This is a genomic window from Granulosicoccus antarcticus IMCC3135 (assembly GCF_002215215.1).
GTDB lineage: Bacteria > Pseudomonadota > Gammaproteobacteria > Granulosicoccales > Granulosicoccaceae > Granulosicoccus > Granulosicoccus antarcticus.
On sequence record NZ_CP018632.1, the window covers coordinates 6,265,013 to 6,380,355 of the forward strand.

Sequence of the window (115,343 nt, forward strand, 5' to 3'; positions counted from 1 at the left end):
CGTCGCTGGTTGGTTTATCAGGGTTATTTGTCATTCTATGGAGCTCGGGCTGGCTTGCCTCTCAGCTGGCCATGAACGATCTCAGCGTGATGAATTTACTCACTGCGCGTTATTTAATCGTCTTGCTGGGCCTGCTGTTCATCGTCACTGTAGCCGGACAATGGCGCCGCATACGGCTATCGGACTTGCTTGGCCAACTGTGTGTCGGCATCCTGTCACACGGCATTTATCTGATAACGGCACTCGGTGCTTTCCAGCAAGGGGTATCCGCAGCGGTAGTGACGTTTGTGATCACCTTGCATCCCATAGCAACGGCGATGCTGTCAGGCAGCGTCAACCATGAACAATTCACCGCTCGACAATGGAAGGGCCTGTTCGTTGGCTCTCTTGCTGTGCTTGTCCTTATCTCACACAGTCATGGCCAAGGCACATCCGGTCTTGCTCTGACACTGCCCTTCATGGCAGTCATTGCACTGACATTGGGAACACTGTTGAATCGCCACCTTGAGCTAGAGAATCAATCCGCAAACACAACCCCTTTGCCGGTCTTTTTCACACTGCTGATTCAAAGCGCCGGGGCGCTGATATTCCTGTTGCCAATCGGTGCGATACAAGGATCCATCAGCATGGATTTCAGTAGCAGACAATGGGTACTGCTACTCTGGTTAGCGCTGGTTGCCTCGATAGGAGCCTATGCAGTGCTGCAATTGCTACTACGAAACATGCCCAGCACTCAGGTAGCCTGCCTCACCTACCTGGTACCACCGGTAACCACGATTCAGATATATCTGGTGTTCGGTGAACAGTTGGACAGCATCGATCTGACCGGTATTCTGCTAGCCGCTGCTGGCGTCATATGGGTGATGACATCGCCCAATGAGAATTCATCGGACTCACAATACAAACTGCAACCTCGCGCACCAGGCCAGAGGCAGCCGACACTGACGTCATTGAACCTGAGGATATCCACCAATAGTGGACAAGCCGTTGATATCGAGCTGTAAAAATAGGGGTGGAGATATAAAAGAGGCTCCGGAAAAATCCCTCGGAACCTCTTATTCACGCAAGACTTTATTTACTTGGGTAAATCGCCCTGCACACCTTGCACATAGAAGTTCATGCCCAGTAAGGTTCCGTCGTCCATCACCTCGCCTGCAGGCAGAATTTCTTCTCCAGCCTGATTCAGCACTGGTCCCTGAAATGGGTGCAAAGTGCCACCAATGATGCCGTCTCGAACGACCTCTGCGGCCTCCTTTACATCATCAGGCACATCAGCGCTGTATTCCGGAAATGAGACCATGCCACTCTTGATTCCACCCCAGGTATCCATGGAAGCCCATGAACCGTCCATCGCCGCACGAGTGCGATCGACGTAATATGCATCCCAGTTGTCGATGATGGATGTCAGCTGAGACTTGGGTGCAAATGCGGACATGTCTGATGCCTGCCCAAAACCGTAAACACCCCTTTCTTCTGCCACCTGCAGCGGTGCTGGCGAATCGGTGTGCTGTGTGATGATGTCAGCGCCCTGGTCGATCAGTGCTTTGGCAGCATCTGCCTCTTTACCCGGGTCATACCAGCTGTTGACCCAGACGACCTTGACCTCTGCATCCGGGTTGACCTTGCGCATGGCGATGGTAAAGGCATTGATACCACGAACCACCTCAGGAATCGGGAATGAACCGATATAGCCGACGATGTTCGACTTGGTCATCATGCCAGCCATGGTGCCAATGACAGCTCGCCCTTCGTAGAAGCGCGCACCGTAAGTGGAAACATTATCCGTACGCTTATAGCCGGTTGCGTGCTCGAATTTTACATCCGGAAAGTCCTTGGCAACCTTCAGTGTCGGATTCATGAAACCGAAAGAAGTGGTAAAGATCAGATTATGACCACTGCTGGCCAGCTTGCGTATGACTCGCTCGGCATCAGCACCTTCAGGCACACTTTCAACAAAGGTGGTTTCCACCCCTTCACCGAATTCAGTTTCAAGGGCTTTACGACCTACATCGTGGCGGTAAGTCCAGCCATGATCGCCGACGGGTCCTACATAGATAAAACCCACTTTGAATGGATCAGCAGCCTGTGCTGACAGAGCGACAGCTGACAGAACAGCGGCTCCCAATACAACTCCCATTCGTTTCAAATACACACTCATTGACATGTAGATCTCCAGTTTCTTGAAAAACAACCCTTTCCAGGAGTTCAGGCTCAGGTTGTCGGATGAAAAGCCTGGCCAATACTGGCAGGGGCATTACGACGAATGCGCCCCCGATCCCTGGAAATCAGCACCAGTACGAGGATAGTTGTGAGGTAGGGTAGCATCGACATCAATTGTGAAGGAACATTAATTCCCAGCGCCTGGCCATGTAATTGAAGGATGCTGATGCCACCAAAAAGATAGGCTCCGAGCAACAATCGGCCTGGCTGCCACACGGAAAACACAACCAGCGCCAAGGCGATCCAGCCACGTCCAGCGCTCATGTTCTCCGACCACATCGGGGTATAGACCAGGGAAAGGTAGGCCCCGCCAAGCCCTGCACAAGCTCCGCCAAAAAGGGTAGCCAGATAGCGCACACGGACAACACGGATGCCCAGAGCATGCGCGGCATGATGCGAATCACCGACGGCACGCAGCACCAGCCCCGCACGGGTTCGATTAAGAAACCAGGCGACCAGAGCCACCATCAGAAAAGAGCCATAAACCAAGACGTCATGACTGAACAGCAAACGACCTACAATCGGCAAATCGCTTAACCAGGGTATATGCAAGGCAGGCAAACCGGCAAAGGCGATACCCACCAATGACTGGCCTATCAGTGCGCTGATTCCGATACCAAAGATGGTCAATGCCAACCCGGTCGCCACTTGCGACGATTGCAGGCTCAGGGTCAGGAATGCAAAAATCAGGGCCAGTAACATCCCCGCCAGCAGGCCTGCCACTATGCCCAGCGTAGCACTGCCTGAATAATGAGCGACCGCAAAGCTGCAAACCGCCCCGCCCAGCATCATGCCTTCAACGCCAAGATTGAGAACTCCGGCACGCTCCACGACCAACTCTCCGAGTGCCGCATAAACCAGAGGTGTCGCCGCCGTGATGATGGTCAGCACCGTGAGCATCAATGTCTCGTTCATGATATTTGCCTCATTTGAGCACGACGCGATAGTTGATGAGAACATCGGTGGCCAGCAAGAAAAACAGCAACATGCCCTGGAATACACCGGTGACCGCCAAAGGCAGATTCAAGGTGATCTGCGCGGTCTCCCCACCCAGATAGGACAGAGCCATGACAAGGCTTGCGAACAATACGCCCACCGGATGCAAGCGTCCCAGAAAGGCGACGATGATGGCAGTGAACCCATAGCCTGGTGAAATACTCGGCAGCAGTTGGCCGATCGGCCCGGCCACTTCAAACAAGCCTGCCAGCCCTGCACAACCACCGCCCAACAACAGTGCAATCCAGATCAGCTTGGATTGATTGAAACCGGCATGGGCCCCTGCTCGGGGAGCAGCACCATTCACGCGCAATGCAAAACCGAGCAAAGTGCGGGACAACAAAACCCAGCCTGCCACCACAACACCCAGCGCGACCACAGCTCCAAGATGCAAACGGGTACCGTCAAGAATGCGCGGCAGCAGAGCGGCATCATGAAACAGTCGGGACTCGGGAAAGTTAAAACCATCAGGATCCCGCATGGGTCCAGACACCAGCCATGACAATAAAAGAACAGCCACATAGGTCAGCATGAGGCTGGTCAGAATCTCATTGACGTTGAAGCGAGTCTTGAGCAGCGCGGGGATCGCAGCCCAGGCCATGCCGCCTGCGACACTGGCAAGCATCATCAGTGGCAGCACATACCAGACATCTACCTCGTAGAACAGCAAAGCTACGGCAGCCCCGGTAATGGCACCCAGTATCAACTGCCCCTCGGCACCGATATTCCATACCTGCGCACGAAACCCGATAGACAGAGCCACGCCGATAATGACAAGCGGCGCCGCTTTCACTGCCAGCTCTGCAACCCCGTAGAGATTGCTGACTGGCTCGACAAAAAATGAATAGAAAGCAGCGCCTACAGGCACACCCAGAATGGCAAACAGTATCAGCCCTGCCAGCAAGGTGATGAGCAGCGCCAGCAAAGGAGCCAGATAACCCATTAAACGGGAGGGATCAGCTCGACGCTGCAAGGCAATCATGATACGACTCCATCCAGTGTTTCACCACCCATCAACAGTCCCACTTGCTGAACCGTTATATCCCGCGTGCGAAAGAAAGTGGACAGGCGACCTGCGCACAAGGCTCCTATTCGATCGGTGGCCTGCATTAATTCATCGAGATCCTGCGAAATGATCAATATCGCCGCACCATTGTCGGCCAGCTCCTGGATCGCTGCATGGATGGCACTGGCGGCACCGGCATCAACACCCCAGGTGGGCTGCGACACCACCAATACACGCGGCGCCTGCAATATTTCACGACCGACTATGAATTTCTGAAGATTGCCTCCAGACAGACTACTGGCCAGAGAATGAGCACCATGACACTGCACATTGAATCGCTGGATAATTTCATTGGCAAAATCTCGATTACGCCTGGGTGAGATGAAACCCCATAGCCGCAGAGACTTTCGATGATGCGCGGTCAGGAAAGCATTATCTGCCAGCGACAGATCTGGCACGGCAGCGTGGCCGAGCCGCTCTTCCGGAACGCAGCACAAGCCTCGCCTGCGGCGCTCTCCAACACCTTCGTGCCCTACCTGCTGGCCGCAAAGCGTCAGGGCATCGGCGCTCTGGGCGCTGATTTCACCGGAGAGCACCTGTAATAATTCATCCTGTCCGTTGCCGGCGACACCGGCGATACCCACGATTTCACCGGCATGTACCTCAAGGTTGATTCCCTGTAGAGAAATGCCATGAGCATCGCTTGCCTGTTGCGAGAATGTATCCAGACTCAGCAGTACCTCCCCCGAATGCTCACCATCACGAACACTGAGTGAAGGCACTTCACTACCCATCATCAACGCTGCCAGACTGTGAACCGATTCTGCCCGCGGGTCCGCCTCGGCAACCTTCTTGCCACCGCGCAGGATAGTGGCCTCATCACACAATTGCCGAATCTCTTCCAGCTTGTGGCTGATGTAGAGAATAGCCATACCTTCATCCGCCAGCCGTTCCAGCGTGACAAACAAATCCTCGACTTCAGCCGGGGTCAATACCGAAGTCGGTTCATCCATGATCAGCAGTTTTGGCTCCTGCAACAGGCAACGCACTATTTCGATGCGTTGACGCTCGCCGACGGACAGAGTGAACACCGAGCGTGCCGGATTCAGCGGCAGACCATAGCGCGCAGACACCTCAATGATTTGGTCACGCAGTTCATCACTGGCATCGACATCCATACCCAGTGCAATATTTTCCAATACCGACAGCGAGTCGAACAGGGAAAAATGCTGGAAAACCATGGCGATCCCAAGCTCGCGGGCAAAACCTGGAGAGGCAATATTCACCCGCTTGCCCTGCCAGTTGATACTGCCCGAGTCGCTGGCGAGCAAGCCATAGAGAATCTTTACCAGAGTACTCTTGCCTGCACCATTTTCGCCCAGCAGAGCATGTACGCGGCCCGCCTCTAATCGCAGATCAATGGCGTCGTTGGCCAGGCACCCCGGATAGGCTTTTGAAATACCGATCATCTCAACCAGTGGCACCGCCATGCCGGATTGAGGTGACGCAATTGTGGAAGCTGGCATGACTGTCAGTCAGGAGGATACAGTGCCTCCAGTGTACCTTGCTCAAACGCAATTGAACCACAAGCCACTGCTGGCTTCGTTATTCAATGTCGAATATGCAAACCACAGCAGTTTCAGCTCAAACCTTGCAGACGCCGGTGGCAGCCCCTAGATAATCAAGATGCCAACTATCGGCACTCCTGTTCAAAATGAGATCCAGAAATGAAAATTGACATCGTTTCCGACGTAGTGTGCCCATGGTGCATCATTGGCTACCGCCAGCTGCAGCAAGCTCTGGAGGCTACCGGCATCGAAGCTGAGATTCACTGGCACCCTTTTGAACTGAACCCCGACATGCCTGCTGAAGGCGAGGCGCTGCGGGACCATGTCATGCGAAAATATGGCTCTAGCGCCGAGGAAAGCGAAGCGAACCGTAGTCGACTAGTGAGCATCGGCGCCGAACTTGATATTGATTTCAAGTTTGATGACACCTCTCACATCCGCAATACCTTCGATGCCCACCAGCTGATGCACTGGGCAGACACTCTGGGTCGCAAGAACGATTTGAAACAGGCTCTGTTCCAGGCCTACTTCACCGAACAACTGGATGTCAGTGATCGCCAGGTGCTGATCGACAAAGCAGTCAGTCTTGGTCTTGACAAGGAAGAAGCCACTGCCGTGCTTGAGGACCAACGCTATGCAGAGACTGTTCGTAGCAATGAACAGCTGTGGGTATCCCGCGGCATTCAGGGTGTACCTGCGGTTATTCTGGGCGAGAAATATTTGTTGAGTGGTGCACAGGGTGTAGAGAATTTTAGCGCTGCACTCAAACAGGTCGAATCCGAGACAGCATGAATCCCGGCTCTCACTACTGATGTGCCAGCGGCCAGCCGGAATACAGCCACTCCGGCTTGCCGCTGAATGAGAACTGTCATCAGACAATTACAACAACATCAGACGATCGGTGGCACCGCATCTATTTCACCCATCAGACTGACCGAAGGATCATGTGATTGCACCTGCGCTGTAACCTCGGCAGCCTGCTCATCATCAACCTCGATAATCATCAGCAACTCTCCTCGCTCGATGACCGCCTCATATTCCCTGATCTGACTGTGCGGCACTGATGCGCCGATCAAGGTAGAGGCAAGCACTCCGAAAGTGGCACCTCCTGCTGTCGATAATGCAAGTGCTGCCGCCAGCGCAGCCCCCCCGATAACAACACCCGGCAGAACCAGAGCCGCCCCTAACCCGGCAAGCAGACCTGTTGCTCCTCCAACCAGCACTCCTCGCTTGGATGCTGGCACCACATCATTCTCGAACTCACCGGCTTCAGGCATGGCACTGAATTCTGTCGACTCATTGCCCAGCACACTGATATGCGATTCATCCAGCCCCTGCGCTTTAAGTAGCTCAATGATCCCAATGCCGGTCGGTTTGTCGGGTACTGAAAATATTATCTTCTTCATCGAGCCCATCTCCTGTATCTGAGGCTAAATCCTACCCAGTTGACCCGACCGCCTTCCATAGCACTGTAAATACTACATTCAGGGCATGTAGATGCGGCTGTAACGGACACTGAGCTCGTTAACAGGATAGGCACAAACAGGGTGTTTGATGAGTGTAGAAACAGGTCGAGGCCGACGGGCACATACCCCTTATCGCATAGGGCTACGAGGTTGGTGGGATATTGCACGCAGGCTCTTCGTCAGCATTGGCGAGCAGAACATGTCAATACTGGCTGCAGGTGTAGCCTTCTACTCGCTATTGGCCATATTTCCTGCTCTGGCAGCAATAGTGACCACCTATGCTCTTCTGGCTGATCCTCAGACGGTTGTTACGCATCTGGAAAAAGCACAGAATTTTCTGCCGGGCGATGTCATGTCTATATTCACCGAGCAGCTGACGGCATTGAGCTCGCAGCCCTCGGAAGGTCTCAGCTTTCAGCTGATATTCGGATTGCTACTGGCTCTCTGGAGTGCGCACAAGGGGGTAGATGCATTGACGGCAGCCATTGGTGTTGCCTACAAGGAGCCCGAGACTCGCAGCTTTATCAGGTTGAATCTGCTCACCTATATGATGACCGCAGCTGCCGTGTTGTTTGTGGTTGTCATTCTCTCACTGCTTGTTGTACTTCCCTCCATTACCGCACTGCTGTACCTGCCCGACTGGTGGAACACTCTGATTCCTGTTGCGCGCTGGATCGTCTTTGTCGCGGTGGTATCGCTCGCAATAGCGACCTTGTATCGATTTGCGCCATCACGCCGACCTGCAAAATGGAAATGGCTGTCCACAGGTGCTGTTCTGGCAACCGTGCTCTGGCTGACAGGCTCAGCACTCTTCTCGGTCTATGTCAGCCAGTTCGGAACCTACAACGAGACTTACGGTGCGCTGGGTGCCATAGTTGTTCTATTACTCTGGCTGTTCATCAGTAGCTACGCCATTATCATCGGTGCAGCATTGAACGCGGAAATGGAATACCAGACAGTAAGCGATACTACGCTGGGCCAGTCCCGCCCAATGGGCGAACGTGGAGCCGTGGTTGCGGATACGCTTCCAGGCGACTAAACATCACGCGACTCATCTCAGCTCAACACTGCGATGGCTTCGGTAATGGCAGGCACACGGTAAAGCGTGTGTCTTGTTTGTCCGATTTTACTCCGATACTGCCACCATGGGCTTCGGCAATACAGTGAGCAATGAACAAGCCCAATCCAAGCCCCTGGGCACTGCTACCGGAGCTTGAACGCACGAAGGGCTTGAATAACTCGCCCTGATCAGCAGAACTGATTGCCTCTCCCTCGTTAATGACTTCCAGCTGCAGCTGCCCATCAGTGCTCGTCGCAACCAGTCGCACGACACCATCAGGATCACCATGTGTTAGCGCATTGCCCAATAAATTGGATGCCAACTGAGCCAGGCGACGCTCATCGCAGTCGAGCCTGCAATGCGGATCCAGAACAGTTTCAATGACTCGCTTCGGATGCATGGTCTGTAGTTCGGCCACTACCTGATTCACAACATCCTGCAGCGGGACGTTTTCCTTGTATGCCAGAGACATTCCACTACCCAGACGCCCTCTGGCGAAATCCAGCACATCATCAATCAGGCCTGCCATATGAACGGAGCTGCGGCGCATGATATCCAACGTCTCGATAGAGTCGGCATCCAGCTCTGCCATACCCAGCAATTCAATACCGCAACTCAGGCTACTTAGCGGCGTACGTAGATCGTGCCCAAGAACGGCAATGAACTGTTCCCGCAGTGCAGACATCTCCTGCTCATCAATCAGGTTTTTCTCGGTAATCTGCATGGCACGCGCCTGGTCCACCTGCTTGCCGATCAAGCCTGCAAACAGCTCGAACATCTGCACCGTCTCAGCTCGGTTCACCCGCCGTGGCTCAGGATCCAGCGCACACAAGGTGCCGAAAAAGGAGCCATCACCCAGCGCAATGGGTACCGATATATAGCTCTGAAAGCCGTACTGTGCAGGAATCGGATGATTGCAATAGAGTGAATCCTGATCCACATGATCAATGATCACGTTTTTGCTCAATTGGCGAACGCTATGACAGAAAGTCGTCTCCAGGGCCAGCTCCTGCCCCGATACAAGCCCGAATTCAAGCTCGTCCTGCACGCTACAAGCGACCCAATGAGAATCGGTTACTCGCGAGACAACAGCGAACCGCATATTGGTGGATCGACAGACAATATCGAGAATTGTGGGAACCACGTGGACGCTTTCAACAAGCTCCACATCCCTTAGCAACTGCTCAGGTAAAACAGACATAACCTACACGGCTCTCCCGAGTTCAAGTACATGCGCATGGTACAGAGAAAACCATGTAAATCCTGCATTGCCTGAGGCAATGAACAGATTTCTGGCATCCCGGCACACAAGCGCGACTGCTCTTTGGAGTATCTCGGATTAAGTCGGTTTTGACTACTACTTATTTGCAACAAAGCGTCGTCGTTTCGCCCTGCTCACACACGCCTCAAAGCTCGTCAAATACGGTCTTGAACTCGTTGCGCATCTGACTCATGGAAATTGGCTTTCTGATATATCTGCAAATATTCAGATGTTGCGTATTCCTTCGCAACGCACTCTGGCTATTACCCGAACAAAACACCACTTTGCAATTGGCTCGCAGAGCCAGTGCCGTGGTTGCCACATCAATGCCGCTCTTGAGCTCACCCAGGTCCCAATCAGTGATCAGCACCTGTGGCGCGCAACGATTGACTTCATCCATTGCAGCCGTAAATGTGCACGCACCTCTTGGCCTGTGCCCCATCCGGCTCAACAACTTCATCATCGCCGCATTCGTGCTCTCATCATCTTCCACGATAAGAATGTCCACTATCATGAATGCCCACGACAGAGTCTGAAAAGCCCCTTCAGCCTTACGACTTCGGGGTTCATGGGATAGTCGGCATGCACTGGATATTCTCTATAGATTGGTTACGTGCAAAATTAGTGTAATAGAGGCTCCTTTCTACCAACTTGTAACTATTGACCACGTAATATGCACTTTTTTACCTGAGTTCTAATTTGAGCCAGCCACAGCTATAAGGCTCCGAACAAGCGTGTCTGTATTTCTTACCGAAAAAATGGTGTCCCCCCACTCGGCTTCTGTTTGATGACACTGTTTCACGTATCGAAGAAGCTCTGACAACGCAATGGAAAACGATGAAGCCGTTAACAATCTCGATGCTATCGATAGCATCGAGGAAGTTCAGCACACAGCGCTATCCACACTGAGCGAGATGCTGCGAAGTTTTTTCGAGCATATTCCATTTCTGCTAGGGCATGTCATCAATTAAAAGATAGATATTTTGACTTGTCGACCCGTTATAGTTGACGCCTACAGAGAACAGGCGTCGATGGGGCTCCAAACCATGGTTGGACGATACGGGCTTTCCGACAGACAATGGCAGCAACTTGGCCCGTTGTTACCTGGTCGTGCTGACACGGTCGGTGTCACAGCCAAGGACAACCGACTATTTGTCGATGCCGTACTTTATCGCTACCGTGCCGGTATTCCCTGGCGGGATCTGCCAGCTCGTTTTGGTGACTTTCGTGTCATTCATACTCGCCATTGTCGGTGGTCGAAAAAAGGGATATGGGAGCTTGTTTTCAAGGTATTAAGCGAAGACGTAGACAATGAATACGTGATGCTTGACAGTACGATTGTAAGAGCACATCAGCACAGCGCTGGCGCGGCTGGGAGCGAAAAAAAATAGAGTGCCTTGGGTTGTCGCGAGGGGGAATAAGTACCAAAATTCATGCACTGTGCGATGCATTGGGAAATCCGATCAGCTTCAAGCTCACACCCGGACAAGCATCGGATCTAGAGGGCGCTGACGCACTGCTGCCAGGACTCACGGCCGGTGCGCTGCTGGCCGATCGAGCTTATGATGTCGAGCAACGCGTGCGTAAGCGATTGCGAGAGGCGAACACTGAGGCCGTTATTCCCAGTAAGAAGTCTCGCCTTGTAAAGATCGAACATGACCGTGATTTGTACAAAGCTCGACATCTGATCGAAAATTTCTTCGCTAAAATCAAGCAGTACCGTGCGATTGCGACGCGCTACGACAAGCGAGCATGCAATTTTCTGGGAGCGATTCACTTGGTTGCCGCCATTGAATGGCTTAATTGATGACAGGCCCTAGGTGGCTTGCTGACTTTGCTTCTGACCTGGGGCCTGGCTTATGTCGTATCAACCTTCGGTACACGCCTGCTGGCTCGATGGCAGAAGAGAGACTCGGTCAAAGAACTGATCGTACGCCTACTGAGTATCATCACTTGGGTTTTCGGCCTGCTTCTGACCGCCATCATTCTGTTCCCCGGCCTGACACCTGCCAAGGCGCTGGGTGGACTGGGACTCGTATCCATCGCCGTGGGTCTGGCCTTCAAGGATATCTTCGAGAACTTCTTTGCCGGTATTCTGATCCTCTGGCGTTTTCCTTTCGAACGAGGCGACTACATCGAGTGCGAGGGGCTCGTTGGCAAGGTGGAACGCGTCATGGTTCGCATGAGCTATATCAGAGAAACCAATGGCGAACTGACCGTTGTGCCCAACTCTTTCCTGTTCAAGAACCCTGTCACCGTGCTGACCAACAAAGCCAGCAGGCGGGTAATGATCACCACTGGCGTTGCCTACGATGTGGATATCAAAGAGGCCGTTCAAGTGATTGAGACGGCAGTGAAAAGTTGTCACACACTAACCGATGACAAGCCGGTGCAGGTATTTCCGAAGGCCTTTGGCAGCAGCAGTATTGATATTGAAATCGCCTGGTGGACAGAATCCACCCCACTCGGTGTACGTCGCTCAACAGGCGAAGTCATTACCGCACTCAAGGCAGCCCTGGACAAGGCCGGTATCGAAATCCCTTTCCCCTACCGTACGTTGACGTTCAAGGAAGCTCTGCCTTTGAAGCAAATCGACTCATGAGAAGGCAGCCCCAAGCGCGCAATTCCAAAATAGCAGTCGTGTCCCAAAGGGGCCTGAAAAACTGTCTATTTCACACGCCTCTGGCAAGAAGGCTCACACAACTTTCGATGGATTTTTCAGGAACAAACGCAAGCGTTCAATCTCCACCGGTTTGGTCAGATGATGATCAAACAACTCTTTGCAACTCTCCTCCAGCTCACTGCTGCCGGTCAGTGCCACAAACACGCAGTCACTCAGTACTGGCAATTTTTGCATCCGTGCCACCAGAGTGTAACCATCCTCATCGGGCAAACCGATATCAGCCAATACCACGGTAGGTTGCAATGACTCAAGTGTCGCCATCGCCTGAGCGGCACTGTGGGCCAGATGCACCGTATGACCCGAACGCTCCAGCAATCGCTTCAGGACCCGTGCTGACTCCTCATGATCTTCCACCAGCAGAATACGCTGGCTGAGCTGGGTTGCCTGTCTGGCCAGATTTTCCTTGTTTCCTACATGACGGGCCAACGCTTCGAGTAATAAATGCCTGTCAATGGGCTTGGTCAGATAATCAGTGCAGCCCGCTGCCAGACATCGTTCGCGCTCCCCTTTCATGGCATTGGCCGTCAGCGCAATGATCGGCTCGTCAAAGCCTTGCTCGCGCAACGTCGTTGCCGCCTCATAGCCGTTGATTTCAGGCATCTGCATATCCAGTACGATCGCCTGAAAACCCGAACTCGCCATTTTGGCCTTGCTGACCTTTCTGAGCGCCTCTGCTGCACCAGACGCTGTGCTGACCTTGGCACCCGCATCTTCCAGAATATGTTGAACGACGTGCAGCACATCACGACGATCGTCAACAGCCAGCAATCGATACGGTATTCTGGGGGACTGCAGCGGCTCGCTGGGCTCGAGGGTCTGCCGCATTTGTGGCGTGACCAGTACCGATTTCCCCGACTCTTCTGCTGGCAACTTCAGGGTCAATGTACTGCCTTTGCCCAGTTCGCTCTTGATTGATATCTCACCGTCCATACCAGAGGCGAGCCGCTGACTGATTGCAAGCCCAAGGCCGCTGCCACCGAAGCGCCTGGATATGGAAGAATCCGCCTGCCGGAATGCGACAAACACATCTGCTTGCTGCTCTTCAGACATGCCGATCCCGGTGTCAATGATATGAAAGAAGACACAGGGGTCCGGGGTTTCCTGATATTCGACACGCAGAGTGACACTGCCTTGCTCAGTAAACTTGACAGCATTACCCGTCAGATTAACCAGTATCTGGCGTAGCCGTGTTGGATCTGTTTCCAGCGTTACGGGAAGCTTGCCAACGTAATCAACTCCCAGTGTCAACTGCTTGCGATCAGCCTGCATCTTCATCATGTCCAGTGTCTGTTCGATAATGTCCACTGGCGAGACATGCACTCGCTCAAGCTCCAGCTTGCCGGATTCTATTTTGGATAGATCAAGTATGTCGTTGATGAGACTGATCAGGAATCGACCATTTCGCTTGATCGTCCTGACACTCTGAAGATTGTCAGGATCAGTCAAATGACTTTCCAGCAGGTCGGCATAGCCCAGAATTGCCGTCATCGGCGTCCGGATTTCATGGCTCATATTGGCCAAAAATTCGCTCTTGAAGCGATTGGCATTCTCAGCCTGCTCACGCGCATCCTCAGCCTGCAACTTCAAAACCTTGAGACGCTCTTCGGACTGATGTTTCTCGGTGACCTCTTCGGCAACAATATTGATGCCTGTAACCTCATCATTCTGACCCCGTACCGGAATCCAGCTCTCGACCCAATGTCGCATGACACCCGGGTAGGCAGGGGTCGTTCCGCTGAGTGGAATATTTCTGACAATCTCACCAGACTCAAGAACACTTCGTAACAAGGGTATTGCCTCTTCTGCAATATCCGGTAACAACTCCCCCAAACTCTTGCCGATATGATCCTCAGCGGGTATGCCGTTGATTTCAGCCAGGTGTTTATTGATTCGAGTCCAGCGCAAATTCCTGTCAAGCACGCATAAACCAATGGGGGCACTGTTGTAGATGTCTTCTATTTCCTGCAACAGGGAACGACTTTTTAGTTCTGCCAACTCCAGTGCCACCTCCATCTGCCGGCGATGCGTTACATCGATGGCCGAAGGAATCAGGTGTGTCACTGTTCCATCCGGGTTACACATGGGCTGGATCTGAAAATCAACGGTGGCTTTCTGGTTCCCCTTCAGGTTGATTTGCACATCAAAACGCGAGCCTTCACCATTGGCCGCCCGCGAAATGGCACCATCCAGCAAGCGTTGAGATTCGGGTAAACCGACCCACCAGGGAGTTTCTCTGAAGTCTCTTCCGTACACATCCACTTCGCTGACGCCCGCACCATTCAATGCCGATTCGTTAGCCTGCAACAGAGTGCCATCGGTGGTGCAAACACCCACAAAGCTGTGCAGACTGTTGATGACCTTGTGTGTGAACTGCTCAGCCATCATGGCATCTGTGATATCAGTGAAGGTCACCACCATCCCGCCAGGACGCTTATCAGATCGGCGGTATGGCAGTACTTGTCGCAGAAAGCAACGCCCATTGTGCGTCTGTACTTGCACCTGCACATTCACCCTACTATCGTTGAGTTCCGATAACGAGGGTAATACTGGCATGTGATCAACACGATGCGAGATATCCAGAATCGAACGATTGATATCCTCGTCAACCAGATTATAGATATCGCACACGGCCGGAGTAAAGCGCAAAACGCGGTGTTCATCGTCCAGGAACAGCGTGGCCGCCTGACTGCCGACCAACAGGTTTTCCAGGTCATCATTCGCACGGCGCAAAGCACTATCACTGAGCTCAAGCTGCTGTTTCGAAGTATCCAGTTCCTCTACGGTCCCCGCCAGATCAGCCTGTGCAAGCCGGAGTTCATGCTCCAGCGGCAAACCTCCTATTGGCGCTTGCCGGGACGGCTTATCGGAGCCGCTTTGCAAAGCAGGCGAATGCTTGCCGATTCCGGTGTGCAATTCAGCCAAATCATTGTCGAGCAATGCGGCGGATTCCTGAACTATCACCATAAACAACCCACCTTCACAACCCGCGGCAGATAGAGGTTGCACCGTCAGGGTGACAGGCTTCGAATCGCCATTGATCCGCAAAACAAAGTGATCACGAGTTTCTTGCTGCTGCGTGCGAGCCTGCACAAGCAAACGTTGCAAACCTGAGCGCAGAAAATCCTGTACCTGCTGAAGGATATCGCCCTCTGAGCAGGCGAGCTGTGAATTCAAAAAACCGGAGGTATCAGCGGATTTTTCCAGAATCTGAAAATCGTCGTCGACGATAGCCCACTGTGGCGTGAATTTCTCCAGGAGAACTCGTTGCGCAATGGCATTCAGCTCTCTTGACATCAATGCACTCATGCAACCATTGCCTGATCAACGACAGGAACGCCACAGGCGATTGCGGCGTAGTGTGTGGCCTTGAACCATTCTGAACTGTAGCTATTCATGATCTCGAAAAATTTTCAGGCCACGTCGTGATTATCAAACGAGCGATGTGCAGACGCGAATCCTACTACTCTACCTCAGAGGTAGAACGGCGCGCCCCAGATTGCAAAACTTACCCCGGCAACCGGCTTTGTCCGACTCAGGCGTTCAGTTTGTCCCGGCAAACTGCAAGTGCACAACGCTTGAGACAGTCCCTGCACTGAAGAAATTACCAGACAGCAGAGCACAGAGGCGGCAGTCGATACACTGCAGGCGTTGTAAAAGTCTGCCTCAGTAGGCATGGCAATCAGCCAACCACGGAGAATGTCAGATGCAAAACCCATCAAACGTAGCTATTCACACTCACCGCAATCCGGCCCCCATTCCCCCCGACGATCCACCGGCAAAGCCGCCGGAGATTGACCCCGAAAGACCAGTGCCAGTGCCGCCAGACCAGCCACCACCGTCACCTCCGCCCAACCAGCCTACGCCCCCTATACAGGACCCGCCAGTGACTAACCCACCGCCGGTCATTGATCCGCGTCCTGAGCTGCCAGACCACATCATCACCTGAGCATCTTTGCCTCAGCTGACTCACGGTGTTGAGCTTGTTACAGCTGGGGCAGTTCCACACCCTCAAATAATTTCTGCCGCTCGCGCACGCTGTGGGCATTAAGAGCGGCATCAACTCGCTCAGTCGTCAGGTGGGGTGCGAACTGCTCGATAAAGTCATACATGAAGGGTCGCAGCTCACGATGCTGTCGCATGCCGATATGCGTGGTGCTGCGATCAAACAGATGACCCGCATCCAGTAGCTTGAGATCGGCATCCAGTTTTTGCTCATAGGCCATTCGGGCGATGATGCCGACGCCTAATCCTGACCTTACGTAGGTCTTGATGACATCGGTATCAGCGGCTGTCAGGACAACATTGGGCTCCAGACCGCGCGCACGAAATGCCTTATCCAGCTGTGATTGACCAGTAAACCCGAATACATAGGTAATCAGTGGAAAACTGGCCAGCGCTTCCAGAGTCAGACTGCCTAACTGCGATAATTTGAACAGGGCATGCTCTGGCTTGACCACCACTGCCCGACTCCAGTAAGAGCAAGGCAGCATCACCAGATTGTCGTAATAGTGCTGCCCTTCCGTTGCGATAACGAAATCAACTTCTCCGCTTTCTACCATCGTCGCCATCTGCCTGGGAGTTCCCTGATGCAGATGAATATTGACTCTGGGATAGCGATCCCCGAAAGACTGGATAATGGCAGGCAGAACGTAGCGCGCCTGAGTATGAGTGGTCGCCAGTCGCAGCTCTCCGCTATTGGGGTCGGCATGCTGCCGGCCCAGATTGCGGATATCGTCAGTTCCGGCAAGAATACGCTCAGCCACTGGAATGATGTCCTTACCCGCGGGAGTGATGGCAATGATCTGCCGACCGCTGCGCTCGAACAACTGCACGCCAACTTCATCTTCCAGCTGTTTGATCTGCTTGCTGACACCAGGTTGAGAGGTATGCAGCGACGCAGCCGTCTCGGAGACATTCAGATTGTTGCGCACCATCGCCACGATGCACCGCAATTGCTGCAGCTTCACGCCTGTGGATTCAATTCAGTATCCAGGCCGAGCCGCTCATGCATCATCTCGAATACCTGGAACAGACCGACCGGGGCTGCTCCAATGATTACCACATCTGTCTGGATACTCATGGTCTGACTCCTGCGCGTGATTAAGGGTTTTACTGCACGAAGTAACGAAAACCCAGACCAAAGGTGACTTCATCGATGAGGTCTACACCAACGTAAGCTTCACCGGCGGCGATCGGCAGAACCAGACCGCCACCGATACCGATCTCATTGCTCGAATCACTGCTGCCGCTTTTCACTCTCAGGAGGTGATAGCCGAAGTTTGCGTACCATCCAAGACCACTGTCTGCCAGAGGATTCTTGCCACTCAGCAAAGCCTCCAGCGACAGACCTGACAGGTCGGTATCGGTTCCACCCACACTGTACTCGCCCGTGTGATAACTGGCCTTCGCAGCGATATCCAGTTTGTCACTGATTCGCTGCCTGGACAGGAAATAGAGAAGACCCAACCCGACAGGATTGCCATCACGATTGCCAAACTCGCTCACGCCGATATCGCCAATAAGTACGACTTCAGGAGAGAGACGAAAATTGACGCGCGCGCCGATATTCTGAAAATCATTGTCAGCCAGATCACCAGTCATGAAACCCAGCTCGACAGTCAGATCCGACATATTGGCCGGACTTGCCGAGCGACCACTGGGCAGCCCCATGAACTCGGCCTGCACATTACTCACCATGAGTGATGCTGCAAAAACCAGTGTCAAAAGTGATTGGGTTTTAAATGAAATCATTGAGCAATTACCGAAATATCCTGACTATTGAAATTATTTGAAAATCGAAAAAATTAATTGAACACCTGTTCACGCGTCGCCAGAAACTCGACATTCGGCCAGCGCTCCTGAGACATCTGCAGGTTCACCCGCGTAGGCGCCAGATAGACCAGTTCGCCGGAGTGATCGATGGACAGGTTCATATCCAGCTTGCGAGTGAAATCGGACAACATCTTTTCATCCTCACATCGTATCCAGCGCGCCTGCTGCACACCTACCGTCTCAAACTGACACTCCACCTTGTACTCATCCCGCAGACGCTGAGCAACTACCTCGAACTGCAGCACACCGACAGCCCCCAGAATCAGATCATTGCTTACCATTGGCTTGAATAACTGTGTGGCACCCTCTTCGCATAACTGACTAAGCCCTTTCTGCAAGGCCTTCATCTTCAGTGGGTCCTTCAGCACTGCACGCCGGAACAGCTCGGGAGCAAAATTGGGAATACCTGTAAATGCCAGATCTTCACCTTCTGTAAAGGTATCTCCGATACGGATGGTGCCGTGATTGTGCAGACCGATGATGTCACCGCTGAATGCCTCCTCAACATGCCCACGATCGGCCGCCATGAAAGTCAGTGCGTCATTGAGGCGTACTTCCTTGCCCAGACGTACATGCTTCACCTTCATGCCCTTGGAGAATGTGCCGGAACAGATGCGGACAAAGGCCACTCGATCGCGATGCTGGGGATCCATGTTTGCCTGAATCTTGAACGCAAATCCGGTGAATTTCTCTTCGCTTGGCTTGACCTCGCGAGTCACCGTGTTGCGCTCTTGTGGACCCGGGGCATACTTGACAAAATCGTCCAGCAATTCTGCAACACCAAAATTATTGATGGCAGAGCCGAAATACACTGGCGTAAGATCGCCAGCCCGATAGGCATCAAGATCAAATTCGTTGCAGGCACCCTGAACCAGCTCAACCTCTTCACGCAGTTCTCTGGCCATATCCCCAAGCAGTTCATCCAACTTCGGATTGTCCAGACCTTCCACCACTTCTCCGGTCTGTACTTTGCCGCCATGAGTCGAGGAATAGAAATGGACCTTGCCGGTATGCAGGTGATAGACGCCCTTGAACCGCTTGCCCATGCCGATAGGCCAGGTAATTGGCGCACAGCGGATTTTGAGCATGCTCTCGACTTCGTCCATCAGATCAATGGGGTCGCGCCCCTCTCGATCCATCTTGTTGATGAACGTCATGACGGGCGTTGTACGCAGCCGGCAGACATCCATCAGCTTTTCAGTACGTCCCTCAACCCCTTTGGCCACATCGATGACCATGAGTGCAGAATCCACAGCCGTCAGCGTTCGATAGGTATCTTCCGAGAAGTCTTCGTGCCCCGGAGTATCCAGCAGATTGACAATATGATCGCGATAGGGGAACTGCATCACCGAAGAGGTCACGGAAATACCGCGCTCTTTTTCCATTGCCATCCAGTCCGAGGTGGCATGTCGCGCAGCTTTACGCCCCTTGACGGTTCCGGCCAGCTGAATGGCACCACCGAACAACAGCAGCTTTTCTGTAAGCGTGGTCTTGCCGGCGTCAGGATGCGAGATGATCGCAAACGTTCGTCGCCGGTTGATTTCCTTAGTCAATCTGGCATCAGCCATGGGAGATTACTACCTCAAATAGCCGCGCAGTATACCGCGCCGCTCGCCTAGCTTGAAAACTGATCCTCGGCACCGGGCAGATTTCTGGCCATAACCAGCGCATCTTCACGTCCATCGCGCGTGTTGTAGTAGTTCTTTCGTAACCCTATCTCATTGAACCCGGAACGCTGATAAAGCTCAACGGCTCTGGTATTGGAGGGGCGCACCTCCAGAAACATGATGTGTGCACGCTTGGCGATTGACTGACTGGCCAGATACTCAAGCAAGATGGGCGCATAACCCTGTCGCTGCCAGGGCTTGTCGATACACAGATTGAGAACATGTGCCTCATCGGCACCGATCTGCAGAATACCGTAACCGATAATCTTGTCGTCAATCATCATCAGTGGACAGATATAGCCAGCCTTCAGACAATCGCGAAAGATGCCATCGGTCCATGCATATTCGTAGTTCCGACGATCCATGATGCCGATATTGGCGACATGATCGGGACGCATAGGGGCAAAGACAGGTACAGCCGCAGATAGACTGGCACTCACAGGGAAATATCTCCGCTCAATTCCGCGCTTAATAACTTCAATATCTGCCATGACTGCCGTTTCAACAACGGTTGCTCCAGCAGGTGTCGTGGGTGGGCAATGCGCCATATCGGCAGTTGCCGCCCCGGCTCTGGCAAACGTGCACGGTGTGGCTCAGCAGCGATATCACTTGCATCAAATGGCCAGGTTTCCATCAGTACCAGCACAGCACGCGTCTGCGGTGTGACAGCGGCCCCTGCCACACTCATATCGGGTGTCGCCAGGGGTTCGGCTGACATGATGCACTGACGAGTGTCTCTGCCACTGAGTTTGATGGAGCGCAACATCAGATCGAACAATCGTGCTGCATCGCCTTCCAGCGCTGCGGTTACCGGGCCGGTGTCTGCTTGCTGGACAATGATGAGCAATGAGGCTTCTGCTGCGCCCAGCACCGGAAACACCGAACCTCGATGATGAATCGGTGCCAATGCCCCGGACAAGGCCCACGCCCCCAACTCGGCAATGGACGCGGGAGGCTGCACAGTAAAGGCCTGCTGCACCGAAACCGGAACCGCAGGCACTACCAAAGGTACCCGCACTTCAGCTACTTCAGCTACTTCAGCTACTTCAGCTACTTCAGCTACTTCAGCTACTTCAGCTACTTCAGCTACTTCAGCTACTTCAGCTACTTCAGCTACTTCAGCTACTTCAGCTACTTCAGCTACTTCAGCTACTTCAATCGCTTCAGGTGCGACGGCGAACCGTGACACCCAGGGCACAACCCCCATGGTTTTCAGACATTGTTGCTGTCGAGCCGAGAATCGCATCAGGGTACCTGCTGGTAGCGCATCGTGTTCAGAGCGAGTGCTTGGTACGCTTGCGATAGACACGGAACAGATAATAGACCGGACCTGACAAGGCATAGATTGCCGAGGCGATAAGAATCATCTTGCCAGGGTCTACCGCCGTCACCACAAACAACAAGAGCAGGCCCAGCAACATGGCAAAGGGCACTTTGCGGTTGGTTCCCAGATCCTTGAAACTGTAATAGGTGAAGGTGCTGACCATGGCGATCCCAGTGAACAGCGTCATGATGCCGACCAAGACCACAACATCTGGCCCACTGACACCCACACCATCCATCACCCAGACAAAGCTTGCGAGCACGGCCGCAGCCGACGGACAGGCAAGTCCCTGAAAAAAGCGTTTGTCGGCCGTTCCCACAGCCACATTGAATCTGGCCAATCGCAGACCGCAGCAGGCGGTGTAGACGAACGCCAACACCCAGCCAAGCTGGCCGTGGTATTCGGCGGTCAGACTGGACAACGACCAGCTGTACATCAGAAAGGCTGGTGCCATGCCGAAAGAAATCATATCGGCCATGCTGTCGTACTCGGCACCAAACGCCGTCGTGGTGTTGGTCATGCGAGCTACTCGCCCGTCAGCCCCATCCAGCACCATGGCAACAATGATGGCGATGCCTGCATTCTGGTAGGACCCTCCATAGGCCAGAATAATGCTGTAGAACCCGGCAAACAACGCACTCGTCGTAAACAGATTGGGCAGCAGATATATCCCTCTGGACGGCCGCTTTCGCCCCTCGCTTGACTCCACCATCATCCGTACCTCTTTACACTGAAGCCGGCAGTTTACCTTGCCGGCGACAGTCTCGAACGCTCAGTGTCAAGGCTTCAGGCTTTTATCACCACGAGCAATGCCCGTAGCGCCCGAACGCACCGCTTCAATGATGTTATCCCGCCCGATGGCATCAAGAAAAGCCGACAACTTGTGATCATCGCCAGTCAGCTCGATAACGTAACTTGACTCTGTTACATCGAGGATGCGTCCACGGAAAATATCCGTCATGCGTTTGAGCTCTTCACGACCTGAATCGACCGCTCGCACCTTGACCATCATTATTTCCCGTTCAATAAACGGTACTTCCGTCAGATCTGTCAGGCGTACGACATCCACCAGTTTGTTCAACTGTTTGATGATTTGCTCAACAACTCTATCGGTACCAATGGTAACGATCGTCATGCGTGACAAAGTCGGATCGTGCGTCGCTGCAACCGTCAATGACTCGATGTTATAGCCACGAGCACTGAACAGGCCAGCAACACGTGACAGTGCACCGGATTCGTTTTCCAGCAGAACAGCAATTACGTGCCTACGCATTACGCCAGCTCCCGTGCAGGGTTCAAACGCATCTCGTGATGCCCTTTACCAGCTTCAATCATGGGATAGACATTTTCGGTCTGATCAGTCTGAAAATCCATGAACACCAGACGATCCTTCATGGCAAAGGCTTCCTTCAAAGCGCCTTCAACATCCGATGGCTTGTCAATACGCATACCGACGTGCCCATAACTCTCAGCCAGCTTGACGAAGTCAGGCAAGGCATCCATGTACGAATGCGAGTAGCGTTTGTCGTAGTTGAACTCCTGCCACTGACGCACCATACCCATATAACGATTATTCAGGCTGATGACCTTGATGGGAGTGCTGTACTGCATAGCGGTAGAGAGTTCCTGAATACACATCTGGACACTCGCCTCACCAGTAACGCAGGCAACCACTTCATCAGGGTAGGCCAGTTGTACGCCAATGGCCGCCGGAAGACCGAAGCCCATGGTGCCCAGACCGCCGGAATTGATCCAGCGACGTGGCTTGTTGAAGCCGTAGAACTGCGCTGCCCACATCTGGTGCTGACCGACATCGGAGCAGATAAAGGCGTCGCCATTGGTCTCACGTGACAAGGCTTCAACGACTGCCTGCGGCTTGATCAGCGTATCGCTGAGCTCATAGGCCATGCAGTTGGTGCTGCGCCACTGAGTGATGGTCGCCCACCATTGTGCAATATCGGCAGGATCGGCCCGCTTGCTGGTGTCTTTGATCAGAGCAATCATCGCGTCAAGCACGTGAGTAACGTTACCCACGATAGGCACGTCAACCGTTACGTTCTTGGAAATCGAAGCCGGATCGACATCGATATGCACAATTTTGGCTTCCGGACAGAAGCTCTCGATTTCACCCGTTACACGGTCATCAAAGCGCGCACCAATGGCAATCAGCACATCACAATCGTGCATGGCCATGTTGGCTTCATAGGTGCCGTGCATGCCCAGCATGCCCAGGTTCTGTTTGTTGGAAGCTGGAAAAGCACCCAGTCCCATCAGGGTTTGCGTAATGGGATAGCCCAGTATTTCGGTAAATTCGCGCAGTTGTGCCGAGGCATTGCCCAGCACGACGCCGCCGCCCGAATAGATCATGGGACGTTTGGCAGACAGGATGAGATCCACCGCTTTGCGAATCTGACCCGGATGACCTTGCTCGGCAGGACTGTAGGAGCGCATGTTGACGGTCTTGGGGTAACTGAATGGGACCGTTACACCCGGCGCTGTAAAATCCTTGGGAATATCCACAACAACAGGACCCGGACGACCGGTTGTCGCCACGTGAAACGCCTTCTTGAGGGTTTCAGCAAAGTTTTCCAGTGAATCCACCAGGAAGTTGTGCTTGACGCAGGGACGCGTAATGCCAACGCAGTCCACTTCCTGAAAGGCATCACTACCGATAAAACGGCTGTTTACCTGTCCGGAGAGCACCACCATGGGAATTGAATCCATGAAGGCTGTTGCTATACCCGTCACCGCATTGGTCGCACCCGGACCGGATGTCACCAGAACCACACCCGGTTTGCCCGTTGCACGCGCGTAACCATCAGCAGCATGGGTTGCCCCTTGCTCGTGCCGCACCAGAATATGCTTGACCGAGTTCTGCTCGTACAGGGCATCATAGATGTGCAGCACAGCCCCACCTGGATAACCAAATAGAAATTCCACGCCCTCTTCTTTGAGCGCTTCGATCAGTATCTCACCACCGGATAATTCCACCGCTTTCTGTCCTCGTATTTCGCTTGTTTTATTCAGGGACGCCGACGACAATTGAGGTGAGTGGCGCACGGCCATCACCCACGTCTGTTAGCATCACGATTGCGCTGTAGAGGGCGGCTGGCAAACAAATGTGCACTTGTCACGAATGGGCAGTGGTGGGTTGAACCGCCTGTGATATCACCACGAGAGATAATTCGGGTGTGTGACTTGAGCTGAATGCCGTGCCGGATTGTGTCGAACCCCTTACGTGGTTGGAGTATAACGCCTTGCAAGCGGTAACGGGAGACCAGAAAGAGGCTCATGATAGATTGGCACGAACCAAGCAGCATATTGTCGAACAGCTATCTGTCGACTGTGAAAAAACATTGAAGCACATCGTGTATTCGAAACATTCTTGCCCATCATTCAGCGACAGTGCCAAAGTCACTCGATCCGGTGGCTGGCTGCGCCGTAGCTGCAGCTGCCTGCTGCTGGGCGTCATGCTGTCAATCAGCGCCGCTGCCGTCATGGCGCAGCAGAACCTCCCTGATATGGGAGAACCGGCAGATAACGCGCTGTCGCCCAACGAAGAGCGCCAGCTCGGTGCGCAGTTCATGCGCCAGATACGCTCTCAACTACCGATAATCAGGGACGTCCAGCTGAGTGAATACATCCAGAGCCTGGGCACACAGTTAGCACACGCAGCAGGCAAGAGCGATGCACAGGATTTCACGTTTTTTCTCATTGATGATCCACAAATCAACGCTTTTGCCATCCCGGGCGGCTATGTCGGTGTGAACTCAGGCCTCATTGCCGTCATGGGTCAGGAAGAACAACTCGCCAGTGTCGTGGCCCACGAGGTGGCTCACGTAACACAAAGGCACCACGCCCGCGCCTTTGCAACCGGCAACCGGGCCACCCTGAGCACCGCTGCGGCCATACTGGCGGCCATCATTATCGGGCAGGCATCACCCCAGGCAGGACAGGCGGCACTGGCAGCAGGTCTGGCGGCCAGCCAGCAATCAGCCATCAACTTCACCCGTAGCAACGAGGTCGAAGCTGACCGCATCGGTATCGAAATTCTGGCCAATGCCGGCTACGACTCTCGGGCCATGGCCGAATCGTTCTCGATTCTGCGCAAAAAGAATTCGCTCAATACTTCCGATCTACAGCTCGAATACCTTCGGACTCACCCGCTTGATAACAACCGGATTGCCGAAGCCACAGACCGTGCGGATAACAAACCGCATATCGCACGACTCAACTCGCCTGACTACGCCCTGTTTCGGGCCAGACTGGCCGTGCTCAGCGCCAGCGATTCCAGTGAGTTGATGCGCACCTATCTGGCCCAGTATCAGAGAAAGCCGACTGTCGGCAGTAGTTACGCCCTGGCGCTGATCCACCAGAGGGCCAACCGCCCTGACGATGCCAAACGCTACCTGAAGGAACTGGACACGCTGATCTCGGCCAATCCAATGGTTGAGTTACTGCGAGCAGACATCGCCGGTCTGAACAACCAGCGCAGCGACGATGCGGTACTTTCGGCACTTTCAGAGCTTTACCCTGAACGCTATTCGATCGTTGAAAAGCGTCTGGACCAGCTCACGCAGGACAGACGCCTGGGCCAGGCAAAGCAGGTTGCCACACACTACCTGCGCAATACCAGCAATCCCGATCCACTCGCCTGGCGTCAGCTGGCAAGCATTCAGGAACAACTGGATGACCAGGCCGGTAGCCACGAATCTCTGGCCCGCTACTTTGAAGCCCTCGATGAGCTGGGACGTGCCACCAGTCAGCTGGAATTGGCGTTGCGGCAAGTACCTGCAGCGTCACAGGACAAGTTGCGGCTGGAGGCCAGTTTGAAGGAGTTGCGTAACAAGGCGACCAGCCTGCGTTAGCACAATCTGAGATCGCCATGCCTACGCATTTCTGCGTAGACATGGCTCTTCTTCAGCTTGTGGAAGCTATCCTCAGGCGATTGTCGGACCTGCCGCAACCAGCGCCTTGCCACTCTCGGTATCAGTGAATTGCACAAAGTTGTCGATGAACAACTGAGCCAGCTTGTCTGCCGCTGTTTGCCACTCAGACGCATCTTCGTAAGTATTGCGAGGATCCAGCAGTTGTGATTCAACAGCAGGCAAGGTTGTAGGCACCTGTAAATTGAATACCGGGACAACGCTCGTTTCGCTGTTTTCGATGGAGCCATCGAGGATCGCATCGATAATGGCACGTGTTGCCTTGATTGAAATTCGCTTGCCAGAACCATTCCAGCCGGTATTGACCAGATAAGCCTTGGCTCCGGAGGCCTCCATGCGCTTGCCCAGCACTTCAGCATACTGAGTTGGGTGCAGACTCAGAAAGGCCTTCCCGAAACAGGCAGAAAAAGTAGGTTGTGGTTTGGTGATGCCCAGCTCGGTGCCGGCCATCTTGGCCGTGAATCCTGCCAGAAAATGGTACCGAGCCTGCTCAGGTGTCAGCATGGATACCGCTGGCAACACACCAAAAGCATCAGCAGTCAGGAAAATCACCTTGTCGGCATGACCTGCACGAGATACCGGCTTGACGATATTGTCAATGTGGTACATCGGGTAGGAGACGCGTGCGTTCTCAGCCTTGCTGGCATCATCAAAATCAATAACACCATCGTCGTTTACTACAACGTTCTCCAGTAGTGCATCACGTCGGATAGCGCCATAGATGTCAGGCTCAGCTTCGGCACTCAGTCGAATGGTCTTTGCATAGCAGCCACCTTCGAAATTGAAAACACCGTCATCATCCCAGCCGTGCTCATCATCACCGATCAGCTTGCGCTTCGGATCAGTAGACAACGTGGTCTTGCCAGTACCGGACAAACCGAAAAAGACAGCGGTATCGCCAGCCTCACCGACGTTTGCCGAGCAATGCATGGAAGCAATGCCTTTGAGTGGCAACAGGTAGTTCATGTACGAGAACATCCCTTTCTTCATCTCGCCACCGTACCAGGTGCCACCGATCAACTGAACTTTCTGCGTGTAGTTGAAAGCCACGAAGTTTTCAGAGTTCAAGCCGTGCTCCTGCCACTTGTCATTGACAACCGAGGCGGCATTCATCACAACGAAATCAGGCGTGAAATCAGCCAGTTCCGAAGCCGAAGGACGGATAAACATATTGGTAACGAAATGCGCCTGCCAGGCAACTTCGGTAATGAACCTCACCCCCAGGCGAGAGTTCTCGTTAGCGCCGCAGAATGCATCTACGACGAACAGGCGCTTACCGTTAAGATGATTGGATACCAGCGCTTTCAAGTCTTCCCAGACGGCCTCTGAGATGGCCTTGTTGTCGTTGGCACCCTGGTCAGCCCACCACAAGGTATCTTCCGTCAAAGCGTCCTTGACGATGTACTTGTCTTTCGGACTACGACCCGTAAACGCACCCGTATCGACAGCGATAGCACCTGACTGAGTCAATGTGCCGCACTCCAGCCCAGTCAGATCGCTTTTGGTCTCTTCCAGGAACAATTGCTCATAGGTCGGGTTGTGGACAATGTCCGTGACAGTAGGGATACCGTACGGTGTCAGATCCAGACTGGGAGAGAGGACGCGAGCCGTCTGATTCATAATGATGCTCCTGAATAAAGTTGAACGCTTAAGCTTTTCGATGAGCCGAAACAAGTGCTGACTGTAACGGCTTGATTGCGCGGAACTATACTGTACAGAAGCGACTCGGAAAACCCACGAGCGCACAAAATTCTTATGAAAACAGCAACTTGAGCGTCAACTACGTAGTTTTTGTAACTTCACTACATCTGGTTATGAAGCCTGTCGACACGTACATGTCAGAGTTATCCTAGGCTTACGAACCACCCCCTGTCTGGTATGGTAGTAAAGAGGGGTATTGAGGGAACAAGAAAATTAATTCTCGTAATTTCAATTCATAACCTGTTTTGTCATCAAATCGACTTTTTTGATGTTATTTACAGGTGCCAGGAGTCAGGAAAACCACAGCGACCGGCCAGTCCGGTCGCTGAGAAAACCTGCCCGGGCAGGCGTTCTGGCCTCTTACTGGAGTACCGAAAACTCTACACGTCGATTGGCAGCTCTGCCCTGCTCCGTCAGATTGGAGGTTCGAGGCTTGGACTCACCAAACGCCTGAGGCTTGAGACGCGAACCGGATATTCCGGCGTCCACAAGATAGCGAGCGACCGCGATGGCTCTTCGCTTGGACAGTTGCAGATTGGCTGACGCCGCACCTTCGTTATCCGTGTGTGCTTCAATAATGACTCGAATGTCCGGATAATCACGCAGTGTTTGCGCCACACCGGCGAGAACGACATTTGCCTCGCTTGTCAGCCTGGCAGAACCAGCTCGAAAATTGACACCTTCGACCACGCCATCAAAGATAGGACAGCCATCCACTCTGACCGGAGCTCCAGGAGCCGTATCCAGACACTTGTCTTCGGCATCAGGTACTTTGTCGCCATCCGCATCCGGCGGCGTGATCTTTTCAGGCTTTACCGGCGGCAACTCCTCAACAGGCTCTGGTTCAATCACCGGTACCGGAGGTAGCTGATCGACGATCGGACCGACAATTGGCACATCATCCACCGCTGAAGGCGCTACTGGTTGTCCTGTGCTTCGAGGACTGCCATATCGATGTGAACCGATCCGGTACACCAGACCCAACTGCACATACTTGGCATCAGTTTCGTGTGCCACCAGCTCTGCACGTAGCCCCAGTCCATTATTCAGGCCATATTCAAGCCCGAGGCCAGCCAGTAGATGTACATCATTGACGCGTTCGAACTCTACGCCACTGGCATCGTTCTCCAAGGCACCCAGACCCAGTCGGCCGAATACCGAAAAGCCTTCTCGACGCGCACGATCGTTGGGTTGATTCAACCCGTAGACCAGCCCGCTAACACCAGCGACGGTATAGTCGATGGTACCTGTCGGTTCCAGCGTCGCCTCACCCAGACTGGCAATATGCCCCTCCACACTGAAACGATTATCAATATCGTAGCCAAGCGTCAGTGAGCCTCCAGCGCCCATGGAGTCATCCACCGAGACGCCAGTAACACCACTGGTATCGGGCTCCAGCTGGCTTGCCAGCACCCCTGCACCGACGTAGACCCGATTGCGAAAATCTCTGTTTTCACTGCTATTTCCAAGCGTACTACAACCACTCAGAACAATAATGCAACCCAGCATAGCGGCAGGAACTGCCGCACGCGAGACTCCTTGTGCACTCCGCTGAGCGCCTTGTTTGCCAGTTTGATTCATGAGCGCGAACCGGTCTCCTTGCGACGACGCAATCTGGCAATCAGCATCATGATGCTGCCGCCGAACAACAGAGGCAGCAGCGGGTCAGTTCCAGTGCTCTCGCCACCCGTGGCAATACTGCAGCCAAAACCAGAACCACCAAGGCCTGTTTCTATAACACCATTGGATGCCAGACCTTGCTGCACATCTGGAACTCCGTTGCCATCCGCATCAGGCAGATCGACGGGCACGCCCTGCGATGGAGACTGACTATCATCGGCAAACGGGCCTGCAAAACCATTACCGTCAGAATCCGGATCAGAGCTGTCGACCACGCCATCACCATCGGTATCTGCCCCAGTCACAAAATCAGCATCCATGGAATCATCGATACTGTCATTGTCGACATCGTTGCCACCGGTCGAATCGACATCGTTGACGTCAGGGATACCGTCACCATCGGTATCAGTCAACTGATCGTTACGACTGTCCTGGTTGACATCCTCACCACCGGCTTCACTCAAGTCGCTGATACCGTCACCATCACTGTCCAGGTCGATGAAATTAGGAATGCCATCACCATCAATGTCCGCAGGCGCTGACAGATCACCAGCCTGGACATCGTCCAGTCCATCACCGTTGGCATCCACGAAGTTGTCTACCCGGCCATCGTTGTCCTGATCACTGCCAGTACCCCAATTTTCGAATCGATCAGACAGACCGTCCTGATCACTATCCAGATCACGCACATCGGGTATGCGGTCCATATCGGTATCACGCAATGTCAGCACATCGTTTGCCAGCGAATCGTCAACGCCGTCGCCATTACTGTCGGTAAACTCATCTACACGTCCGTCAGCATTCGCATCGACAAGCCCGACTTCCTGCATGTCCGTCAACCCATCATTGTCTGAATCCAGATCCAGCATATCGGCCACACCGTCCTGATCCGTATCCAGCACAGATTCACCAGAACCTTGCGCTAGTCCGAACTGATCAACCTGCGCTGAGGAGGCCAGACGACCGCTAGCCGAAACAGCAGTGCGCCCCGCCTCCAGAGAATCAAACAAACCATCGTTATCACTGTCCAGATCCCGATAGTCTGGAATCCCGTCGCTGTCCGTATCCCGGCCAGTCTCTACCGCATCAAGTACACCATCGTTGTCACTATCGCGATCCAGACGATCAATCACCCCATCGCTGTCGCTGTCGGCGCTACCTTCCACCAGGTCCGAGATGCCATCGTTGTCATCGTCAGTGTCCTGAGAGTCGGGCTGACCGTCGCCGTCATGGTCAGCACTCGGTGAAGGCTCTGGCTCTACCGGTGTACTGCCATCAGTGAACTGAACCGAACTGTCCTGAAAATCTGCTGTACCGTCACCATTGGTATCAACTGGTTGTGCTGTATCCGGGCCCACTTCCTCCGCATCACTGACACCGTCATTGTCAGAATCCTGCTCTCGATAATCTCCGGCACCATCGCCATCGCTATCTGTTGGATTGGATGCACTACCGGTGTTCTCGACGCTATCAGGAATGCCATCTGCATCCGAGTCGACATCACGGTAATCCGGCTGGCCGTCCTGGTCTGTATCAAAACGTGGCAAAGCGCTTGCCTGCACAGCATCATCAACACCCTTGTCATCTTCGTCCACGAAACCATCGATACGACCATCACCGTCAGCATCGACACCACCGGCTTCCACAAGATCGAAAATCCCATCGCCATCGCTATCGATATCCATATAGTCCGGCGTACCGTCACCATCAGTATCGAACAGAGGCTGACTGATGGTGCCTGAATCATCACTGGACTCGATCACATTGGCAATGCCGTTGGCACCCACGTTGATGCGAATATCAATGGCACCGATATCAACAGGATCCAGAGTTGCAATAGTCGCCGCATCGAGACGCCCTTCGATCAGATCCAGGATGCCGTCGTTGTCACTGTCCAGGTCATACCCATCCGGGGTACCGTCACCATCTGAATCGCGGGAGTTCGCATCGGCAACACCATCGCCATTCGCATCGATGATGCCTTCTTCGGTGTCCAGAATAGAGTCGTTGTCATCGTCCAGATCGTCCTGATTGACAATGCCATCGGCATCACGGTCCGGATGAACATCGTCATTGGCAGCAAGCTGATCACCATCGTTGGTATCACCACCGTTGGTATCGCCACCAGCACTGCCATCGCTGTTTCCATCCGTACTACCGCCGCTGACGCTAGCCGAGTCACGATAATCGGGAATACCATCGCCATCGGTATCTGCCGGTGACTGCACATCGTCACCAACTTCCTGACGATCACCAATGCCATCGCCATCACTGTCCGATTCACGGTAGTCACCGGCGCCATCACCATCTGTGTCGCGAGGAGCGCTGGGATTGCTACCGGCTTCTACCTGATCAGGGATGGTGTCGCCATCGGAATCCAGATCACGAAAATCCAGGATGGAGTCACCATCCGTATCGAACAATGGCAACGCGGTTGACTGGACGGTGTCATCCACGCCCTTGCCATCTTCATCATAGAAACCATCCAGCCGGCCATCGGTATCACTGTCAACACCGCCTGCTTCTATCAGGTCGAAGATGCCGTCATTGTCGCTGTCAAGATCGCGAAAATCGGCAATACCATCCTGGTCGGTATCGGGCAGAGAGAATTTCATCTGACCTGAATCAGGACTGGTTTCTATTTCATCGGCAATACCATTCTGACCGACCGGAATATTGATATCGATTGCGCCATTGGGAACCCGATCCAGTGCAGTCACCGAATCACGGGACAGACGGGCTTCCATGTTATCCAGAATACCGTCGTTGTCACTGTCCAGATCAAGCGCATCAGGCGCACCGTCATTGTCGGTATCGACAGAACTGCCGTCGAGAAACCCATCGCCATCATTGTCAACAGCACCTTCATCGCTATCCAGGATGCCGTCGTTATCGTCATCCAGATCGTCCTGGTTGCGGATACCATCGCCGTCTGAATCAGGTCCATTCACAGCCGAACCCTGTGCCGCAACACCGGCAATTTCATTCAGGGTAAAAGGGTTGGTGTCGTCTTCTGCAGCTATGCCGACTGCAGAAAAAGAACCCAGTACCAGGCCAATGGCCAGCGTCAAGGTGCTGCGAGTCAGAGCTGATCCGGTTGTTGGCTCAGGTACACGGAGGTTCTTCAAACCAGAGTGCGAAGGCTTCTTCATCATGATATTTGACTGACCGCCTGGCGGTCCCTGTTAGCGATTCCTTAATCCCCGGAAACCACTTTAATTCCGGCACTTTGGATAAGATAACAGGTTACTCGGTCGTTTAGCACGACCTCCATCACGTCTGTCTGGCTAGTTTACAAGGCGTTGAATTACCACACACTTTAGTCGCGCACTACGGGTTTCGCAATATGCGAATCTCAACACGTCGGTTGGTTGCACGATCCGCCGGTGTCATATTTTGCACCAAGGGCAATAACTCACCATAACCCTCGGCCTCAAGCCGATCTGGCACGACACCCTCGCCCGCAAGGAAGGACGCAACCGCTTGAGCACGCTGTTTTGACAGCCTTAAATTAATCTGAGCATCACCACTATTATCAGTGTGTGCCATGACAGCAATGCGAATCCGGGGATTGTTACGCATTGTAGCAATGACGCTACCCAGAGAATTCCGGGCGTTAGCTGACAATTCACTGGAGCCATCTGGAAAGTCAAGTCCGTCAACAACTCCCGATATACTGACCCCCGGCGCAAAGCCTGGCTCTGGCAACGGCATGATAGGTATTCTTGATCGTGCCGTCGTATCAACAGACATAGCCGACTGCAAGTCTGGCTCCTCGCTGACAACAGCTTTGGCTTCTGCCGTCTTGAGCGAGCTCTTTTCACGTGTTGGCGAAGCACTCACGACATCCTGAGTATCAACCAGACCATCGCGCTGCGAATCGCGCTGTCGCGGGTCACTGACAACAATGACTCGCCTCACTGCAAGCATGGGCTGAACGGACAGCTGACCCGCATCCTGATCGGGCAATGTGACAACATCCACTCGGCGATTTTGCAGACGGCCCACCGCTGTACTGTTGCTACCCAACGGTTCTGTCTCACCCATACCAACAGCCTGCAACTGTCGTTCATGCACACCGCGACTCTGCAGATACTGCGAGACGACCTGAGCACGTCCGGTAGACAAATTCATGTTCATGTCGCTCTTGCCTTGAGAATCTGTATGGGCTCGCACTTGTACTCGCGACTCTGGAAAAGCCAGCAGGGTTTCTGCAACCTCATTGAGCTGAGCGCGTGCAGATGGCGACAGCCAGCTGGATCCACTGCGAAAGCGCACATCGCTCAGCACGGCATCAAACAAACCACAGCCCGTATTATCAACAGTTATATGCGCGATCGTTTCGGGGCAATCGTCTCGCGAATCGAGCACACCATCGGCATCTGCATCGCCGCGACGCATAGCGGGACGCCAACGATCGGCCATTGACAACGCCATTGCCTCGATCTCGGGGCCGGCTGTATTAGCCGCCCCCAGAGAGGGCTCGGCAGCACCAGCTACCATCTGCCCACGACTTGATGCCTGAACACCGAAACGGTAGACCGCGCCCAGCCCGATATAGGACACATCGGCATCGAAACGGGTGATATCAGCCCGCAAACCCAGACCGTTGGAAAGTCCGTATTCGGCACCTAGCCCCAGCACAGGGCCTGACTCACTGTTTTCCAGTTCAACAATATCCGAAGACCGTTTCAACGAGCCATACCCCAGCCGGGCGTAGGCACTCAACCCTTCTCGCCGTGAACGCATTTGCGATCCGCTGAGACCATAGATCAGCGCACTGACGGATGCCGAGGTGTGATCAACCGCGCTCTGTGATTCACGCAATTGCGACTCCCCCAGAATCGAGGTATCCAGCTCCACGGCTACTCTGTCATGCAGATCGTAGCCGAGCCTCAGCTGGGTCGTCATGGCATTGGAGCTCTCTACCTCGAGAGCCTCACTCGACGACAGATGAGAGCCACCCAGGGAGGCCCCTGCGTACAGACGACTGCGAAAGTCGCTGGAGCCAGATGGCAGTTGCAAAGAGGGCTGACCTGACGGCATTACACAGCCCGTCAGGACACTACCAATCAGCACAGCAAGAATCGAACGATACCTGCCGGGTGCTGCATTCAATCTGCGCGAATTTCGAGGAAAATTCATGAATAATCTGTTCCTGCCAATCAGTCGGCGTTTGCAGAACAGCAAAAGCAAGTTCCAAACCGCAGGGGCACAATCAGTGACGGCTACGTGGTGCTTCTGTAGAACAGTCCTCGAAACAGGGTATTTCTTTGCCTACCCTCACACAATTTACAAAACCCGCAACTCCACACGATTATTCAAACGACGACCACCTGGAGTGAAATTATCGGCACGCGGCTGTATCGAGCCAAATGCACGTGCTTTCAGGCGTTTTACAGCCACGCCCTGCGCCACCAGAAAGCGGGCAACGGCGACAGCACGTTCACGCGACAGAGTTTGAGCACGATCAGGATCTGTGTAGGTCTGCGTGTGAACACGAATTTCCACAAGCAGTTCCGGATAAAGATTCAGAGAGCCGGCCAGACGTGAAAGCAGAGTTTTGCCCACTGCCGTCAGCGTGGTTGTTTCACCTTCAAACTCCACACCTTGCTGCACACCACTGAACAAGGCACAACCTTGAGAGTTCAAGGGCTCACCTGCCGCAGGCACAGCACAGGAGCTGACGGATGGACCACTCAATGGGGCATTATTACCCGCGACTACCGCTTCCTGGATAGGTGCGGCCGCAGGTGCGGCCGCAGGTACGGGTTCTGGAACCAGCTCCGGCTCGGGCTTGCTAACTGTCGGCTTTACAACCGCTGGACGAGGTACTGCAGCAGGTGTTGCCCGTGAACCGTTTCTGGTACGACTTTGCAGCCCACCAGGTCGCCAATAGACCGATGCCATGGCAACTTGTGCGTCACCGTCAAAGCTTGTCAATTCGCCACGAACGCCCCAGCTGGAACCCACCGGCCATTGAATACCGGCTCCCAGCCAAAGCGCGGTATTGTCCTTTTCCGCCAATTGCACATCTGAATCATTCGTGATCTTGTTGAGTCCGAATCGCACATAACCAGACCATCCATCCTGTCGATGCGCAAGCTCGGTATCCCCCAGTACATAAAGAACCCCACCCAGCGACAGGGCAGAATAATCGATGGATTCGCCGGCTGAGAGCTCTGCCTTGCCAAGATCGGTGTACGCAATCTCGATTCCCAGCCTGTCATTGATGTCCCTTCCCAGGTACAGACCAGCGGCTGTCGAACTTTCCTTGTCCAACGAGAAGTCAGATCCATCGGTGTCTGGCGTCAGTCGTGAGATACCGGCACCCGCACCCGCATACCATTTGCCTTGCTGAGCAAGGAGAGGTGATGCAGAAAAGGCGCTAATGCCAAGAACGACGACGCAAGCAATATGACGGGACACGGAATTGGACATGGATGATCAGACACTCGTGGTTCGTGGCGGCCAGTTTGAAACCACCTTACTTCAATCGGTATTCAGGTTCTGTTAACTGTGGTCAATTACCGAAACGCCCCTCGGCGCCGTTAGATCACAGGCGACAACTATAGGACGTTTCCAGACATTCCTGAAAAAAATACTAGCAACTAACACTGATCAAGGCTTCACCACATCGGATAACAGGCGCATCTTGCACAAAAGGCAAGACGAGACCACCACAGGGCTTGGGCAATGGGTCAGTGAGTATGGGGGATAGAGGATGCATAAAAACAGCCATCCTTGGCTATCGAGAGCATCCTTGCCAGCAAATACCACTTGGAGGAGTGTTGCAGCGTGAACCAAATCACACATCTGCAACTCCATTAGATGCCCCAAGCATTGATGTGTCAACTTTTACCTGCGAAAAACGCATTATAATTCATCAATAATGTGTATTTTAATATCGTTTACTTGCGCGCCAGCCGCAGCTTGTGAAGCTGAAACAATACGATCCCCAGCAGAACCGACACCACCATGAGCACAACACTCAGTGTCAGCTGAAAATCAGACCCTAAACGGATCCCTGCCCCCAGCAACACGAAGACCAGCATTTGCGGCACGTAGCCGATCGCGGAAGCCAGCAGGAATTTCCAGCGTGGCACCTGAGTAAAGCCGATACAGACATTGGTCATCAGGTTGGTACCCAGTGGCTGTAAACGCAGTATGAGCACTTTGATGAAAACATCGTTCTCCAGCATCAGCTCCAGACGTGAGATGAAGGCTGGAAAGCGCTGTCGAATCCGCTCACTGAAGAAGGCTGTTGAAATACTCACCGTCAGATAGCAGCCTGCCAATGCTGAAACCAGCGCCAGCAACAGGCCCGGCATGACTCCATAAGCCAGGCCGCCGATGAACGCGACAAGCTGACGCGGCAAACCTACGCTGGTAGCAACAACACTAACAGCCACAAAGACCACGGCTCCTACCGCCCCGGCCGACTCGAGCATGTGCCCCCATTGCTTCGCCGGAATCCATTGCGAGGGTGGAAACAGCAGAGTAAGAAGAATGATCGACAAAAGTAGTACCACCAGAATCAGGGCGGTATGGCGCTTTGTCAGACGCGATGCGAAACTCATGTGCAATAGAAACCGGCGATGATGATTACCCTGACACCAGAGTGACACCTAAAGTGCCACAGAAAAAGCCCCGATTTCGCAACTGCAGTTTTCCTGCGAGGAACTACAGCAAGATCACCAGCATCAGCGCGAGAATCGCAACCCAGGCTCCACCAAGGACCAGAACCCGCATTGGCCCTCTGTCGTCATGTCTTTTTGCATGCATTTCGCTAACACCTCACAATTCACCAGGGTGTCGGCGGCGCCCATCACTCAATTGCGCGACGGGTTGGCGACCGATATCTTATATATCCAGATATCGTGCCAATGGATTACAGCAAATAACCTGCACAATCTGAAAAAAGCTTAGAAACCGACGGTAAAACTGACAGCGGTATCCGAGTCGTTCACCGCATCAATCCCGTCAATATCCACTCGTCGAATGCGATAACTCAGCTTGACAGCCCCCTGGGCCAGACGCATGGATACCCCTGTCTCCAGTTGTGACTGTGTAGAACTGGGGCTGCTGAATACCTCACCATCCAGCTGCAGCTTGAAAAGATCGGCCAACACCTGGCTTGCCCCACCGCGCACGGTACCCACCTGCTCGTCTGCATCCTCAAGGCCGGTTTGTGGGGTGAAATCAATCATGCGATAGCCTAGCCCGGCTTCCACCCAAAGCTGTTGACTGGCCGTGGCAATCAGCTGCGCACCCAGACCACCAATCAGCAATGTGTCTCTGTCGATACCCAAGGCCTTCTCCAGACGAACTCGCCCATCACCGAAGGTGTACAACTTGTCGGTGAACCAGTAGCGCGGCTCGTAACCGATCTCATAGCTATTGTTGTCCGAACGGTACCATTCCGCATACAGATAGTGACTCAGAGGTCGCTCGTTCAGGCTCAGGTGCCCACGCAGGCGCGTCGCACTATCGCCATCTCGCACCACCGTGCCACCTTCAAGACCACCCGTCCATTCTGCCTGCACGCTGGCAGGCCCGAGACAGAAAAGCAGCGCGGCGGTTATCCCGGTGGCAGATCTTGAAAGAGACATTAGTGAGGTCCAGAGCACGTTTCGGAGGAGCTCCAGTGTACGCCATCACAGTTATCGAACTGCTCGACTCAACGTAAACAATTGAGCACCCGCAGAGCTGCTCGTCTTGACGAATCCAGGCTGCCTGTCACTCATCGCATTTGCATTTCTCGAACTTTCCCGAGAATTCAAGACATCTTTGCGTGACTTAATTACAGGCCATAACGCTTACCCGGTTATATCTGTAACCCGTTAGGAATGGCCTGCTCTTGGACACTGTTATGAGAAGCAAGGCACAGGCATTGCTGCTGACAATTCTTTTGGATCTTAGTCATCACTATGCCCAAACTTGCATTAGTGACTGATAGATCGACAGTAAATGCAGATTTTAAAAGACGAAATCATTGCTGCCTTGAGAATTACTGATAGCAAAATACTGATCTGCACTTCATTGAATTCAGCCGGGTATTCCCAATATGTCAAACTGCAAGCACGGAACGCGAGTTATACTCGCAACGTATATTGCTAAATATATCGCCAGTATATTTAGCCTCATACGAATCATTGCACCCAGACCTCGCTACTTACGAGTATTGCTGGCAGCCTTTGTCCTTTCGTCAATTTCCTCGTTTGCCATGGCAATCGACACCGATGGTGATGGCATAGAAAACATCAAGGATCTGGATGATGACAATGACGGCATCCTGGATATTGATGAGATTAGTTGCGGGGTCTCGGGAGAGGTGGCTTGGGAGCACAATGACAACAATGGGATGTCGTTAAATGCCAGTGTCAGCTCGAGCATATCGAGCGTTGTTTCCAACACCACCGATATCAGTTTTGGTAGTGGCTTCATAGCCCCCACCAGTACTTACGAGCACATACTCAATGGTGCTAACGAAACGACATTAGTCGGAGCAAGATCAAACGGTGAATATGCCGAAGTCGGATTTACAATAAACGGACCCGCGTATTTCACCGCCACCCAGAATGGAATGGTAGTCGGCGCTGCTAATGGTGGCCAAGGCAGTGCTGCTGGTGACTATGAAATAGCGGCAGAAATATCCAGTGATAACTTTGCCACCTCGGTTTTACTGTATGACGACGGCTACATTGCCACACCTGGAACGCAATATTCTGTTAGTCGCAATTCATTCAGCCCGTACCTGATGACCTCAGGTACTGCTTACAAAGTGAGAATGTACCTCTTTAACGAGCAGAACTTCTACGCAGGCTCAGGCACTGTCACATTCGATGATTTCAAATTGGCCATTAATGCGAGTTGCGCTACTGACTCGGATAATGACTCCGTTCAGAACTCCGAGGACATAGATTCGGACAATGACGGCATCCCTGACAATATTGAAGGTCAGGAATCTGCCAGCTATATAGCCCCCCTGAATCTGGATACCGATGGTGATGGGATCGACGATGCCTATGATGAAGACAACGGTGGCACCCCCGTCAGCATACCCAATACCGATGCAAACGCAGCCGACAGCGCTGATTACCTGGATACCGACAGTGATGATGATGGTGTCCTCGACTCCATTGAAGGCTTTGATGCCAATGGCGATGGCATTGCAGATACCCTACCCGCTCCGGGCAATGCAGATACCGACGGTGATGGTCTGAACGACAACTATGACACTGTCGTTGGCCCTGCTCCCGGAAACTCCATTGGCTCCAACGCCCCCTTGCAAAACACAGACGGTGCCTTGGATGAGCCCGATTGGCGTGATACCGATGATGACGATGACCTGGCACTCACCTCTGCAGAAGATACCAACAGCAACGCCAACCTGGCAGATGATGATGCGGATGCCGATAGCAAACCGAACTATCTTGAATCAAGTACTGCCGATGCTGATGGCGACGGCACGAAAGACCAGAGCGATGCGAATGATGCCGACGCCTGCATCCCCTCAGCCTTTGCCACCGGTTGCACCACTGATACTGATGGAGACGGCACCGCTGATAGCGTAGAGACATCAACCACTGACACTGATAACGATGGCACGCCGGACTATCAGGAGTCATCAAGCGACGATGCTGATGGCGACGGCACTGCGGATCAGACTGACCCCGAAGATGCCAACGCTTGCGTTCCTTCCACATTTGGTAATGGCTGTACCATCGATACTGACGGTGATGGAAGCCCAGACAGTGTTGAAACCGCTGCTGCTGATACAGACAACGATGGCACACCGGACTATCAAGAATCATCAAGCGCCGATGCCGATGGCGACGGCACTACGGATCAGAATGACCTCGAAGATGCCAATGCGTGTGTTCCTTCGGCATTCGGCAATGGTTGTGCCACCGATACCGACGGTGATGGAAGCCCGGACAGCGTCGAAACGGCTGGCGCTGATTCGGACGGCGATGGCACTCCGGACTACCAGGAGTCATCAAGCGCCGATACCGATGGTGACGGCACCACTGACCAGAATGATGCTGCCAACTCAGATGCCTGTATTCCTTCCGCATTCGGTAATAACTGCACCACCGATACTGATGGTGATGGAAGCCCGGACAGCGTAGAGACGGAGACAACTGACACCGATGGCGATAGCACTCCAGATTACCAAGAGTCATCTTCAGCCGATGCAGATGGTGATGGCATCACCGACCAGAATGACGCCGCTGATGCCAATGCCTGCATTCCGTCTGCATTCGGTACTGGCTGCGCTACCGATACCGATGGTGACGGAAGCCCTGATAGTGTAGAAACAGAGACGACTGATACAGACGGTGATACCAAGCCAGATTACCTGGAATCTTCGATCGACGATGCCGATAATGATGGCACCATGGACCAGGCTGATTCGGACGATAGCGATGCCTGCATTCCTTCCGCATTCGGTAATGGCTGTACCACTGATACTGATGGTGATGGCTCACCTGACAGTGTAGAAACTGAAGCCGCTGATAGCGACAGTGACGGCACGCCGGATTATCAGGAGTCTTCCACAGTGGATGCCGATGCCGATGGTATTTTCGCCCAGAACGATCCGGACGAAGCCGATGCCTGCATCCCTTCCGCATTCGGTACTGGCTGCGCCACTGACACTGACGGTGACGGATCCCCTGACAGTGTCGAAACTGAAACCGCTGATACCGACAATGACGGCACACCGGACTATCAGGAGTCATCCGCAGTGGATGCCGATGCCGATGGCACTTTCGCCCAGAACGACCCGGATGAAGCTGATGTCTGCATCCCTTCTGCCTTTGGCACTGGCTGTACAACCGATACCGACAACGATGGCACGCCTGACAGCGTTGAAACAGAAACGGCCGATGCGGACAATGACGGCACGCCGGATTACCAGGAATCATCAACAGACGATCTGGACAACGACGGCACGCCGGATCAAAGTGATTCAGACGGTACGAATGTTTGCATTCCCTCCACCTTCGGCACGGGCTGTACTGCCGATACCGATGGCGATGGTGCACCCGATAGTGCGGAAACCGAAGCTGCTGATACCGACGGCGATACCAAACCGGATTACCAGGAATCTTCAACCGATGATGCCGATAGTGATGGCACTACCGATCAGAATGATCCAGCCGATGCAGATGCCTGTATTCCTTCAGCGTTTGGAAATGGTTGCACCACGGATACTGACGCCGATGGCACTCCTGATAGCATAGAAACAGAGACTGCCGATACCGACAACGATGGCACTCCGGATTATCAGGAATCCTCCTCCGACGATGCGGATGCCGATGGCAGTGCTGCACAGAACGACCCGGACGAGTCTGACGTCTGCATCCCTTCTGCCTTTGGCACTGGCTGTACAACCGATACCGACAACGATGGCACGCCTGACAGCGTTGAAACAGAAACGGCCGATGCGGACAATGACGGCACGCCGGATTACCAGGAATCATCAACAGACGATCTGGACAACGACGGCACGCCGGATCAAAGTGATTCAGACGGTACGAATGTTTGCATTCCCTCCACCTTCGGCACGGGCTGTACTGCCGATACCGATGGCGATGCTATTCCCGACAATGCAGAAACCCAGAACGCTGACACGGACAGTGACGGCAAGCCTGATTATCAGGAATCATCGATCAATGATTTTGATAATGATGGCACTACCGACCAGAATGATCCAGCTGATGGCAATGCCTGCATCCCTTCCGCGTTCGGCAATGGTTGTACGACTGATACCGACAATGACGGTACGCCTGACAGCGTAGAGACCGAAGCGGCGGATAGCGACAGTGACGGCACTCCGGATTACCAGGAATCTTCAATCGACGATACCGATTCAGATGGCACAACCGTGCAGAATGATCCGGACGAGACTGATGCCTGTATTCCCACCGCATTTGGCAATGGTTGTACAACGGATACTGACGGCGATGGCACTCCTGATAGCATAGAAACAGAGACTGCCGATACCGACAATGACGGCACACCTGACTATCAGGAATCCTCCATAGATGATTCTGATAACGACGGCACGACCGATCAGAATGACTCAGACGGTGTTAATGTCTGCGAGCCTTCAGAATTTGGTAATGGCTGCTCAATCGATACCGATGGTGATGGTATCCCTGACAGTGTAGAAACCGAAGCCGCTGATACAGACAACGACAGCAAGCCTGATTATCAGGAGTCATCAATTGATGATGCCGATAACGATGGTACAAGCGATCAGAATGATCCGGCTGATGCCGATGCTTGTATTCCTTCAGCATTCGGTAACGGTTGTACGACCGACACTGATAACGACGGCACACCTGACAGTGTAGAAACCTCGTCCACTGATACGGACAACGACAGCAAGCCTGATTATCAGGAGTCATCAATTGATGATGCCGATAACGATGGTACAAGCGATCAGAATGATCCGGCTGATGCCGATGCTTGTATTCCTTCAGCATTCGGTAACGGTTGTACCACTGATACTGATGGCGATGGTACGCCTGACAGTGTAGAGACCGAGGCAGCTGACAGCGACAATGACGGCACACCTGACTACCAGGAGTCTTCAACCACGGATGCTGATAGTGATGGTACTTCCGCACTGAACGATCCGGATGAGGCTGATGCCTGTATCCCCTCCTCGTTCGGCAACGGTTGTACGATTGACAGCGACGACGATGGTACGCCTGACAGTGTCGAAACAGAAACGGCCGATACGGACAGTGATGGCAAACCGGATTATCAGGAATCAGCAACGGCCGATGCGGATGCGGATGGCACCACAGACTTGAATGACCCTGCTGATGCCGATGCCTGTATTCCGTCAGCATTCGGTAACGGTTGTACCACTGATACTGATGGTGACGGTACGCCTGACAGCGTAGAGACAGAAACGGCCGATACGGACAGTGACGGCAAGCCGGATTATCAGGAATCAGCGACGGCCGATGCGGATGCAGATGGCACCACAGACCTGAATGACCCTGCTGATGCCGATGCCTGTATTCCTTCGGCATTCGGTAACGGTTGTACCACTGATACTGACGGTGACGGTACGCCTGACAGTGTAGAGACCGAGGCAGCTGACAGCGACAATGACGGCACACCTGACTACCAGGAGTCTTCAACCACGGATGCTGATAGTGATGGTACTTCCGCACTGAACGACCCGGACGAGGCTGATGCCTGTATCCCCTCCTCCTTCGGCAACGGTTGTACGATTGACAGCGACGGTGATGGTACGCCTGACAGCGTCGAGACCGAAGCGGCGGATAGCGACAATGATGGCACACCTGATTATCAGGAATCCTCAACAACAGATGCCGATAGTGATGGCACCTCCGCATTGAATGATCCGGACGAGGCTGATGCCTGCATCCCTTCCAACTTCGGTAACGGTTGTACCACTGATACTGACGGTGACGGTACGCCTGACAGTGTAGAAACTGAAACGGCCGATACAGACAGTGATGGCAAGCCGGATTACCAGGAATCAGCGACTGCCGATACGGATGCAGATGGCACCACGGATCTGAATGACCCGGCCGATACTGATGCTTGTATTCCATCAGCATTCGGTAACGGTTGTACCACTGATACTGACGGTGACGGTACGCCTGACAGTGTAGAGACAGAAACGGCCGATACGGACAGTGACGGCAAGCCGGATTATCAGGAATCAGCGACGGCCGATGCGGATGCAGATGGCACCACAGACCTGAATGACCCTGCTGATGCCGATGCCTGTATTCCTTCGGCATTCGGTAACGGTTGTACCACTGATACTGATGGCGATGGTACGCCTGACAGCGTAGAGACCGAGGCAGCTGACAGCGACAATGACGGCACACCTGACTACCAGGAGTCTTCAACCACGGATGCTGATAGTGATGGTACTTCCGCACTGAACGATCCAGATGAAACAGATGCCTGCATTCCTTCCAACTTCGGCAACGGCTGTACAACGGACACCGACGGTGATGGTACGCCTGACAGTGTCGAAACAGAAACGGCCGATACAGACAGTGATGGCAAACCGGATTATCAGGAATCAGCGACTGCCGATGCGGATGCTGATGGCACCGCCGACCTGTTAGACCCAGCGGATGCAGATATCTGTATCCCTTCAGCCTTCGCAGCTGGCTGCACAACGGACTCTGATGTTGATGGCATTCCTGACAGCGTGGAAACAGAGACAAATGATACGGATGTAGACGGTACACCTGATTATCTGGATATCGACAGCGATAACGATGGAATTCCTGACCATTCAGAAACCAACGCCATGGGCGTATTGATCGATACCGACACTGACGGCACACCGGATTATCGGGATCTGGATTCGGACAATGACACCATTCTGGATGCCATCGAAGATAATACTACCCCGCTCCTTGCGTATAGTGATTCAGACGGAGATGGTGTTGATGATGCCATTGATGTTGACCTCACTGGTGGTAACGATGTCAATGCAAACGGTGTAGATGATGCCTATGAGCCGACTGATACAGATGCTGACGGAACACCGGATCATCGCGATACCGATAGTGACGATGACGGGATGGACGATGTATTTGAAGGCGTCGTCGATACCGACGGTGATGGTGCATTCGACTACACCGATACCGACTCCGATGCTGATGGCATTGCAGATGCCGACGAAGGTCTGAACGATACAGACAACGATGGCATACGCGACTCGCTTGAACAGGACTCGGACAACGATGGCATAGGCGACCTGAGCGAAGGTACTGCTGATGCAGATAATGATGGTGTGCCTAACTACCAGGATATCGATTCTGACGGCGATGGCATTCCGGACTCACTGGAAGGCGCTGTCGACACCGACAGCGATGGCATCCCCGACTTTCTGGACACTGACAGCGACGCTGACAGCATTCCGGATTCACTGGAAGCCGGTGCAGACCCTGCCAACCCACTGGATAGCGACAATGACAACGCCCCCGACCATCTGGATCTGGATTCCGATGGCGATGGCATCACTGACAGTGTTGAAGCCGGTTCGAATGGTTCAGACCCGGTTGATACCGACAACGATTCCATTCCCGATTATCTGGAACTGGATTCTGACGGCGATGGCATCAGCGATGCAAATGAAGGCCTGCTCGACAGCGATGGCGATGGCATCCCCGACACCGTGGATCCGGATGACAACAATGACGGTATTCCTGATGACAAAGCCGGCAGTGGTGACCTGGATGGCGATGGCATTGTGAACACCCTTGATGATGATATCGACAATGATGGAATCAGCAACGCTACAGAGAAGATGATCGATACGGATGGGGACGGCCTTGCCAACTTCATGGATCTTGATTCGGACAATGACGGCATCCCTGATGCGGTTGAATCCGTCGGCGATCTTGATGGCGACGGAGCTGCAAACTATCGTGATCTGGACAGTGATGGTGATGGTATTGCCGATGCGGAAGAAGCAGGCGATGATCCGACCTCCCCTGTCGATACCGATGGCAATGCAAGTCCGAACTACCTGGATACCGATTCGGATGGTGACGGTATTCCTGACAACATCGAAGGCGTCGTGGATAGCGACAACGACTCGAAGCCGAACTACGTAGACACGGATTCGGATGGTGACTCCATACCTGACAGCATTGAGAGTGGCATCGACACTGATGGTGACGGAGCTTCCGACTATGTGGATCTGGATGCAGACAACGATGGCATCGCCGACTCGGTAGAAGCCGGCAGCGACCCGCTGAATCCGGTAAATTCAGACAATGAAGGCGTCAGTGATTATCGCGATACCGATAGTGATAACGACGGTATTGCAGATCAGGATGAAGGTGTCATCGACAGCGATGGAGATGGCCTGCCAGATTCAACCGACCCTGATGCCAACAATGACGGCATTGCCGATGCAGACTTGGGCAACGGTGATACTGACGGCGATGGAGTACCGGATTATCTGGATAGCGATATCGATGGTGACGGCATTGCCAACATCAGCGAAGCTTTCGAGGGTGATGTACAGAGCGATTCGGATAACGATGGTATCCCCAACTTCCTCGATCTGGATTCTGATGGCGATGGCATACCCGATATTCTGGAGAATGTTCTGGATGCCGATGGTGATGGCACCGCTGACTTTCTTGATCTGGACAGTGACGGTGACGGCATTGCAGACGCTCTGGAAGCCGGCCCTGATGCAAGCATGCCAGTCGATTCTGACAACGATGGCATACCTGACTACCGTGATGAGGATGCAGACGGTGACTCACTCATAGACAGCCTTGAACAGGCCGGAGATATCGACAATGACGGCATCCCCAACTATCTGGACTCCGACTCGGACAATGACGGAATTTCAGACGAAGAGGAAGGTAGTCTCGATACCGATGGAGACGGCATCGTCGATGCTCAGGATCTGGACTCGGATGGCGATGGCAACAGTGATGCCGAGGAAGGCACCGGCGACAGCGATGGCGATGGTATACCCGACTCACGCGACTCTGACTCTGATAATGACGGAATCAGCGATGTGCTTGAAGGTAGTGCCGATACCGATGGTGATGGTGTGATAGACGCACTCGACAAGGACACTGACAACGACGGCATTCTGGATGCGCTTGAGGTGGGTAAAAATCCTCTCAATCCATTAGATACAGATCATGACGGTGTACCGGATTATCGTGATCTGGACTCTGACAATGATGGCCTGAGCGATACGTTTGAAGCTGGCGGTCTGGACGATGACGGTAATGGCCGAATTGACAACTTTGTCGACAACAACAACGATGGTCTGGATGACGGCGTTGCAGCAATACCACTACCTGTGGACGATTTTGACAAGGACAGCATTCCTGACTTTCGTGATCTGGATAGCGACAATGACGGCTTGTCAGACCTTCTGGAAACTTCTGGAGGCGCCATCGACAACGACAGAGACGGTAAGGTGGATAACTTTGTCGACGGCAATGGCGACGGACTGGATGATGGAATGGCATTGGCACCAGCCCGTATCAGTGACGTTGACGAAGATGGACAATCCAATCACCTGGATCTGGATACCGACAACGACGGTGTCATGGATCTGGTGGAAGCCGGCGGCAAGGATGAGAATGGCGACGGCATTGTAGACTCCATGGCTGATAGCGACGATGACGGTATTCCCGACCTGGTCGATGTTGATGTCACTGGCGGTGTTGACATCGATAACGATGGTATTGATGACAGTGCGGATGCCAGCTTCGTCAATGAGGATGATACCGATGGTGATGGTGTAATCGATTCACGTGATCCGGATATCGACGGTGACGGCTTTGCCAACTACCTGCAATCAGACGGTCAACCCTTACTAGGGGCTGCATTGCCCGATACCGATGGCGATGGCATTCCTGATGTCAGCGAGGCCAACGAGACGGGTGAATGGCACACGGGCTTGTCCGGCAGTGGTTGCAGTATCTCCTCCTCCCCTGCTCCGGGTCAGCGCACTATCGATCCGGTACTACCATTACTGGCACTCGCGGCACTGATGTCTCTGGCACTGCGCCAGAGGCGTGCTTCACGCCGCTGCCTGTCAGTCGTGGCGGCTTCCTGCCTGGTCAGTAGCTGCGCAACGGGGCTGAATAAACCAAGCCCTGAACCCGCAGAGTTGCACGATGGTGATGCTAAAACCGAATCCATCGAACATTACGGCAGTCATCACAGCCTCGAACGTCACCTCTATGTCGGCATTGGTCTGGGCATGAGTAAACTGGAACCTGAAGCACGGGGTCTGGCTAATGCCCGTGTTGATGATTCCAGTCATGTCGGAGGCCAGGTAACCCTGGGTATGGATGTCAACAAATGGGTGTCAGGCGAAGTCCACTATGCCGATCTGGGTAGTGCCGGAGTCACTCCGGGAGGCCGCATCAGTTACAACATAGCCGGTGCCAGCGCACTGTTCTATGCAGGTAAAAATCGACACGATTGGCGCCGTCAGGGGTTTACTGCCTACACCCGTGTCGGTATCGGCTTTCTGAACAACAGCGCTGTTGGAGAAGTGAATATCAACAATGACAAGGGTTCCCACCTGCTCTTTGGTGTCGGACTCGAATACGCCGCTACCAAGGGCATCGGGCTGCGTGCAGAGTACATCTCCTTTGACGAGGACGTCAGCTACGCGCAATTGGCACTGATCTACCGGACTGGACGACGCGAAGAGCACCCTGCTGCATTGCCACCGGTTGTCGAAAAACCAGCTGAAATTGAAGTGCTGACAACCACAGCGGTTGTCAGCCAGCCTTTAGTCGATGGAGATAAAGACGGTATCATCGATGACGTTGATGCCTGCCCGGGCTCAGCTGTCGGGTCTGCTGTTGATGCGACCGGCTGTATGCATTTTGCGGGCGTTATTGAAGGTATCAATTTTCAAGCAGGCTCGGCGATTCTGACATCGCCTTCCATCGTCAAACTGACACAGGCTGTCACGACTTTACAGAGTCATCCTGATGTAATCCTCAGCATATCGTCGCATTCCGACAACTATGGCCCTTCAGAGTCGAACCTGCATTTGTCGATCGAACGTGCACAATCAGTCAAGGATTTTCTGGTCGACGGTGGTATTGACGCAGAACGAATCACCGTCATTGCTCATGGAGAAACTCAGCCAATCGCCAGTAATGATACGTCTGAGGGACGACTCAAGAACCGCCGGGTAGATATTGTCATGGAGACACCACTGAAGCCATAGACCACGCCCCTACCCTTCCCAGGCTTGCGCTTTCTATACAGACTTGAGCAGGTGATATCGATGAGTTTGCCGATCAAATTCGACCAGTCGATAACCCTTTGCAAAAAGCTTTTGCATTTCCGAACGAACACGGAGACGTTCGGAAATCGCCTGCTCCAGATCTGTCTTGATCAGCTCGCCAAAATTGGCAGGGATGGTGATATACCTGAGCGCCTCTGAATGCCCGGCAGGCATGGCACTGCCGGTTCGCACACGCTCTGCGACCGCCGGATCGTCGAGCTGCCATTCAGCAACAAGCCTGTCCGAGGGAACACTGGCATTGATACCCAGCATCTCGCCATAATAGTTCTCATGGTAAATGCCAGCCGTTGCCCCCAGGTGTGTGATGTTGAGTGTGGCATTCACACTCAATAGTGGATCATAAGTCCAGCGAACCCGGGTGATCTTGCGCTCCAGACACCAGCTGCGCTGATACCACTTCAACTGTGCACCCAGCCCCATCCCCCGACACTCGGGATGTACTGCCAGTCGGTGAGAATGTTGTGTCGCGGGCGTCGCACTGGGGAATGCAAACAGGAATCCTGACAGACGCTCCCCCTGAAAGGCACCGGCAACCAGACCACCCTCATGCTGTATGGCAAGCATGATATCGGAGTTGTCGGCCGGATCATCCTCGCCCCACACCAATCTCTGAAAGTGTTCAGCCTGCTTGAGCTCAGCAACGGAGCGCAGCTCGCGAATGATCATGTCAGCACTGGCAGAACCCATAGTCACACTGTTTCCCGGTGCTGTGTCACCGTCTCGAGATAGTCGTAATTCAATGTCACACCGATACCTGCACCATTCGCAGGTACTGCCATCTGCCCATCGATCGCCTCCAGCGGCTCGTTGACGATATCGTGCAGAAAATAGCGACTGGCACTGGAAGTGTCGCCGGGCTTGGTGAAATTCTTGAGCGTTGCCAGGTGAATATTGTGCGCCCGACCAATGCCAGCCTCCAGCATGCCACCACACCAGACAGGCGCATCGAAGGCGGCACAGACATCATGAATGGCACGTGCCTCCATGAAGCCCCCCACCCTGCCCACCTTGATATTGATAACCCGGGCTGCACCTGCGACCAATGCCTGACGGGCATCCACCGCGGTGCGAATGCTTTCGTCCAGACAGATGGAAGTTCGCAGCAAGGCCTGGACCTTGGCATGATCGTGAATATCATCAAAGGCCAGTGGCTGCTCGATATAGTCGAGTGCAAAATCGTCCAGAGCCTGCATGATCGACAGATCTGACAGACCATAACCTGTATTGGCATCCACCGTCAATTTGATATCGGGATGCTGCTTGCGCACCGCTTCCACCAGTTTGACATCGTGACCTTGCCGTATCTTGAGCTTGGTGCGCTTGTAGCCTTGAGCCAGCGACTCATCAATCCGCTCCAGAGTCGTCTCGATGGAGGCTATGCCCAGACTGACACCGACATCCACATGATCTCCCACACCACCAAGAACGGTCTGTAAAGGTACATTCAGGCTTTTCGCCCACAAATCCCAAACGGCCATCTCCACCATGGCCTTGGCCATACGATTGCCACGCCAGGGAGACAGCACGGCTTGCAACTCATAAGGTGAACGGAATCGCTTGCCCACTATTTCAGGCAAAAGCACCTCTCGCAGGAAAGCCATGGCCCCGGCAATCGTCTCCTCCAGATAATCCGGAAAGGGATCCATGACACCTTCCGCAATACCATCCAGCCCCCCGCTCTTCAAGATCAGAAGAGGAATGGTCTTGCCGATCATGGTGCCGGTGGATATGACAAACGGCGTGATCAACGGCAAGCTGATGATGCGAAGCTCGGCAGACTCGATCCGTATCCCACCACTCATTTCATGCGGCGAGTGCGGTAAAGCATTGTGTTCAGACATCAGCGTATGAATTGTTCAACATAAACCTCAAGGGCATCAGGCTACAGCTCATTTTTCACAGAAGCCAGGTTCTGGAAAAGGAAACTGAGTTATCTGAAGGCTCGACAATACTGCAGCTTTTGATTCGCTATGACACGCACACAAACAATCCGCCACGAGTAATAGCGTAGAAGATACAGGAGCTGGATATTTTTGAGGGAGGTCAGCCAGATTGCTGACGTAGGGTAATGGTGGGGCGTGCTGGGTTCGAACCAGCGACCACCTGATTAAAAGTCAGATGCTCTACCAACTGAGCTAACGCCCCCGAATACCACTAACGGCCGGGTGACCGTGTCGACATGTCATTGCTGCTCGACTTGCCGAGCGCAAATTATAACGCATAAATATAGCTTGTGGGGTACTAAAGTCCTTCTCTATCCATTTTTTGTAGACGCTTTCTCGCTAATACTGCTGCAGAGCGCCCGGGATAGTCATCCTGCACACCCGTAAGGATGCTTCGAGCCTGTTCATACTCGCCTTGTTCGTACAGAGCGAAGCCGATTTTGAGACGTGCGTCAGGTACTTTGGTGCTGTTGGAGAAAGAATTGACGACGACTCCGAAATTTCGCAGCGCCTCTTCGAAGCTGCGCTGGGCGTACATGGCTTCACCCTGCCAGTACCAGGCATTGTCCGAGTAAGGGCCATCCGGAAACTTTTTCAGAAAATCGTCAAACGAGGCCACTGCACTATCATTCTGGCCACGGGCCAGCAAGTCATAGGCTCGGGTGTAACCTGCTTTTTCAGCCTGGGTTGCCGTATCGCGCAGTTTACCGCCGGGGGGGCGTGGTCCGTCGCCAAAATCAGCGTCATTCGAGTACGGAATGCTCACACCTTCTTCTGATACAAATACGCCAGCGGGCACCTCGGCACTAGTGGCAGCGGTTTCATCAAGCCCACCTGCCGTCTCGTCCAGCAAGCCACTACCTGCCAGCCCGCCTTCTCCACCCAGCAATCCCAGTGAGTCCTGAGCCTCTTCCAGATCAGTAATGCGTCGATCGGTATCGGCATACAGGTCGGAGTTGCGTTTGGTCAGGGTCTGGATATCGTAGTTCAGGTTTTCTATCTCGCCACGCAGACCGCGTATCTCCTTCTGCAGACCATCGATGCGTTGCAACTGATCCAGCAGCGATTGATCCATGACCCTCTCGATCCGTGCCAGCCTGCTATCCAGCTTGTCAAGCGTTGGCTTCTCCTGAGCCAGTACCGGCTTTGCAGCCAGCAGCAGACAGGTGCAAGCCAGTGCCAGCGCCTTCGTACAGAGACGGCGGGATGCCGGGCGAGCGGCACGCAACTGCAGCTGTTGTAATGGTTGGAAACTGGAAATATTCTTGTGATTCATCAGCGTGGCAGTCCTGCAACTTGATCTCGACATCAGCAAAACTTGCCGGGCATCTGGCCGGCAAGACGAAACACTCTTAATTCGGAATGGACACTTCGTAAATGACATTGACGCGTCGATTCTTGGCCCAGGCATCACTGTTGTGGCTGTCATCCACCGGCAACTCTTCACCATAGGACACCGTACGTGTCTGGGCAGAACTCACACCTTGCAACTGCAGCATGCGGGCAACCGTCTTGGCTCGATCTTCACCCAGTGCAATATTGTATTCACGGGAACCGCGCTCATCGGTATGACCTTCCAGACGTATGCGCCCTTCAGGGTTCTGTGCCAGAAAGCGACCGTGCTGCGCCACGATATCGAGAAACTCAGGCCGCAGCTCTGACGTATCGTAGTCAAAATAGATGACGCGCTCCAGCGGCGCCTTGCCGGCTATGGAGTTGGGATCGATTTCTGATCCATCCTGCAAGCCATCAATGGTGACCGGTTGCACAATGGCTTCTCTGGTACTGGCGTCCAGTAGCGCCGAATTATCGCGCGCAGGGGTGGAACCGCAGGCACTCAGCGACAAGGCGGCGAGAACAGTGAAAATGAGTTGAGTTCTGGACATGGATAAGACTCTCGGTTATCTCTGATTACTTGGAATAGGGGGACCAGGCAGGCTCTCGCACTGAACCACCATCATTCAGCGACAGGCTTTGCACAACACTGCCATCAAGTGACACGGCACCCAGTGTGCCTCTGCCATTTTTCTCGGTAGCGTAGATGATCATCTGCCCGTTGGGCGAAAAGCTCGGCGACTCATCCAGTGTCCCCTGTGTCAGAGTCTGAAACAGACCTGAGGCACGATCCAGCAGTCCGATCTGGAAACCAGCTCCAGCGCCATGCACGAATGCCACCGACGAGCCATCAGGCGATACGGTGGCGCTGGCGTTGTACTTACCTTCAAACGTGATGCGATTGGCTCGACCGCCGCGGGCAGAGACTTCGTACAGTTGCGGTCCACCACTTCGATCGGAGGTAAATATCAATGTTTCATCGTCGCGCCAGACCGCTTCAGTGTCAATCGCATCACTATCGGTTACACGACGAAACTCGCCTGAGTCGATTTGCAGTACGTAGATATCGGCATTGCCTTCAAAAGACAGCGTTACCGCAAGCCGTTCACCATCAGGCGACCAGCTGGGGGCGCCATTGATGCCGGTACGCGGAGGCATTTTGATCCGACTGCCCTTTTCACGATCCTGAATATAGATGGCAGACTGGGTGCGATTCTCGAAGGATACGTAGGCGATGCGAATACCATCGGGTGCCCAGGCAGGCGAAAGAATCGGTCGAGGCGAGTCCAGCATGGTTTGTGGGTTCTCTCCATCAGCGTCGGCCAGTTGCAACAGATACCTGCGATCTCCATCGCCAACGCTACCAGAGACAGAAACAAACGAGATCTGGGTGTTGAATGCGCCGGGTATGCCCAGAATTTCTTCGTAGACTTCGTCTGAAATCTGGTGTGCCGCACTGCGCAGCGTCTGGTCTGTCACCTGAAAATTGAAGCCGGTCATCAGTGACTGCTGCAGAACATCATAGAGCTGAAATTCAACGACATAGCCGTCACCCGCAGGTCGAATACCACCGATAAGCAGGAAATCTGCACCTGACAGGCGCCAGTTGGCATATCGCGGTACATCACCGCTAACCGGCTTGGCGACCAGATCATCTCGATTCAGAGGCGCAAAATTGCCACTTCGATGCAGATCTGCATCGACAATGGCGGCCACATCCTCGGGAACTTCACCCGTGCCGGACCAGCCGAATGGCACGATGGCAATGGGGATGGCGTTTTCACCGCCCTGGGTGATTTCGATTTCAATAACGGCCTGTGCTGGCGCTACCAGGACACTGGACAGCAACAGGGCCGCCAGGGCACCTGACGCCAGAGGCCGAGCGGCACTCAGCCTCTTGACCCCACAAACCTTTCGACAGAGCCTGCTTGCGAGGCCCGCAACCGGACGCAGCAAGACGCCCGAGGCTGGCTTGAGAGCCAGAGTTCGGATCATCGACAGAAATTCGCTCATACGCGCTTTGTAATACAAATCTTTAGTGTCCAAGGTTTGCAAGTCAGTGGGATCCTAAACTATCGCTCAGTTTAATAGAGTCAAGCTTAGACCAATCGGTAATTAACCCCAAAAGGTATTCCACCGCCAGCGGATCGTCAAACTGCGTTACAAAGCAATCAATCCGGCCGAAAATAGAATTTCAAACTCCGATCAAACAGCTTGGAGTCGGGGGCTCTAGGCAAAGGTGAGGACGCAAGTACCGCGTTTTCAACAGATTTACGCAAAGCGGCACTCCCTCCTTCACAAGTCTCAACTTTAACGTTGAGCACATCACCAGTCACCGACTGCGTCACGCTGACGGTGCAATCCACCTTGCCACTGGTGCCGGGAGGCTTGCGCCAACTACGTCCGACTTGTTGCCGGATTGAATTAAGATAGAGGTCGCGCAAACGCAAAAGTTCCTGTCGCTCTTGTCGTGCCTGCTTTGCATTCTCAGCCGTGGCAGCCTCCGCCAGTCGGGCTGCCTCTTCGGCCTGACGGGCCTCTTCAGCGGCAAGTGCCGCAGCTTTCGCAGCCGCGGCTTTCTCTGCCGCAGCCACTCGTTCTTGTTCCTTTTTGCGCGCCGCTTCCGCAGCCTTGGCCTCTTCGGCCTTGCGCGCCTCTTCGGCAATCCGGGCGGTTTCAGCTTCTTCAGCCTTACGTGCTTCTTCAGCAACCCGGGCAGTCTCGGCCTCTTCAGCCTGCCGTGCTTCTTCAGCAACCCGAGCAGTCTCAGCCTCTTCAGCCTGCCGTGCTTCCTCAGCAACCCGAGCAGTCTCAGCCTCTTCGACAGCCTTCTGCTGCTGTGCCTCTTCTTCCTGCAGTTTCTGCTCGGCGATTCGCACCGCTTGTGCAGCCTCTTCTGCCAGACGTTCCTCTTCCAGCTTGGCGGCAGCCAGTTCTTCCTCGATTCGCGCCTTTTCAGCGGCAGCCTCTTTTTGCTCCTGCTCGGCAGCGGCACGCTTTTCTTCTTCCAGTGCGTCGACACGCTCCTGCTCAACGCGCTCGCGCTCAAGCTGCGCATCACGGCTTGCCTGCAGCGCTTCCTGGCGCTCTTGCTCAGCCAGTCTTGCTTCTTCTTCCAGTCGGGCCTTTTGCTGCTCTGCCAGCTTCGCCTCTTCTTCGAGACGTACCTTTTCTTCAGCTGCTTCTGTTTTTTGTGCCGCCGCGATACGAGCCTCTTCCTGCAATTGCCGCGTGCGCTCCTCGGCTTCGCGCTGCACCTGTGAAAGCCGATCACGCTCTTCATCGGTTTTCAATCGGGCTTCATCGATTCGCCTGGTTTCCTGCTCCAACTGGCGCTGAGCGGCACTGATACGCTCCTCTTCACGCAGACGTTCCTGGCGCAAACGTTCCAGCGTTATCTCTCGCTCCAGAACCTGTCGCTCGGTCAGGCTTGCTTCCTGTTGTCGTAACGTTTCAAGCTCGGCCTGTTCGGTTGCTGCACGTTCGCGCTGTAGCTCGCGTTGCTGCTCCAGCTCGGTGGCCTGTTGCTGCAGATCCACAATGCGCTGCTTTTGATCTTCCGATGCGCTGCGTTGTTGCTCAGTCAGCTCTTCAGCCTCCTTCAACCGAGCTTCTGCCGCAGAACGAGCCTGCTCCAGCGCCGCCACTGTGGACTCCAGGGCCTGCTGTTCGGCTATCGCATCCTGCGCTCGTTGTTCATCCAGCTGTTGTAAGCGTTCGACCTCAGCCTGAATGTCGGCCTCACTCACCGCCACAGCCTGAATCGGTGCCTCTGCACCCAGCTCCACACCGCTGCTCGCAGGCTGCTTGTTGAATTGGAACACCATGGCAACCACCAGCGATACGTGCAAGAGCACGGAGAGCAGGATAGCGAACGGATATTTTCGAATGAGTGCGAACACGATGCCTAGACCGAGCTGATCAGACGTGATGGCCGTTGCCCGAACCGGGCAGTAGCCTCAGACATGCCAGCGACGTGTGCATTCGCACCCGAACACCCTGCCTGGCGCGATGATGCCTGTGCACCAGTGCCATTGAGGATATTCGTCAGATGTGAGGGCCGCATAGTCATGTCGAATTGTAATTATCGCTCCGGGTCGGACATCAAACCAATCTCTGGCGCACCTGATAATTGCAGGGTTACCATCGCTTGCATGATCTGACCATAGTTTATGCTGGCGTCTCCCGCCACCAATACCCGTCTTTCAGGGTTGAGCCGCAACACGGCACTGGCCAATCGTTGCACCTCTTCACGAGTCAACGGCTTGTCCGTTTCCTCACCCACATTCAAATACCACTCACCGGAACTATCCACCGACAGAATCAGTGGCTCCTGTGCCTCACCGGCATCCGCAATAGGTGTTGCAGCAGCATCGGGCAGATCGATTTCGACACCGGTCTGCAACAGCGGCGCTGTAATCATGAAGATCACCAGCAATACCAGCATGACGTCTATATAGGGCACGACATTGATCTCGGCCACCATACGTCGTGGCCGTCGATTGGCGCGAATGGGCCGAATGGCTCGCATCAGCTGGTTTCCGTATCACCGCCAACCCGGCGGATGGCCTGACGTTGCAAGACCGTGGAGAATTCTTCGGCAAAGTTCTCGTAACGATTCAGCAGCCGATCAACATCGGTGGCAAAGCGGTTATAGAAAATGACCGCTGGAATCGCTGCGAACAAGCCAACGGCCGTTGCAATCAGCGCCTCGGCAATGCCGGGAGCGACCATCGCCAATGTTGCCTGCTGCACATTGCCCAGAGCAGTGAAGGAATTCATGATGCCCCAAACCGTACCAAAAAGACCAATATAGGGACTGATGGAACCCACGGTTGCCAGAAAAGGCAGATGATTTTCGATGAGTTCGGCTTCACGCGAGACGGCGATGCGCATGGCCCGACCTGAACCATCCATGATGATTTCATCATTGCTGGTCTTGCGACGCAAACGTCCGAACTCGGAAAAACCGGCCTCGAAAATACGCTCAAGCCCATCCAGCGTGCCGCGACGCATCGTCAGCTTGGAATAGGTACCGGAAATATCAGAGGAGCCCCAGAAATCCTGCTCGAAATCTTCAGCCATACGCTGAGCCCGGCGCAGTTGGCGTGATTTGCCCAGAATCAGTGCCCAGGAGAAGATGGATGCCATCGCCAGGATCACCAACACTACCTGCACGATCGGGCTTGCACCCAGGATCAGGTGCATGATGGACATGTCAGAATTCACGGTTGATAGCCTCTCGAATCTCGGTTGGAATCGCACAGGGTGTCATTTCGTCGATATCGACATACACCAGTACGACGGTAGATTTGGTTAGAAGGGTATCGCCTCGCAGAACTGACTGTTCCAGAATGGCACTAGCGGACTTCAAAGTTAACAATTTGGAGGTTACCGTCAGTTGGTCATTGAAACGTGCGGGCGACAGGTAGTCGATATTCACCGATCGCACGACGAACACCCTCCGTTGTTCGGCCTGCAACTGATCCAGCTCTATCCCACCCGCTCTGAGCCATTCAGTACGGGCGCGCTCCATAAAACGGAGGTAGTTGGCATAAAACACGATACCGCCGGCATCAGTGTCTTCGATATAAACCCGTATCGGGATGGAAAATTGAGACATGCGGAAGTATTACAGACAAATTCTAGAAAATACAGGCACTAAGGCGCATACAGCCATGAAATCACGGCATATTTGCTAATACGAGGCACCATCAAGTGTTAGTTCTAACGCTCAGCCCGCACCGTCAGCAGGTATTTGCAACCCGAAATGCTTGTAGGCATGCGGGGTTACAACTCGCCCACGTGGCGTTCGCATCAGCAGGCCTTGCTGGATCAGATACGGCTCCACCACCTCCTCAAGCGTACCGGTCTCCTCCGATAAAGCGGCCCCCAGGTTGTCGATACCTACCGGGCCGCCGGCAAACTTGTGAATAATGGCATTGAGCATGCGCCTGTCCATATTGTCCAGGCCCAGTGTGTCCACATTCAGCAGGTTGAGAGCTTGATCAGCGGTATCGGCGTTGATTTTACCCTCTGCACGGATATCCACGAAGTCACGCACCCGACGCAGCAGGCGATTGGCTATACGGGGAGTACCTCGCGCTCGACGGGCAATCTCGATGCAACCACGCTCATCGATGGGCACCTCCAGCAATCGGGCCGAACGGGCAACGATTCCAGCCAGATCGTCCACTTCATAGAATTCCAGTCGTTGAACAATTCCGAAGCGATCGCGCAACGGTGAGGTCAGCAAACCGGCGCGCGTGGTCGCTCCGACCAGCGTAAAAGGTGGCAGATCGATCTTGAAAGAGCGGGCGCTGACGCCCTCCCCGGTCATGATATCGATCTGGTAGTCCTCCATCGCGGGATAGAGCACCTCTTCCACCAGCGCGCTCATACGATGAATCTCATCGATGAACAGCACATCATTGGCTTCCAGATTGGTCAATATGGCGGCCAGATCACCAGGACGCTCCAATACCGGGCCGGAGGTATGCAGAATGCGCACATCCAGCTCGTTTGCAATGATATTGGCCAGCGTGGTCTTGCCTAGCCCTGGCGGGCCAAACACCAGCACATGATCCAGAGCCTCGCTGCGCATCTTTGCAGCCGCGATGAACAACTCCATCTGTTCTGTGACAGCTCGCTGCCCATGGTAATCGGCCAGCATCTTGGGGCGCATGGCCCGTTCCTGTGCATCCTCCTTTCGCACATCGGCCGCTAGCAGTCGTTCGGGGTCGGACATGGTGTCATGAGTTCCTGTAGTTATCGCTCTTTACGGATCTTCAAACGTGGCTGGCAGACTGTCCGGGAATAGCCTGATCCGTGTTGCGGATACGATCACTATCCAGCACTGTCACCTATCGGGCAGCGCCTCGCAATGCTGCACGTATCATCTGTTCGACACTCTGGCCTGCCTCAGCGTGCTTGTCGAGCAGACGTGTAGCCTCAGCTGGCTTGTAGCCCAGCGATACCAGCGCCTCTTCCGCCTGCTCCCGCGCACTGGGTTCATCATCCAGCGGCAAGCTACCGCTTGGCAGACTACCCATGCCCAGCCCCAGTGTCTCCACCTTGTCCTGCAATTCGATCAGCAGGCGCTCGGCCGTCTTCTTGCCGATACCCGGCACACGAGTAAGCGCGTTGATGTCCTTGGTCGCGATGCAACTCAGAAACTCATCGGTACTCAGACCTGACAGAATCGCCAGGGCGACCTTGGCACCCACACCGTTGACTTTCAACAGGGCGCGGAAAAGAACCCGCTCTGTGCGTGTGCCAAACCCGTACAGCAATTGTGCATCTTCGCGCACCACCAGGTGCGTGAACAAAGCGGTGGTATCGCCCAGTGGCGGCAAGGCATAGAAGGTAGACATGGGCGCATCTACTTCGTAGCCCACACCCTGCACATCAATGAGCAGTGAAGGTGGGTTCTTCTCAAGCAGAACCCCTGTCAACCGACCAATCATAATCTCAAGCCTCTTCCGCGCGTACGCTTTCTTTGTGGCAAAACGGTGCCTCCCGGCGCCTTGCGCGAATGGGCATGACAAATGGCAATAGCCAGACCATCGGCCGCATCAACCTGTACCTCAGGGATGATCTGCAACAAGGCTCTGACCATGATCTGTACTTGTTTCTTGTCGGCAGCGCCTGAGCCTGTTACCACTTTCTTGACCAGTCGCGGGGCGTATTCTGCCACCGTTAACTGACGCGATATCGCCGCGGTGATAGCCGCACCACGCGCCTGCCCCAACTTCAGCGCAGACATCGGATTATTGCTCAGGAAAACCTGTTCAATGGCCACTTCCTGCGGCTGCCACTCATTGATGATATCGCCCAGCGCTGCGTGAATATGGCCCAGGCGTTCGGGAAACGAGTCGCCTTTGACACGGATATGGCCGTGCGTCAGGTGAAAGCTGCGCGCCCCGTCGGACTCGATAATACCGTAACCGGTAATGACCGAGCCCGGATCAATGCCCATGACGCGGATAAGTCCGTTGGGACGCGAGGCTGTCACGAGTGAGCTTGTGTCAGTGCCATTAATTTTATTCGCCGTAGGATTCGCCAGGAATATCCGCGTTGGTAAAGACTGACTGCACATCATCGAGATCTTCGAGCACATCGATCAGTTTCAGCAATTTTTCGCCCTGCTCAACGTCCAGTTCCACATCGACCGAGGCCCGCATGGTGACTTCGGAATGCTCCGGCGACAAGTCGGCGGCGATCAAAGCCTCCTTGACGTCCATGAAGTTATCTTCTGTTGTCAGTACATCAATGGAACCATCATCATTGGTGATCACATCATCAGCTCCCGCTTCCAGAGCGGCTTCCATGATGGCATCTTCGTCAACGCCTTCCCCATAATTCAGCACACCTTGCTTTTCGAACAGGTAGGAGACTGAACCCTGAGCGCCCATGTTGCCGCCATACTTGGTGAAAGCGTGTTTCACCTCCGAGACCGTACGGTTACGGTTGTCCGTCATGGTATCGACCATGATGGCCACACCGTTCACGCCATATCCTTCGTAGCGATTTTCCTCGTAAGCCACATCATCCAGCTCGCCCGCGCCTTTCTTGATCGCGCGTTCGATGGTGTCCTTGGTCATGTTGCCGCTCAAGGCCTTATCCACTGCCAGACGCAGGCGCGGATTGGACGTCAAGTCAGAACCACCCATCCTCGCTGCGATATTGATTTCGCGGATGAATTTGGTGAACAATTTGCCACGCTTGGCGTCTTGCTTGCCCTTGCGATGCTGGATATTGGCCCATTTACTATGTCCGGCCATTTACTGCCTCTTGCTTGTCAGAAGTTGATGTATTGTCGCGCATTTGCTGCCCGGATGCCCAGTCAAGACACCACAAAGCCTGCTGCGCCATGAATGCCCGTTACTCTCGGAATCGGCCAAGAGTCAGAAAGCGTGCCACGTAGTCGGTACATTGACGAGAAAATATCAGGGTTGAATGCGATAACGGCAAACAGATTCTGTCGCTTGCATTATCTATCAGGGTTTCACTTTCACGTACCACGCCATCACTCTGTGTACCGACCGGATACAGTAGCGAGGTGATTCCCAGCTTGCCGTTGCCGGTGATGATACCCAGAGGACGACCTGCTGCAAAGCCCGGAGCCCCACCCAGCAACCCGCCTTCGATACTGCGGCCCAACAATCGTCGCAGTGCCGGTGAATTATTAACGCGACTGGCCACATAGCTTCCCCGAACTGGCGAACCGATCAGCACCACCTTGTTGACTGCCAGTTCCGGATATTCATGCAACAGATGCAGAATCACGATTCCGCCCAGGCTATGACCAACCAGATTGATGCTCTTGGCTCCCAGCACACCAATCTCATCATGCAGCTTGCGGGCGTTCTCTGCCGGGTTGCGCTTGAGAAAATTATAGCTGACCGAATGCGTGCGAAACCCACGGGCTTCAAGCATTCTGCCCATGACTCGCATCACCACACCATGCATCCAGATACCGTGTACCAGCACGGTAATCTGGCCGGGTAACGGCTCTGAACTGTTGCTTGTCAAACGTTTAACCCTCGGCCTTGAAAATAGCCTGCAAGGCTGCCCGATTTGAACAGGACGATACCTTGGCAATGGCCTCGACGATCGGTAACCAGCAATACTCGGAATGCTCGGACGAGTCCAGCACCACCTCACAGCGATCAGGCAACTGCACGCTGAACTCATGCTCCAGATTCTCCACCACACCCGGAGCATAGCGTCTGCGCCAGGCTGCCTGGATAGGATAAGTACGGCTGGTGCCGTGATCGTTGACCGGCACCACGATGCCGGTCTCCTCTGCCAGTTCGCGACTGGCAGCCAGAGCAGGTGTCTCACCCGGCTCCAGACTGCCCGTCACTGACTGCCAGAACCCTGCAGGGCTCTGGCGGCAGATCAGCAGCACCTCCAGTTGCAGGGTATAGACCACTACCAGCACGGACTCGGGCCGCTTGAACAGCGAACGTACCCGTGCCGTGCCGGAAGCTGTATCAGGCATCTGGCTGAACAGCACGAGCCCGGGCTCGCAGATGCAGATCTTTCATCTGTTGCTCTGAGACAGGGCTGGGTGCATTGGTCAGCAGACAGCTGGCACTCTGCGTTTTCGGGAAAGCCATGACGTCACGAATACTCTCGGCACCACACATCAGCATGACGAGACGATCGATTCCGAAAGCAACGCCACCGTGAGGTGGTGCACCGTACTTCAGAGCCTCGAGCAGGAAGCCGAACTTGTCGGTAGCTTCCTGTTCATCGATTCCCAGTACATCCAGAGCCTTTTGTTGCATCTCGGATGAGTGGATACGAATGGAACCGCCACCCACTTCGGAGCCGTTGAGGACCATGTCGTAGGCCCTTGACAATACCTTGCCCGGATCTTCATCCAGCTGGGTTTGCCACTCTTCAATGGACTCGGCACTAGGTGCTGTAAACGGATGATGCAGCGCATGCCAGCGCTTTTCGCGCTCGTCGAATTCGAACATCGGGAAGTCCACGACCCACAATGGCCGCCAGGCATCTTCGACCATGTCGAGTTTCTTGGCCACTTCGATGCGCAAGGCACCCAGTGCGGCTTCAACTACCGATGTCTTGTCAGCGCCAAAGAAGATCAGATCGCCATCTTGTGCCCCTGTGCGCTCGATGATCGCAGCCAGAACTTCGGCCGGGAAAAACTTGACGATGGGCGACTGCAAACCTTCAGGACCTTTGGCAATGTCATTGCACTTGATATACGCCAGACCTTTCGCACCATAACGACCCACGAATTCGGTGAAGCCATCAATTTCCTTGCGCGACAGCTTGTTGCCACCCGGTACACGCAAGCCCGCTACCCGGCCTTTAGGATTCTTGGCAGGCTCGGCAAACACCTTGAAATCCACGCCTTCCACCAGATCGGACAGTTCAGTCAGTACCAGAGGTATACGCAGATCCGGCTTGTCGGAACCGTACAGGTTCATGGCATCCGCATAGGTCATTTGTGGAAAATCGTTGCCACCACCCAGCTCCACATCCAGCACGTCCTTGAACAGGACTTTCATCATGTTTTCCATGGTGCTCATGATGGTCTTTTCATCGATGAAGGACATCTCGATATCCAGCTGCGTGAATTCTGGCTGACGATCTGCACGCAGATCCTCATCCCGGAAGCAGCGGGCAACCTGATAGTAACGATCGATGCCACCCATCATCAGCAACTGCTTGAACAGCTGTGGCGATTGCGGCAGTGCATAGAACTCACCCGGATGGTTACGGCTGGGCACCAGGTAGTCGCGAGCCCCTTCAGGGGTTGCACGCGTCAGCATGGGTGTTTCGACTTCAATAAAGCCGTCATCTTCCAGTGCATGACGCAGCTGGCGAACCACACGGGCACGCAGACGCAGGCGCTCCTGCATCTCGGGACGACGCATATCGATGTAACGGTAACGCAGGCGATTCTCTTCCGAGACATTGCTGTCATCGAGCTGGAACGGCGGTGTTGCCGCCCGATTCAGGATCTCCAGTTCGTAACCCAGCACTTCGATCTCGCCGGTTGTCATATCCGGATTGACGGTGCCTTCGGGTCGCAGGCGAACCTTGCCCGTAATCCGCAATACAAATTCGTTACGAACCTCCTCGGCAAAGGCAAACGTTTCGGCTCGATCCGGGTCGAAAACGACCTGAACCAGTCCGGTATGGTCTCGCAGATCAATGAAGATCACTCCACCGTGATCTCGACGACGGTGAACCCAACCGCAGAAAGTCACAGTCGAATCGAGTTGTTCTCGGGTAATAGCCCCACAGGGGTGAGTGCGCATGAAGACCTCAACGAGCAAAAGCGGCAATTGTAGATAGTTATCTGGCGCACGAACAGCGATAATCGATATCCTTTTTCATTCTTTATGGACTATTCATGCCTAAGTTTCACGTCTATGGCGTCGGCAACGCACTAGTGGACCTCGAATACGAGGTTCCAGACAGTCTTTTGTCCGAACTCAAGATCGACAAGGGCCTGATGACTCTCATAGAAGAAGAGCGCCATCATGAGCTGCTCGACAAACTAAGCACATATCAGTCCCGCCCCTGCGGTGGCGGCTCAGCAGCCAATACCATCACCGCTGCTGCCCAGTTGGGATCTGCCGCCTACTATTCCTGCAAGGTTGCGAATGATGTAACCGGCACCTACTTTCTGGACGATCTGAGCGCCAGCGGCGTGCAGACCAATCTGCAACGAGAGAACCTGGCTGCCGGCCATACCGGCAAGTGCATCGTCATGGTGACACCGGACGCCGAACGCAGCATGAATACATTTCTGGGCATCACCCGAGAGATCAGTGTCGCGGAGCTGGATGAGGCTGCCATCAAGGATTCCGAGTACGTCTACATCGAGGGCTACCTGGTCCCGGAAGTCAATGCGCGGGCCGCGGCCATCAAGGCACGAGAAATTGCTCGAGCCAATGGCGTCAAATGCTCCCTGACTCTGTCTGATGGAAACATGGTCAATTATTTCAAGGATGGCCTGAAGGAGATCATCGGCGACGGCCTGGACATGGTCTTCAGTAATGAAGATGAAGCCAGACTGATGTTCGATGTAACCTCTATCGAAGACTGCATCGAAGGCATGAAAAGCATCAGTCGGCAGTTTGCCATGACGCGCGGTCCCAAAGGCGCCATGATCTTTGACGGTGAGAAGCTCTATGACATCCCGGCCAAGAAGATCGAAGCTGTCGATACCAATGGTGCTGGTGATATCTATGCCGGAGCCTTTTTGCATGGTTTGACCCACGGCATGCGCTTTGCCGACTGTGGTGAACTGGCAGGCTATGCCGCTACAAAACTGGTCCAGCAGATGGGTGCGAGGCTGAGCGACGATCAGATGATCGAAGTCAGCAAACGTTTTGTTTAAGCTTCCCAGCATTCCGACGGGCGCGCCCGTCTCGCTGGCACTGATTGCACTCAACATTGCGTTGTATCTGGGCCAGATGGCCAGCGGCGGCAGCATGACGAATGCGGGCCTGTTGTACGGACCACTGGTGCAAGAAGGTCAGTGGTGGCGCTTGCTCACGTCCGGGTTTCTACACGGCAGCTTGCTGCACGTGGGATTCAATATGTACCTGCTTTACATGCTGGGACCGCAACTGGAACGCAGCTTCGGCAGCTTGCGCTTCTCTCTGATGTATCTCAGTTCCTTGGTCGGCGGCGCTCTGACGGTGATGCTGTTCGATTGGGATCAGGCCACCCTGGGCGCATCCGCTGCGGTACTGGGTCTGGCGGCGGTGATGGGGATTGCCCTGCACGAACGCGGCATGAAACCACAGCAGTCTCCCGTGTTCGGACTGGTAGTGCTGAACCTGGCCCTGCCATTATTGGTACCGGGCATCTCGTTCTGGGGTCACTTTGGCGGCGTACTGGCTGGCTTGCTGATCGGCTACCTGGTGATCTGGCTACCGGCTCGCTCACAGGGTGCATCGACCAGCAACACCGTATCGATCGGTGCAGCTGCCATCGTACTGTTGACGGCGCTAGCTATCATGGCTGCAAAACTGGGAGGCGTCTCGCTGGGTTAGAGGCCTGGCCGAGGAATTGCGCCCGCAGTAAATCAGTCTATTCTCGCCAGGCTCCGGGAGCCTGGCGAGAACCGGTTCGTTCTACCGACCTATCTGATCAGTGCTCGATGGCATTAATCAGGATTTTTTCGCGGCCTCATACAACGGCATGACTTTGGCAGCGTAATTGGTCAAGTCCTTGATGCGAGTATCGTTGGACGGATGCGTTGACAGAAACTCCGGACTACTTGAGCCGCCTGTCAGTTTTGCCATCTTCTCCCACACCGCAATCGCTGCCCGCGGATCGTAACCGGCACGCGCCATTAGTTCGACACCCATGCGATCCGACTCCGTTTCATGCAAGCGACTGTTAGGCAATCCCAGGGTTGTCTTGTAGACAAGATCTGCCAATGCCTGCGTCGTTGCACCGGCGCCCGTTGCCTGACTGAGAATACCCAGCACCAGAGATTTGTTAGCTTCTTCCGAGGCACGCTCTCTGGAATGTTCGCGCAATGCATGAGAAATTTCGTGCCCCATAATGGCCGCAATCTCTGCATCAGTGAGTTGCAATTTTTCAATGATGCCCGAATAGAAAGCGATTTTGCCACCCGGCATGGCCCAGGCATTGAGCTGGTCTGAATTGATAACGTTCACCTGCCAGTCCCAACTCTTCGCATCTTCGCGAAACACTCCGACGGTAGGAATAATGCGATTGGCAATTGCCTTGACTCGCTTGGTCATGGCAGCATTGGTGTTCAGAGTTCCTTCCTTGTTGGCCTCACCAATGACCTGCGCATAGGCAGTCACAGCACCCTGGTTCAGTTCGTCAGCCGAGACCAGCGTCGACATTCGCTGGGTGCGATCCAGACCGATGGCGCCCGGTTGTGTTGTCTGCACGCTGACGCAAGCAGACAGGATTGAGGATGTAACTATTACTAGAGGAACTAGGCTACGAAGTTGCATAGGTGTACTTTCTTTCCTGACTTGTTGATTCGAGTCTTCAAAACACATTATCACCACTAAGGGATCGTGAAATAATTAAGTAACAGTTTTCAGTTGGCCCTGGGGGACGCCCAGTCCGCCTGTCCGGCAAGGCGTGAGAAGGGCGAATAGCTTGCTATTCAACCGCCGAACAACGCGGCAGGGCAGGATGCAGGGACGACTGAAAATGATAGTTAATTGTTTCACGATCCCTAAGGTGACATAGCGCCCGGCTCTGGGTTAAACAATGTGCACTGAAATAGCACATCTTGGTCTTTAACAGAGCATAGCGGCAGTGTTACTCTTCGGCTAACCTCAAGGAGCACGGCACAATGGCCGACAAGCAAGCAGCAGTCAACGATGTGATTCTCAAGAGACAGGCATTGATCGAAACGATCATGGAAGCGTTGCCTCGCTCATTGGATGCCTCTCACAAGGAGCAATTGACGCAGTTTATTCCCGCCTACTTCGAGTACGTACCAAATGAGGAGTTGGCACAGATCAGTGCAGATGATCTGGCCGGTACGGCGCTAGCCCACTGGCAACTGGCTCGTAATCAAGGCGATGAAACACATAGCCATGCAGTCTATAACCCTACGTTCGACAAGCATGGCTGGCAATCGGCGCACACCATCATCCAGATAGTGGCGCGTGATCAATCCTGGCTGGTGTCCTCCATGCATGCCAATCTGGAACGTCTCGGGCACACCGTGCATCGCATCATTCACCCTATTTTAAGTGTAGAACGAACCGCAGAAGGCCAATGGCTTCGACTCACTGACACTGCACCAAAAGAGTCACTGATCCATATCGAGATCGATGCGATTACCGAAGAAGATCAACCCACCGTTCGCCAATCCATTGACGAGCTTTTCAAGACACTCGCCATTATCCGGCACGATTCTGCAGCCGTTAGAAGTCAGCTTGAGAGCATCGCTGATTCGGTAGAAAATACTGAGCAATCCGAGTTTGTTCGCTGGCTCGATGAGCGGCAGTTTGCCTGCCTGGGTTATGCGCAGCTGCAGCTTGGCGATGGCTTTACCGCATTGCACCATTCGACCGGCGTCGTCCATGGCAGCGAGCAACTGAGTGGCTGGAACACGGCAGATCTGATGCCCGATGGACTGGATGGCGAAAGCCTGGATACGGCATTTGCAGATAACGCGCCAGTGGTCTGCAAGGCAGGCCATGCCTCGCCCATCATTCGCAACGAACCGGCTGATCTGATCATGTACGCTCGACGCGATGCCAATGGCAAGCTGACGCATATAGATTGCATCGTCGGTCTGTTTATCACCGGTTTGCAGAACGAAGCTGTCAGTAGCATCCCCTGGATGCGTGAACGGGTTGAGCGAGTTATCAATGCCTCAGGCACGACTACCGAGTCTCATGATGGCAAAGCCATTGCCGCGACTCTGCGAGGGTTGCCACGCGCCATGCTCATGCAGACGCGCAGTAACGATCTATTGAGCATGGCCAGTGGCATTGTGGCTTTGCAGGAGCGCCAGCAGGTTCGGCTCTTCAACTCCACAGACTCTCTGGGCCGATTCAGTAACTGCCTGGTCTACATTCCGCGAGATGCTTACAGCCGCGATTTGCGCCTGACGATCGAGCAGATTCTGATCACTCATATTGACGGCATCAGCGCCGGATTCGACACGCGCTTCTCTTCAGAATCCGCACTGGCAAGACTGCATTTCATCATTCAGAAAAACCCTCCCTTCATACGTGATATCGATTGGGACTCCATAGAACAACGTATTCGTCAGGCCGCCATCACCTGGACTGATCGTCTGGAATCGACCTTGCGTGAGAATCACGATGAGGTCACGGCCATGCGCCTGCTGCGTCGTTATTGCACCGCTTTTCCTTCCAGTTATCGTGAAGACTATTCGGCACGAGCCGCTGCTGCAGATGTCGACTTCATCGAGCACAGCCTGCCCGAAGAGGCACCGGTCATGAGTTTCTACCGGCATATCGTGGCGGACAGTGGCACCATCAACTTCAAGCTGTTTGCCAAATACCAGCCGGTTTCTCTCTCTGATGTCATTCCCGTTATTGAAAACATGGGATTGCGGGTCGAGTCTGAACATCCATTCGAGGTTCGTGGGGCTAATGCTCCGCCAGTATGGATTCACGAATTCACCGTGCAGCAAACCAATCAGAACGTCAGTCAGGAAACGGACGATTCGGCTATCCGCATCCAGACCGCTTTCGATCATATCTGGCGTGGCGATGTCGAGAATGATGGCTTCAACCGTCTGATACTCGATGCCTCTCTCGAATGGCGTCAGGTCGTGATACTGCGAGCCTTGTGCAAATACCTGCTGCAGATCAATGTGCCCTTCTCGCAGGCTTATATGATCGACAGTCTTATTGCGAATGCGCCAATCACACGTCTGTTGGTTGAGCTGTTTGAAACACGCTTCAAGCCCGGCACCGATAGCGCACAGTCGCAGCAGATGACAGCATTGCTTGACAACATTGACGCCCAGCTGGACAGCATTGTGAGTCTGGACGAGGATCGCATACTGCGTGCTTACCGCAACGTCATTCTGGCGACATTGCGTACCAACTTCTATCGCACCGACGAGCAGGGTCAGCTGCGTGACTACCTGTCGTTCAAGCTGGATTCCAAGGCGGTGCCAGATTTGCCATTGCCTCGTCCAATGGTTGAGGTTTTTGTTTATTCGTCCAAGGTTGAAGGTATTCACCTGCGCGGTGGACCAGTTGCCCGTGGTGGTTTGCGTTGGTCTGATCGACGTGAGGATTACCGCACCGAAGTGCTGGGCCTGATGAAGGCACAAATGGTCAAGAACGCTGTCATCGTTCCGGTTGGCTCCAAGGGTGGCTTCTACGTCAAGGCAGCATTGCCGCCAGAGCGCGAAGCCATGATGGCAATCGTCATTGATTGCTACCGCACCTTCCTCAGCGGCTTGCTGGACATCACCGACAACCTTGACGGTGCGACGGTCATTCCCCCACCTGATGTGGTTCGATACGACAAGGACGACCCCTACCTGGTGGTTGCAGCCGACAAGGGTACGGCCACCTTCTCTGACTACGCTAACGAAGTTGCCATCAAGTATGGTTTCTGGCTGGGAGATGCCTTTGCATCTGGCGGCTCGGTCGGTTATGACCACAAGAAGATGGGCATTACCGCTCGCGGTGCCTGGGAGTCGGTAAAACGCCACTTCAGAAATCTGGCAATCAACACGCAGAAAGATGAATTCACAACGGTCGGTATCGGCGACATGGCCGGTGATGTTTTTGGTAACGGCATGCTGCTGTCACCGCATCTGAAGCTGGTCGCAGCATTCAACCATCAGCATATCTTCATTGATCCCAGCCCGAATGCGTCGCTCACTTTTGCCGAACGCCAACGTCTGTTCAACCTGCCCCGTTCAAGCTGGTCAGACTACGACAGCTCCCTGATTTCCGCCGGTGGCGGTATCTTCTCGCGACAGGCCAAGCAGATCGAACTCTCGCCCGAGGCCCAGCAGATACTGGGAACGGATCAGGCAAAACTGACTCCCACGGCACTCATTTCGGTTATTTTGCAAGCTCCAGTGGATCTGTTGTGGAACGGTGGCATCGGCACCTACGTCAAAGCCGCATCACAGACTCATGCCGACGCTGCTGACCGAGCCAATGATTCTCTGCGAATCAACGGCGCCCAACTGCGTGCAAAAGTAGTCGGTGAAGGCGGCAACCTTGGTTTCACACAACTTGGCCGTATCGAGTTTGCCCAGAACGGTGGACTCATCTATACCGATGCCATCGACAATTCGGCCGGCGTCGATTGTTCGGATCATGAAGTCAACATCAAGATTCTGGCGAACGCCATTGTTGCCGGTGACGACATGACGATCAAGCAACGCGATCAACTGCTGGAGTCGATGACGACTGATGTCGGGTTGCATGTGCTGCGTGACAATTATCTGCAAACTCAGTGTATCGATCTGTGCGTAGTAGACGGACCGGCAGCGCTGAATGAGCAATCACGCTTCATGCAGCATCTGGAATCCATCGGCCGTCTGGACCGCACCATCGAGTACCTGCCCGAAGCCGAAGAAATCGCGGACCGCATGGCCCATAATCGCGGCCTGGTCCGGCCCGAAATCGCAGTGCTGGTTTCGTACAGCAAGATGGTCATGTTTGACGATCTGATGGGCAGTAATTTTTCTGCTGATCCTTCACTTGAATCCGTGCTGATGGACTACTTCCCGCAGGCATTGACAAGCGGGTACCGCGAACAGATTCTGCAGCACCGTCTACGGCCCGAGATCATTGCCACTATCGTGACCAATGATGTGGTCAACCGACTCGGCCCCACCTTTACACTGCGCATGCGCCAGGAGCTCAACGCGACTGCCAGTGATGTTGGAGCGGCCTTTGTCATCGTCAAGCACATCTTTCGATTGCCTGAACTCTGGGCTTCCATCGAGGAGCTGGACAATCAGATTGATGCCATCGAGCAATACCGTATGCAGATATTGGTGCGTGGACTGGTCGAACGTGCCACTCACTGGCTGATCAGAACCCGTAAGACTGGCAGCAACATCCATGCTCTGGTAGAGCAGTTCCGATCCGGTCTGGATGAACTGATTGAAGCCATGCCTGATTGTCTGTCCGGTGTCGAGCAGGCAACTCTGGAACAACGTGTCAATCACTTCGTACAGGCTGGTGCGCCAACTGAGACGGCAACGGCTGTGGCACGTGTGGTACCGCTGTCTTCGGCAATGGATATCGTCGAGATTGCCCGTTCACTGAGCCAACCGGTCGCTGATGTAGCCTCGGTCTATTTTGCTCTGGGTCAGCACCTGGACCTCAGCTGGTTACGAGAACGCATTGGGGAACTGGTTGTCACTTCACACTGGCACAAGCTGGCAACGGCCGAACTACGTGGTGACCTGCATTATCAGCAACGTCATCTATGTGCCGAGGTTGTTGGTGTCACGGATGCCTCCCTGCCAGCCCTTGAACGCGTCAGCGGATGGGCAAACCAGCACGCAACGGCCATCTCCCAGTATCAATCATTGATGACTGAGCTCAAGGCAAACACATCCATCGACTTCGCCATGCTCTCTTTGGCAATCAACGAAGTTCATCGACTGCTGCGTTCTGACAGGCCACTTGCAGTACAGGCATAACGGACACAGGTTCAAGCAGGCTGCCCGGTAATACGACAGTGTCGCTTTACCGGGCATACTGCTACCTTATAATCAACGTCCCTTAGCCTGACAGGAGCATTAGCGCTTGCCCATTGAAAATCTCATCCTGATGTTGCTGATCGGCATCATATTCGGTTCAATCGCTGGGGTTCTATTGCGCAGTCGAGGCATGGTGTTCATCGTGAATATGCTGCTGGGTATCCTTGGAGCCTCACTGGGTGCCTTCTTTCCCGTCATTGTCGGACAATCACTGTCTGTTGATGTGGGTGGTGCGGACTACCTGATTCGTGCCCTGTTCGGCGCTTTCATGCTGGTTCTGATTGCCAGCTTGTTCCGTTCAGCCAAGCCTCGCAATTTCGAATAAGCCCAGCGGCAGCAGGAGTACCAGGCATATGAAACTTGACGGCGATTTCCAGTTTATTGATGTTGCCCAGAGCGATGGTGTCGTCTGGCTGACCTTGAGCCGACCAGAAAAGCTGAACACCTTCACGGCGGCCATGCATGGCGAGATTCGTGAGGTATTTGCTCGTATCAGGCAAGCCTCAGAGGTGCGTTGTCTGGTCATTACCGGTGCAGGTCGTGGTTTTTCTGCAGGACAGGATCTGGCCGACCTGGATCTGAGCGCCCTGGCAGACGTAGTTGAAGAACACTACAATCCCTTGATTCGTGCCATTACCTCGATGCATATACCGGTGATTGCCTGCGTTAATGGTGTTGCAGCAGGCGCTGCCGCCAATATGGCCCTGGCCTGCGACATCGTGCTGGCAGCCCGTTCCGCCAAATTCATCCAGTCCTTCAATCATGTCGGTCTGGTCCCCGACGGCGGCGGCACCTGGACATTACCCCGACTGGTAGGTCTGGCACGAGCAACCGCTCTATGCATGACCGGAGAGGCCGTGCCCGCCGAGCAGGCAGAGCAATGGGGCATGATCTGGCGCTGTGTAGATGACGACAAACTGATCGAGGAAACCACCCTGCTCGCCGACCGACTGTCAAAGCAGGCTACCACTGGTCTGTTCTACACCAAGCAACTGCTACGTCTGTCACAGACCCGCACACTGGATGAGCAGTTGAACCTTGAGCGTGATTATCAACACTCTGCCAGCCAGACCAATGATTTCGCAGAAGGCGTCGATGCCTTTCTCAACAAGCGCAAACCACAGTTTTCCGGCAACTGATCCACGCCAGCGTCGCTATTCTGATCGACTCGTAAATAGAGCGCTATAACGCCTGTTTGAGACGATCTTGCACATTCACTTTGTCGTATTCAGACAAAGTGTCGCGAATCACTATCATAGGGGTCGTCACTGAGGCAGTGATGACTTTCGGTTGGCCGATACACCTAGTTACCATGAAGTCACTAACTGGTGAGATGCTCCTTATGGCCGACCAAGAGAATTTCGACGACGAAGAAGACATCATCCTCTCTGAGCTCAACAACGAAGAACTGGTTGAACAGATGCACGATGATCTCTATAACGGACTCAGGGAAGAGGTCGTTGAAGGGACGGAGATATTACTTGAACGCGGCTGGGGCCCCGACAAGGTTCTCAACGAAGCTCTGGTAGAGGGCATGCGCATCGTTGGCATCGATTTTCGGGACGGCATACTGTTCGTTCCCGAGGTCCTGATGGCCGCCAACTCCATGAAAGGTGGCATGGGCATACTTCGGCCTCTGCTTGCCGAGACCGGCGCTGAGCCTATCGGCAAGGTTGTGATCGGCACAGTCAAGGGAGACATTCACGACATCGGCAAGAACCTGGTTGGCATGATGCTCGAAGGGGCTGGTTTTGAAGTCATCGATATAGGCATCAACAACCCGGTCGAAAATTATCTGGCAGCGCTCGAAGAACACCAACCAGACATTCTGGGCATGTCAGCCCTGCTCACCACCACCATGCCGTATATGAAAGTGGTAATCGACACACTCAAGGAAAAAGGCCTGCGCGATGACTTCATCGTACTGGTGGGCGGTGCACCACTGAATGAGGAGTTCAGTGATGCGGTCGGCGCTGATGCCTATTGCCGTGATGCTGCCGTTGCCGTGGAAACCGCAAAGTCACTGATTGCCGAACGACGTCAGATTCGCATCTGAGCACGCAGGCGACTTCGGGCATCAAGGTGGCAGCACCACAGGAAATAGCCTGCGAACAGCCCGATGCCGCTACACTGGTCATTGCCTGCGGGGCAATTGCTCACGAACTGGTTGCGGTTCTCAAAGCCAGTCAATTCGGGCAGATAGACATTCAGTGCCTACCGGCCGAATGGCATAACACGCCACATCGCATTGCACCGGCTGTTGAGCAGAAAATAAGCCAAGCTCAGGGGAAGTATTCGCGCATTCTGGTGGCTTATGGAGATTGTGGCACCGGTGGACGACTGGACCAGGTGCTGGAAAAATACCAGATACAGCGACTACCCGGAGATCACTGCTACAGTTTCTTCGCAGGCAAAAAAGTTTTCGAGGCCATGACGGAGGCTGAACTGGGCACCTTCTATCTGACGGATTATCTGGTCGACAATTTTGAACGTCTCATTCTGGAAGGCCTGGGCATCAGCCGTCATCCGGAGTTGCTCGATCAGTATTTTTCGAACTACACGCGCGTGATGTATCTGGCTCAGGATGACAGCCGTAACAATCGGCAAGCACAGGCAGTCCGGGCGGCCAGCAGTCTTGGTTTACCCTTGCAAGTGCATCAGACCGGACTACAAGCTTTTGAACATGCCATGAGCGTTATCCGAATTTCAGCAGTTTAACCTTTCACTATCAAGTCATCATGCCTGAACTGATCAAGATCTACTGGCGCGACATTCCCTCGCAGGTCACCGCCAAAGCTGGTCGCAAGACAGCCAAAGTCATGCTGCCGGCGCGTTTTCAGGAGGGCATTGACCGGGCCGCCATGCGCGCCGGCAAGGGTTCCAGTGATGCCTATATGGAAGACTGGCGTCGCGAGCGCAGCCCTTGCAGTGCACAGCTGCAAATCGAGGCTGAAACGGCTGCCGCCAAACTGGTACAGGACCTGGATGAAGCCGCGCTTGAGTTATTGGTAAAAGCCAAGGGCATCGCCGCCCACGTCGGCATGACACGCGAACAGATAGCCACCCTGACACAGCCAGCCGGGGATGCATCAAAGTCAATTGACGAAGAGGACTGAGCGTTCATGTACTGGCTGAGAAAATGGTCCGTTCGTCACGCCCGGCTGATGGAAATAACCTACAACACGGTAGAACGCTGCCTGATTGCAGCAACACCACTGTACCGACGACTCGGAGAAAAACGGCTCGAAAAGCCTGTTGCCGCCATCGAAAAAGTGGTCAAGGGGGCTCTGTTCGATTGCCAGATGTGCGGCCAGTGTGTTCTGAGCAGCACCGGTATGTCATGCCCCATGAACTGCCCGAAAAGTATTCGTAATGGTCCTTGTGGCGGCGTTCGTGCCGATGGCTATTGCGAGGTCAAGCCTGAAATGCGCTGTGTCTGGGTTGAAGGTTGGGAAGGTGCGGGGCGAATGAAACACGGCTTGCAGATATCCACCGTTCAGTTTGCGGTCGATCATCGACTCAAGGGGCGCTCATCGTGGCTGCGCGTGATTCGCGAACAGGCTGAGATTGCTGCAGCCCCCGAACCCCTGGTGCAAAGCTCAAACGCTGCCGAGAAGAAAACCTTGTGAACGGCTTCGAAGATGAATCTGTACCAGGCTACCATTCGCATATATTGCCCGGCCACAGCTCACCCGGCAGATTCGAACGAACTTTGCGTGCCGGCCATTTTGTCGTCACCACCGAACTGGCACCACCTGACAGTGCCGATCCGGCAGCTGTCTATGAACGGGCCGCGGTGTTTGACGGCTATGTCGATGCCATCAATGCCACCGATGGCAGTGGCGCCCATTGTCATATGGGATCTCTGGCTGTCTGCGCCCTGCTTACCCGCCTGGGTTATGCACTGATCCAGCAAATTTCCTGTCGCGATAAAAATCGCATTGCCATTCAGGGCGACATACTGGGCGGGGCTGCCATGGGCGTCTGCAATTTGCTCTGCCTGTCAGGCGATGGCGTACAGACGGGTGATCATCCCGAAGCCAAACCGGTATTCGACCTGGATTGCATGTCACTACTGGAGATTGCCCGCACCATGCGTGACAAATCCACCTTCCAGAGCGGACGAAAGCTGGATCACCCACCGCGCATCTTTCTGGGTGCCGCTGCCAATCCGTTTGTAGAACCCTTCGACTGGCGCCCGTTACGGCTAGCCAAGAAAATTGCAGCGGGTGCGCAATTCGTACAGACACAATACTGCTTTGATGTCCCCCGCCTGAAAGCCTATATGGACAAGGTTCGTGAGCTGGGTCTGGATGAAAAAGTGTTCATCATTGTCGGTGTTGGCCCGCTCGCCTCGGCTCGTTCGGCCGAATGGATACGCAATAATGTGCCCGGTGTACACATTCCCGACTCGGTCATCCAACGGCTCAAGGGCGCAGCAGATCAGAAAGCCGAAGGTCTGCAGCTATGTATTGAACTGATTCAGGAAATTCGCGAAATAAAGGGGGTCAGTGGCGTACACGTCATGGCCTACAAACAAGAGCACAACGTGCCCGATATCGTGACGCGCTCAGGAGCTCTGAATGGTCGTAAGCCCTGGCATCCTCGTACCTATGACGGCGATGCCACGGTCCAGCAACACTTGGAGAATCTGCAATGAGCAATACCGTCATCAGCTCGGCTACCCGTGAACACATCATTGGCCCGGATAACCCCTTCACCATCATCGGTGAGCGCATCAACCCTACCGGACGCAAGATTCTGGCAGAGGAGATGAAGGCTGGCGACTTCAGTCGTGTTGAAGCAGACGCCTTGGCTCAGGTTGCTGCCGGTGCCCAGATGCTGGATGTGAATGCAGGCATTCCACTGGCTGACGAGCCGGCCTTGCTGGCCAAGGCCATTCAGCTGGTGCAGTCCATTACTGATGTACCACTATCCATTGACTCATCCATTATCGACGCACTGGAAGCCGGGCTTTCTGTCTATCAGGGCAAGGCTCTGGTCAACTCTGTCACGGGCGAAGATGAAGTACTGGAACGAGTGCTGCCCTTGGTGGCCAGGTACAAAGCGGCGGTGGTTGCCATTTCAAACGATGAGACCGGCATCTCGGAAGACCCTGACGAACGCTTCAAGGTGGCAAAAAAAATTGTCGAACGAGCCAGCGACTTTGGTATCCCTGCCTGCGATGTCGTCATCGATCCACTCGTCATGCCTATTGGCGCCATGCGTTTCGCCGGCAGGCAGGTTTTCGATATTCTGGGACGTATCCGCGATGAGCTGGGCTGCAATACCACCTGCGGCGCATCCAATATCAGCTTCGGCCTGCCCGAACGCAACGGCATCAACGGCGCCTTTCTGTCCATGGCTATCAGTGCCGGCATGACATCCGCCATTACCAACCCATGCCATGAAGAGGTGATGCGCTCTGTCATGGCCGCCGATGTCCTGATGGGTAACGATCCGGATTGTCTTGCATGGATTCGTAAATACCGCGCCGCGCCGGTAGAAGGCACCGAAGGGGCACGTGGGCGCAGAGTCACCCGTCGCCGACGTAGTTGAGTTGTCAGGCAAAACCTTGCGGCATTTCATGTGGTACTCCGAGTGGCATTCCATGCGGCCCTATATGAGGAATTTGGCATGATTGACCAGGCTATGATCGTGTTCAGTCCGAGTGGCAAACGTGGCAGCTTTCCCATCGGCACCTCGGTTTTGCAAGCTGCTCGCGAACTGGGAGTGGACCTTGACTCAGTCTGCGGAGGACGCGGCATGTGCGGTCGTTGTCAGGTTCAGTGTGCCAGCGGTGAATTTTCCAAGCACAACATCATCTCGCACGTCGAGAACCTGGGTGAAAGCACTTCTGTCGAAGCACGCTACCAGCGCATTCATGGAGTGTTTGCCGATGGCCGGCGACTGGGTTGCCAGGCGATCATTCAGGGCGATCTGGCGATCGATATTCCAGCCGAAAGCCAGGTTCACAGACAGCTCATCCGCAAGGCACTGGACCACGCCAACATCACCATCAATCCGGCCGTGCGATTATACGTTGTGGACGTACAGGAACCGGACATGCACGATCCATCCGGCGATTTACGCAGGCTTAAACAAGCCCTGATGATCGAATGGGGCCTGACAGGTCTGAATGCCAGCCTTGGCATATTAAGACAATTGCAGGAGACCTTGCGCAAGGGCAAATGGCAAGTCACTGTCGCTGTACACGAGAACAGATCCGGGGCCGGAACCTTTGACATCATTGGCTTGTGGCCTGGCTACAAGGAGGCTATCTACGGCGTTGCTATCGATGTTGGTTCCACCACCATTGCCGGGCACCTGTGCAATCTGGCAACCGGTCAGGTCCTGGGCAGCAGCGGCGCCATGAACCCGCAAATCCGCTTCGGTGAAGATCTCATGAGTCGTGTCTCTTACGTCATGATGAACCCTGGTGGTGATGTTGACATGACGCATGCAGTTATCGAAGCCATCAATGATCTGATCAGAGCCGTCAGCACACTGTCCGGCATTTTGCCAGAAGACATTCTGGAACTGACGTTCGTGGCCAACCCTGTCATGCATCACCTGTTGCTGGGCATCAATCCCATCGAGCTGGGAGGCGCCCCTTTTGCGCTGTGTACCGATGAATCACTGCAGCTGCCTGCAGCGCAAATGGGGTTGAAGGTCCATCCACTGGCCAGCGTCTATCTGCTGCCCTGCGTCGCCGGGCACGTAGGAGCTGATACCGCAGGCGTTGTACTCTCAGAGCAGCCGCAAGGTCTGGACGAGTTGAGCTTGCTGGTGGATGTCGGCACCAATGCTGAAATAGTACTGGGCAACCGGGAACGATTGGTCGCCTGCTCCAGCCCGACAGGCCCGGCCTTTGAGGGCGCCCAGATCAGTGGTGGGCAACGGGCAGCTCCCGGAGCCATCGAACGTGTTCGCATAGACCCACAAACACTGGAGCCAAAATACAGTGTCATTGGTAGTGATACCTGGTCAGATGATCCGGCCTTTGCCATGGATGCGGCGGCGGTTGGTGTCACCGGAATCTGCGGCTCAGGCATCATTGAAGTTGTCGCTGAAATGTTTCTGGCGGGCATCATTAATTCGGACGGTGTGCTCAACGGCGAACTGGCAGCCAGAAATTCGCGCATTGAAGCTAATGAAAGAACATTTTCGTATCTGCTGCACAAAGGCGCAGAAGACGGAGGTGTAACGGTCAGAATCACACAGAACGATGTGCGCCAGATACAGCTTGCCAAGGCGGCTCTATACGCCGGCATCAGGTTGCTGATGGATCGATTGCAGGTCGAGCGAGTTGACAGAATTCGTCTGGCAGGCGCCTTTGGCAGCCATATCGATGTCAAATACGCCATGGTTCTCGGACTTCTTCCCGATTGTGATCTGTCACAGGTCAGCTCTGCCGGTAATGCCGCAGGCTCTGGTGCCCTCATGGCCCTTCTCGACAAGGAGGCACGAACGGAGATCGAGCAGATCGTGCGGTGCATCGAAAAAGTGGAGACTGCGGTGGAAGCCGATTTCCAGCAACACTTTGTGGAAGCCATGGCCTTTCCGCACAAGACAGCGTCGTTTCCGGAGTTGGGAAAAGTGGTACAGCTTCCAGCACCAAGCTCTGCCAGGCCGGTGAAACGTCGTCGCGTTCGTCGAAACTGAGATCTGCGTCGACCCAATATTGCAGACTGATTTATCCGCTTTGCCCTTCACGCACGACTAACCCCATTCAGATGCCTATAATGCCGATCAGGCATTCAGGATGGAACTTCATGAAGCAGGTATTGTCCGTGGTGGCAATCATTGACTCACCGACGCCATTGGCGTGGGTCAACAAACTGATTGACAGGCTCGAACAGCGTAACGGTGTCGAACTCAGCATCCTGTTACGTTCATCAGACCAAGCGGACTCAAAGAGCGGAGAAAGCCTTCCTGACTCACTCATGCGTGCGAGCGGCGAGAAGCTGCTTGGAAAAATGGACAAGCCTCGCTTTGCCCAGAACCCATGGCAAGCTGAAGCGCTGAGCAATACGTCGGCGCTGAAGAAAACGGATGCCTCAACCGCGCTGGTTCGCTGTGATGTGGTCATCAACCTGTCAGACTCCCCCCTTGATCCGGACATGTTGCCGCACGGTGGCACACCGGTATGGGATGCTCATATAGAAACCCTTGATGCGCGCATCAAGGATCAACTGCTGCAACGCGCCCCGCTATGCTGGGTTCATCTGTGGGCACACTACCGGGATCCTGACAAAGAGGCTTCAACGCCCGGCACGGATAGCTGCAGCCGCATTGCCACGCATGCCTTGCCCCGACAAACCTACTCCATCACGGATCTGCGGCGAGCGGCCTATTTCAGCCTGGTCTCCTTGTTCGAATCCAGACTTGTCTGGCTTTCGCAAGGTGCGAATATTCTCGCCTCCGAGTACAGACAATCCACGGCTTTGCCGAACGGCAAACTGATAGACCCCGAACGCCAGGCGGCACAGACAGACGCCGACTGTTTGATGAACAACCAGTTCATGCCCGCTGCAGTCTCTGAATTTGTTCGACTCAAGCAGCTGCTCAAGTTGTTTTATCACCAGAGCCTGGACAGGATTCGCCATCGTTTGTGGTATGAGCAGTGGCAACTGGCCGTCATCAACGATACAGGCACTTCCAGCCTTGCCGCGCTGACTCGACACAAGCTGGATGACTTTGCCATCATAGAATCCCCGGCCAAAACCTGGTGGGCAGATCCACACTTGTATCAACATGATGGCTCGCTATACGTGTTTTTCGAAGAAATGCAAATCGACTCTGATCATGCCCATCTTTCCGTTGCTCGACTGAGCCATGATGGGCAGCCTTCAGAAGTCAAGAAGGTCATGGATGATGGACAACATCTGTCCTATCCCTTTGTATTCAGCGCCGACGGTGAGCTCTACATGATTCCCGAGACCGCTTCCCGAAAGTCTGTACTGCTGTACAAAGCTGAACAATTCCCCGACCAGTGGACCCTGGTCAAGGAACTGCTTAACGATGTTGACCTGGCAGATTCCACTGTCCACTTTGACGGACAACGCTGGTGGATGTTTGCCAATGCCATGTCACATCGCTGCGTCGATGAACGCGATGAGTTGCACCTGTATTATTCAGATCAGATCACCGGATCATGGACACCACACCCGATGAATCCGGTTATCACGGGTGTTGATCGAGCACGCATGGCAGGACCTGTTTTCCGGGATGGAGACCATTTCTATCGACCTAGCCAGTATGGTGCAGTGCGCTATGGCTATGGAATCAATCTGGCCCGCATAGAGGTTCTGAACACACAAGCCTACTCCGAGGTCATCGAAGGTCGACTGCTCCCCGAGCAAGGAAGCACCTGGCTAGGCTGTCATTCGGTCACCCATATGAACGGCACGACCGTACTGGATCGAGTCACTCGTCATCGTCGCTGAGATAAGTATGCAAGCCCGACACACGGCAATCAGTCGCCGCACCTTCCTGACCGGTGCGGCAGCTCTGGGAATCTCCTTTCGCCTGCCCCGGGATGCCCTGGCCAGTGACGGTACTGTCAACTTCTACAATTGGCAGAACTATATCGGCGAGTCTACACTGGAGGATTTTTCAACGGCCAGTGGCCTCGCCGTGCACTACGATCTGTTTGCCGACAATGATGAATTGTTTGCCAAACTGCGAGGCGGTAACCCCGGCTACGACGTCATCGTGCCCAGCAACGATTATGTAGAACGCATGCTGCATGCGCAGATGCTGCAAACACTCGATCATTCCCAAATCCCTGCATTGAAGAATATCGACCCCGTGCTCATGGACCCCGTCTTCGATCCCGGCAGACAGTACAGCCTGCCCTATCTGGGCGGCACAATCGGCATCGGTTACCGCAAATCAGCGGTCAGAGAAATACCGACATCCTGGAATGATCTATTCACTTCGAATCAGCATGCAGGGCGCATTGCACTGTTGAACGATCCGTTGATCGTCACGCGCCTGGCCATCAAGGCCATGGGTAAATCACTCAACGATCTTGACCCTGCCAATCTGGCGGCCGCCGAAGCGATGATCAGCAAACAAAGGCCTAATATTGTCGCCTTTGCACCTGATAACGGTCAGGACCTGCTGCTGGCAGGTGAGGTCGATCTGGCCATGGAGTGGAATAGCGACATGCTGCACGTCATGGCAGAGGATGACGACATTGGCTACTCGGTGCCTGAAGAAGGGAGTCTGATCTGGGAGGACTCGCTCTGCATCCCCAGCGGCGCGCCCAATGTCGACAACGCCCATGCACTGATCAACTTTCTGCTGACCCCGGAAATTGGAGCCGCCATCGCCACCCACCTCAACCAGGCGACCCCCAACACCGCAGCCCGCGCACTCATGAGCCCGAGCTACCTCAGCAACCCCGCCCTCAGCCTCCCCCCCACCGCACTCAAAAACAGCGAATACCCCCTCATCCCCAGCCCCCAAACCCTCAAAACCATCCAACAATCCTGGTAACCATTGGGTCGGACCATGCTAACCATCTGTTTTTAATAAAATTACTAACTAAAATCCAACCAATTCACACACTAAACACCGATTTTCTCACCAGAAAAGCCCCAAATAAAGCACTGGATAGCTCCGACCAGACACTCCATCGTGCGCCCACTCTGAGCCCCCTGAAAACCAGGGTGAACCTGCGGCTTATCACTAAAGGTCGGTTTTTCCCCCTCGAAAGGCTCACATAAGCTTTAAATGGAGCTTATATTTTCCATAATATTGAACTATTTCATATACTTGGCATGGTCCGACCCGCTGTTGGGTGAGGGGTGGGTACACTGGGGGTATGAATACTTGGAATGATGTGGAGCGTAGGGGCGGGCCGGAGAGAAGGGTTTATTCGGCTGGGACTCTGTTACGCAGTGCTGTTTCACCACGACGCATGGTGGGACGCCGTAGCAGCGATCGGCGCTATCCGATGCTAGACCGTTTTGATAGTGGCATGGTCGCATTGGCGATCATCCTGATGCTGCTCTCGGTGACTGATTCGGTTTTTACGCTGACCCTGATATCTCGCGGTGGCACCGAGGTCAATCCGTTCATGAATGCACTACTGGGCCACAGCGTCTGGGCATTTACGACCGTAAAAATGTTGCTGACCGCAATACCCGCCGTTGTTCTGGTAGCCGCCGGCAATCTGCTGCTATTCAATCGCTGGCGGGCTCGTTCCATCCTGGCCGCGATGGTCGGCCTTTATGTCGGGTTGATAGCCTACGAAGTAATATTGCTTTCAATTAGTTAACGGGCCGTCGGCCCACCTTGGGCTGGCTGCTGCGTGTATCGGAAAGCAGGCCCGCTGCTCTGCGCCGTTCATCACGCGGCGGAAGAGCAAAGGTATCCCGGTAACACTTCGAGAAATGCGGTGCCGAGATGAAGCCGCAAGCCAGTGCGATATCAACAATTGGCATGCTGCTTTGTAGCAGCAACTGCCGCGCACGTTCCAGTCTCAACTCCAGATAATAGCGAGTCGGTACACAGTGCAGGTAACGCTGGAACAATCGTTCCAACTGTCGGCGTGACAAACCGACATGATGAGACAGCTCATCCAGGGTCATCGGCTCTTCGATATTGGCCTCCATCAAGGACACCGCCTCCGCCAACTTTGGCTGGCTGGCGCCAATGCGCTGTGTCAATGGCACTCGCTGACGATCGTTCTGATCACGTATTCGTTCGCACATGAACTGTTCAGAGATACGCGTAGCCAACTCATTGCCATGACGTGCACGAATTTCACTGAGCATCATGTCCAACGGCGCCGTACCACCTGCACAGGTGTAGCGCTTGCGATCGATTTCATATAATTCGGGCGAAATAACCAAGTGCGGAAACTCCTCACGCGCCGCTGCCAGATTCTCCCAGTGAATGGTGCAACGATGGTCATTGAGAAGCTCAGCTCGAGCCAGCAGATAGGTACCTGTACAAATTGCCCCTAACACCGCACCCTGCTTGTCCAGCTGCCGCAACCATTGCAAGCCTGTCTCATCATTGATCAGGTGGACGTTCGATCCACCGCAGACGAAGACGGCATCATAGCGTTCCCGAGTCTGCGCACCGTGCTCAACCTGGAACGTAATGCCATTACTGCTGGTAACCCCGCTGCCATCACTGGATATCAGGGTCCAGCGATAAAGCGTCTGCCCGCTCAATTGATTGGCCATGCGCAAAGCTTCCAGCGCGCTACTGAAAGGCAGCATGGAAAATTGCGGCACCAGGTAGAAACCAACGCGCGTGGTGGCATCGGCAGAGCCGATCATGAACAAAACAGTGCGGTCATTACAAACACCGGTAAGACTCTCCAGACTCAGGTCGAATGCATCCACCCAGCCAGAGAGACTTACCGGGTGCGACTAATAGTTAGCGTCCGCGAACGCCGCTTTACGCACTTTAATATATTCTTGCAGTGCTTCGTCAACTGCAATGTCAATTGCTGGTGCTTCATAGCTGCTCAGAGCCGATTTCCAACGAATATTGGCACGTTGCGCGGCATCCAATGACCCTTCCGATTGCCATTGCTCAAAGCTGTTGTTGTCAGAGATTTCAGAGCGCCAGAAGGCACTTTCAAAATTGGCCTGCGTATGTGCACAGCCCAGAAAGTGATTGCCCGGACCGACCTCTCGCAAAGCATCCATTGCCTGACCATTTTCACTCATGTCCACGCCGCCCAGGAACACACTCAGCATGCTGGCCTGGTCCGCATCCATCATGAATTTCTCATAACCCATCGCCAGTCCGCCTTCCAGCCAACCGGCGGTATGAAGCATGAAATTGACACCGGCCATGGCGGCAGCCTGCAGCGTATTGGCCGACTCGTAGGCAGCCTGTGCATCGGGCAGTTTGGAGGCACACAAACCACCACCACTTCTGAATGGCACACCCAGTCGACGCGCCAGAGAGGCGGCGATGTACATGACCTGAGCAGGCTCCGGTGAGCCAAAGGTGGGCGCCCCTGACTGCATGGAAATCGAGCTGGCGAAAGTTCCGAAGACCACCGGCGCTCCGGGCCTGATCAACTGCACGAATGCCATGCCCGCCAGTGCTTCTGCCAGAATCTGGGCAGCGGTACCGGCCACGGTGACCGGAGACATGGCACCGGCAAGAATAAACGGTGAAATAACGCATGCCTGATTGGCACGAGCATAGACCTTGGCAGCACCCAGCATGGTTTCATCGAACGTCATGGGAGAGTTCGCGTTGATCAGATTGACCACCACGGTCTTTTCCTGACCGGTTTCCGGGTCGATGAAATCATCACCAAACAGGATTCTTGCCATGGCAACCGTATCTTCGGCGCGCTCTGGAGCCGTCACAGAGCCCATGAAGGGTTTATCGCTGTAGCGCATATGCGCATAGATCATGTCAAAGTGGCGCTTGTTGACTGGCAGATCAACCGGCTCACAGACAGTACCGCCAGAGTGATGCAGCGATTTGCTCATATAGGCAAGTTTGACGAAGTTCTGGAAGTCTTCAATGGTGGCGTAACGCCTGCCCTTGTCCAGGTCATGTACGAAGGGAGGCCCGTAGGCGGGCACCATGACGGTATTGTCGCCACCGATCAGTACAGAGTTTGCAGGGTTTCTCGCATGTTGCGTGAAGATCGCAGGTGCACTGTCCTGTACCAGTTTGCGGCACAATCCTCGCGGAAAACGGACCCGTTCACCCTGAACATCGGCACCTGCTGCGCGCCACAGTTCCAGCGCTTCAGCATCATCTCGAAAATCGATACCGATCTCTTCGAGAATGGTGTCAGCGTTGTATTCGATTATCTCCAGGCCTTCGGCGTTGAGAATCTCGTAATAGGGAATCTTGCGTTTGATGTAGGCCTGCGAAATACCGCCTGCCGCAGCGCGAGCTCGCTTTGCTTCACGCCCTGCTCCCCGTCGTCTACCGCGTCGTACTTCACCGTCTGTAGTCATGGGCTCGTCTCTTGGAATCACCAGCCTTAATCATGGACTGATGATGCCTGCCCGAGTGTTGCACCGAACGACGCAGGCATAACGCCAGACGACTTCAGTTTAGTGAATATCGACGAGGGAGTAGCAACTGCGAACAAAATCCGCCTGACCACGAGTCTGAATTCGACGACGGTTGTCACGACGGACACGTCGAATGGCTTGCTCGGGATCAACCCCGAACTCCACCAGAATCCGTGCGGCTATCATGCCGGTTCGTCCCAGACCGGCATAGCAGTGAATGGCGACACGCTCACCAATTCTCAGTGCATGCCTGATCCGCTCACCTTCTACGGCCCAGATATTTTCGAATTCCTGGTTGGGAATATCCATGTCGATGATGGGTAAATGCTTCCACCACATGCCAGCTTTTTGAACCGTTGCCGGCAAGCCTTCAACCTTGTTCAGTTTCAGCTCATGCGGCTCCATCAGGCACAAAACGCCATTGGCGCCCCACTCGACAATCTCGTCAACATCCGCCTGCAACAGCCGTTTACTACCTGTTGCCGGCTTGTTGTCTATACGTGTTCCCGGGCAACCCACCAGCCCCATGCAACCGACCGAACCCGGTACGGTTATGGTATCGATGAGGTTAGCTTGCGGGGGTTTTCTCAATCCGAATAGCATTTCTGATCAGCACTCCAAACCAGACACATCAGTACAAGGCCTGTTACAAATGGCCCTGGTAGTGGGCAAGGTGGCTGCTAGAGCCAGACAATCATCAGTTAGCACTTTCATGGTGAGCTCGAATCAATCACGTATTCAGCGTAGTGGAGGCCTAGACTACGTACTAGCGTAGATAATTAGAGCCGCCATCGTCACAATCCTAGTAACCACAAACCGTGCAAGTTAACAACTTAGTAATATATCTCTGGCAACATGATACCGGACATTTGCCTGTGACATTCAGGGCTCAGCGCTGCCGTAATACTCTGGCTAGTTTTCCTGCCTTGGCTCGTGTTCGGCGATAGACCACCGCCATGGCTTTTTGCCACGCCCAGCGATAGCAGGCCACATCAATCATCGGACTGGTTTCGCAGTTGAAATCTTCTTTGTATGTGGGCGGTTCACCACGCATGAAATCGTAAAATTCCTTGCCAGCCTGTCGACTACGTTGCATTTCCATCAGATGCGCTAGCGTCAACGGCATGAATCGATTCGAATCCTTGCGCGAGAAACCACTTTGATAGTAATGACAGGTTTGCCCGTCGTAGAAGCAATATAGAACCGCCAGCAAACGGGAACCCAGATGGATGCGGATAATATCGGCGGCATCAGTCGCATGCAAACGTGCACAAAGTTGCTGGTGAAACTGACGAAAGCGTGTCGATGCAAATACACTCTTGCGTCGCATATGCGCCTGTCGTTCATGGTTCAACTCTGCCAGCTCGCGGAAGGCACTATCAAAGCCTGCCACCGAATCCACCACCGTCAGCTCCAATCCGCCCTCGCGCAACACCGCACGCTGACTACGTCGAATTCGCTTGGCGCGGCTGCTTCCCAGGCTTTCAAGATAGGTCTCCTCGTCTTTCGGCAGGCGCAGGCGATAGCGCAGGCCTGAGGAACGTGTCAGGAGCGCAGGGTGTTGTCCTGCCTGCAACGCTATATTCAGCAGGGAGTCTTCCAACATGCAAAAAAGTTCGACACGTACCCAACCATCAAACTGATGCAAATATTCGGCAGCCAGCGTGCTGATCGCTGAGTCCAGGCGATTATCTGCCAGCAAGTCCCCGTACTCGGTTGCTACCTCATCAATCGCCTTCTCTCCAGTCCCGATAAAACGCAGACAGGTATTTCCGGGAATAATCAGGCTGGCCTGCCGGTACATGGGCAGCAGCCCCACCAGTTCACCACCGCGACGCCAGGTGACGATATGCAGCTTGTCTCGCTTGCCTGCGTATATCTGCCACCAGGTGTAGTGCCATTCCCACTGCATGAAGACGCATGCAGATCGAGACCTGGATCCCAGTGCCGTCCACTCCGCTTCCAGATTTCTGAAATCGTCGATATGGGTGACAATTTCTCGATCGAGCGAGGCCAAGCCCTCTATCCCGATCACACTGAGCCTGTCGACATGCAAGTGGCTACTAAAGTGTGTGTTGTTCAGCGATGAATCCTCGAGGCAATCCACCGTCGGCTGCATGATAACCTTGCATAGATGACTGATAAACTCAAAACGTTACTTGATGATCGTGGTTTGCTGCTGGCTGACGGAGCAACCGGCACCAATCTGTTTGCACTCGGTCTACAGACCGGTGATTCGCCAGAACTGTGGAACATAGATCATCCTGAGCGGATTACAAGTCTGCACCGTTCATTTGTGAATGCAGGCTCAGACATCATACTAACCAACAGTTTTGGTGGAACGCACTACCGACTTGGCCTGCACAAGGCGGGCCATCGGGTCGCGGAACTGAACACCGGGGCAGCCAGACTGGCAAGAATCGCAGCCGATGAAAGTGAACGAACGGTGCTGGTAGCCGGCTCGATGGGCCCTACAGGGGAAATTCTTCAGCCTAATGGATCGGTGAGCATCGATGAGGCCAGGCAGGCTTTTGCCGAACAGGCAGAAGCTCTGGCTGAAGGCGGTGCTGATATCCTGTGGATCGAAACCATCTCCTCTGCCGAAGAGATCGAGGCGGCCGTTCTGGGCGCTGCTGAAGTGGGTCTGCCTATCGTCTATACCGTTAGTATCGATACCAACGGGCGCACCATGATGGGCCTGACGCCGGCGGAAGCACTCCGGATAAGCACCGGTTTGAACAAAGACATCACGGCAATCGGCAGCAATTGTGGTGTGGGTGCATCCGAGGTCGTTGCGGCTATCTGCAACCTTGCCAATGCCGCCCGGACTCTGGACATCAGTCCGGTACTGGTGGCAAAGGCCAACTGCGGTATTCCGGAATATGTGAATGGCAAAATTGTCTACAGTGGCACACCTGAGCTAATGGCAGACTATGCCGTACTGGCAGCCAACGCCGGTGCGTCTATCATTGGCGGTTGCTGTGGCACAACGCCTGCACACGTTCAGGCTATGCGTCATGCAATCGACGAATGGCAACCGGGCAGCGAATCGCCAGACGTCGACACCCTCACCCGAGTGCTCGGGGAATTGTCACTGGGTGCACGTGCACAAATGGCGGGCGACCTGAGTATCGCTGGCGGCTCCGCCTCCGGGCGAGGCAGCCGTCACTCACGGCGCAAGCGTACGAATCCCTAGAAGGGTTCGTGAAACAATACGTCCTTGATCCCGAATCTTGAATTCTTCCGCTTCAGCCTGACAGTAATACCACCATGTTTGACAAGCATCTGACACCCAATCTGCTGGCCGCAGCTGTAGCTCTACTGAGCCTGGCCTTGCCAGAGCCGTGGCAATCACTACTCCTGAGCACCGGGCTCTTTGCCCTGTCCGGATCGCTGACCAACTGGCTGGCAGTCCATATGCTGTTCGAACGGGTTCCGGGCCTCTACGGTTCGGGCGTCATTACCCTGCACTTCGAAGAGTTCAAGCTTGGCATCCTGCGAATGGTGCATGAGGAATTGTTCGCCAAGGACAAGGTTGAGCGCCTGTTAAGCCAGGAGTCGACCCCATCAGAAGGTGATGATCCGACCAGCCAGGCAAAATCCGGTCTGGCCGATGCCGTTGATCTGGAACCCCTGCTTACCGCCATAGATCTGGATGCAGCCTATGACCAGCTGGTTGCCACCATCGTCGAATCCTCGTTTGGATCAATGCTCGCCATGGTCGGTGGTGAAACCGCTCTGCAACCGCTGCGTGAACCTTTCAAGGAACGCATGCACGGTTTTCTGGCAGATGCCGCCAAATCCCCTCGTATTCAGGCCGCAATTGGCGAACAGCTGAGCAAGGCTGCCAGCAGTGAACGCTTCGTCAACAAGCTGGACACGCTGCTGCGAGCCAGACTGGATGAGATGACTCCCGAAATGGTTCGCGACATCATGCAACGCATGATTCGTGAGCACCTGGGCTGGCTGGTCGTCTGGGGTGGTGTTTTTGGTGGCCTGATCGGCCTGGTCGCAGGATTGTTCGGCGTACTAGCCTAAGAAAAACTGAAACTTGAGCGGTGCCAATGTCAGAGCGCTTTCAGGAGCGAGCCCGCAATGGCACCCCTTCAAACTCAATCCCTTCCCATCCGGTTTTCATGAACTGACGAATATTCGGATGGCTGTTACCTTCGGGTGAGCGCAGCACGTCAGCGCGGTAGTAGGCACCAAACAGAGCCAGCGTCTGCTCTTCTGACAATTCGTGCAGACGGGCAAATGCAAACAGTTTGCAGGAACCGGTGTTCTGGCCCGCTTCACTTTGAATCTCGTGATTGTGAAAGGCTGTCGGTATATAGGTATACAAACTGTTGATCAGCGCGATGACATCCGGAAACTCAATGGTTTCCGGCTGTGTATTCAGGCGATTCAGGAAAAGCTCGAGTTCCATGGTTTATCCAGATACAACGACGACGAAAACTGATCACGCAGCCGTGGCATCGGCACGACTGCGTGAATTCATACAAGATTCAAGGCACGTAAAGTGCCACCTTCAGACCTGTTATTCCAGACCTGCCTTGTAGTCAATGGCATCAACCGCTGCAATGGCACACAGATTGACGATACCTCGAACGGTGGTCGACTCTGTGACAACATGCGCCGGTTTGTTCAATCCCATGAGCATGGGTCCGACAGGCACACCATCGCCGAGCACCTTGACCATGTTGTAGGCAATGTTGGCGGCATCCAGATTCGGCATGACCAGCAAATTGGCCGCACCTGCAAATCCTGCGTTCGGAAACACGCGATCACGCGTCTCTTGCGACAAGGCCGCATCTGCGTGCATTTCACCTTCTACCGCTATTTCCGGATGACGCTCAGCCAGCAACTTGCGTGCGGTACGCATCTTCACAGCCGATTCATTGTTACGACTGCCGAAGTTCGAATGCGACAACATGCCGATCTTGGGCACCATACCGAAACGTCTGACAATCTTGGAGGCCATGAATGCGGTCTCTGCCAGCTCTTCGGCGGAGGGGTTGACCGTGACATGGGTATCGGTCAGAAACACACTCCCCTTGTCCAGGATCATGAGCATCAATGCCGAGATGTCGCTGACGTCATCCCGTATGCCAATGACATCACACAGGTACTTCAAATGGCGGGCGTAGGCTCCCTGCGTTCCACAAACCAGTGCATCAGCCTGTCCTTCACGCACCATCACAGCACCCAGTGCCGTCATCCGGGTACGAATGACATTGGCAGCATAGCGAGGCGAAACACCAGCGCGCTCCATCAGGCGATGATAGGCATCCACGTGCTGTTCGTAATGCGGATTGTTCTCAGGATCGATGACCGTGAAACCCTCCCCCATTGTCAGACGTAATCCCAGTTCCTCGATCTTTGCCTGGATACCTTCCGGTCGTCCCAGCAATATCGGGTGGCAAATGGCATCGTCGACCAGTATCTGCACGGCATTGAGCACCCGCAGTGATTCACCTTCTGGCAATACGATTCGTTGTGTATCTGCCTGGGCCCGTTCAAAAACCGGCTTCATGATCAGACCGGAACGGAAGATGAATTCGCTCAGTTTGCGACGATAGGCTTCAAAATCCTGGATCGGCCGGGTAGCGACTCCACTGGCCATGGCTGCCCGGGCAACCATTTCAGGAATTTCCATCATCAGGCGCGGATCGAAAGGCTTGGGAATCAGGTATTCACGGCCGAAGCGAAAAGGCTTGCCGCCATAAGCTGCAGATACGACATCCGATGCTTCCTTGTTGGCAATACCGGCAATGGCTTCAACCGCTGCCGCTTGCATCTCACCATTGATTTCAGTGGCCCCCACATCCAGAGCCCCGCGGAACAGAAACGGGAAGCAAAGTACGTTATTGACCTGATTGGGGTAGTCAGAGCGGCCCGTTGCCATGATGGCGTCATCACGCACCGCATGAACAACAGCAGGGCTTATTTCCGGATCAGGATTGGCCAGCGCCAGAATGAAGGGAGATGCAGCCATACGTGCAACCTGCTCGCCCGTCATGACATTAGGTGCTGACAGCCCCAGAAACACATCGGCGTCACCAATGACATCATCGAGCGTACGTGCCTCGGTATCGCGAGCATAGACCGCCTTGTAGGGGTCCATATTATTATTACGACCTTCGTACAACACGCCATGTTCATCACAGACAGAGACGCGTTTCTTGTCCAGCCCCATGAAGACCAGCAGGTTCAGACAGGCCAGTGCCGCAGCCCCCGCACCCGAGCACACCAGATCGATATCATTCAGCTCCTTGCCGGCCACCTTCAGACCATTACGGATTGCAGCCGCAACCACAATCGCCGTCCCATGCTGATCATCATGGAACACGGGAATGTTCATTTTCTCGCGCAGACGTTTTTCAATGATGAAACATTCCGGCGCCTTGATGTCCTCCAGATTGATACCGCCAAAGGTCGGCTCCAGCAGCTCAACAGCTTCGCAAAAGCGATCGACGTCGGTGGTGTCCAGCTCCAGATCGAAAACATCGACGTTGGCGAACTTCTTGAACAGAACCGCCTTGCCTTCCATGACCGGCTTGGATGCCAGCGCGCCGATGGCGCCCAGGCCAAGCACCGCGGTGCCGTTGGTTATGACGGCAACAAGATTACTGCGTGCCGTCATTTCCGCAACCATCAGCGGATCACGAACTATTTCGTTACAGGCGGCCGCAACACCCGGTGAATAAGCCAGCGCTAGATCGCGCTGATTCAGCATATTCTTGGTTGCAGAAATCTCCAACTTGCCGGGAGTGGGATAACGATGGTAATTGAGTGCAGCCTCTGCCAGCGACTCCTGGGCTTCCTGTTCACTCGTCGGATTCAGAGTCTTGCTTCCTGAATCACTATGTTGGTCACTCATCTAACACGTCCCTAAGGTTGGCCAGTAACTCCGATGCTCTTGGCACCGGAGCAATCTGAAAAGTAGACAGCGCTCAGGCTGGGTAAGTCGGTTCGAGCAGACCATCCTGCACGCCCCGATTAAATGCACTGCACACGGCCTTCAGTGAGGCTGTAACAATATTGCTGTGAAGTGCGGCTCCGTAGCGAGTAGCACCCTTGCCTGCCTGAATCTCGAAATAGCACGCTGATTGTGCATCCGCACCTGCACCTGTTGCATGCTGATGGTAGTCCACAACACGGAAGTCAACGTCAAGAAACGACTTCAATGCGTGTACGAAGGCATCGATAGGTCCGTTGCCCTGTCCTTTGATCTCGTGTTTCTCGCCGTTGATCATGACAATCGCCGTCAGGGTACGCAGAGAATCATCATCGTCATCATCCTGGGTACTGGTGTGGCGGATGAATTCCAACGGCAGCTGAGCATTCAGAAATGTCTGGTCAAAGGCTTCTTTGATCGTGGTGGCATTGACCTCTTTACCCGTCTCTTCACTGATACCTTGTACCACCTGACTGAATTCCATCTGCATGCGACGCGGCAATTCCAGGCCATGATCGCGTTCGAGAATGAATGCCACACCGCCCTTGCCGGACTGACTGTTGACCCGGATCACAGCCTCATAAGAGCGCCCCACATCGGCGGGATCGATCGGCAGATAGGGGACTTCCCAGACCGGCGAATTGCTCTTGCGCATAGCCGAGAAACCCTTCTTGATGGCATCCTGATGCGAACCCGAGAAGGCGGTGAAGACCAGCTCGCCCGCATACGGATGGCGGGGATGCACAGGCAACTGATTGCAGTGCTCAACCGTTCGCATCACTTCGTAGATATCTGAAAAATCCAGTTTGGGATCGATGCCCTGGGTAAACAGATTCAAGGCCAGTGTCACGAGATCCACATTGCCCGTTCGTTCGCCGTTACCAAACAAGGTTCCCTCGACGCGATCCGCACCGGCCAGCAAACCCAACTCAGTGGCCGCCACCGCACAGCCTCGGTCATTGTGCGGGTGCAGGCTCAGGCAGACGCTTTCACGATTCTTGATATTCTTCAAGAACCATTCGATCTGATCAGCATGCACATTGGGCATGGACATCTCGACGGTAGCCGGTACATTCAGAATGGTCGGATTTTCCGGAGTCGGCTGCCAGATCTCATTGACAGCATCACAGACTTCAACCGCGTAAGGCAACTCTGTGCCGGTAAAACTCTCTGGCGAGTATTCGAACTGCCAGCGGGTGTCAGTCTGCTTCGCCGCATACTCGGCAACGATTTCAGCACCATCGACGGCGATCTGCTTCACACCCGCCTTGTCCAGTCCGAATACCACCCGTCTTTGCAGTTCCGAGGTGGAGTTGTACAGATGCAAAATAGCGCTGGGCGCCCCCTTCAAGGCTTCAAAGGTTCGTTCGATCAGCGGACGTCGTGCCTGCGTCAGAACCTGCAGCGTTACATCCTCCGGCACTCGACCTTCTTCGATGAGCTGGCGAACAAAATCGAAATCAGTTTGCGATGCAGCCGGAAAGCCGATTTCTATCTGCTTGAAACCGATGCCAACCAGCAGGTCGAACATACGCAGTTTGCGTTCACTGCCCATCGGTTCGATCAGGGCCTGATTACCATCGCGCAAGTCCACACTGCACCAGATGGGCGGCTTGGTCAGAGTATTCCCTGGCCACTGCCGATCGGTCATCGGAACCTGTGGAAAGGCGGGGTATTTTGTACTGGGGTCATTCATCATGAGGTTAAATCCTGATGCGGAGCAATATTAATGGTTTCTGCGCAGCAGTAAACGCCGTCGCCCGATCGCGCAATCCCCGGACGACGGCGACTAAGCAGGTGCAGCAGCGATAATGGTGCGGGACCAATCAAGGCTAAGCGGGACAGGAAACTGGCAACAGTGGACATGACATTCTCTTTGGCAACACCGGTGCGGGAATAGCTGACTAGCGGCTGTAAACGCGCACCTGACGATTGAGGCTGTGGCTCGAATCCGTTGATTTGAGCCCGACGATACATTACCCGGCCCGCGTTATAGAGCGGCCGGGCGCATAAGCCTGTGTAGGTGCGCAAAGAATGTCATACGCTCAGATTAATCCTGCAAGCCTGTGGGGTCAAGCGTGGCGTGCGAATCCAGTAAAGGACGGATAAGTTTTTCCAACCCGTTTACCTTGATTTCATACATCAGTGCCAGACGTTGCCCCAGCAAACCACCCGGAAACCCCTGCCCCTTGAACCAGACGACATAGGGCTCAGGAAGGTCAATCAACCGGGTGCCCTTGAACCGGCCAAATGGCATCGGCATGGCAGCAGCGTTCAGTACATCTGCCGACAAACTGGCGTTGTCATCATTTTCCGTCATCTTGCCTGCTTGCTGCCAGCTCCTCGCTGGCCAACTCAGAACGATCCGCTTCACCGGGCCGAGCCTGCGGTCCGCCACTGATTCGCAGGTTACGCGTGCTCAATACCGGCTTCTGAACCGAAGCAACCAGCTCGCGCCAGATGAACAGTAATCCCGAGCAGACAATGACGGCCGATCCGAGCAGAACCGTACGATCAATCGTTTCATGGAAGATAAGCGTGCCATAGAGAAGTGCCCACAACATCTGACTGTATTGCATGGGCGCCACAAACTGCGCTTCAGTGCTGCGATAGGCCTGAATCATCAATGTTTGTGCAATGACACTCAACAGCCCCACGGCGCACAATCGAAGCAGGTACTCACCTGGCATGGGAACGTAGACAAATGCTGTTGCCACCCCCGTCACGATAACGTTAGTCAGCATGGGATAGATAATCAGAGTCATGCTGTGTTCACGTGATCCGATCAGACGAGTCACCACCGAGGTGCAGGCGACACAGGTTGCTGCGCCTATTGCTGCCATATGATGAATAGTGAAAGCCGTGTTACCGGGCCTTAATACGATCAGCACACCTGCCATTCCCAACAGAATCGCCAACCAGCGTATCAAATGAATACGCTCGCCCAGAATCGGTATGGCCAGTAAGGTAATCAGGATGGGCGCGGCAAACAGCAGAGAATAGACTTCTGCCAACGGCAGGTTGCCAAAAGCATGAAAGACACACAACATGCCGACAACCGTGAACAGACAGCGTAACGCCACCAGACCGGGCAGCTTCGGGCGCAGACTGCGTTTCGTACCGTCAATGGCGAGAAACAGCGCAAAAGGCACAAAACTGAACAGCACGACGAAAAATGCCGTCTGAAAGACGGGAATATCGCTGACGCTCTTGATCAAGGTATCGTGCAGAGAAAATATGGCGAACCCAAGCAGAGCCAGACCGACTCCCCTGAGGACACTGTTGCCTGTATTGTCCCCACCCATATTGCTATTACCCTGCTTTGAATTCTGTCACGTAGCTTAATAGTAGCCCAAAAAATCCATACGCCTGCTTATCCGCTACGCAGCGTACCTGGAAAGGGCTCACTGCGACCGCACTCGCGTCCAAATCCTATCTCCACTTGCAGTTGCTGCGCATGAGCCATCAAGGCCGGCGAGTCGATACCCGCGGCACAGATCTGACGTTGCTGCTCCTGTGCTAGCACAATCAGTGATTCCAGCTCCTTACGCGCTCGAATCTTCAACAATGACGCCTGTAAGACCTTGGCAGAAATCAACAGATAGTCGAAGTTCGCCAGTTTCTGTATGGCGGTGAACTGCGCTGCTGAACTGACCCCTTCGAGCATCAACATGATGCCTTGCCGATTCAGACTGCGAATCGCAGGCAGTGAAGATCGCAGGTCCTGGGTAATGGTATCGACCCGCAGTGACAGACACACATCGGAAGGCGCAACCCGTCTGGAACGGCATTGCTCTTTCAACCACAAGGATGATTCGGAATTCAACTGCATGGCGCTCACCGGCACCACCATCTGACTTTCAATCAAAGGACGACCATTATCATTGCCCATGGCCAGAGAGTCGAGCACCGCATCAAACAAAGCACTCTTGCTGATAGGCCCCGTGGGCGCTATCAGACCAAGCGGACTGACCCGGAAACAACACACCAGTGGACGATGTTTTAACAAGATTCCCGGTTTTAACCGGTAATCAGCGCCTGCCACTTTAGCGGTGTGATCCTGACTATTGAGTACAGCCTGTGCTCTATCCGAGACATCACGCCTGGGTGCCAGGTACAACAACTGACCGGCCTCATGCTCACCTGAGTTTGCCAGCGTCTGGATGGCTGTGACCATCCGGTCAGCATCACCGGATGCTTTCACGATTTTTGATATTCCCTGACGGGTACGACGACCTCGCCAATCCAGCGGAATGATGCGGTAATGCAGATCCATCGCAGCTCGGTGTTCACCTGACTCGATGACAGCATCCCTGAGCAGAGCGACATACTGCTCGGCAATCAGCCCTGCATCCTGCTCTTTGCATCGACGCAAGAATATGCACAGTGAATGATCGCCAATGCGGCCCATCGTGTCGCGACTCCGGTGTCGGGTTTCCACGATCCCCAGCAAATTGCGAAAGGCACCATTAACGGCCTCATTACCCGCAACTGCCTGAATATGCTTGAGTACAGGAAAATTCAGTATCAGCAGACACCCTCGCCGAACCTGCGTGCCAATGCTGCCAGGGCTCTGCCCTTTGCGCACCTCATCAAGGAAGGCGGCACGAAGCAACAACCCGGTTGCCTCGTCGTGCAATGAGTCCTTGATCGTCAGAGACATTCGGCACCGCGGCATTCGGCTGATGCGAATTGTTTTTCCAGACGTATGAGGATCAACCTCAAGCTCACCGGACGGCACAGAGACTCACGATTCTGAACCTCATCAGGCCACTCTTCTCCCGCATCATGACCAACCAGAGTCAACGGTATTTGCCGCCTGTCAGGAACGTGATCGTCCAGCAGCACCCGCGTGCGCTCGTACAGTTGTGAAGAGGTCATATCCGGCAGATCACTGGTCAGAATCAACGCATCGTACTGGTGTGTGCGCACGTGCTGCATGGCCAGATCGGCACTCATAACGGCATCGACCAGATAGCCGCAGCGCTCCAGATTCAGGCGAATGACCCGCAGCACATGTGCCTGCTCGTCAACCAGCAGAATGCGCCGCACGGCAACTTCTGCCTGCTCTCCTTCGTCGTAATCATCCGGCATGCTCACCGGGGATATCGTCTGTGCGCTAACGCTCATTTATGCTGAAGTCGTGTCCATGAGTGGATTCATCATTGACTACCGTAGCGGTAAGACGTCGCACCTCTTTACCCGATATCAGCCGTAATGTGGCCAAGATACGATCGGCACGTTACACCCGGCTTACCTGTTCGCCGGTCATAAACGCTCAAGCAACAGCCAGTTTCCATTGCAACAGCCTGACCAAAAACTGCCGATAACGGTGAAATCGGTACCAACACTTAGCTCTATATTCATGCACAGCACTTTCCAATCGACATCCATCGAGACTGTTCAGGCTCATCCGGGCTTTAGAACCGACACACTCACGACAATGCTTGTTTTGATACTGTCGATGATTTTTCTGTCAGCTTGCGGCGTCCGTGATGATGAAACTGGCGCTTCTGCCGGCGATAGCTCACTGCCTCCCATAACCGGTGACTCGACTTCGGATTATCGGCAGCCGCCCGTCTCCTGCCAGATTGATGACATGAAAACCTGGGTACTTCAGGGCATGCTGGATTATTACCTGTTTGCCGACCAGGTCGATGAGAATACCCCGCTGAACAATTACGACAATATAGAGACACTGATTACCGACTTGCGAGTGAGTCCCAATGACACATTCAGCTACATCACGGACGAGACTAGTCATTCAGATCGTTTCAACGAGGGCGAAACTGTCGGCTTCGGCTGGCTGCTCAGCCGTACTCAGGCCAATGAATACTATTTCAAATTGCTTGAAGCAGGCTCCCCTCTAGCCCTGGCAGGCGTGCAGCGCGGCGACAGATTACTGGAGGTAAATTCCTTGCCTGCCGTTGATTTCTTTTCTCAGGATAGCGTTGCTAGAGAGGCAATCCTGAGCTCTGAAGACAACGCCGCCAGTGCAACCTTCACCATCCAGACTCCGCTGGGTGTCAGCCGCACCTTTACTACAACCAAGGCACGCTACACCCTTGATACCGTTCTTGATACACGGGTTATCGAACAGAACAATGTGCAAATCGGTTACCTGCACTTCTACCAATTCCTGGATACATCAACGGAGGAGCTAGCCACAGCGTTTGCAACTCTGGCCTCTCAAAATGTCAGTGAGCTGGTACTGGACATGCGCTACAACTTTGGAGGCCGCGTGATGGTCGCCAATGAATTGGCCAGTTATCTGGTGGGTCGAGGCAAAACCGACGACGCCTTCGCCGTCTATCAGCCAAACGAGAAGTATCGTGAAAACTCCGCAACCATCAACTTTGTCAACCAGAGCAACGCCCTGAATCTGTCGCGGGTTGTCATTCTGCAAACCGACGATACCTGCTCTGCAGCGGAGCTGGTCACCAATGGTCTGCGCCCCTTCATGGATGTCATCACCGTCGGTGGAACCAGTTGCGGAAAACCTTACGCCACCATTCCTAACACAGCCTGCAGCAAGGTCATGAACGCACTGGAACTTGAAGCGGTTAATGCAAGCGGTAGCGGCGGCTACTACGATGGCATTGCAGCCGATTGCACGGTTACTGAGGACATCGGCCAGACACTGGGTGACCGTGATGAAAATCTGCTCTCAGCTGCGCTGAGCTATATTGACAACGGCACATGCCCTGCCGCCAGTACGACGCGCTCGATATCCTCGTGGCAAGCATTGCCAGAGGTGCTCAAACCGGCCTGGTTTGGTGTCAGCACTTTCTGAAGAGAGCCCTCTGAAGGGCCCCTATTGATGCGATAAGCGCGTGAATTGCGCACACGCCTGATGACTGGCGCTACACTGCGCAGGCAGGGGCGTCAGCCCCCATCAATCATAGGGGAGCAAGAATGGGCATGCTGTATCTGGTACGCCACGGGCAGGCGTCGGCCGGCACTCACGATTATGATCGTCTGTCGCCACTGGGCCAGCGTCAGTCACAACTACTGGGCCAGTGGTGGACATCCCAGAAATTCGCACCCGATCTTGTCTATCATGGATCACTGCGCAGACAGCGCGATACGGCGCGGCTTGCACTGGAGCATCTGGGTTCAGCACTACAGCCCGATGTGCATGAGGGTTTGAACGAATATACCCACAGAATCATTGAGAAGCACTTTGGTGCCGCCCCAGAAGTTGGGACCGAGTCCGAGTCCGGGACCGAGTCCGGGACCGAGGCTGACAACCACGAATCACTCACCTTCGAAGACTACATCAGCGTCATGCAGCGATGGCGTGACCATAGCGCGCATCCGGATCTGCCAGAAATCGAACCTTGGGCAGACTTTGCCAATCGCGGCTGGGAAACCATGCGCTCACTGCACCAGCAACAGGGCGACAAGCAGCATCATGTTTTCGTGACATCCGGCGGTGTCATTGCCACCGTGCTGGCCGCCGTATTAGGGCTGGATTTCTCGCACACCGTGGATGCCATCTGGCGTATTCGCAACTCATCGGTCACCACCCTTAATTTTGACGGCAAAACGGCACGTCTGGTTGATTTCAACACGGTGCCCCATCTGCAGCTGCAAAATGACCCGTCGCTGATTACACTGATATAGTCAGGCTGAACACCCCCAAGCGGACCGGCTCGATGTTGACCGGTCACCATATTCATCAGTTTTGAGGAACGACCAATCATGCATACCCTGGATGAGGCTGATCGTCAATTTGCGCTGCACCCATTCACCAACCTGTCTGCCCATCAGAAGCAAGGCCCGCTCATCATCGACAGAGGTGAAGGCGTCTACGTCTGGGATGATCAGGGCAATCGCCTGATTGAAGGCATGTCCGGACTATGGTGTGCCGCTCTGGGTTTCAGCGAACAGCGTCTGGTTGATGCTGCAGCAAAGCAGTTTGCAGCCCTGCCCTACTCGCATATGTTCAGCCATCATTCGACGGCACCCGCTATCGAACTCTCCAAACGTCTGGTGCAGATGGCGCCTGAAGGTATCGGCAAGTGCTTTCTGGTCAATTCTGGTTCCGAGGCTGTCGACACTGCCATTAAAATGGCCTGGTATTACAACAATGCACTGGGTCGACCAGGCAAGAAAACGATCATCGCACGACAACGCGCCTACCATGGCGTCACGGTCGCTGCGGGCAGCCTCACCGGCCTGCCCTATGTCCAGGACGGCTTTGATCTGCCAGCCATTCCGGTTATTCATGTTGAAACCCCACATGCGTATCGTTTCGCAGAACCGGGCGAGTCAGATCAGGCCTATTCCACCCGGCTGGCCGACTCTCTCGAACGGCAAATCATCGAAGCGGGTGCGGATACCATTGCCGCATTCATCGCCGAACCGGTCATGGGCGCAGGTGGAGTTCTGATACCACCCGATGGCTATTTCGAGAAGGTTCAAGCGGTCCTCAAGCGCCATGACATCCTGTTCATTGCCGACGAGGTCATCTGTGGCTTTGGTCGAACCGGCAATGCCTGGGGTTGTGATACCTACGGCATCAAACCGGACATCATGACTTCTGCCAAGCAGCTCTCGTCTGCCTACTTGCCAATTGGCGCTGTTCTGGTAACAGATGCCCTGTATGACGCCTTCAGTCAATATACCGATAAACTGGGCGTCTTCGGTACGGGTAACACCTACGGCGGACATCCGGTATCAGCCGCTGTCGCTCTGGAGACTCTGCGCATCTATGAAGATGATGACATTTTCGGACAAGTCAGAAGCCGTGCACCTCACTTCAGCGAGCGTATTCAGGCCTTGCAGAATCACCCGCTGGTTGGTAACACTCGTAGTGTCGGTTTGATCGGAGCAGTCGAACTAGTTGCCGACAAGGACAGCAAGACCAGTTTCCCGGCTGCTGACAAGATTGCCGTGCAAGCCATGCTGGCAGCACGCAAGCATGGCCTTATCGTGCGGGCGGCACCAGGCGATGCACTGGCATTCTGCCCACCTCTGATCATTAACGATGAACAGATTGATGACATGTTCGATGCGGTGACCGATGCCTTGAACGATGTACTCAAGGCGAACAGCACCGCTGTCTAAAAGCTTCTGAAGCAAGTACTCCTGATTCAGGACGCCTGACAGCAGCACGGATCAAACCGGCGGGCCCTTTGCTTGACAATCCGACGTCAAGAGTGAGGGCCCGCCCGGGATGCTCGACCAGAAACCTTCAGTTCGCCCCTGACTCAGGCAGCGTTCTGGCGACCCGCTGTCGTTGTACGGTGATAGGCCAATCCTTCTTCGTCAAACAGATAGCAATTCTGAGCCGGTATGTTCAGCTCGATGGCATCACCATGGCGAGTCGCATCGACGCCGGGGCGCTGAACCACAAAATGCTCAAGCCCACCACAACTGCCGTACAGGAAGGTTGAACCGCCAAGGCGTTCAGCCACATCGATCTGAATGGGCAAGGTAAAATCACCGACCTCACCACCGACATCTTCAGGCCGTACGCCCATGGTGGCCTTTGAGCCCGGCTTGGCGCGCGAGGCATCTACGGACAGCACACCGGTGCCGCCACCAGGCAGCTCGACAATGGCCTGAGTGGCACTGCCTTCACGAATGGTGACTTCCAGAAAGTTCATTTTTGGTGAACCAATGAAACCGGCAACAAACAGATTATCAGGGTGGTGATACAGCTCCAGAGGTGAGCCGATCTGTTCGATATAACCGGCTTTCAGGACGACGATCTTGTCGGCCATGGTCATCGCTTCTACCTGATCATGGGTCACATAGATCATGGTGGCATCCAGCTGATTGTGCAGCTGAGCGATACGCAGACGCATCTCCACCCGCAGCTCGGCATCCAGATTGGACAAAGGCTCATCAAACAGGAAGACATCCGGATTACGAACAATGGCCCGACCAATCGCCACACGTTGACGCTGACCTCCTGACAGGTTCTTCGGTTTCCGATCAAGTAGTTGATCCAGTTGCAGAGTCTTTGCCGCCTTGTTGACCTTATCGGCTACTTCCGCCTTGTCAGCGCCACCCATGCGCAAGCCAAAACCCATGTTCTCCTCAACGGTCATATGCGGATACAGAGCGTAGGACTGGAAGACCATGGCAATACCACGATCGACGGCTTCCACATGCGTGACGTCGCGTCCTTTGATATGCACGGAACCTTCGGAAATCTCCTCCAGTCCGGCAATCATTCTGAGCAAGGTTGATTTTCCGCAGCCTGATGGCCCCACAAATACGATGAACTCGCCGCTGGGCAACTTCATATCCACACCGTGGATAACCTCGACCGGCCCATAACGTTTGAATGCTTTGCGCAGCTCTACTTCAGCCATCGTTCAACTCTCCCTGACAAATTTCAGAATAGAAATAGTGTGTGAATGACGCCGTGACAAACCGTGTAACCGGCTTGCACGACAGGTTTGAAACAACTCTGAATCCTTCCATGGATAACAGCGTGACTCAATGGGATGCCCCGTTGGTCTCACCGGTACGCGGCGCCAGACGCCGGGATATTTCTGCAGCGGCCGCGATCAGTTCAGGCCCCCAACTGATCAGTTCTTCTTCACTGATTCTGAACGCGGGTGCCGTGATGCTCAAGCCTGCAATGGCTCGTCCCGTCGAGTCCACAACGGGGGCTGCAATGCAATGGGAGCCCAGGAATCGCTCCTCGGCATCAATAGCAAAGCCTCGCTGGCTGACTGTACTCAGCTCTTTGAGCAAGGCGGTCTTGTCGGTGATGGTATTGGGTGTGAAGCGCGAAAACGAGATGCGACTGATGATATCGCGTTGCTGTTCATCATCACACCATGCCAGCAACACCTTGCCGGTGCCCGTGCAATACACCGGCATTCGGCTACCCACGGTAATTGAATGTCGCACGCTGCGAGTGCTCTCTACATGATCGATAACAACGACATGGGTATCAGCCAGAATGGCGATCTGCACCGTCTCGCCACTCAGCGCCTTGAGTGCCATCAACTGATCCTGGGCCAGTACCCGTATATCCGATCGAGTCCAGATACGATTCGCCATCTCCAGAATGCGGTAGGCCGCTGACCAAGTGTGGGAACGCTCATCGAACTGGATGAGTCGTTCGTCTGCCAGCTCATTGAGCAGCCGATGCAGAGTGCCCTTGGGTATGGCCGAAAGTTCCAATAATTCTGCAAATCGCAATGGACCTTCTGACACGACAAGATCCAGCAAACGGATGGCGCGACCAATACCGCCACTGCCAGTACGCACTGTGGCAGTGGCAGGTTCACGGTCTGCACTTCCCTGCTTGACGTTCTTGCTCATAGATTCAGCGGTGGTCGATAGGCATCTGAAGTTTCCCGAAGTAAACAATCAAAACTGTAATTCCAATTGACAGTTTTTGACTCAGGCTCTTATACTTTTGGAACATTGTTCCATTATTATCGCTCAGGTGCAATCCATCTGAGCATCGATTGTTCTAATACCCTACCCTCCAGACGACAACACTGAGTATTTTTTACGGATGTCCAGCGAAACGAGCCATTGGCGACTTGACGGTACCGACACCACTTTATTGGTAGTGCAAGATCATGCAGTGCCCCGCCTTTACTGGTGTGGCAGCAAATTGAAGAACGACACCATCCTCTCGCAGTTATTGGCACACGATGACTCGGCGCTTGCTTTTGGAGGCATGGACAACGTCACGCCCCTGTCTCTGTTTCCGCAGGCCAGTACCGGCTATACCGGCTCACCGGCCCTCAATGGTCACAGAAACGGCCATGCCTTTGCCCACAGCATGCGCACCACAGGGGTCTCGCAGTCTGATAACACCCTGACCATCAACCTGGTGGACGATCATGCCGAGTTGTCAATCGAGATATCGCTGTCACTGGATATCCAGAGTGATGTTGCGCGTATGACAACGACTCTGAGCAACACCGCCAGCACGCCCTATACGGTTGACTGGCTGGCCAGTGCCACCCTGCCAATGCCAAACAAGTATCGCCAGTGCCTCACACAGCATGGTCGCTGGGGCCTGGAAAATCAGACGCATCGACGCAATATTGCACCAGGGCGTATCGATATCAGCAATTTGCACGGCCGTACCAGTCACGAACATGCCCCCAGTCTGATCTGTGGCACGGCAGGCTTCAGCAACAACGGTGGCGATGTGATGTTTGCCCATCTGGGCTGGAGCGGCAATTTCAGCTTGCGCGTGGAGCGCCTGAGCAATGGCACCATTTCATTGCAAGCTGGCGTACTGTATCTACCCGGCGAGTGCATTCTGGAGCCAGGGGAGCAGCTGACAACACCGGCTGTGACCTTTACTCGTGGCTCAGGCATGAACCAGTGCACCCAACGTTTCCATCAGCACATACGCACCTGCATCCTGCCTGAGTGGACACGTCGTGCACGTCCCATTCATGCCAATAGCTGGGAGGCGCTGTATTTCAATCATGACCCGGACGCCCTCTTGCCTCTGATCGATGCGGCTGCCGGTGCAGGTGCTGAGCGATTCGTTCTGGATGATGGCTGGTTCCGGCATCGACGATCCGATAATGCAGGTCTGGGTGACTGGTTTATCGACGAGAGCATCTACCCGGAGGGTCTGCATCCGATCGTGCAGCGAACACGTCAACATGGCATGCAATTCGGACTCTGGTTTGAACCCGAAATGGTCAATCCTGACAGTGATCTTTATCGCGAACACCCCGAATGGGCCATGCATCTGGAGCATGTGGACACGCCACTGGCGCGTAACCAGCTGGTGCTGGATATTGCCCGTGATGATGTAGCTGACTACCTGTTCGAATGTATTACCTCACTGGTTCACGAATACGCCATCGACTACATCAAATGGGATATGAACCGCGATCTGGTATTGGCAGGAGACGGCCAACGTGCGCGCGCAGCAGCCCAGCCCAAGGCTTTGTATCGTTTACTGCAGAGAATTCTGGATGTCTGCCCTGGCCTGGAAATCGAGACCTGTGCCTCTGGCGGTGCCAGGGCCGATCTTGCAATACTCGAATATACAGGCAGAGTCTGGACCTCCGACAATATCGATCCGATCGAACGTGCCAGCATCCAGCAGGGCTTTTTAAGATTCATGCCGCCCGAGATCATGGGTGCCCATGTCGGACACAAGACCGCACACCTGACCGGACGTGTCACCAGTTTGCACACCCGTGCCATTATCGCCCTGCAAGGACAGTTCGGTTTTGAACTGGATGCCCGACGCCTGGATTCACAGGATGTCATCACGTTGCAACACTACACGCAGCTATACAAGAGCAATCGTGACTGGATTGCCAATTCGACATACTGGCAGTTGTCGACCTATTCGAAGTCACTGATCGCTTGTGGTTATGTTGATGACACTCAGGATCACGCTCTGTACAGCGTGGTTGCCATTGGCAATATGCACCCCACCCGTCCGGGGCATCTTCCGTTATCTGGCCTGGATCCCGAGAAGGTCTACACTTTGACACTCGAGAGCATCAACCAGACCGAACTGGCGCCCTTCAACAAGATGATTCCGTCCTGGTGCGAAAGCCCCGTTGTCACAACCGGTGAGTTGCTCATGAAGATAGGTGTTCCCCTACCGGTCATGCCGCCACAGTCAGCCCTGTTGATCGGCTGCCACAGAGAAGTCCAGTCATGAGCAATACCAACGAACAAAGTCCTGAGCGCCTGCTTGAACGTTTCAATCAGAAGTTCGGTCGCTCGGATGAACCGGTCGCCACCTTCTTCGCCCCTGGCCGTGTCAATCTGGTCGGCGAGTACACCGATTTCACCGGTGGCCTGGTATTTCCCTGCGGTATCAATCAAGGCACCACCTTGCTGATACGACGCACACATAACAACCAGTATCGCTTTGCCAGCACCAACTTCGATTTGATGGCGCAGTTGGAGCAACATGAAATCAGCCAGACCTATGGCGACAACTGGATCAACTACCCGCTGGGTGTGCTTGATCAGTTCATCAAGCGCGGTGTCTCCATCGACGGTTTCGATTGTCTGTTCTCTGGCAACGTTCCCAATGGGGCCGGTCTTAGCTCATCAGCCTCCATAGAAGTTGTCACCGCCTTTGCGATCAACCAGATCATGCACACAGAGTTGTCGTTACTGGATCTGGTTCGCGTTTCACAATCGGCTGAAAACGATTTTGTCGGCATGCAGTGCGGCATCATGGACCAGTTTGCCGTGGCCTTTGCGCAAACCGGTCACGCCATGATGCTCGATTGCCATAGTGTCGAACATCGTCAGGTTCCCCTGAATCTTGACGAACATTCCATCGTCGTCTCGAACACCAACCAGCGTCGCGAACTCAACGAATCTGCCTATAACAATCGGGTCAGTGAATGCCAGCGCGCACTGGAATTGCTGGCACCTGCCACCGGCATTACGCACTTGGGGCAACTACTGCCCGAGCAACTGGCACAGCATGAAGCGCTGTTTAAAGACGATCCCAAACCGCTTATGCGCATCCGGCATATCACCGAAGAAAACGCCAGAGTCAGAGCCGCCGTCCCATCACTGGAGGCGGGCAATCTGCAAGAATTCGGCAACATCATGAATGCCTCCCATGACTCATTGCGCGACCTGTTCGAAGTCTCCAGCGAGCCCTTGAATCATCTGGTGAGACTGGCTCGTGAACAGACATCAGTGTTGGGTAGTCGTTTGACTGGCGCAGGTTTTGGCGGCTGTACCGTCAGCCTGTTACCCACTTGTGATGTAGATGCGTTCATCGCAACCGTCGGTCCGGCCTATACAGAAGCGACGGGGCTGACGGCCGATTTCTATACCATCGAACCGGGCAATGGTGTCCGAGCCATCAGCCCGGTAAAGCTGCCATGAGCGGCAACTGGCAACGCCGCTGGCATCCCCTGCTTTCACAATGGGTCTTGATATCAGCACGTTCCGCAGCTCGCCCCTGGTCCGGTGCCATGGCAATCAGTGTCACGCAAAACCAGCCGGAGCACGATCCCGATTGCTACCTGTGCCCGCGAGTTACTCGTGCCAACGGACAGCTCAACCCTGACTATCAGGGTGCTTACGCATTCGATAACGATTTCCCATCGCTCTCTGCTGATGCTCCGCACGATGCATCCACCAACAATGAGAACCAATTGCACCGTACGGCTCCCGCTCAGGGCCACTGTCGCGTGCTGTGCTGGTCGGAACATCATGACGCCACTCTGGCCAGCCTTGATCAGGCCAGCATGCGTGCCGTGACTAGACTCTGGCAGTCCGAATATGCCTCACTCAGTGCGCGCCAGGACATCGAAAATGTCTTGATATTCGAAAACAAGGGCGTTGAGATTGGCGTATCCAACCTGCATCCACATGGTCAGATCTATGCAACAGGATTCGTCACAGACACCGCAACCCGCATGCGAGATGCACAGGCAGCTCATGCACGTGAGCACAAAGGCGAGTCGTTGCTGCAAAGCCTGCTCAACGACCCCCACACGCAAAGCGATTTGATGGTGGAAAAGAACCAATGGTTCTCGGTGATCGTGCCGTTTGCTGCACGCTTTGCCTACGAGACCTGGATCGTGCCGCATCGCCATGTCAGTTCATTGGCCGACATGCACAACGAAGAACTGGATGAACTGGCCGATGTTTATCAACGCCAGGTCAGACGTTACGATCTGCTGTTTCAACGCTCTGCCCCGAACATCACGCTGCTGCACAACGCCCCCTGCGATAGTGCCCGGCAGGCAGACAATCTGCACTGGTGTTTTCACCTTGGCTTCCAGCCACCGTTGCGGGATCCTGAAAAATTGAAATTTCTGGCAGGCTTCGAATCGGGCTCCAACAATATCGTCAACCCGGTGCAACCTGAACAGGCTGCCGAACAACTCAGAAACATCGATATCAAGCAGTGGCAACCATGAAAACCGGCGTCTGCTATTACCCGGAACACTGGCCTGAAGAGCAATGGGCGCACGATGCTGCCCATATGCGCAAGCTGGGCCTGAGTGTGATCAGAATCGGTGAATTCGCCTGGAGTCGACTTGAGACGCAGGATGGCAAGCTGCATCTGGACTGGCTGGAACGAGCCATTGATACCCTGCATGAGGCCGGTTTGTCCGTTGTTCTGGGCACACCGACTGCAACGCCGCCACGCTGGATGCTGGACCGTCATCCCGATATGCTGGCCGTGGATGCTGATGGACGCATTCGGGACTTTGGTTCGCGTCGACATTATTGCTTTTCGCATGAACCCTATCTGGATGAATGCCGACGTATTGTCACCCTTCTGGCTGAACGATTTGGACAACATCCGGCCATCATGGCCTGGCAGACAGACAACGAATACGGCTGCCACAGTACCAGCATCAGCTATTCCCCTCATGCACTGGCCGCCTTTCAGCGCTGGTGCGCGACACAGTACGCCGATGTAGAGGCACTGAACCTTGCCTGGGGCAATGTGTTCTGGAGCATGGAATACGATAACTTCGAGCAGATCGGCTTACCGGTAGGCACTGTTACCGAAAGCAACCCTGCTCATCAGCTGGCGTTCTGGCGTTTTTCTTCTGACCAGATCAAACGCTTCAACCGGGCCCAAGTCGACATCATTCGCAAACATTCACCGGGACGCGATGTGCTGCACAACTTCATGGGCAATTTTGTGGAATTCGATCATCACGATGTTTCCACCGATCTCGATATTGCGACCTGGGACAATTACCCGCTCGGCTTTCTGACCCGGGACAACGGCGATGCTGACGACCAGCAAGCTTTTTTGCGTACCGGCCATCCCGACGGCTCAGCCTTTCATCACGACTTATACCGAGGCTGTTGCAACGGACGCTGGTGGGTCATGGAACAGCAACCCGGACCGGTCAACTGGGCGCCCTACAACCCGTCGCCTGTCGATGGCATGGTCAGGCTCTGGGGCTGGGAGGCCTATGCGCATGGTGCTGAAGTCATGAGCTATTTCCGCTGGCGTCAGGCGCCCTTTGCCCAGGAACAAACCCATACCGGCCTGTTGCTTTCAAACGGTGATGCGGATGTCGCCGCCAGCGAAGTGGCTACTCTCAACCGCGAACTGGCTGAAGTCGCCGCCTTTGACGTTGGCGAGCTGATGCGCTCAGACACGCCAGTCAGCGAAAGCCCCAATGTCGCAGAGTCTTTAAAATCCTTGCCGGTGCACTCCGATGTTGCCATCGTCTTCAGCTATGCCGGTATTGCCATTCAGGATATCCAGCTACCCGGTGGCAGCTCCTACAGCCCTTTGGGTTTCTGCCAACGTGTACACAGTGCCTGCCGTCAGTGGGGTGTCAATGTCGATATTGTCTCGCCAGCGGCTTCTCTGGATCAGTATCGCCTGGTGCTGGTTTGCACCAGTACTGAAGATGAGGATGATCTGGTCAAACGCCTGCAATCTGCTCACAAACAGCATCAGGCTGTTATTGCCCTGTTTCCCGGCACCGGTAGTCGCAGCCATGACTACACGATGCCGGACAATCTACCCCCCGGGTATTTTCAACAACTGCTGCCACTGCAGATCATACGCAGCGAATCACTACCTGCAGAACAGAGCATGACAGCTACAGACAGTCATGGCCTGTCACGTAGCTGTTCGCAATGGCGTGAACGCATCGCCAGCAGCATCGAACCACGCATGAGTTTTGGTGATGGCTGGGGCTTTCATTATGAACAGGATCATATTCACTACATCAATGCCATCCCCGAGAAAAACGCTCTGATCCCGATGATCGGCGAACTGCTCGTAGAAGCCGGTATTCCCTGCCGCGAATTGGGCGCCTACCTGCGCACCCAGCGCATCGGTCCGTATCAGCTGGCATTCAACTTCGGAAAACAAGCGGTTGAACTGGACAAGGCTCTGGGCACTGTTCTGAATTTCCACCATGACACCCCGCTACTGGTGGGCTCACGCACGCTGGGACAGGCCGAAGTCGCTGTCTGGGTCGCTGGATGAAAGCACCAGAATCATGGCAGCCTTTTTTATCTGTACCGTTGTAACTCTTGATGATGCCGGTCGTCAGTACTGGCACATCAGCTTGATCCTCAGGGGTCTCGGGTAACGGCAGTTACCCTTTAATTCACGACTGCCGAACGACTAAGAAACCATTTCTGGAGAAAAAGAGAAACCGTATGTTCAATACACTGAAAAAATCTGCTGCTGCACTGGCTATCGCCAGTCTGATCAGCGCACCGGCCATGGCTGGTGATCTGAGCATCATCTTTGATGATCTCAACCCTGCTCCCAAGGCCGGCTTTGAAGCCGCGGTAGAGAAGTTCAAGGCTGCCAATCCGGATATCAACGTCACAGTCAGCATCAATGATCGTGAAGCTCACAAGACGGCGATTCGCAACTTCCTGAGTGCCGAAGCGCCGGATATCACTACCTGGTACCCGGGTAATCGCATGGCACCCTTTGTCAATGCAGGTCAATTCGAAGATGTATCGGATGTCTGGGAAGCGGAAGGTTTCAGCGACAGCCTGGCCTCCACAAAGTCTGCCATGACCATTGATGACAAGCAGTGGGGCGTGCCTTACACCTATTATCAATGGGGCATCTATTATCGCCCCGACGTCTTCGAAGCCCAAGGCGTTGAAGTACCAAAGAACTGGGAAGAACTGCTGGCAGCTTCTGCCAAGCTCAAGGAAGCAGGCATTACGCCCATCACTATCGGTACCAAGGATCTATGGCCTATCGCTGGCGTATTCGACTATCTGAACCTGCGTACCAACGGCTATGACGTGCATAACGATCTGACGGCCGGCAAGATCAAGTACTCCGATCCGCGCATCGTCGCCGTTTTCGAAAAGTGGAGAGAACTGGTCGAGCCGGGTTACTTCCTGGAGAACCATGCCACCATGAGTTGGCAGGATGCGATGGCACCTTTCATCAAGGGTGAAGCTGCCATGTATGTCATGGGTAACTTTGCGGTCGAGTCCATGCGCGACGGTGGCCTGACTGATGAGCAAATTGGCTTTATGCCATTCCCTGAAATCACCCCGGGAATCGCACGCGCCGAAGAAGCACCGACTGACGCCTTCTTCATTCCTGCCAAAGCCAAGAACAAGGTTGACGCACGCAAGTTTCTGGCCTTCATTGCTCAACCTGACATCCAGACAGAATGGAACAAGACCATCGGTCAATTGCCCATCAACAAGAACTCTGAAGTGAGCGATGACAAGTTCCTGCAAGCAGGCTTTGAGACACTCAGCACCGCCAACGGCCTGGCTCAGTTCTATGACCGTGATGCACCTGCAGAAATGGCCAAGGCTGGCATGGAAGGCTTTCAGGAATTCATGATCAAACCTGAGCGCCTGGAGAAAATCCTCCAGCGTCTGGACAAGGTTCAGGCACGTGTCTACAAATAGCAAGACCCTTCAATCAGCAGCGTAATTTCTGTTGAAGGCAAGCACGACGGTGAGCTGCATTAAGCAGCTCACCGCTACCCCTGAAGCATTTCCAGGATGCCAGGGTCAAAAACAAGAAGCACTGAGGAGAACTATTCATGGCAAGCGATAGCGGTAATGCCGCCACACTCACTGCACAGCCACCGTCGCGCAGTTGGCTATACAGAAATCGTATAAAACTGGCACCGTGGATGTTTCTGGCACCGGGCCTTATCTTCTTTTTCATCTACGTCATCGCACCGATCTTCCAGTCGATCTGGATCTCGTTCTATGACTGGGATGGTCTGGGACCAAAACAGTGGGTCGGCATGGCTAACTATGTCGAACTGATGGATGATGATCGCTTCTTCACCTCTCTGATCAACAACATCTGGTGGCTCGTGCTCTATATGCTGGCAGTGCCGGCAGGGCTGGGTATTGCCTTGTTTCTCAACCAGACAGTCACGGGCATTCGACTGTACAAGTCCCTGTTCTTCTTTCCCTTCGTGATCAGTCAGGTGGTGGTCGGCCTGATATTCACCTGGTTCTACAACCCCGATTTTGGCATCGTCGGTATCGTCTGGAATTTCTTCGGCGCCACCCCACCCGCCATACTCGCCGATGAAGACCTGGTGACGTTCGGCATCATTTTCGCCGGCCTCTGGCCGCAGATCGCCTATTGCATGATCTTGTATCTCACCGGTCTCAACAACGTATCACCCGATCAGGTCGAGGCAGGTCGTCTTGACAATGCCAGTGGCTGGAAAATGCTGTGGTTCATTATTCTGCCGCAACTCAAGCCTGCCACCTTCATTGCCATCGTCGTCACCGTCATCGGTGCTCTGCGCTCATTCGATCTTATCGCCGTCATGACCGGCGGTGGGCCCTACGGCTCATCCAATGTGCTGGCCTACTATATGTTCGAAACCGCGCTCTCCGAATATGGCTTCCGTTACGGCTATGGCTCGGCAATCGCCACCGTACTGTTTCTCATCATGCTGGTGTACATCAGCTTTTTCCTGTGGCGTATGTATCAGGACGAAAAGGGATAATCGATCATGTTTCCAAAACCTATTGAGAAATCCAGCGCAGCCGTCCGTACCGGTTACCAGCTGATTCTGCCCGTTGCCCTGTTCCTCTGGCTACTGCCACTGCTTGCCATCTTTCTCACCTCGATTCGACCGGCAGCGGACATCAATGCCGGCAATATCTTCGGCATGCCATCAGACTTCCTGCTGGTTGAGAATTATCTGGCGGTCTTCCAGCAATCCAAGGCTGGCGAATACCTCTGGAATTCAGTGCGCATCACGATTCCCACCGTCATCATTGCGGTTGCCCTGTCCTGCCTGACCGGCTATGCCTTATCGGTATACCGCTTCAGATGGGCTGTCCCCTTGTTTTTCGTCTTCGTCGCCGGCAACTTTGTACCCTTTCAGATTCTGATGGTGCCGGTTCGTGACCTGTCCGTCTCCACCGGTCTGTATGACACGGTTACCGGCCTGGTATTGTTTCACTCAGCCTTCCAGCTGGGCTTCTGTACGCTGTTCATGAGGAACTTCATCAAAGCGTTGCCATTCGAACTGATCGAATCGGCACGTATTGATGGTGTCGGTGAATTCAAGATCTTCTGGTACTTGGTACTGCCACTGGTCAAGCCGGCCATTGCCGCCTTGTCGGTACTGATCTTCACCTTTATCTGGAATGACTTCTTCTGGGCCACCGTTCTCATTCAGGGCGATCATGCACTGCCGATAACAGCCGGTGTACGTGCTCTGAATGGACAATTTGTCAGCCAGTGGCAGCTCGTCTCGGCCGCCTCACTGTTGGCAGCGGTGCCACCAGTACTTATGTTCTTCGCCATGCAGAAGCATTTTATCGCAGGATTGACGCTCGGAGCCACCAAAGGTTAGAGTGTTGCCAGCGGCCTGTTTCTGCATGACGCTAGTCACAGAAACAGGTCGCTCTGTCGTTCATTGGAACTCAGTCGAGTCAGACTAGCACCTACCTGCGCTATTATGGTGCGCTGACCTTGGCAGATTGATGCCAGGCGCATTACCGCCACTACCTGAATAAAAACAATGAACAACGCCACATCCGACGTTCGGATCGACTCGATCGTTGCCATGCAAAGCCCGGCAGAACTGTTCGTCGAACTGCCGCTGCATATCGATCATGCCGGCATCATCACGCAAACCCGACGCGATATCGCAGACATCATTCATGGTCGCAACTCGCGCCAATTGGTAGTCATCGGCCCCTGCTCCATTCACGATCCGGTAGCAGCACTGGAATACGCCCACAAACTACAGGTGCTCAGAGAGCAATATAGCGATTCTCTGGAAATCGTGATGCGCGTCTATTTCGAAAAACCTCGCACCACCATTGGCTGGAAAGGTCTGATCAACGATCCGCATATGGACAACAGCTTCCAGATTGATGAAGGCCTGTTCATGGCACGCAAACTATTGCTGGACCTTGCACAGATGCACATGCCTGCCGGTTGTGAGTTTCTCGATGCGGTTACCGGTCAGTACTATGCAGACACGGTCAGCTGGGGAGCCATCGGTGCACGCACCACTGAAAGTCAGGTGCATCGCGAAATCGCCTCCGGATTGTCATGCCCGGTCGGATTCAAGAACGCCACCAGCGGCGATGTCGGCATTGCCATTGACGCCATTCAGGCAGCTAGCCACCCACACGCTTTTCTGAGCCCTACCGAAGAGGGTCGTATAGCGCTGTTCAAGACCAAAGGCAACGAAGACGCCCACCTTATATTGCGCGGTGGTCCGACCCCCAATTACGACAGCCAGAGCCTTCGGGATGCCT

General features: G+C 54.2%; 91 protein-coding genes and 1 tRNA gene (2 of these 92 running past the window's edge). 37 read left to right on the plus strand and 55 right to left on the minus strand.

What is annotated here, in order from left to right:
• Positions 1 to 1,004 carry the 3' portion of a DMT family transporter gene (locus tag IMCC3135_RS27095; RefSeq protein ID WP_088920437.1) on the plus strand. It extends 10 nt beyond the left edge of the window, so 1,004 of the gene's 1,014 nt are visible here — the last part of the coding sequence; its start codon lies beyond the left edge, outside the window; the stop codon is at positions 1,002 to 1,004.
• Between the two features lie 71 nt (positions 1,005 to 1,075).
• Here the strand turns inward: IMCC3135_RS27095 and IMCC3135_RS27100 are convergent, their stop codons facing one another.
• The 4 genes from IMCC3135_RS27100 to IMCC3135_RS27115 are packed head-to-tail and all read right to left on the minus strand — an operon-like array spanning position 1,076 to position 5,748.
• Entirely contained in the window at positions 1,076 to 2,158 is a 1,083-nt protein-coding gene (locus IMCC3135_RS27100; RefSeq protein WP_088922103.1) for a BMP family ABC transporter substrate-binding protein, read from the minus strand.
• 53 nt (positions 2,159 to 2,211) lie between these two features.
• The gene (locus tag IMCC3135_RS27105; protein WP_088920438.1) at positions 2,212 to 3,135 is read right to left on the minus strand and encodes an ABC transporter permease; all 924 of its coding nucleotides are present in this window, start codon (positions 3,133 to 3,135) and stop codon (positions 2,212 to 2,214) included.
• A gap of 10 nt (positions 3,136 to 3,145) precedes the next feature.
• Positions 3,146 to 4,198, minus strand: coding sequence for an ABC transporter permease (locus IMCC3135_RS27110; RefSeq protein ID WP_088920439.1), 1,053 nt, complete (start codon positions 4,196 to 4,198; stop codon positions 3,146 to 3,148).
• On the minus strand, positions 4,195 to 5,748 hold the full coding sequence (locus IMCC3135_RS27115; protein ID WP_236994670.1) for an ABC transporter ATP-binding protein: 1,554 nt from the start codon (positions 5,746 to 5,748) through the stop codon (positions 4,195 to 4,197). The genes IMCC3135_RS27110 and IMCC3135_RS27115 overlap by 4 nt, the downstream gene beginning before the upstream one ends.
• Positions 5,749 to 5,949: 201 nt before the next feature.
• On the opposite strand from IMCC3135_RS27115, the gene IMCC3135_RS27120 reads away from it, so the two are divergent.
• Complete coding sequence (locus tag IMCC3135_RS27120; RefSeq protein ID WP_088920440.1) at positions 5,950 to 6,582, plus strand: DsbA family oxidoreductase; 633 nt, start codon at positions 5,950 to 5,952, stop codon at positions 6,580 to 6,582.
• 98 nt (positions 6,583 to 6,680) lie between these two features.
• Here the strand turns inward: IMCC3135_RS27120 and IMCC3135_RS27125 are convergent, their stop codons facing one another.
• Positions 6,681 to 7,196 (minus strand): DUF1269 domain-containing protein, encoded by a 516-nt coding sequence (locus IMCC3135_RS27125; protein WP_157736296.1) that lies wholly within the window; start codon positions 7,194 to 7,196, stop codon positions 6,681 to 6,683.
• Between the two features lie 148 nt (positions 7,197 to 7,344).
• On the opposite strand from IMCC3135_RS27125, the gene IMCC3135_RS27130 reads away from it, so the two are divergent.
• The gene (locus IMCC3135_RS27130) at positions 7,345 to 8,295 is read left to right on the plus strand and encodes a YihY/virulence factor BrkB family protein (protein WP_088920442.1); all 951 of its coding nucleotides are present in this window, start codon (positions 7,345 to 7,347) and stop codon (positions 8,293 to 8,295) included.
• A gap of 22 nt (positions 8,296 to 8,317) precedes the next feature.
• Here IMCC3135_RS27130 and IMCC3135_RS27135 read toward each other — a convergent pair whose 3' ends face one another.
• Together IMCC3135_RS27135 and IMCC3135_RS27140 are read right to left on the minus strand one after the other, a co-directional pair.
• Positions 8,318 to 9,517: a GAF domain-containing sensor histidine kinase gene (locus IMCC3135_RS27135; RefSeq protein ID WP_088920443.1), complete on the minus strand. Its 1,200-nt coding sequence runs from the start codon at positions 9,515 to 9,517 to the stop codon at positions 8,318 to 8,320.
• A gap of 205 nt (positions 9,518 to 9,722) precedes the next feature.
• Positions 9,723 to 10,091 (minus strand): response regulator, encoded by a 369-nt coding sequence (locus tag IMCC3135_RS27140; protein WP_088920444.1) that lies wholly within the window; start codon positions 10,089 to 10,091, stop codon positions 9,723 to 9,725.
• Positions 10,092 to 10,404: 313 nt separating this feature from the next.
• Here IMCC3135_RS27140 and IMCC3135_RS34315 point away from each other — a divergent pair, with 313 nt between their 5' ends.
• The 3 genes from IMCC3135_RS34315 (at position 10,405) to IMCC3135_RS27150 (ending at position 12,179) form a co-directional block, all read left to right on the plus strand.
• Positions 10,405 to 10,548: a hypothetical protein gene (locus IMCC3135_RS34315; RefSeq protein WP_157736297.1), complete on the plus strand. Its 144-nt coding sequence runs from the start codon at positions 10,405 to 10,407 to the stop codon at positions 10,546 to 10,548.
• 75 nt (positions 10,549 to 10,623) lie between these two features.
• A protein-coding gene (locus tag IMCC3135_RS27145) for an IS5 family transposase (protein WP_418251408.1) occupies positions 10,624 to 11,384 on the plus strand; the annotation gives its coding sequence in 2 pieces (ribosomal slippage) (positions 10,624 to 10,951 and positions 10,951 to 11,384; 762 coding nt in all).
• Between the two features lie 27 nt (positions 11,385 to 11,411).
• Positions 11,412 to 12,179 (plus strand): mechanosensitive ion channel family protein, encoded by a 768-nt coding sequence (locus tag IMCC3135_RS27150; RefSeq protein ID WP_236994671.1) that lies wholly within the window; start codon positions 11,412 to 11,414, stop codon positions 12,177 to 12,179.
• A gap of 93 nt (positions 12,180 to 12,272) precedes the next feature.
• Here the strand turns inward: IMCC3135_RS27150 and IMCC3135_RS27155 are convergent, their stop codons facing one another.
• Complete coding sequence (locus IMCC3135_RS27155) at positions 12,273 to 15,566, minus strand: response regulator (RefSeq protein WP_088920446.1); 3,294 nt, start codon at positions 15,564 to 15,566, stop codon at positions 12,273 to 12,275.
• A gap of 397 nt (positions 15,567 to 15,963) precedes the next feature.
• Between IMCC3135_RS27155 and IMCC3135_RS34320 the strand changes: the two genes are divergently transcribed.
• Positions 15,964 to 16,206 carry a hypothetical protein gene (locus tag IMCC3135_RS34320; protein ID WP_157736298.1) on the plus strand — a complete coding sequence of 81 codons (243 nt, stop codon included), beginning with the start codon at positions 15,964 to 15,966 and terminating at the stop codon, positions 16,204 to 16,206.
• Between the two features lie 37 nt (positions 16,207 to 16,243).
• Here IMCC3135_RS34320 and cysB read toward each other — a convergent pair whose 3' ends face one another.
• From cysB to ilvB, 8 genes are all read right to left on the minus strand, one after another.
• Complete coding sequence (gene cysB, locus IMCC3135_RS27160; protein ID WP_088920447.1) at positions 16,244 to 17,227, minus strand: HTH-type transcriptional regulator CysB; 984 nt, start codon at positions 17,225 to 17,227, stop codon at positions 16,244 to 16,246.
• A gap of 142 nt (positions 17,228 to 17,369) precedes the next feature.
• Positions 17,370 to 18,011 (minus strand): hypothetical protein, encoded by a 642-nt coding sequence (locus IMCC3135_RS27165; RefSeq protein ID WP_088920448.1) that lies wholly within the window; start codon positions 18,009 to 18,011, stop codon positions 17,370 to 17,372.
• Between the two features lie 53 nt (positions 18,012 to 18,064).
• Complete coding sequence (locus IMCC3135_RS27170; RefSeq protein WP_088920449.1) at positions 18,065 to 19,660, minus strand: peptide chain release factor 3; 1,596 nt, start codon at positions 19,658 to 19,660, stop codon at positions 18,065 to 18,067.
• 47 nt (positions 19,661 to 19,707) lie between these two features.
• Complete coding sequence (rimI, locus tag IMCC3135_RS27175; RefSeq protein WP_157736299.1) at positions 19,708 to 20,199, minus strand: ribosomal protein S18-alanine N-acetyltransferase; 492 nt, start codon at positions 20,197 to 20,199, stop codon at positions 19,708 to 19,710.
• Entirely contained in the window at positions 20,196 to 21,005 is an 810-nt protein-coding gene (locus IMCC3135_RS27180) for a hypothetical protein (protein WP_088920451.1), read from the minus strand. Before IMCC3135_RS27180 ends, rimI begins: the two co-directional genes overlap by 4 nt.
• A 28-nt stretch (positions 21,006 to 21,033) precedes the next feature.
• Positions 21,034 to 21,798, minus strand: coding sequence for a CDP-alcohol phosphatidyltransferase family protein (locus IMCC3135_RS27185; RefSeq protein ID WP_236994672.1), 765 nt, complete (start codon positions 21,796 to 21,798; stop codon positions 21,034 to 21,036).
• Positions 21,799 to 21,861: 63 nt separating this feature from the next.
• Entirely contained in the window at positions 21,862 to 22,356 is a 495-nt protein-coding gene (gene ilvN, locus IMCC3135_RS27190) for an acetolactate synthase small subunit (protein ID WP_088920452.1), read from the minus strand.
• Positions 22,356 to 24,074 carry a biosynthetic-type acetolactate synthase large subunit gene (gene ilvB / locus IMCC3135_RS27195; RefSeq protein ID WP_088920453.1) on the minus strand — a complete coding sequence of 573 codons (1,719 nt, stop codon included), beginning with the start codon at positions 24,072 to 24,074 and terminating at the stop codon, positions 22,356 to 22,358. Before ilvB ends, ilvN begins: the two co-directional genes overlap by 1 nt.
• Before the next feature lie 266 nt (positions 24,075 to 24,340).
• On the opposite strand from ilvB, the gene IMCC3135_RS27200 reads away from it, so the two are divergent.
• Positions 24,341 to 25,951: a beta-barrel assembly-enhancing protease gene (locus tag IMCC3135_RS27200; RefSeq protein ID WP_157736300.1), complete on the plus strand. Its 1,611-nt coding sequence runs from the start codon at positions 24,341 to 24,343 to the stop codon at positions 25,949 to 25,951.
• Between the two features lie 72 nt (positions 25,952 to 26,023).
• On the opposite strand, the gene pckA is transcribed toward IMCC3135_RS27200, so the two are convergent.
• From pckA to IMCC3135_RS27235, 7 genes are all read right to left on the minus strand, one after another.
• On the minus strand, positions 26,024 to 27,649 hold the full coding sequence (gene pckA, locus IMCC3135_RS27205; protein ID WP_088920455.1) for a phosphoenolpyruvate carboxykinase (ATP): 1,626 nt from the start codon (positions 27,647 to 27,649) through the stop codon (positions 26,024 to 26,026).
• A 441-nt stretch (positions 27,650 to 28,090) separates the two neighbouring features.
• Positions 28,091 to 29,311, minus strand: a complete 1,221-nt coding sequence (locus tag IMCC3135_RS27210) for an OmpA family protein (RefSeq protein ID WP_088920456.1) — start codon at positions 29,309 to 29,311, stop codon at positions 28,091 to 28,093.
• Positions 29,308 to 32,505: a hypothetical protein gene (locus IMCC3135_RS27215; RefSeq protein ID WP_157736301.1), complete on the minus strand. Its 3,198-nt coding sequence runs from the start codon at positions 32,503 to 32,505 to the stop codon at positions 29,308 to 29,310. The genes IMCC3135_RS27210 and IMCC3135_RS27215 overlap by 4 nt, the downstream gene beginning before the upstream one ends.
• Positions 32,506 to 32,680: 175 nt before the next feature.
• Entirely contained in the window at positions 32,681 to 34,495 is a 1,815-nt protein-coding gene (locus IMCC3135_RS27220) for an OmpA family protein (RefSeq protein ID WP_088920458.1), read from the minus strand.
• Positions 34,496 to 34,642: 147 nt separating this feature from the next.
• A complete protein-coding gene (locus IMCC3135_RS27225) occupies positions 34,643 to 35,791 on the minus strand; it encodes an OmpA family protein (protein WP_088920459.1) in 1,149 nt (382 codons plus the stop codon).
• 470 nt (positions 35,792 to 36,261) lie between these two features.
• Positions 36,262 to 36,930 (minus strand): TVP38/TMEM64 family protein, encoded by a 669-nt coding sequence (locus IMCC3135_RS27230; RefSeq protein WP_088920460.1) that lies wholly within the window; start codon positions 36,928 to 36,930, stop codon positions 36,262 to 36,264.
• Between the two features lie 345 nt (positions 36,931 to 37,275).
• A complete protein-coding gene (locus IMCC3135_RS27235) occupies positions 37,276 to 37,962 on the minus strand; it encodes a DUF481 domain-containing protein (protein ID WP_088920461.1) in 687 nt (228 codons plus the stop codon).
• Positions 37,963 to 38,576: 614 nt separating this feature from the next.
• Between IMCC3135_RS27235 and IMCC3135_RS27240 the strand changes: the two genes are divergently transcribed.
• Entirely contained in the window at positions 38,577 to 49,106 is a 10,530-nt protein-coding gene (locus tag IMCC3135_RS27240) for an OmpA family protein (protein WP_157736302.1), read from the plus strand.
• A 33-nt stretch (positions 49,107 to 49,139) separates the two neighbouring features.
• Here IMCC3135_RS27240 and IMCC3135_RS27245 read toward each other — a convergent pair whose 3' ends face one another.
• The 18 genes from IMCC3135_RS27245 to aspS all read right to left on the minus strand — a co-directional run bounded on the left by IMCC3135_RS27245 (position 49,140) and on the right by aspS (position 64,266).
• Positions 49,140 to 49,874 (minus strand): GNAT family N-acetyltransferase, encoded by a 735-nt coding sequence (locus IMCC3135_RS27245; RefSeq protein ID WP_088920463.1) that lies wholly within the window; start codon positions 49,872 to 49,874, stop codon positions 49,140 to 49,142.
• Between the two features lie 2 nt (positions 49,875 to 49,876).
• Positions 49,877 to 51,028, minus strand: a complete 1,152-nt coding sequence (gene menC / locus IMCC3135_RS27250) for an o-succinylbenzoate synthase (RefSeq protein WP_088920464.1) — start codon at positions 51,026 to 51,028, stop codon at positions 49,877 to 49,879.
• A gap of 228 nt (positions 51,029 to 51,256) precedes the next feature.
• Positions 51,257 to 51,332 (minus strand) — tRNA-Lys (locus IMCC3135_RS27255).
• A 96-nt stretch (positions 51,333 to 51,428) separates the two neighbouring features.
• Entirely contained in the window at positions 51,429 to 52,406 is a 978-nt protein-coding gene (gene ybgF, locus IMCC3135_RS27260; RefSeq protein ID WP_169727533.1) for a tol-pal system protein YbgF, read from the minus strand.
• Positions 52,407 to 52,482: 76 nt separating this feature from the next.
• Positions 52,483 to 53,016 carry a peptidoglycan-associated lipoprotein Pal gene (gene pal, locus IMCC3135_RS27265; RefSeq protein WP_088920466.1) on the minus strand — a complete coding sequence of 178 codons (534 nt, stop codon included), beginning with the start codon at positions 53,014 to 53,016 and terminating at the stop codon, positions 52,483 to 52,485.
• Between the two features lie 25 nt (positions 53,017 to 53,041).
• Entirely contained in the window at positions 53,042 to 54,511 is a 1,470-nt protein-coding gene (tolB, locus tag IMCC3135_RS27270; RefSeq protein ID WP_236994673.1) for a Tol-Pal system beta propeller repeat protein TolB, read from the minus strand.
• Between the two features lie 125 nt (positions 54,512 to 54,636).
• Positions 54,637 to 56,367, minus strand: coding sequence for a cell envelope integrity protein TolA (gene tolA / locus IMCC3135_RS27275; RefSeq protein WP_088920467.1), 1,731 nt, complete (start codon positions 56,365 to 56,367; stop codon positions 54,637 to 54,639).
• A 5-nt stretch (positions 56,368 to 56,372) separates the two neighbouring features.
• Positions 56,373 to 56,537, minus strand: a complete 165-nt coding sequence (locus tag IMCC3135_RS34325; protein ID WP_157736303.1) for a hypothetical protein — start codon at positions 56,535 to 56,537, stop codon at positions 56,373 to 56,375.
• A gap of 12 nt (positions 56,538 to 56,549) precedes the next feature.
• A complete protein-coding gene (gene tolR / locus IMCC3135_RS27280) occupies positions 56,550 to 56,996 on the minus strand; it encodes a protein TolR (protein WP_088920468.1) in 447 nt (148 codons plus the stop codon).
• On the minus strand, positions 56,996 to 57,694 hold the full coding sequence (gene tolQ, locus IMCC3135_RS27285; RefSeq protein ID WP_088920469.1) for a protein TolQ: 699 nt from the start codon (positions 57,692 to 57,694) through the stop codon (positions 56,996 to 56,998). Before tolQ ends, tolR begins: the two co-directional genes overlap by 1 nt.
• The gene (ybgC, locus tag IMCC3135_RS27290) at positions 57,684 to 58,088 is read right to left on the minus strand and encodes a tol-pal system-associated acyl-CoA thioesterase (protein ID WP_088920470.1); all 405 of its coding nucleotides are present in this window, start codon (positions 58,086 to 58,088) and stop codon (positions 57,684 to 57,686) included. The genes tolQ and ybgC overlap by 11 nt, the downstream gene beginning before the upstream one ends.
• 111 nt (positions 58,089 to 58,199) lie before the next feature.
• On the minus strand, positions 58,200 to 59,213 hold the full coding sequence (ruvB, locus tag IMCC3135_RS27295) for a Holliday junction branch migration DNA helicase RuvB (protein ID WP_088920471.1): 1,014 nt from the start codon (positions 59,211 to 59,213) through the stop codon (positions 58,200 to 58,202).
• A gap of 115 nt (positions 59,214 to 59,328) precedes the next feature.
• Positions 59,329 to 59,931 (minus strand): Holliday junction branch migration protein RuvA, encoded by a 603-nt coding sequence (gene ruvA / locus IMCC3135_RS27300; RefSeq protein ID WP_088920472.1) that lies wholly within the window; start codon positions 59,929 to 59,931, stop codon positions 59,329 to 59,331.
• Positions 59,928 to 60,443 carry a crossover junction endodeoxyribonuclease RuvC gene (gene ruvC, locus IMCC3135_RS27305; RefSeq protein WP_088920473.1) on the minus strand — a complete coding sequence of 172 codons (516 nt, stop codon included), beginning with the start codon at positions 60,441 to 60,443 and terminating at the stop codon, positions 59,928 to 59,930. Before ruvC ends, ruvA begins: the two co-directional genes overlap by 4 nt.
• 64 nt (positions 60,444 to 60,507) lie before the next feature.
• Positions 60,508 to 61,248, minus strand: coding sequence for a YebC/PmpR family DNA-binding transcriptional regulator (locus IMCC3135_RS27310; RefSeq protein ID WP_088920474.1), 741 nt, complete (start codon positions 61,246 to 61,248; stop codon positions 60,508 to 60,510).
• Positions 61,249 to 61,348: 100 nt separating this feature from the next.
• Positions 61,349 to 61,999 carry an esterase/lipase family protein gene (locus tag IMCC3135_RS27315; protein ID WP_088920475.1) on the minus strand — a complete coding sequence of 217 codons (651 nt, stop codon included), beginning with the start codon at positions 61,997 to 61,999 and terminating at the stop codon, positions 61,349 to 61,351.
• A gap of 4 nt (positions 62,000 to 62,003) precedes the next feature.
• Complete coding sequence (gene nudB, locus IMCC3135_RS27320) at positions 62,004 to 62,471, minus strand: dihydroneopterin triphosphate diphosphatase (protein ID WP_088920476.1); 468 nt, start codon at positions 62,469 to 62,471, stop codon at positions 62,004 to 62,006.
• Positions 62,464 to 64,266, minus strand: coding sequence for an aspartate--tRNA ligase (gene aspS, locus IMCC3135_RS27325; RefSeq protein ID WP_088920477.1), 1,803 nt, complete (start codon positions 64,264 to 64,266; stop codon positions 62,464 to 62,466). Before aspS ends, nudB begins: the two co-directional genes overlap by 8 nt.
• 95 nt (positions 64,267 to 64,361) lie before the next feature.
• On the opposite strand from aspS, the gene IMCC3135_RS27330 reads away from it, so the two are divergent.
• Positions 64,362 to 65,354 (plus strand): adenosine kinase, encoded by a 993-nt coding sequence (locus tag IMCC3135_RS27330; RefSeq protein ID WP_088920478.1) that lies wholly within the window; start codon positions 64,362 to 64,364, stop codon positions 65,352 to 65,354.
• Positions 65,347 to 66,015, plus strand: a complete 669-nt coding sequence (locus IMCC3135_RS27335) for a rhomboid family intramembrane serine protease (RefSeq protein WP_088920479.1) — start codon at positions 65,347 to 65,349, stop codon at positions 66,013 to 66,015. The genes IMCC3135_RS27330 and IMCC3135_RS27335 overlap by 8 nt, the downstream gene beginning before the upstream one ends.
• A 117-nt stretch (positions 66,016 to 66,132) precedes the next feature.
• Here IMCC3135_RS27335 and IMCC3135_RS27340 read toward each other — a convergent pair whose 3' ends face one another.
• Entirely contained in the window at positions 66,133 to 66,891 is a 759-nt protein-coding gene (locus IMCC3135_RS27340) for a M48 family metallopeptidase (RefSeq protein ID WP_236994674.1), read from the minus strand.
• Between the two features lie 416 nt (positions 66,892 to 67,307).
• Between IMCC3135_RS27340 and IMCC3135_RS27345 the strand changes: the two genes are divergently transcribed.
• The 13 genes from IMCC3135_RS27345 (at position 67,308) to IMCC3135_RS27405 (ending at position 83,478) form a co-directional block, all read left to right on the plus strand.
• Positions 67,308 to 72,128 (plus strand): NAD-glutamate dehydrogenase, encoded by a 4,821-nt coding sequence (locus tag IMCC3135_RS27345; protein WP_088920481.1) that lies wholly within the window; start codon positions 67,308 to 67,310, stop codon positions 72,126 to 72,128.
• 106 nt (positions 72,129 to 72,234) lie between these two features.
• Entirely contained in the window at positions 72,235 to 72,513 is a 279-nt protein-coding gene (locus IMCC3135_RS27350; RefSeq protein WP_157736304.1) for a GlsB/YeaQ/YmgE family stress response membrane protein, read from the plus strand.
• Between the two features lie 28 nt (positions 72,514 to 72,541).
• Positions 72,542 to 73,327 carry an enoyl-CoA hydratase-related protein gene (locus IMCC3135_RS27355; RefSeq protein ID WP_088920483.1) on the plus strand — a complete coding sequence of 262 codons (786 nt, stop codon included), beginning with the start codon at positions 72,542 to 72,544 and terminating at the stop codon, positions 73,325 to 73,327.
• 173 nt (positions 73,328 to 73,500) lie between these two features.
• Positions 73,501 to 74,244, plus strand: a complete 744-nt coding sequence (locus IMCC3135_RS27360) for a corrinoid protein (protein ID WP_205737732.1) — start codon at positions 73,501 to 73,503, stop codon at positions 74,242 to 74,244.
• A 26-nt stretch (positions 74,245 to 74,270) separates the two neighbouring features.
• Positions 74,271 to 74,906: a DUF1638 domain-containing protein gene (locus IMCC3135_RS27365; RefSeq protein WP_157736305.1), complete on the plus strand. Its 636-nt coding sequence runs from the start codon at positions 74,271 to 74,273 to the stop codon at positions 74,904 to 74,906.
• A gap of 20 nt (positions 74,907 to 74,926) precedes the next feature.
• Positions 74,927 to 75,304 carry a virulence factor gene (locus tag IMCC3135_RS27370; protein ID WP_088920486.1) on the plus strand — a complete coding sequence of 126 codons (378 nt, stop codon included), beginning with the start codon at positions 74,927 to 74,929 and terminating at the stop codon, positions 75,302 to 75,304.
• Positions 75,305 to 75,310: 6 nt separating this feature from the next.
• Positions 75,311 to 75,817 carry a methylenetetrahydrofolate reductase C-terminal domain-containing protein gene (locus IMCC3135_RS27375; protein ID WP_088920487.1) on the plus strand — a complete coding sequence of 169 codons (507 nt, stop codon included), beginning with the start codon at positions 75,311 to 75,313 and terminating at the stop codon, positions 75,815 to 75,817.
• Positions 75,814 to 76,848: a methylenetetrahydrofolate reductase gene (locus IMCC3135_RS27380; protein WP_088920488.1), complete on the plus strand. Its 1,035-nt coding sequence runs from the start codon at positions 75,814 to 75,816 to the stop codon at positions 76,846 to 76,848. The genes IMCC3135_RS27375 and IMCC3135_RS27380 overlap by 4 nt, the downstream gene beginning before the upstream one ends.
• Complete coding sequence (locus tag IMCC3135_RS27385) at positions 76,845 to 77,747, plus strand: dihydropteroate synthase (protein WP_088920489.1); 903 nt, start codon at positions 76,845 to 76,847, stop codon at positions 77,745 to 77,747. Before IMCC3135_RS27380 ends, IMCC3135_RS27385 begins: the two co-directional genes overlap by 4 nt.
• 78 nt (positions 77,748 to 77,825) lie before the next feature.
• Positions 77,826 to 79,853: an ASKHA domain-containing protein gene (locus IMCC3135_RS27390; protein ID WP_088922107.1), complete on the plus strand. Its 2,028-nt coding sequence runs from the start codon at positions 77,826 to 77,828 to the stop codon at positions 79,851 to 79,853.
• 110 nt (positions 79,854 to 79,963) lie between these two features.
• Positions 79,964 to 81,637: a glucosamine inositolphosphorylceramide transferase family protein gene (locus IMCC3135_RS27395; protein WP_088920490.1), complete on the plus strand. Its 1,674-nt coding sequence runs from the start codon at positions 79,964 to 79,966 to the stop codon at positions 81,635 to 81,637.
• A 7-nt stretch (positions 81,638 to 81,644) separates the two neighbouring features.
• Positions 81,645 to 82,694, plus strand: coding sequence for an ABC transporter substrate-binding protein (locus IMCC3135_RS27400; RefSeq protein ID WP_088920491.1), 1,050 nt, complete (start codon positions 81,645 to 81,647; stop codon positions 82,692 to 82,694).
• A gap of 328 nt (positions 82,695 to 83,022) precedes the next feature.
• The gene (locus IMCC3135_RS27405) at positions 83,023 to 83,478 is read left to right on the plus strand and encodes a DUF5658 family protein (RefSeq protein ID WP_157736306.1); all 456 of its coding nucleotides are present in this window, start codon (positions 83,023 to 83,025) and stop codon (positions 83,476 to 83,478) included.
• Here IMCC3135_RS27405 and IMCC3135_RS27410 read toward each other — a convergent pair.
• The 4 genes from IMCC3135_RS27410 to IMCC3135_RS27425 all read right to left on the minus strand — a co-directional run bounded on the left by IMCC3135_RS27410 (position 83,471) and on the right by IMCC3135_RS27425 (position 88,328).
• On the minus strand, positions 83,471 to 84,556 hold the full coding sequence (locus tag IMCC3135_RS27410; RefSeq protein WP_205737733.1) for a GlxA family transcriptional regulator: 1,086 nt from the start codon (positions 84,554 to 84,556) through the stop codon (positions 83,471 to 83,473). The genes IMCC3135_RS27405 and IMCC3135_RS27410 overlap by 8 nt on opposite strands.
• A gap of 27 nt (positions 84,557 to 84,583) precedes the next feature.
• Positions 84,584 to 86,149 carry a trimethylamine methyltransferase family protein gene (locus tag IMCC3135_RS27415; RefSeq protein WP_088920493.1) on the minus strand — a complete coding sequence of 522 codons (1,566 nt, stop codon included), beginning with the start codon at positions 86,147 to 86,149 and terminating at the stop codon, positions 84,584 to 84,586.
• Between the two features lie 99 nt (positions 86,150 to 86,248).
• Positions 86,249 to 86,812, minus strand: coding sequence for a phosphatase domain-containing putative toxin (locus tag IMCC3135_RS27420; RefSeq protein ID WP_088920494.1), 564 nt, complete (start codon positions 86,810 to 86,812; stop codon positions 86,249 to 86,251).
• 286 nt (positions 86,813 to 87,098) lie between these two features.
• Positions 87,099 to 88,328 carry a GNAT family N-acetyltransferase gene (locus IMCC3135_RS27425; RefSeq protein WP_088920495.1) on the minus strand — a complete coding sequence of 410 codons (1,230 nt, stop codon included), beginning with the start codon at positions 88,326 to 88,328 and terminating at the stop codon, positions 87,099 to 87,101.
• Between the two features lie 15 nt (positions 88,329 to 88,343).
• On the opposite strand from IMCC3135_RS27425, the gene bmt reads away from it, so the two are divergent.
• Together bmt and IMCC3135_RS27435 are read left to right on the plus strand one after the other, a co-directional pair.
• Entirely contained in the window at positions 88,344 to 89,405 is a 1,062-nt protein-coding gene (gene bmt, locus IMCC3135_RS27430) for a betaine--homocysteine S-methyltransferase (protein WP_088920496.1), read from the plus strand.
• A gap of 74 nt (positions 89,406 to 89,479) precedes the next feature.
• Entirely contained in the window at positions 89,480 to 90,247 is a 768-nt protein-coding gene (locus tag IMCC3135_RS27435; protein ID WP_088920497.1) for a DUF445 domain-containing protein, read from the plus strand.
• A gap of 40 nt (positions 90,248 to 90,287) precedes the next feature.
• On the opposite strand, the gene IMCC3135_RS27440 is transcribed toward IMCC3135_RS27435, so the two are convergent.
• The 7 genes from IMCC3135_RS27440 to IMCC3135_RS27475 all read right to left on the minus strand — a co-directional run bounded on the left by IMCC3135_RS27440 (position 90,288) and on the right by IMCC3135_RS27475 (position 98,297).
• Complete coding sequence (locus IMCC3135_RS27440; protein WP_088920498.1) at positions 90,288 to 90,635, minus strand: HopJ type III effector protein; 348 nt, start codon at positions 90,633 to 90,635, stop codon at positions 90,288 to 90,290.
• A 111-nt stretch (positions 90,636 to 90,746) separates the two neighbouring features.
• Positions 90,747 to 93,089, minus strand: coding sequence for an NADP-dependent malic enzyme (locus IMCC3135_RS27445; RefSeq protein WP_088920499.1), 2,343 nt, complete (start codon positions 93,087 to 93,089; stop codon positions 90,747 to 90,749).
• 73 nt (positions 93,090 to 93,162) lie between these two features.
• The gene (gene leuA / locus IMCC3135_RS27450; protein WP_205737734.1) at positions 93,163 to 94,866 is read right to left on the minus strand and encodes a 2-isopropylmalate synthase; all 1,704 of its coding nucleotides are present in this window, start codon (positions 94,864 to 94,866) and stop codon (positions 93,163 to 93,165) included.
• A gap of 351 nt (positions 94,867 to 95,217) precedes the next feature.
• Positions 95,218 to 95,487, minus strand: a complete 270-nt coding sequence (locus tag IMCC3135_RS27460; RefSeq protein WP_088920501.1) for a DUF3820 family protein — start codon at positions 95,485 to 95,487, stop codon at positions 95,218 to 95,220.
• On the minus strand, positions 95,474 to 96,472 hold the full coding sequence (locus IMCC3135_RS27465; RefSeq protein WP_088920502.1) for a DMT family transporter: 999 nt from the start codon (positions 96,470 to 96,472) through the stop codon (positions 95,474 to 95,476). The genes IMCC3135_RS27460 and IMCC3135_RS27465 overlap by 14 nt, the downstream gene beginning before the upstream one ends.
• A gap of 68 nt (positions 96,473 to 96,540) precedes the next feature.
• Entirely contained in the window at positions 96,541 to 97,830 is a 1,290-nt protein-coding gene (locus tag IMCC3135_RS27470; protein ID WP_169727534.1) for an EAL domain-containing protein, read from the minus strand.
• A complete protein-coding gene (locus IMCC3135_RS27475) occupies positions 97,821 to 98,297 on the minus strand; it encodes a PleD family two-component system response regulator (RefSeq protein WP_088920504.1) in 477 nt (158 codons plus the stop codon). The genes IMCC3135_RS27470 and IMCC3135_RS27475 overlap by 10 nt, the downstream gene beginning before the upstream one ends.
• A gap of 235 nt (positions 98,298 to 98,532) precedes the next feature.
• On the opposite strand from IMCC3135_RS27475, the gene IMCC3135_RS27480 reads away from it, so the two are divergent.
• From IMCC3135_RS27480 to IMCC3135_RS27490, 3 genes are all read left to right on the plus strand, one after another.
• Positions 98,533 to 99,960 (plus strand): S41 family peptidase, encoded by a 1,428-nt coding sequence (locus IMCC3135_RS27480; RefSeq protein ID WP_088920505.1) that lies wholly within the window; start codon positions 98,533 to 98,535, stop codon positions 99,958 to 99,960.
• Between the two features lie 122 nt (positions 99,961 to 100,082).
• Positions 100,083 to 100,793, plus strand: coding sequence for a histidine phosphatase family protein (locus IMCC3135_RS27485; protein ID WP_088920506.1), 711 nt, complete (start codon positions 100,083 to 100,085; stop codon positions 100,791 to 100,793).
• Between the two features lie 78 nt (positions 100,794 to 100,871).
• Positions 100,872 to 102,239: an aminotransferase gene (locus tag IMCC3135_RS27490; RefSeq protein ID WP_088920507.1), complete on the plus strand. Its 1,368-nt coding sequence runs from the start codon at positions 100,872 to 100,874 to the stop codon at positions 102,237 to 102,239.
• Positions 102,240 to 102,382: 143 nt separating this feature from the next.
• On the opposite strand, the gene IMCC3135_RS27495 is transcribed toward IMCC3135_RS27490, so the two are convergent.
• Positions 102,383 to 103,495 (minus strand): ABC transporter ATP-binding protein, encoded by a 1,113-nt coding sequence (locus IMCC3135_RS27495; RefSeq protein WP_088920508.1) that lies wholly within the window; start codon positions 103,493 to 103,495, stop codon positions 102,383 to 102,385.
• Between the two features lie 127 nt (positions 103,496 to 103,622).
• Positions 103,623 to 104,459, minus strand: a complete 837-nt coding sequence (locus tag IMCC3135_RS27500) for an IclR family transcriptional regulator (RefSeq protein ID WP_088920509.1) — start codon at positions 104,457 to 104,459, stop codon at positions 103,623 to 103,625.
• 199 nt (positions 104,460 to 104,658) lie between these two features.
• On the opposite strand from IMCC3135_RS27500, the gene IMCC3135_RS27505 reads away from it, so the two are divergent.
• The 8 genes from IMCC3135_RS27505 to IMCC3135_RS27540 form a co-directional block, all read left to right on the plus strand.
• Entirely contained in the window at positions 104,659 to 106,797 is a 2,139-nt protein-coding gene (locus tag IMCC3135_RS27505) for an alpha-galactosidase (RefSeq protein ID WP_088920510.1), read from the plus strand.
• Positions 106,794 to 107,993 (plus strand): galactokinase, encoded by a 1,200-nt coding sequence (locus tag IMCC3135_RS27510; RefSeq protein WP_088920511.1) that lies wholly within the window; start codon positions 106,794 to 106,796, stop codon positions 107,991 to 107,993. The genes IMCC3135_RS27505 and IMCC3135_RS27510 overlap by 4 nt, the downstream gene beginning before the upstream one ends.
• On the plus strand, positions 107,990 to 109,036 hold the full coding sequence (gene galT / locus IMCC3135_RS27515; RefSeq protein WP_088920512.1) for a galactose-1-phosphate uridylyltransferase: 1,047 nt from the start codon (positions 107,990 to 107,992) through the stop codon (positions 109,034 to 109,036). The genes IMCC3135_RS27510 and galT overlap by 4 nt, the downstream gene beginning before the upstream one ends.
• On the plus strand, positions 109,033 to 111,087 hold the full coding sequence (locus IMCC3135_RS27520; protein WP_088920513.1) for a beta-galactosidase: 2,055 nt from the start codon (positions 109,033 to 109,035) through the stop codon (positions 111,085 to 111,087). The genes galT and IMCC3135_RS27520 overlap by 4 nt, the downstream gene beginning before the upstream one ends.
• Positions 111,088 to 111,263: 176 nt before the next feature.
• A complete protein-coding gene (locus tag IMCC3135_RS27525) occupies positions 111,264 to 112,499 on the plus strand; it encodes an ABC transporter substrate-binding protein (protein ID WP_088920514.1) in 1,236 nt (411 codons plus the stop codon).
• Between the two features lie 137 nt (positions 112,500 to 112,636).
• Positions 112,637 to 113,569 (plus strand): carbohydrate ABC transporter permease, encoded by a 933-nt coding sequence (locus tag IMCC3135_RS27530; protein ID WP_088920515.1) that lies wholly within the window; start codon positions 112,637 to 112,639, stop codon positions 113,567 to 113,569.
• Positions 113,570 to 113,575: 6 nt separating this feature from the next.
• Positions 113,576 to 114,427, plus strand: a complete 852-nt coding sequence (locus IMCC3135_RS27535; protein ID WP_088920516.1) for a carbohydrate ABC transporter permease — start codon at positions 113,576 to 113,578, stop codon at positions 114,425 to 114,427.
• A gap of 168 nt (positions 114,428 to 114,595) precedes the next feature.
• On the plus strand, positions 114,596 to 115,343 hold the 5' portion of the coding sequence (locus IMCC3135_RS27540; protein WP_088920517.1) for a 3-deoxy-7-phosphoheptulonate synthase. 305 nt of this gene lie beyond the right edge of the window; only the first 748 of its 1,053 coding nucleotides appear in the window; it begins with the start codon at positions 114,596 to 114,598; its stop codon lies beyond the right edge, outside the window.

Excerpts from the sequence above, each read along its gene's own strand:
- IMCC3135_RS27100 (WP_088922103.1), bottom strand. The coding sequence starts at position 2,158 with ATGAGTGTGTATTTGAAACGAATGGGAGTTGTATTGGGAGCCGCTGTT.
- IMCC3135_RS27105 (WP_088920438.1), bottom strand. The coding sequence starts at position 3,135 with ATGAACGAGACATTGATGCTCACGGTGCTGACCATCATCACGGCGGCG.
- IMCC3135_RS27110 (WP_088920439.1), bottom strand. The coding sequence starts at position 4,198 with ATGATTGCCTTGCAGCGTCGAGCTGATCCCTCCCGTTTAATGGGTTAT.
- IMCC3135_RS27115 (WP_236994670.1), bottom strand. The coding sequence starts at position 5,748 with ATGCCAGCTTCCACAATTGCGTCACCTCAATCCGGCATGGCGGTGCCA.
- IMCC3135_RS27120 (WP_088920440.1), top strand. The coding sequence starts at position 5,950 with ATGAAAATTGACATCGTTTCCGACGTAGTGTGCCCATGGTGCATCATT.
- IMCC3135_RS27125 (WP_157736296.1), bottom strand. The coding sequence starts at position 7,196 with ATGAAGAAGATAATATTTTCAGTACCCGACAAACCGACCGGCATTGGG.
- IMCC3135_RS27130 (WP_088920442.1), top strand. The coding sequence starts at position 7,345 with ATGAGTGTAGAAACAGGTCGAGGCCGACGGGCACATACCCCTTATCGC.
- IMCC3135_RS27135 (WP_088920443.1), bottom strand. The coding sequence starts at position 9,517 with ATGTCTGTTTTACCTGAGCAGTTGCTAAGGGATGTGGAGCTTGTTGAA.
- IMCC3135_RS27140 (WP_088920444.1), bottom strand. The coding sequence starts at position 10,091 with ATGATAGTGGACATTCTTATCGTGGAAGATGATGAGAGCACGAATGCG.
- IMCC3135_RS34315 (WP_157736297.1), top strand. The coding sequence starts at position 10,405 with ATGGAAAACGATGAAGCCGTTAACAATCTCGATGCTATCGATAGCATC.
- IMCC3135_RS27155 (WP_088920446.1), bottom strand. The coding sequence starts at position 15,566 with ATGAGTGCATTGATGTCAAGAGAGCTGAATGCCATTGCGCAACGAGTT.
- IMCC3135_RS34320 (WP_157736298.1), top strand. The coding sequence starts at position 15,964 with ATGCAAAACCCATCAAACGTAGCTATTCACACTCACCGCAATCCGGCC.
- IMCC3135_RS27165 (WP_088920448.1), bottom strand. The coding sequence starts at position 18,011 with ATGATTTCATTTAAAACCCAATCACTTTTGACACTGGTTTTTGCAGCA.
- IMCC3135_RS27170 (WP_088920449.1), bottom strand. The coding sequence starts at position 19,660 with ATGGCTGATGCCAGATTGACTAAGGAAATCAACCGGCGACGAACGTTT.
- IMCC3135_RS27180 (WP_088920451.1), bottom strand. The coding sequence starts at position 21,005 with ATGCGATTCTCGGCTCGACAGCAACAATGTCTGAAAACCATGGGGGTT.
- IMCC3135_RS27185 (WP_236994672.1), bottom strand. The coding sequence starts at position 21,798 with ATGATGGTGGAGTCAAGCGAGGGGCGAAAGCGGCCGTCCAGAGGGATA.
- ilvN (WP_088920452.1), bottom strand. The coding sequence starts at position 22,356 with ATGCGTAGGCACGTAATTGCTGTTCTGCTGGAAAACGAATCCGGTGCA.
- pckA (WP_088920455.1), bottom strand. The coding sequence starts at position 27,649 with ATGAATCAGACGGCTCGCGTCCTCTCTCCCAGTCTGGATCTGACACCG.
- IMCC3135_RS27210 (WP_088920456.1), bottom strand. The coding sequence starts at position 29,311 with ATGAATCAAACTGGCAAACAAGGCGCTCAGCGGAGTGCACAAGGAGTC.
- IMCC3135_RS27215 (WP_157736301.1), bottom strand. The coding sequence starts at position 32,505 with ATGATGAAGAAGCCTTCGCACTCTGGTTTGAAGAACCTCCGTGTACCT.
- IMCC3135_RS27220 (WP_088920458.1), bottom strand. The coding sequence starts at position 34,495 with ATGAATTTTCCTCGAAATTCGCGCAGATTGAATGCAGCACCCGGCAGG.
- IMCC3135_RS27225 (WP_088920459.1), bottom strand. The coding sequence starts at position 35,791 with ATGTCCAATTCCGTGTCCCGTCATATTGCTTGCGTCGTCGTTCTTGGC.
- IMCC3135_RS27230 (WP_088920460.1), bottom strand. The coding sequence starts at position 36,930 with ATGAGTTTCGCATCGCGTCTGACAAAGCGCCATACCGCCCTGATTCTG.
- IMCC3135_RS27235 (WP_088920461.1), bottom strand. The coding sequence starts at position 37,962 with ATGTCTCTTTCAAGATCTGCCACCGGGATAACCGCCGCGCTGCTTTTC.
- IMCC3135_RS27240 (WP_157736302.1), top strand. The coding sequence starts at position 38,577 with ATGGCAATCGACACCGATGGTGATGGCATAGAAAACATCAAGGATCTG.
- IMCC3135_RS27245 (WP_088920463.1), bottom strand. The coding sequence starts at position 49,874 with ATGGGTTCTGCCAGTGCTGACATGATCATTCGCGAGCTGCGCTCCGTT.
- menC (WP_088920464.1), bottom strand. The coding sequence starts at position 51,028 with ATGTCTGAACACAATGCTTTACCGCACTCGCCGCATGAAATGAGTGGT.
- ybgF (WP_169727533.1), bottom strand. The coding sequence starts at position 52,406 with ATGAATCACAAGAATATTTCCAGTTTCCAACCATTACAACAGCTGCAG.
- pal (WP_088920466.1), bottom strand. The coding sequence starts at position 53,016 with ATGTCCAGAACTCAACTCATTTTCACTGTTCTCGCCGCCTTGTCGCTG.
- IMCC3135_RS34325 (WP_157736303.1), bottom strand. The coding sequence starts at position 56,537 with ATGACTATGCGGCCCTCACATCTGACGAATATCCTCAATGGCACTGGT.
- tolR (WP_088920468.1), bottom strand. The coding sequence starts at position 56,996 with ATGCGAGCCATTCGGCCCATTCGCGCCAATCGACGGCCACGACGTATG.
- ybgC (WP_088920470.1), bottom strand. The coding sequence starts at position 58,088 with ATGTCTCAATTTTCCATCCCGATACGGGTTTATATCGAAGACACTGAT.
- ruvB (WP_088920471.1), bottom strand. The coding sequence starts at position 59,213 with ATGTCCGACCCCGAACGACTGCTAGCGGCCGATGTGCGAAAGGAGGAT.
- ruvA (WP_088920472.1), bottom strand. The coding sequence starts at position 59,931 with ATGATTGGTCGGTTGACAGGGGTTCTGCTTGAGAAGAACCCACCTTCA.
- ruvC (WP_088920473.1), bottom strand. The coding sequence starts at position 60,443 with ATGGGCATTGATCCGGGCTCGGTCATTACCGGTTACGGTATTATCGAG.
- IMCC3135_RS27310 (WP_088920474.1), bottom strand. The coding sequence starts at position 61,248 with ATGGCCGGACATAGTAAATGGGCCAATATCCAGCATCGCAAGGGCAAG.
- nudB (WP_088920476.1), bottom strand. The coding sequence starts at position 62,471 with ATGCCTGATACAGCTTCCGGCACGGCACGGGTACGTTCGCTGTTCAAG.
- aspS (WP_088920477.1), bottom strand. The coding sequence starts at position 64,266 with ATGCGCACTCACCCCTGTGGGGCTATTACCCGAGAACAACTCGATTCG.
- IMCC3135_RS27330 (WP_088920478.1), top strand. The coding sequence starts at position 64,362 with ATGCCTAAGTTTCACGTCTATGGCGTCGGCAACGCACTAGTGGACCTC.
- IMCC3135_RS27345 (WP_088920481.1), top strand. The coding sequence starts at position 67,308 with ATGGCCGACAAGCAAGCAGCAGTCAACGATGTGATTCTCAAGAGACAG.
- IMCC3135_RS27355 (WP_088920483.1), top strand. The coding sequence starts at position 72,542 with ATGAAACTTGACGGCGATTTCCAGTTTATTGATGTTGCCCAGAGCGAT.
- IMCC3135_RS27360 (WP_205737732.1), top strand. The coding sequence starts at position 73,501 with ATGAAGTCACTAACTGGTGAGATGCTCCTTATGGCCGACCAAGAGAAT.
- IMCC3135_RS27370 (WP_088920486.1), top strand. The coding sequence starts at position 74,927 with ATGCCTGAACTGATCAAGATCTACTGGCGCGACATTCCCTCGCAGGTC.
- IMCC3135_RS27375 (WP_088920487.1), top strand. The coding sequence starts at position 75,311 with ATGTACTGGCTGAGAAAATGGTCCGTTCGTCACGCCCGGCTGATGGAA.
- IMCC3135_RS27385 (WP_088920489.1), top strand. The coding sequence starts at position 76,845 with ATGAGCAATACCGTCATCAGCTCGGCTACCCGTGAACACATCATTGGC.
- IMCC3135_RS27390 (WP_088922107.1), top strand. The coding sequence starts at position 77,826 with ATGATTGACCAGGCTATGATCGTGTTCAGTCCGAGTGGCAAACGTGGC.
- IMCC3135_RS27395 (WP_088920490.1), top strand. The coding sequence starts at position 79,964 with ATGAAGCAGGTATTGTCCGTGGTGGCAATCATTGACTCACCGACGCCA.
- IMCC3135_RS27400 (WP_088920491.1), top strand. The coding sequence starts at position 81,645 with ATGCAAGCCCGACACACGGCAATCAGTCGCCGCACCTTCCTGACCGGT.
- IMCC3135_RS27405 (WP_157736306.1), top strand. The coding sequence starts at position 83,023 with ATGAATACTTGGAATGATGTGGAGCGTAGGGGCGGGCCGGAGAGAAGG.
- IMCC3135_RS27415 (WP_088920493.1), bottom strand. The coding sequence starts at position 86,149 with ATGACTACAGACGGTGAAGTACGACGCGGTAGACGACGGGGAGCAGGG.
- IMCC3135_RS27420 (WP_088920494.1), bottom strand. The coding sequence starts at position 86,812 with ATGCTATTCGGATTGAGAAAACCCCCGCAAGCTAACCTCATCGATACC.
- IMCC3135_RS27425 (WP_088920495.1), bottom strand. The coding sequence starts at position 88,328 with ATGCAGCCGACGGTGGATTGCCTCGAGGATTCATCGCTGAACAACACA.
- bmt (WP_088920496.1), top strand. The coding sequence starts at position 88,344 with ATGACTGATAAACTCAAAACGTTACTTGATGATCGTGGTTTGCTGCTG.
- IMCC3135_RS27435 (WP_088920497.1), top strand. The coding sequence starts at position 89,480 with ATGTTTGACAAGCATCTGACACCCAATCTGCTGGCCGCAGCTGTAGCT.
- IMCC3135_RS27440 (WP_088920498.1), bottom strand. The coding sequence starts at position 90,635 with ATGGAACTCGAGCTTTTCCTGAATCGCCTGAATACACAGCCGGAAACC.
- IMCC3135_RS27445 (WP_088920499.1), bottom strand. The coding sequence starts at position 93,089 with ATGAGTGACCAACATAGTGATTCAGGAAGCAAGACTCTGAATCCGACG.
- leuA (WP_205737734.1), bottom strand. The coding sequence starts at position 94,866 with ATGATGAATGACCCCAGTACAAAATACCCCGCCTTTCCACAGGTTCCG.
- IMCC3135_RS27460 (WP_088920501.1), bottom strand. The coding sequence starts at position 95,487 with ATGACGGAAAATGATGACAACGCCAGTTTGTCGGCAGATGTACTGAAC.
- IMCC3135_RS27465 (WP_088920502.1), bottom strand. The coding sequence starts at position 96,472 with ATGGGTGGGGACAATACAGGCAACAGTGTCCTCAGGGGAGTCGGTCTG.
- IMCC3135_RS27470 (WP_169727534.1), bottom strand. The coding sequence starts at position 97,830 with ATGTCTCTGACGATCAAGGACTCATTGCACGACGAGGCAACCGGGTTG.
- IMCC3135_RS27475 (WP_088920504.1), bottom strand. The coding sequence starts at position 98,297 with ATGAGCGTTAGCGCACAGACGATATCCCCGGTGAGCATGCCGGATGAT.
- IMCC3135_RS27480 (WP_088920505.1), top strand. The coding sequence starts at position 98,533 with ATGCACAGCACTTTCCAATCGACATCCATCGAGACTGTTCAGGCTCAT.
- IMCC3135_RS27485 (WP_088920506.1), top strand. The coding sequence starts at position 100,083 with ATGGGCATGCTGTATCTGGTACGCCACGGGCAGGCGTCGGCCGGCACT.
- IMCC3135_RS27490 (WP_088920507.1), top strand. The coding sequence starts at position 100,872 with ATGCATACCCTGGATGAGGCTGATCGTCAATTTGCGCTGCACCCATTC.
- IMCC3135_RS27495 (WP_088920508.1), bottom strand. The coding sequence starts at position 103,495 with ATGGCTGAAGTAGAGCTGCGCAAAGCATTCAAACGTTATGGGCCGGTC.
- IMCC3135_RS27500 (WP_088920509.1), bottom strand. The coding sequence starts at position 104,459 with ATGAGCAAGAACGTCAAGCAGGGAAGTGCAGACCGTGAACCTGCCACT.
- IMCC3135_RS27505 (WP_088920510.1), top strand. The coding sequence starts at position 104,659 with ATGTCCAGCGAAACGAGCCATTGGCGACTTGACGGTACCGACACCACT.
- IMCC3135_RS27510 (WP_088920511.1), top strand. The coding sequence starts at position 106,794 with ATGAGCAATACCAACGAACAAAGTCCTGAGCGCCTGCTTGAACGTTTC.
- galT (WP_088920512.1), top strand. The coding sequence starts at position 107,990 with ATGAGCGGCAACTGGCAACGCCGCTGGCATCCCCTGCTTTCACAATGG.
- IMCC3135_RS27520 (WP_088920513.1), top strand. The coding sequence starts at position 109,033 with ATGAAAACCGGCGTCTGCTATTACCCGGAACACTGGCCTGAAGAGCAA.
- IMCC3135_RS27525 (WP_088920514.1), top strand. The coding sequence starts at position 111,264 with ATGTTCAATACACTGAAAAAATCTGCTGCTGCACTGGCTATCGCCAGT.
- IMCC3135_RS27530 (WP_088920515.1), top strand. The coding sequence starts at position 112,637 with ATGGCAAGCGATAGCGGTAATGCCGCCACACTCACTGCACAGCCACCG.
- IMCC3135_RS27535 (WP_088920516.1), top strand. The coding sequence starts at position 113,576 with ATGTTTCCAAAACCTATTGAGAAATCCAGCGCAGCCGTCCGTACCGGT.